The sequence below is a fragment of the Bradyrhizobium sp. CCGUVB1N3 genome (assembly GCF_024199925.1).
Classification (GTDB): domain Bacteria; phylum Pseudomonadota; class Alphaproteobacteria; order Rhizobiales; family Xanthobacteraceae; genus Bradyrhizobium.
Window position 1 is genome coordinate 8,136,205 of the sequence record NZ_JANADR010000001.1, and the last position, 115,343, is coordinate 8,251,547.

A 115,343-nucleotide genomic window follows, 5' to 3' on the forward strand; every position below is an offset into this window, starting at 1 on the left:
TATTCGCCAAGTGGCGCGATGCTTTGGCCGTGTTCGCAAGGCCGTTGGTAGGAATCTTATGGGAGAGCAGCGCCCTCGGCCTATCGATGGAGCAGGTCGCCGCTGTGATTCCACACTCCGTCACGTCGATCAGTTTGATGAGTGGAGCGCAACGCCACGACATGAAGCGATGGCGTCACCCGATCGATGCCGGTGTGCATATCGAGCGCCCTGCGGAATTGATCGCAGCGATCGCCAATCTCGACGCCGTGGTTGGGCCCGACAGCTTCGCCGTCCATATCGCCGGAGCACTCGGAGTCGCCGGCGTGGTTTTCGTGCCATGCGGTTATCCCTGGTATTGGGCCCAGGCTGGCGGAAAGCCACTGTGGTACCCGTCGTTCGAAGTCGTGGCGCAGGAACGGCTCGGCCATTGGTCTGAGGCGATCGAGCAAGGTGGGCGTAAACTGGAGGCACTGCTGCACGCGTCAACGAGCGGATTGGAGTAACGTGCTCCCTCGATCGCATCTGGAAGGCTGCTCAAAGACAAAGCGAGATGGCCCGTTTTTGGGACCCTCAGTTAAGTTGGAAGGCGACCGCTCCGTCAACCGCCAATAGAAACGCCCGGCATTTTGCGCGGCGTTTCTATTTGGCCGGTACTATGCTGGATAGTAACTGGGAGGCCTCGGCAATCACATAGAGCAGCTAACAGCTAGTATGGAGCGGATGATGACGAAGAAGACGAGACGGAGTGTGCTTAGCCTGATCGCCGCCGCCCAGCTTTGGCAGGTCCGCAATTCCACGATCTGTGTGAATGGGGGCCTGTCGGTGAATGGAGCCACCCCAGCGCAGCTGGCTGAAGCGGCGGCCAGCCTCGGCCTTTCTCGAAGCTCTGATCGCGGCCGTCCCCTACAAGATCCACACGGTGCTCACCGACAATGGGATCCAGTTCACCTTCCCGCCACGCTATGCGGACGGCCCGACGGCAAGATACGTGACGCATATGTTCGATATGCGATGCCAGGAAAACGGGATCGAGCATCGGCTGACCAAGATCAAGCATCCCTGGACCAATGGCCAGGTCGAGCGCATGAACCGCACGATCAAGGAAGCGACCGTCCAACGCTACCACTACGATCGACACGATCAGCTCGAAACTCACCTTGCCGACTTCATCACCGCCTACAACTACGCTCGGCGGCTGAAGACCCTGAAGGGCCTCACACCCTACGAATACATCTGCAAATGCTGGACTTCCCAGCCAGAACGATTCAAACTCAATCCGCTCCAGCAAATGCCGGGACTAAACACCCATCGTTGCCCCTTCTTTCAGGAATCGGGATGCGCCGGCGCATGCATCACGGAAACGATTTGATCGGCAGCGGCAGCGACAGAATCAGCGAACCTCTTCTCCTCGGCGATTGCTTCGTCGAGTGCTTTTAACTCCTCCTGAATCACCTTGATGTCGGCGCACCAAGCAACGCTCGGCAGGGACGCGTCGTTCGCGGCCGCTGTGTCGACGGCGTCCTGGGCCAAACGGCGGCTTTTTTCAGCCAGGGCTTGACGGAGGGCGCGAAGGTTATTGATGTAGTAGAGCATGATCCCTCTCACTCCGAGTACGCCCTCACCGGTAGGTTGATTCGCGCACGCAGAGGATGCCACTGTCACCTCGCGGGGTTAGACGCGCGCGGTTATCCGCGAGGGCATCGCCGTTGCGAAGACCAAAGATGTCTACAAGGGACGCAAGCTTTCGACTTCGCCGGCCAGCCGATCACCAACCCCGCGACAGCCAACTGGACGGTCAACCAGGGACCGCACTCGCAAGCTCCGAACAACAACCAGATCTCGTGGTGGACTACCAGTTCTATTGTTTCTGATACTGGCAGCTCCACCTGTTCTCGGATGATCTGGAGTGCTAAGCACGAGTACTCTTTCGCGCCGCCGAAGTTGGTACATTGATCGGAACGTCGGCCGCGTTCACGCTCGTTTCAAATGAGCCGCAATTCGAGCAAAGAGTTATCAGAGCTCCTCTTGATTTGGACTATTGAATGGTCCATATTTCAAAGACGAACTAAATCATTCGAACCGGTACGCAAATGCGCATTTCCGTCACCGAAGCCAAAGGCCAATTGACCGACCTGGTACGCCGGGCAGAAGCGGGCGATGAAATCATTCTGACACGGCATGGTCAGTCGGCTGTGCAACTAGTTCCCGTCAAGAGCGCGCGTCTGGACGCCCGTGGACGCAAGGAACTGCTTGAGGCAATCCGCGATTCTGGCTCCGCCAAGGCTAGCCCGGGACCAAACGCGGCAGGTAGCCAGGATTTTCTTTACGACAGAAACGGTCTGCCCAAATGATAGCCGTCGATACGTCGGCGCTTATGGCGATTGTTTTGGGTGAGCCGAGCGCCGATGCATGCATCGGAGTGCTGGAAGCCGAGACCGAAGTGCTGATATCTGCCGGTACCGTGGCGGAAGCTCTCATTGTCGCCGGTCGGCGGAACGTTGATGGCGAGATGGTACGTCTCATCGAGGGCCTTGGTCTGGAAATTATCACGGTCACACCGGCCAGTGCTCGTCGCATTGCGAAAGCTTATGAGCGTTGGGGCAGGGGCTTGCACGCCGCTGGTTTGAATTTTGGCGACTGCTTTGCATATGAGGTCGCAACGGAGCATTCCTGTCGTTTGCTCTTCGTCGGCGACGATTTTTCGAAGACGGATGTGGGCAGTGTGCTGTAGCGGCGTCGCAAGACCGGCACGCCCGTGGAACGTCTGCGTCGATGAGATGCAGCGGTCGTATTCAATTTGGCTTAGAATTTTACGAGTTGATTCGAAACCTAACACGCCCTGTTCGCCATGTCCGCATTGGCTCCCGCTCTCAGCCCTCACGGTGTGCTCAGCCTCAAGCCCTCGAATGACGCGACGGCATGGGACCCGGCCCGCAGCACACGCGTTGTGAGGGCGTTCGAGCGCGGCGCGGGTCATGGCCTTCTGTGCCTGGGTGTGGACGAGGTTGGAACGAGCTTTCCTGCGGCACTGGCATATTGGCACGAGTTTGGCATTCGCTACGTCACCGCGCTATGTGCCCTGCCGGATGTGGGCGAAGCGTCGACCAAGCCGGCGGTCGGTTCTCCGAACAAAGCGTACTTGGAAAGGCTCGCCGCTGCGGCCCCGCCCATGACTGGTGCGGAGTACCTGACGGCCTCGATTCTCGCCCATCTCTGGCGTAGCCTGGATGCCGCATGCGACGCCGAACTTGCCGAGTCCAAAAGCAATGTTCAGGAATTCCTCAAGTCTCGGCATGCCGCCTGGAATCTGGTCGGTCGCGTGCACTTCAATCTCGCGGAAAACCGCAAGGACGAGGCGGCGCCATTCGCATTTCTGGCGACCTATACAACGCGGCTGTCGGCGCAGGCAAAAGCGCAGCATCTGCCGCTCGGCAAAGCGTTGCAGGAATACGCGGGCGCCAAGAACCGAGAGCGCCTGCTGTCGCTACTGATGCCGGTCCAGCGCGCCGCCGAACAATGCGCCTGGCTGAAGACCATGGTCGATTCCGGCGAAATCTTTCATCCATTGCGGTGGAGCCCGCAACACGCGCTGCGGTTCCTGAAGGACGCCTCGGTACTGGAAAGCGCCGGCGTCGTTGTGCGGATGCCGGCAAATTGGCGCATGAACCAGCCCGCGCGTCCGCGGGTCAAGGCCACAATCGGCGGCAATGCGCCCGCGCAGCTTGGGGTCAACGCGTTGCTCGACTTCCACATGGAGGTGACGCTCGACGGAGAGGCGCTGTCGACCGCCGAAATCAAGAATCTGCTCGCGCAATCCGAAGGATTGGCGTTCATCCGCGGCAGGTGGGTTGAGATCGATCGGGAACGATTGAACCGGACTCTCGAGCAATTCAAGGCGATCGAGCGGCGGGCGGCTGACGATGGCCTCTCCTTCGGCGAGGCTATGCGATTGTTGGCGGGGGCCAGTATTGCCGGCGATTCGGCGACCAGTGTTCCGATCGAGGCCGACTGGAGCCAGGTCACTGCCGGCTCCTGGCTTGCGCAGACGCTGGCGGAGTTGCGCCAACCAGACGGCTCGTTGCGCATCAATCCGGCCCGATCGCTCCAGGGCACGCTGCGACCGTACCAACAGACAGGTGTGCAATGGCTCCATCTGCTCGTCAGGCTCGGGCTCGGCGCGTGTCTTGCGGATGACATGGGTCTCGGCAAGACGATCCAGGTGTTATCCCTGCTCCTGTTGCAAAAAGAGCGGACGGTCGGCGAACGCAAGCCGTCGCTGTTGGTGGCACCCGCTTCACTGCTTGCCAATTGGGCGGCGGAAATTAGCCGTTTTGCACCAACCCTAAAGGCTCTCGTCGCTCATCCGTCAACCATGCCGGCCGAAGAGCTGAAGCATCTCGACCGGACGACCGCACTGGGCGGCACTGATCTGATCATCACCAGTTACGGATTTCTGAACCGGGTCCCGTGGTTGCTGGCGACACCATGGCAACTGGTGATTCTCGACGAAGCCCAGGCCATCAAGAATCCGGGTTCCAAGCAAACCCGCGCGGTCAAGCTATTGCGCACCGACGCGCGTATCGCGCTGACGGGTACGCCGATCGAGAACCGGCTCGGCGACCTCTGGTCGATCTTCGATTTCCTCAATCCGGGACTACTCGGATCGGCCAAGCAGTTTTCCTCCTACACCAAGCAGCTCGGCGAGGGCGGCGCGCCCAACTCGTACGGCCCATTGCGCGAGCTTGTCCGACCCTACGTCTTGCGTCGCATGAAGACAGACCGGAGCATCATCGCCGATTTGCCTGATAAGACCGAGGTAAAGGTGTTCTGCTCACTCAGCCGGAGGCAGGCCGCGCTTTACCAGCAGGCCGTGAGCGATTTTGCCAGTCTGCTAGGTGACGCCGACGGCATCGAACGAAAGGGCGTGGTCCTCGCCCTCCTCATGCGGCTCAAGCAGATTTGCAATCACCCATCGCAATGGCTCGGTGACAACGCATGGGCGGAGGAGGATAGCGGCAAGTTCGGTCGCCTGCGCGACCTCGCCGAGGAAATCGCATCCCGCCAGGAAAAGGCGTTGATTTTCACTCAGTTCAGGGAGGCGACGGCGCCTTTGGCGGCATTCCTGAGCTCCGTCTTCGGCAGGGAGGGCCTCGTTCTCCATGGCGACACCGCGGTCGGAAAGCGCAAGGATCTGGTGCGCAGGTTCCAGGAGGAAGAGGATGTGCCGTTCTTTGTCCTGTCGGTCAAGGCTGGGGGCGCTGGCCTTAACTTGACCGCGGCGTCGCATGTGATTCACTTCGACCGATGGTGGAATCCGGCTGTTGAAAACCAGGCGACAGATCGTGCATTTCGCATCGGGCAGACCAAGAATGTGCTGGTGCACAAATTCGTCTGCCGCGGCACCATCGAGAACAAGATCGACGAAATGATCGAGGCGAAGCGGCAGCTTGCAGGTGATTTTCTTGGTGGCGGTGCCGAGGCCGCGCTGACCGAGATGAAGGATGACGAATTGCTGAAGCTCGTGAAGCTCGACTTGGCAACCGCGATGAGGGAGGAGTAGCGATGAGCTATTTCGAGGACCGCTGGGGGGCCTATGTCTCGGTCGCCGAGAAACGTCGGCAGGCCCATCGGAAGATCTCCGAGCTCAAGAAGAACGGAGGCCCGGTCGCACCCGTGACGATCGAAGGTCGCGCGATCACCAGGAACTTCTGGGGCAAAGCGTGGTGCAGCAATCTCGAACGCTACAGCGATTTTGCCAGCCGGCTGCCGCGCGGCCGTAGCTATGTTCGTAACGGGTGCGTCGTCGATTTACAGATCACCGCCGGCAAGATCGCGGCGAAGGTCAGCGGTCAGGAGCTCTACGACGTCACGATCGCCATTGCTCCCGTCGCCGCGAAGCAGTGGCGGGCTGTCTGTCGCGACTGTTCGGGCACGATAGATTCACTGGTGGAGCTGTTGCAGGGCCGCCTGGCCAAGAGTGTCATGGATCGGGTCTGCCGCGAGGGCGATGGCCTATTTCCTGCGCCCGCTGAAATCAAGCTGTCCTGTAGTTGTCCGGATTGGGCCGACATGTGCAAGCATGTGGCGGCAACGCTTTATGGCGTGGGCGCCCGTCTCGACGACGCGCCCCGACTGCTGTTCGTGCTGCGCGGTGTCGACGAGGGCGAACTGCTTGCCGGTACAGGGCAGGAGATGACACATTCGAAATCCGCGCCCGACGCAAGCGCCGTGCTGAATGACGGAGATGTGGCTGCGCTGTTCGGGATCGAAATGGCCGACGTCACCGGACCGGAGGTTTCCGGTTCCGCGGCGTCAAAGCAGAAGCGAGATCCGAACCCGAAGCGACGTATCAAACACACCAAGGGAGCCAAGATCGCCGCTGCGACGAAGACACCCGCCTCACGAAACGACAAGGTCGCGTCGGCGCGAAGCGTCAATGCCCGCGGCGGCAAGAAACACTCAATAGGCCGACGGACGCGTTCGTCGCGCCGTTCACCAATTTAACGGTCGCCCGCGCCGTGCGAGAGCGATACGCGGTCCGACTAGATGCCAAGGTCCCCCGGGGGACAAACGTCCTGACCACTCGGATGAGCAGTGCAACGAAGCACTTTGATCGTGCGACGAATGCCCACTTTCGGTCGGAAAAGCCCAGTGGTGCGACCAATAAGTCATTGATTGTTCTCACCCCGGGGCTGACTCTTAATTAGCGGCCCGGTCGGACGCCGCTCATGCAACAAGCTTAGGAATCTCCTATTCAATCAATCGCAACAATCGGGTGTTGCGCCTCCCCGCAACCAACGATTCTCTTGCGAAAGCAAGATGCTTAAAACCCGGGCTTCCGAAAGGACGTCGGGGCAGCGAACCGGAGGATCGCGGCCAGGTCGCCGCGCAGCACGATCGCCAGCCCGACCTCGTCAGGCACAAGCGTCACCTGATCGACCAGCGTTCGGAACACTTCAGCCGCCTCGGCCTGTCGTCCTCGCTGTGCAGGCTCTCATAGAGCGCAGCGATCCGTTGGCGGTAGATCTCCGCCATGTTCGGATGCAGGAGGGGCGGTGGCTCCTCCGCGTTTGCCAGCAGCTAGGTCAGTTCTGCCTTGCGGGCTTCAAGACCACCAATCTTGTCCCTGAGCTGAGCGCCGGGGACACCATCCAGGATAGCTTGGATCGCTCGATCCAAGTCCCGCTGGAGCGATCGGCGCGCGTTTCCTCTTCGCACCAGATCTCCATACGTCACTGGAGTTCAGCGGGCGCGAACAGCGACTCCATGAAGACCACCTGCTCCACGTAGCTTGTGAGGAAGAACGTGCAGAACTCTATTAGGCCATGGACGACGTTCACCTCATTCAGGTCCTCGTGAAAGGCCGCCTCCGAGTGGTGGTCGGCGCCCGCTACGACTTCTTGACCGACGCCTTCGTCGAGATCGACGACGTCGCCTCGCTGATCAGGGAGGCGTGAGATGCCGATCCGCGTTCCCCGCGGCATCGGAGGTCGCCCGCGGGTTCGATGCGCGTCTTGATGCGTCGCTCGTCAGTCGCGAATAGCCGGTCACGCCTTACCACGTGGCTGCGTAGGCGGAAGCGGAATGGGTCGCGCTATAGAGCGTGAAGCGCGTGACGGGTTGCCTGCCCTGACTTCATATTGATCGGCAAGCTTCAAGAGACGTTGCTTGGTAAACGGATCAGCTTGCTCAGCGATGTCGCGGACCAAGGAGGGCCGAGCCCGATAGAAATCCTCGTTCATAAAACACCAAACACATGCAGGTCTGCTGGTATATATACCGCTTGATTCGCTAGCGGTCTGTTTCTTTCTGCGATAGTTAAGCGCATTCCGATTTCATTGAGCTAGCGTGAATCAATAACGCCGCCGCGGCTTGCGCGTTGGTGAGGATGCGCCTCACCCATTCTCGTGAAGTGCCCCGCTAGATTGCCGCACACATCGAACAAACATTATTGCAGCGTACGCGGACCAGCCTCCATCGTCCTTGCCAGCAGCCGGTCTTCAAGCTGGCGGATCTTATCCAACAGCTCGTAAGCCTCGGCGGTCATCGCGGGCGTGGTGATTGACGACGCCGCCCGTCAGAAATGCAATTGCCAAGGTTGCGTCGGAAACATCTTCATCCATAAGCAACGCCGCCAGCTTCTCGGCCAGCAGCTTTGCGCGGTCCAGAGGATCGCCTGTCGCTCGTGACGGCGCGGGCCGTACCGGTTCTGCCATTCGAAGCTATCCTTGCGTCAGGTAATTTGTAGCATCTACATTCCCGAGCGTTCAATCTTTCGCATCACAAATGCCAAATTTGAATGTGCAAATTCGCAGGCGTCGTTGTTCCATAGCAATGGATTCCAAATTAGCGTTATCGAGTGAGGAACGTTTCTCCACCCTGAAGGTCAGCTCTCGGATCGCGCAGCGGCGGGGCAGCGGATAGTCAGAGTCAATCGTCGATTGAGCGCCACGCAGCGGATTCATTAAGGCGCCTTCGAGCATGTGCACCATCGATATTGTTCCTGATATTCCCGAACGATTTTGGCGGATACGCTACGACACCGCCCATGATCCGAATTCGCCGACTCTGCCAGACATTGAAACCGGGGCAAATTGCCAGAACTTCGCCTACGAACTGCTGCGGCATTCGGGCGACACGCTCCCAAGCTGCGATCAAGTAATCTTTGGCAGGATACGGCATACACGATCTCCGTCGACGAATACCGCCCGCTAGACCTCCCACTCTTCAACAAGAGCCAAAGCGCCTGGGGAGCTCATGTCGCCGTCTACGTTGCCAACGACCGGGCGATCCATCTAAGCCGCAGTGTTGGCGTGGCCGCTGTATGGCGCCTTGCGCAGTTCGCGCAACGTCTGGAGTACCGGGTGCTCGTTGGAGCGAAACGAGCGTTACGCTCCACGTCCGATCGCTAAACTTGCGTGTCGAAATCAAGTTGAAGTCCCGCTCGTCTTCCGGCTGAGACTTGCGGCGCAAACTTGACTGCGAAGACAGAACCGCCAGAAGGTTTAAATCGATGGCTCAACTACGTTCCCGGACAGCCTCAGCGGCACCGCGCGTGAGCTATTTCCTTGCTATGATCGAGAGCCATACACCGCGGATCAATTCGGTCTACGACGTCCTTTCGAAGATCCTATCCAACGCGGAGATTTTCAGCGGAAAGTTTCCCAGAACGACCGGTCTTAGGCTCGTAGCTAATTCGCGAGCCCTCCGCCAGGCCGGTGTGGCCAGCCCTTTCAACGGCACTAACGTGCACGAAGATGTCAGGCCCCCCATCGTCCGGTTTGATAAACCCGTATCCCTTGGTCGGGTTGAACCACTTCACGGTACCGATTGCCACTGCTGTATCTCCAAATTGAAGTTAGTCAACTTAGACGAGGGCCGAGGCCGACATCAAGTGTGACGAGTGCCAAGAAGGCTTTTCATTCCGATCCTCCCGCCGCTCCGATAGAGAGGGACGTCCGCCTTGTTTGAGCACGTAGGCGTGACCGATCAGACAAGTCGTGGGATCGAGCCTTGTTGACCGACGGTTCCAGCACCGAAACCAATTCGGCATTGCTGGCCGTCCTATCCATATCCACTGAGCTTCGCCGGTCCGCAACGCGAAGGCTTGCATGACGCTGAAAAAATGCAATTTCGTCGCCGAAGCAGCAGGAATAGTGCGCGCTCCTCATCGAGAAGCAGATACCGTAGCCAGCGAACGCCAAGGAGAGCTTTCGTGTGCGATTGTGACCTCTTCTCGGACAGTGTCTTGGCAGCGACCGCGGCCGGCTATTTGCCGTTGACTAAGATCAAACCATGCCGTGCGGATCCGTTATCCTCGGCAAGACTCAACGGAGGCGAGACTCTCATGCGTTACCTTTGTTTTCTTGCGCTAGCGTTTTTATTCATCGTCGGTCCTGGACCGAGTTCCACCGCCGCTCCACGGGATGGGAGCCGCGTGCCCCCCGCTCCGCAGGACCTCTATTGCCTTCAGGGACGTATCTGGGGCTATCCGGGCAATTGCCAGTTCTCGACCTATGGCCAGTGTCTGACCAGCGCATCCGGCACAAACGCCTATTGCGGCATCAATCCGATCTACGCGTTCGAGCGACATGGACGGCTGCAGCGCTGATTGAAATCGCCGCCGAGGCGAGGTGAGCATGCTTGGCGTAAGTCCCGCAAAATCAGACATGCCTATTCGAGACGCAGAAACGAACTATAGTTGGGCGCATGCCGCGCCAACTTTGCCGCCTTGATCTTGAGGCCAATCGTTGGCTGCGGTCCCTGTCGGGACGAGATCTTTGGCCTAAGGGGTGCTCTTACACTCCCCCCACCAAATCTGCGTTCGCTTGGCCCAGGAGTGCCCCAGGGGACGGCAACTTCCGCCGGCTCCTGGAAGGCGTGCAACGGCGCGGCGTGCACGTAACCGTGGTCTCGACGGCAGCCACGCAGCCGTGCGATGGTGGCCCACGATCTTCGCCGACCGGCTAATGAGTTTGTCGTCTTACTTGAGCTGAAGCCAAAAATCGGCCGCGTGGCCGCCAGGCGGCCGCGCGTCTCACTAGGTGCAGCTCTCGAGCGTGCATAGTGGCGGCGCAGAGCCGGTACTTTAGGCATGCATGCGTCGTCCGAAAGAGCGTGGTCGATCATCGTAGAGTGAATGCGGAGCTGCTGTCGAGATTTGCCGCTTTCGATCGCGTATGGAGGTGAACTAGGTTTGATTTGAGGATGCTTGGACGTGCCGTTGTAACGTCTGTCCTCATGCTGTCGACCAGCCTGACCACCTCGACGGGTGAACGAAGCTCCAGTTTTCTCATCATCCGCGCACGATTGACCTTCACCGTCACCTCGCTGACATTCAGCCTGACCGCGATCTGCTTGGCGAGCAATCCGTCCGCAACCAATGGTAAGATGTCGCGCTCCCGTGCCGTGAGCCCCTCGACGCGTCGTCGCGCTTCGCGCACAGCGTGTTCGCGCTCAAGTCGCTTTCGGTCGAATTCGATGCCAACCCGCACCGCATCGAGAAATTCCTGCTCGCGGAACGGCTTGGGCAGGAAATCCACCGCACCACGTTTCATCGCTTCCACCGAGATCCGAACATCCGAAACGGCGCTGATAAAGACGATAGGAATCGAGACCCCTGACTCGGCGAGAGTGCGCTGCAGGTCTAAGCCCGTCGGAGATGTGCCAGGAAAGCGAACGTCCAGCACCAGACAAGACGGGCCATGAAAGAAGTCCTCTATCGCTAATTCGTCAATCGAAGCAAACAATCTCACTCGAATCCCAGCATCCTGGCATAAAGTTTCAAGAGAGCTCCTGATCTGCTCATCATCATCAACCACATAAATCGTTGCCGGACTCGTACTCATGATCGATAGTCTCCTCGTCCAATTCATTTCGTGGCGGGAACCGATGCATCGGTTCCATCTTTGCAATTAATGCAATCATCCTAATGTTGCGGCGTGACAATGTTGCGATGTAATTCACGCTTCTTGAAGTTTGAGTCTCCTGCTGGACATGCGCATTGAGATGATCGTGAGGCATGTCTGCAAGAATGATTTATCAGAAAGCAAGGAAGAACCAGTCCAATTTGAGAATACGTGCCAAACGCCTGGACAATCGCGAGCGCTTGACTGCTCTACCGGACGTCCTTGGCTCGAACAGAATGGACGACCGCAGCCAGTAGTAGACAGTCGGCCTCGGTTGCGTCAGGCTCGCGGTAGTCCCCATGAGGGAGATCAGCGTGCGCAGTGGCCAAGCGCTAAACGTGATGATCACCTCGCCGATCAGCTTGCAGTCTGTGGAAGCCCCGCAGGCTCAACGTGAGCGTCATCGATAGCAAGTCACCACTACGGATCGGCAGTACCGAATGCTTCTAAGCCGAGAAGCCTCGAGCAACTTGAAACGTATCCCCGTGCGATCACGTTTCGTGAATATCGGGCTCGTCACGATAGCCGCGCTTCTTCGCGCGATTGGCTTTTGGTCGGAGATGTTCGCTAGATCGTCTTTCGCAATACGCCAGCCGAATTTGGCTACGTTCTCGTCGTTCGTTGGTCTTCCCTACGACGATGTTGACTTGCTGAAGATCAAGCTCGCGATGAAAGTTGGCGGTGAATACAAGCTTAGAGCTGGCTCCGCAAATTCGGACAGTAGCTTGAGTGGATTTTCTGCCTGAGAGCGGCGAGGCTTCTTGCCGCGAATCAGGAGCGAAGATGACGAAGAGGAGTCGCCGGACGCATTCTCCGGCATTCAAGGCAAAGGTGGCTTTGGCGGCCGTGAAGGGGGAGAAGACGTTGGCCGAGCTGGCGCAATTGTTTGATGTCCATCCGAACCAGATCACGACCTGGAAGACCCAACTCCTGGAAGGCGCCGCCGGAGTGTTTGGGCAGGACAACGGACCGGCCGAGGCGCCGGTCGATTTGAAGGCGTTACATGCCAAGATCGGCGAGCTTGCGTTGGAGAACGATTTTTTGTCCGGCGCGCTCACCAAGGCGGGCCTGCTGAGCGCAAAGCGATGATCGACCGCGACCATGATCTGTCTGTCGTGCGCCAGGCGAAGGTCCTGAACCTTGCCCGCAGTACGGTTTACTATGAACCTCGGCCGGTTTCGGCCGAGGACCTTGTCTTGATGCGCCGGCTCGATGAGCTGCACCTCGATTATCCCTTCGCAGGGGCGCGCATGCTGCGATCGCTGTTGCAGCGTGAGGGCATGCAGATTGGCCGCCGCCACGTCGCGACGCTGATGAAGCGCATGGGGATCGAGGCGATCTATCGCCGTCCGAACACGAGCAAGCCCGCACCGGGCCACAAGATCTACCCGTACCTATTGCGCGGATTGAAGATCGAGCGGCCGAACCAGGTCTGGGCAATGGACATCAGCTACATTCCGATGCGACGTGGATTCGTCTACCTCGCGGCGGTCGTCGATGTGTTCAGCCGACGGGTGTTGGTCCATCGCGTATCGATCACGATGGAGACGATATTCTGCGTCGAAGCGCTCCAGGAGGCGTTGGCGAAGCACGGCAGGCCCGAGATCTTCAACACGGATCAGGGTAGCCAGTTCACCAGCCTCGACTTCACCGGCGTGCTGCTGGACGCGAACATCGCCATCAGCATGGACGGCAAGGGTGCCTGGCGCGACAACGTGTTCGTCGAGCGGCTGTGGCGCACTGTCAAATACGAGGAAGTCTATCTGCGTGCTTACGACAGCGTGCTCGAGGCGCGAGCATCGATTTCCAAATATCTGGCGTTCTACAACCGAGGACGTCCTCACTCGAGCCTTGACGAACGCACGCCCGACGAGGCTTACTTCGGCGCGCAAACGATGGTGACGGCCGCATGATCGTCGCCAACGATTTTGCTGCGGCTCTGGTCGGGCTTACGCCCTCCCGACGCCACAGCAAAATCGTAAAGCCCCGCCTTCAGCATAACCCGGCAGGAATCCACTTAATTTTCGCGGGGCGCTGTCCAAACAACCGGGGCCAGCTCTCACCAGGTCTTCGTGCTGATGGTGAGCTACGCCGGCGGACGAACCCGGCAATCAGTGTGCGCCGCGAACGGGTTCCCGAGGTTTCGCCGCTGGCTCGACTATTATCAGAAGCTGAAGGAGGCCATCGAGACGATCTGCGAGCTCAATCACGATTTGCTGCGTCCGAGAGAGCCGCGACAAAGCGCGGAGCGCGCGGGAGGAACCGTGATTAAGATGCGGCGGGCGCAGCTGAGCTTCGGCGACGGATTGATCACTGAGGGCGTGAGCGATCTTCGTGAAGACTGGATGACACACGCCGACCAAGTGCTGGCGGACGAACAAATCGTATCTGCAGTGTACGAAGCGTTGGCGAAGCGGCATCCCAAGAGTCGCGGCCGCGGCCGACCGGGCGCTCCAGCCGAAGTGGTTCATGTGATGAAGCAGACCAGAGTGCGCGTCTTCCGTGGTGATACGCGCTCTGAAGGCAAGATCCTCAGCCTGTTCGAGCCATCGACAGAAATCATTTGCAAGGGCAAAGCGGGCAAGCCCAACGAGTTCGGCAAGATGGTGAAACTACAGGAGGCCGAAAACCAGATCGTGATCGACTATGAAGTTTATGTGTAAAAGTAGGAACTTAACCTGACAGCCGGGCTTTGTCGCGGCAGGTGTCCGACAAAGATCTGATGTCCGACGTCACGCGGCCGGCAGCAATTTCTCCCTCGCCTGGGCACTCGCGTCAAGCAACGTTTGCATCGGCGTCTTGCCGTAGCACCATCGGCCCTGATGCGGGCGCACTTCATTGTAGGCGGCAATCCACTCATCGAGATCGCCCTGCAGCGCGAGGATGCTCGGATAGATCTTTTTGCGGAAGGCGACGCGGTAGAACTCCTCGAGCACAGTGCGATGGAAGCGCTCGACAATGCCGTTGGTCTGCGGGCTCTTGGTCTTCGTGCGGGTGTGATCGATGTCCTCGACGGCGAGATATAGCTCGTACTCGTGATGCTCCGGATTGCCGCAATACTCGGTGCCGCGATCGGTCAGGATTCGGCTCAGCGGGATATCCTGCGCATCGAAGAACGGCACCACGCGGTCATTGAGTAGCTCTGCCGCCGTGATCGGCGTCTTGCGGTCATACAGCTTGGCAAACGCCACCTTGCTGTAGGTGTCGATGAAGGTCTGCTGATAGATCCGACCCACCCCTTTCATGTTGCCTACATAGAAGGTGTCCTGCGCGCCGCAATAGCCGGGGCACTCGCTTTCGAACTCACCATACGCCTCCTTCTCGGACTTGGCCTTCTCCAGCGCGACGAGCTGGGCCTCGGTCAGCACCAGGCCATCCTGGGCCATCTTGGCCTCCAGCGCCGTCAGCCGTTTCTTGACGTTGGCAAGATCGTGACGCAGCCACACCGCCCGCACCCCGAACGGTGAGACCGATAGGCCGCGACGCCGGAGCTCGTTGCTGACCCGCACCTGCCCCCAGGCCGGCTGTTCGATCGCCAAGTCCACGACCGCGACCTCGATCTCGGGCGCTACACGGTTTTTCAGGACCGGCTTCTTGCGGCTGATCTCGATCAGCGCCAGCTCGCCGCCTTTGTCGTACAGCTCCTTGAACCGGTAAAAGCTGTCGCGGCTGTAGCCCATCATCCGGCAGGCCTGGCTGACATTGCCCAGCTGCTTGGCCAGTTCCAGCATGCCAACCTTCGCGCGAATGACCTTCTGCTCTTGTGTCATGGGACCGTCTCCTGTGAGACGCTGCGGGCTGCGCGGGAGCGCCCATTTGGGTGAGCGCTCCTGCTCGCCCGCAGCTCCGTTCCCTGCCAGTTTCGAACCATGTCGTAAGATTAAGTCGAAACTTCTACAGTTTATGCTCAGCGACCGCACGATTCGGAGCTGCTGATTGCAGCCTTCGAAACGCATCAATCGATGCTCGGACGTGCGTCACGAATCGTGGCGGCAGACGCCGCCTTTTACTCCGCAAAAAATGAGGTCGCCGTGAAAGCGAAAGGCGCCAAACGCGTCTGCATCCCCAACCGCTCGACCAAGAGCATTGAACGCAGGTGCGAGCAGAAAAAGCGCTGGTTCCGTAACGGCCAAAAATGGCGGACCGGATGCGAGGGCCGCATCAGCGTGGCCAAGCGGCGACATGGGCTTAACCGTTGTCGCTACAAAGGCGAGGCCGGCATGAAGCGTTGGGGCGGCCTCGGTGTCATCGCCGACAACATCGTCAATATCGGCCGTGCAATGGAAAAGCGGACCGCCCCATAGACAGCCTCGCCATCTGACTCTGCAACACCCCGCCGGTCACCTCCGACTTTTGCGTTGCCGGACGCCCTCGGCCACTCTGTCCAAAACATCAATTTTGCGCCGGAAAGTAGCTAGCAGCCGAAGCGGCTCGGGCGCTCATTGCATCTGCCGAAGCAAGAATTTCCTCCGCAATCGAGGAGATGCAAGTGGACTACATCCCAGCTACTGCCTCCGTCTCTCCAAACAAGGACATCGATACTTGTCTTCGCGCTTGGCCGACCTGCTCCGGGATGTCGACACCTGACATCTCTTCTGCCTCCTATGCTGCTGTTTCGCCTGGAGGCAGCATGCGCAGGCATTCTTCAATGACGTACTCGGGGATGCTCTCGAACTTATGGAGGTTCAGCTGCATCACGTACTCATTTTCGATGTTATAGGATTCGTTGATAAACTTGCGGATGACGTCATCGTCGTGGTCGATGTTAAAAATCCGGAACAGCTGGATTTTCTCCTACCCGACGTCCGTGGCCAGGAATTTGCACGGATGGCGTTGACGTCGTTCACTTCCGAGACAAGCGCGTCGTAGTTGAATCCTGGCATGTGTTCGGCCTGGATGCTGGCCTCTGCCGCCTGCTTCTAACGTCCTTGGTACTTTTTATCACATCGATGGCGGGCTCGATGTCACGAGTCAGCATGAGGGTGGTCCGCCCCCTCAGGCTGGCCTTGCGCTGGAATAGTTCGTGCAGGATGGCGAACTTCTTGTTCTTGTCGAAATGACGACATAGGGTCGTCCAGCACAACCAAATCCGGGTTTTCACTCCGCACCTGGTACATGAAAAGAACCAGTGCGAAGGCGTTTTTTTGCCGTAGCTCAGATGCTTCGACGCGGTCTCTAGGTGGCCGGCGAGGTCGCGGTGCACCAGCCAAGGCCGGTGTGTGGGAGAAAGTGTTCGCCGAACTGATCAAAGATCGCGACAACAAATATCTGATGCTCGATACCACTCTGGTTCGTGTCCACCAGCAGGCCGCGAGCGGAAAAAGGGGGCCAAAACTCAGGAATTGGGGCGTTCCCGAGGTGGGTAGACCACCAAGAGCCACATGCTCTCCGATGGTCTCGGCCGACCGCTACGCTTCAAGCTCACCGCCGGCCAGCGACATGACAACCTGACTGCAAAAGCCCTGCTCGAAGGCTTCAAGGCCGAGGCCGTGCTGGCCGACAGGGCCTATGACAACAACGACCTGCAAGACCATCGCAGATATGAACGCCGAAGCGGTGATCCCCTCAACCTGCTCTCGCAAGGTCCCCATTCCGCATGACGAGACGATTTACAAGCTACGCAACCGTATCGAGCGCTGCTTCAACAAGCTCAAGCACTTCCGCCGCTTCGCCACTCGATATGACCAACGGGAAGTCTACTTCCTCGCCTTCGTCCACCTCGCCGCAATCTGCATCTGGCTCCGCTGAATGTGGATTCGTCCTAGTCGAGCCGCGCATCGCGCGAGCTCTTCGGATAGCTTCCAGCGCCGGAAGGAGGCCGCACCGTCGCAGATCAACGTCGGCGCCCCGCGGCCCGCTTTGATCGCCGCAGCCTGCCATCGATTGCGCGGAAGTTGCGCCTAGGCCGGCTTATGCCGTTTCGTTAATCCGCGGAGGTGCTGCCTTCCCCACGACGAAATAGACGAACCCGTAACCCGGGATGAACGCCGACAGGGCGCAATTGAGGATGGACCTGTTTTGCAATCCTCGAATGATCCCCATTACCCGGCTAGCAAATACGGCAATCGTCAAAATCCAGTACCAAAATGAACCCATAACCGAATCCCAATTTCAGACGCGTCCAGCGAGCTCCAATTAAAAACGGCCTCAGCTGGCCGGGGGGCAAATACTGAGGCCGTTCGTAACTGCTCAAGCTGCTCTGCAGCTCGAAGCTAGGTTGAAACGCCACCCATGGCCGTTTGTTCCCGAACAGGAACGCCGGTCATTCGGCAGTCAGGGGCCGGTAGATTTGGGCCACGAGGCGCCCGTACAGCCCCTTTCGTTCGTAGTGGGCCACGATGTGATGGTAGTGCCACATGGGAGAGCCTAAACGGCTGCGAGCTGTTGGATCAGCGCGCCGGCCGATGACGGGCCGTCCTCATAATCGTCGGGGCGGTTGAGGCTGAGCCAATTTACCAGAACCTTTGCCTGGCTCTAAATCCCTCAAACGTCACCGGCATGCTTGCGTCGATCTCTTCGACCAGCCTGCAACAGGCTACATTGAGATCGTCGGAGCGCTGGTTAGCTTCATCAATGCCGTGCTTTTTGCGCAGGCGATCGATCGCCGCGTTGTGCCTGTCGTAGGCGGCAACGATCTCGTTGACCCGCTTTTGTTTCCGTGCGCTCGCGGACCGAGTGTACAGGTGCTGCACCTTCGGTTGCGGTTCGGCGAGATGGTGGAGCTGATCGTCGGACGGCAGGGCATAAAAAATCGGCCTCACGCGCCTCTCTAAGCGACCAATCGTATTGCGGAACGTCCCGGATGGCCTCGATGTCTGAGGTGCTGCACCATAGCTGCGCCTTTTCGGCTGGGTGACGCTCCATCGCATAGCTAACCGGATCGCCGATGCGCCATCTCATGGCCGAAAGGCCGGACTGGCGTCTCCGAGATGACGCGGTCAATCCGCTCGCCGCAGTTCGCGTCGGCAGCCTCGAAGAGCTCGTTGGTCGCAAAAAAAAGTTGGCACCAAGATCCATCAGCTCCTGATCTGGCGAAGCGGCGCGGGCGGCTGGGATCACGGGGATGGTTGCTGCGGCGGCTGCAAGTGCCGAGACAGCAAGAAAGTTACGACGGGATGTGTTACCCGCCGCTCCAGCACCGGAGGCGGAGAAACAGCAACGAGCCGATTGTTGATTTCCACTCGCCGGGCGTCAATCCCCTCTTACCGACTTCAAATGGACGGTTCAGCAGAGCGATAAGAATCATCATTAATGCCGACATGAACTTGCGTCGAGCATCACCATCTTTGTCTCGCTCGAGCACCCGCAGATTGTTGCAAAGTGCCTGCAGGCTTTCTCGGGTGTCGAGCGCAGAGTGCGACTGTCGATGATGGCGGCGGTCGGCTGCGCGGATCGTCCAGCCGCAAGGCGCAGGATAACGCGCAGATCCTCGGCCAGGGCCTCAAAACAACCCGCACGCAACCACCGCTGCGCCTGTTGATAAACGATCTCCCACGGCGGCAAATCGTTCGGCATTCAGCGCCAGGGCGCGCCGGTCTTCACGATATAGCGCAGGCCGTTGAACACCTCGCGAAGCGCGTGCGTCCGCTGCGAGGCGTCCTCGGGCAAAAGTGTCAGATACGGCGCAACAAGCGCCCACTCTTCATCGGAAACGTCAGAAGGATAAGGCCTCGCGGGGAATCGACATCCCGCAAACCTCAACATCTATTGTTAATCAGTCCCGAGACCCTATGTTTGCCCTCTGAGGTGACAGGCGGCCCGCCCCGCGGCAAGCTCCATCGAGGGTTGCGCCGGATGGGCCGGTGCCGAGCCTCAAGCATGGGGAGCGGGCCTGATGAACAATAGCATTTTCGTGGGACTGGATGTGCACAAGGCGACGATTTCGGTCGCAGTGGCGGAGGGGATGCGCGGCGGTGAAGTTCGTAACTTGGGAATCATCGCTAATCGCGCCGATCAAATCGACAAGCTGGCGAAGAAACTTGGCAAGAGTGATCGGCAGGTCAGTTTTTGTTACGAGGCCGGACCCTGCGGATATGGCCTGCATCGACAACTGACGGGACTGGGACACAACTGCATCGTGGTGGCCCCCTCGCTGGTCCCGATGAAGGCCGGGGATCGGGTAAAGACCGACCGGCGCGATGCGGCGATGCTGGCCAAGCTGCACCGGAGTGGCGAGCTGACAGCGGTGTGGGTTCCGGATGCGGCGCATGAAGCCATGCGCGACTTGGTGAGAGCCCGCGCCACGGCGATGCGTGTGCTCGGCAAGGCGCGACAACATCTCCAAGGCTTCCTGCTGCGACATGGGCGCATCTATGCCGGGAAGAGGGGGTGGACTCTGGCTTATCGTCGCTGGCTCACCACGGTGCGCTTCGATCACCCGGCGAGCCAGATCGTTCTGCAGGACTACATTCATGCCGTGGCCGACGCTGAGGCCCGTGTGAACTGCTTGACCAAGCGGATCGCGGAGCTGGCGCCACAATGGTCGATGACGCCATTTGTAGAGGCCGTGCAGGCGATGCGCGGCGTCGCCTTCATCGTCGCCGTAACGGTGGTTGCCGAGGTCGGCGACTTCTCCCGCTTTGACAATCCCCGCCAGTTGATGGCCTTTCTCGGCCTCGTGCCGTCGGAGCATTCGAGCGGCGCAACCATCCGACGCGGCGGCATCACCAAGGCCGGCAACGCGCTGGCCAGGCGAGCTCTGATCGAGGGAGCATGGACCTATCGCATGCAAGCCCGCGTCAGTCGCAAGCTCCATGACCGTAACGAGCGCCTGCCGCAAGCTATCCGCGATATCGCCTGGAAGGCCCAGGTCAGGCTGTGCGCCCGCTATCGCCGCTTGTCGGCGACCGGCAAGCCCAAGGTGATCGTCACCACCGCCATTGCACGCGAGATGGTCGGCTTCCTGTGGGCGATCACTCGTCAAGTCCAACTCGGGCCGGCCACCTGACGAGCGCTGCTCGACCATATCGGTGCCCAGGGCAGGAGGCAGGGCGCGGTGGGGAATCCTCGTGGCTGTTATGAGCCGGCATTGCCGACGCTCGCTCCTAGACCGAGGCAGCCCCAAGACGAAACCACGGTCATGCGGTAGCCAACCCGCGCATGAGAGCTTGATCAACCGTCGTCTTTGCCCTGCCTCCTACCGTGGGCACCTTCGAAGTCCAGCGTCCGGGCGCTCAGCCGGAAGCGGCTCCGCTTGATCGATTCGCTTGACAGAACGCACTTCCACCGGGTTCGCTCCACTCGTTCGGCTCAACCTCGGCCTGCGACGGATCCATCTTGATTATGTTGGCTGAAGTCCGTCAAAGGGACGCGCTGTCGTCTTTGATCCGCCACCTTGCGACGTTCTGTTCTCGATGAGTACTTGGCCTTCATGCATGATCTGGCTAAGGCGCAAGTCAGCGGATGCGGCTGAGCAAGGGACGAGCCAGGAAGGCGCCGAGTTGGAGAATTTCCCAACACCCATCTTTCCGATCAAACTGAACGTGGGAATTGAGCTCAATGTTGAAAATTGTAGCGGTAGCGGCAATTTTCGTAGGAGAAGCCCTTTCAATAATTGCCGAATTGATTGCCTCAAAGAAATTTGGAACGGCAAGTGGGCCTCTGACAACGCTTCTGCCGATGTTCCTGCTGGTGACGTTGGGCGGCATCCTGCTCGTCTCTGGATACGCCCTCGGCTACATGCATCTCAAAAACATTTGGATAATTGTCGCGATATCGGTGGGATCGATTTTAGTGGTGGAGCCGATCCTCGCATTTCTGCTGTTCCGCGACGTGCCTACAACCGGCTCACTGATCGGGCTGGTTTGCGGCGCGGTGGGCACGCTCGCAGCGATTTTCTTATAAGCGCTAGTTTGGTCGGAGTTCAATTGGCGGGCTTGGGCGAGATAGGTGATGGAACTGAGGAGGTCGGCGCTCGCTGGGGAGGCTGGCGTTGGTCGGGAAGGTGCCGGCTTTGGACCGAACGGTGTCCGCCGTTACCCGCTTTAGAACGCGCGTCTTCGACGCGCCTGTCTCGTGCGCCAACCACCTTAGTGTGACAACGCAGGTACCCGTTCGTCAGGTTTATCTGACCTCCGGTGCTTCTCGCGAACTCCGGCTCGGCAAGCAAGTTACTCCTTTTTCCGTTGAGGCATGCGCTCGGCGCGCGCGCCTGATCGGGATTACAGCCCCCAGGCCGCCAAGCCATGTCGTAAAAAAGGCGGAAACGGTTGCCGCGCTACGGCTCCGGCCCGCACCAATCCGGCTCATGTCCGGCCTGTGTCGGCCTACCCGCCCTTTGTCCTAGAGCGAAGAAATGATGGATCACCCCCGATACGCTACGCGCGGTCGCCTCGATTCAGACCGCGACCGACTGCACAATCGTGGCAAAGCGCACCGCTGTTTGGACCACCGCCGAGCTGATGCCGGCCTCCCGCAGCGTTTTCTCACGAGCGTCCATGCAGCCGCCGCAACCATTTGCCGGGAAGACTGCCTGCGACCACAACTTGAAATTGACTCTGTCCACGACGTGGTTCGCGACAATGTTCGCGCGTAACCGCACCGGCATCGCCTTGTATTCCGGATTGGATGCGAGGTGAACGAAGCGCTAGTAAACCTTGTTCATCGCCATCACGGCAGCCGCACATTTCGCTGCTGCGATCGCCGCTGGTGTGATCACGACGGCCGCCGCGGATTCCATCGCCTCTGTGACACTGAGTTGCGGGTCGCAATCGCGCTCGCCAGCAACAGGCCGTATTTGCTTTGCGGTAAAAGCGTCTCATCGGTCATCGTCGGCGCCGGAGTCTGACGTCCTTGGCGGAATGCGGAATTTGATCCCTCAACTGCTCGATTGACATGTTGCCTCAGGCGACTTTCAGCGTCTCGCCGCCGATTTCGCGATTGCAGGGGCAGAGCGCATCGGTCTGCAGCGCGTCCAGAACCCGTAGCGTGTCCCTCGGGCTACGGCCGACATTCAGGTTGGTCGCATAGACATGCTGGATCGTATTCTTCGGATCGACGATGAACGTGTAGCGATGGGCGACGCCCTCAGGCGAGCGCACGCCAAGGCCATCGACAAGGGCGCCTTTGGAGTCAGCAAATTGCCAGATCGGAAGGTGATGCAGGTCCTTGTGCTCGCGGCGCCAAGCGAGCTTGCAGAATTCGTTGTCGGTTGAGCCGCCAAGCACGATCGCATTGCGATCGGCGAAGTCCTTGGATAGCCGGGCAAACTCGGCGATTTCGGTCGGGCAGACGAAGGTGAAATCCTTGGGGTAGAAGAAAATGATTTTCCATTTTTCGGGAAAGCTCTCTTGAGTCAACGTCTCGAACGCGCTCTGCCCTTTCTCTTCCTGCAGGTGAAAGCCGGGCTTCACGCCCGTGACTTCGAACGACGGCAACTTACTTCCAATTCCAAGCATGTATGTCCTCTCAGGGTTGCTTCGCGTGGAAGCGGTGGTCCGGCTTCATCGAAGCAATCGACATGCCACTCGATCTTGCGGTTTAGACTGACGGAAATGCAACACAGGTTCTGATTGGTTTGAGAGTTCCGGAGAACCGATCGGGGAGGGACCAGCACTTCGATGCTGTGGGGCGAGCCGGGTTGGCGGCCTGACAAAAACCTGCACATTCGAACGTCAACATCATCTGGTGAATGGAACGCAGAGGACACCGCGAAGCGCCGTTGCATTCCCATTCGGGCGCTTGATGGGTACGCGGACTTGGCGGCCATGGCCTGTGGCATGTGTTTTCTCCTTAACCTGCTTTCGCTCTGGCAAAAGCGCTTGCTGCGATTTCGATGTGCTTGGACTTAGTCGAAACGACTTGCTCGGGTGGGGCGCCGAGCGATCACGCGAGCGATCCGCGAGAAGAAACGTTCTGCGAGGCTGTCCTCGGCATCGGTGATCGAGTCGTCGCAGATTGGTGACGCTCGCGAGGGGACTTCAAGTGCGGCTGCACGAGTGTAGCACGGAGTTGTATCCCACCAAAACAAGGAGGCGACAACATGCTACTTTGTGTAGCAAGATGCTTTGCGAGCGTTCGGAACGAAAGAAAGTGTGTCCCACACCGCTCGTGATTCGGAGCAGTTGGATGATCACGCCGGTTCGACGGAACTGGAGTCCCAAGGTATTGTTCAATGCTTTGACGCCGGCGATGTTCACTGCCGAGCCATCTGTTGTGCGTGCGCGTTGGGACAAGTTGTGGCCGGATTTATATACGGAATATGACGCGAGGCATTTGAAAAAAGAACTGTCCATTCGGAGCTTGATCGTTACCGACGAAGCTGAGGCATTCTTTGACGCCTGGGCCGCGGACGAAGAGCGTCACACTGATGGCTTCGTCCAAATCATAGAACTCGTCGCTGGTGGATCCGAAGAGAATCTCCGGGAGAGATTGAACGATCGATCGCATAATTTTAGTTCGATCAGTGAATACTTGAAAGACGAATTCTCTCTAATGGTTATGATCGCATTTGATGAAATGTGCACTTGCCATGCCTATGCTACGGAAAGGGAGTTTTATGTCAGGCTTCGGAACGACAGATTCCTTCGCTGGCTGAGAGAAGTGATCGCCGACGAGGCGGTTCACTCGATGAATGCGGTTAACGTTATCCGTGCCCGCTACGACGACCGCATCCGCGAAGTCGGCCCAATCCTCGACAGTCTGATCAGTGGCTTCGCCAATGATCCTCCTTACGCCGGCACCTTCGTTCTGGACTACTTCGGCGGGTCCTATACGAAAGAGCTTTTTGCCAAGTGCCGCGCCACGATCCTGAGAAATATTGCCAAGCCACTCACGACCGCAGAGCGAAACAGACCGAAGCGTCGGCCACTTTGACCTCAACGCCGTCGCGCCCCGCCTGCGGAAGTTTCCAGCGCCGAGGCCCAGCTCGCTCCTTCGGCTTAAGATGACCGGCTGCGGCACAGCAAATAGCGAATGTCGATGGCGCCGTTGCTTATAGGATCGACGGAGTGCTGTCTCAGTCTTATCGCTGAGTTCGCTAGACCCAAATTGTTCGCCAGACGTTGGATCTGCGATGAGCCTGCCCTTGGCCGTGTATTTGATTGATGAGAATGTGCTTCGCGAGTTTGGTGCACGGGGCACGCGAACGTGCGCAAGTGGCTTGGAGCAGTCGACGATTCAGACCTCCGGCTGAGCGCCGCCACACTTTTCGAGAAACGGCGCGGTGCCGAGATGTTGAAGCGACGCGATCCGGAAAGAGCCGCAGACCTGCTCAAGGCGATCGCCGCGATCGAGAAAGCCTATGCGGATCGGATCATTCCGATAGACGCAAGTGTCGTTGCGAATGGACCCGAATGCTCGGGTCGAAAGACAAGGATCGGTGGGATTTGGCCCTCGCCGCGGCTGCGCGGGTTTACGACCTCGTCCTCGTCACCCGAAGCATCGAAGACTTTGAGACGCGCGGCGTGCGATTGCTTGACCCTTTTCGTGACCCGCCGGTCCGGATTGACACGCCGCGATGTTCGAACGACCTCAGAAAAAAGACTTGGATACTACCTTAGGCGGTCGCGATGGGGGGCTTAAGTATCTCGGAAATGGCCTGCGCCGCGTTCTGAGAGAGCCGCCCGCTGCGCGCCCACGCCAAGCCGGTGCGGTCATCCTTCGCGCTCGAGGCGTGATCCTCGAACAGGTGACGTGGATCAACGCCGGCGGCGGGCAGCGCATCGTGCTGCAAGTCCGTGCTCTGGCGGTCGGAGTCCGGCGACACGCGCATGTAGCCAACCAACATAGGCGGATACCCATCGGAAATAGGTTTCCGTCTGCGCGGCGCTCGCGGGGTCGAGCCGGAACTGCTGGACATTCAGATAATGGTCGAACGGCCGCGCTGGCTCGCCTGGTTGGTCGTAAGCGACCATGATGTCGCCAACGTCGCTACCGTCCAGTTCCTGCACGGCAATGGCGGTGCGGTAGATCATGACGCCGCGGCGGGCTCCTGCGAACAACCATAAAGTATCGATGCGCGTTTGCAGTTCAGTGACGTCGCTCGAAAAGGCGCTCGCATCGGACATCCTTCTGCTGCACAATCCAGCGCGTCGGGCGAATTTCGAGGTGCTGCGATCCAGTGAAACGCCGAGCGTTCTCGTCGAAATGGGGGTCATGTCGAATAAAGCCGACGAACTGCTGCTGCAATCAGATCATCATCGAGCCAACGTCGTTGCGGCGCTTAAGACCGGTCTTGAGGTTTTGCATACGACAGACCACGACGTTCTAAGTGCCGCAATTGCCGCGGCTCCGCTTCGCTGGATGGGGGGGACGACTGTCCGCGAAGCGCCCAAAGGCATTGGGGATAAACCGCAATCAGTAGCGTGACGCGCTTGAAAGCCGAGCCGGCTCGCGCTATTGAGATGTTATGTTATAACATAACATTGCATCTCGGTAGCCCCATGGATGGTCATACCGCTCCGGTTGCTAGATGCGCAGGTGAGAACGGGATGTCAGTAGCAGGATGGACCGACGAGCGTATTGAACGGCTGAAGTCTCTTTGGGCGGGAGGACTAAGCGCCAGTCAGATCGCTGCCGAGCTTGGCGGCGTCACGCGAAACGCCGTGATCGGGAAGGTTCACCGTCTCGGTCTTTCTCGCCGTGTGACAACTGCGACGAAACCGCAAGCTCCGCGTTCACCCCGTCTCCAGCGATCATCACGGTTTGGTCCCATGGCCAGCGTTCGGCATCGTGGCAATCTGGCCTTGGCCTCGCCCGAGATCGACTATGTCGACGAGCAGGTAGAGGTCACCGCAGAGATCGTGCCACTGGCCCGATATCTCACTCTGGCAGAGCTTGAGCCGAGTTCATGCCGCTGGCCCATCGGGGATCCGGCCTCGCCGGAGTTTCGGTTTTGCGGTGCGCCCGCGCTTCCGGGTGAAAGCTATTGCAGGGCGTGTGCGCACAAGGCCTATCAAACAACGACCCCACGATCATCCATCTCTGGACTGCGCTTCAACACGAGGCGCGGGTTCAGGCCGTAAGTGGGCGTTAATCCGCGCACCACGTCCCATACCACGGGTCGGGGACTGTGCGGAAAGTTCTGTAAAAGCTGAGAGGCTGAAGCGGTCTTGAGTCCGGTGATTTCTTCGCCTCCGTAGCGACGAGTTGGCTCCGCTCTGCCGCTAATCTGCTGGCGACCTGGTCTTCGACTTGCTCAAGGTCCTTCTGGAGCTTTTCGCGCTCTTGCTGTAGCGGTTCGGTCTTTCGTGCGACCTCGGCGTCCTTGCTGGCGAGCTGTTCTTGAAAGCGTTGGCGGGTTTCGGCGAGAAGGGGGGGGGCGGCCAGAGATTCCGTGAGCCGGATCTCGCGGTTGCAACTGGGGCAGTGCAGGGTGGGTTCATGCGCGGCTCCAGCCGCGGTCGCCTTGAATGTCATGAACCCTCCCTAAAAAGGCGGGTGGTTTCGCTATCGTGCGCGGAAGGCGCGTGATTTGCACCTCCAGCGCGCAATAGGTCTCGTACACAGCTCAATTGTGGTCATGGCTGCCTCCGGACCAGACAGATGCAAGTGGCCGCCCCGTCAGCTTCTCGTCAGATGGATGCGGCATACGCGACATACTGATGCTCGTGGAAGAGGCGACCAGTATCGGCGAGCTGGTCGCCCGCGCACTGGCACGAGCTTCGGCGGCACGCGGTGCATGCTCCACGGCGACGCACCGCGTGCCGATTTTTCCACCGTTGTGACGGCACGGCCTCTCGAATTGCAGGACGGTCGCACCGCCATCATTGTAGCGCGAGCGCCGCTTATCGAGCAGGCGAAAATCAGCAAGGCAAAGAACCTCACGCGCTCGCGGCCGATGCGTTGCGTCTCGCGGTGCTTGTGCCACGCGGCTGCCTCGCTCGCACCGACCTCGTCTTTGGTCCGGCGCATCTTGTCTCGGATGAGCGCCGCACGCCCATTTCTCCGGTTGGAAACAGCTTGGAGAATTGGATATGGCGCGGCGATCTGGGGTTCTTCCGCATATTTGGTGCAGGTCGCCTTTTCGCGTTTCATCGCGGGCGATTGTGCGTTGTCAGACGGTCGTCAGCAGCCCGTTTCTTGGTAGTGCATATCCTGAACGGCCATACATATGGCGCTTGATCGTCTTGAGCCGGTTGATCTGTCCTTCGACAGAGCTGTTGCTCCACGGTTGGGTGATGGCTGCCCGAACGGCCGCGATGTCGCGGCCGATACCATTTGCAAGCGAAGCCAGTTCGCTGCTCGAAGCATCCTCGATCCATTGCTCGAGACTCGCATCATCGTATTAGTGCCGTGAGGCGTCGAGGGAGCTCGCCGGCGTTCGAAAGCTCCGAGCGCAAGCTCATGGAGATGGTGAAGGAACCGCTGGGTCTGCTCATCGAGCCGTGCAGGCTCTTTGCTCAGGAGCCATGCGCAGGTCGGCAGCCCGGACTTCGAAGCGACGTCGGTGGTACTTATAAGAACCCGCATATCGCAGTGTTGCACTGGATGATCCGGAAGAAGCCGCCGAAATCATCATGCTCGCAAATCATTTGCTCCGTATTGTCGATGCGCGCGCGCCATCGTAGTTGGTCGATCCCGTGGCCGCTGAACGACTCCGCTCGGCGCGTCCGCTACGCGGACCGGTGCCGCGCGGCAATTTGGGTGGAAGCGCGTATCGCGTGACATGTTGCATGGGACGCAAGTGGATGAATGCGTGGCGGCGCTGCATGCCCACCTATGCGACCAGCCGCGAGCCGCTCAAACCTCCACTATCGTAGAAGCCGCAGAATGAACGTGCCGGAAAAGCTTGCGAAATTCGCTCGATGTCGCACTCGCCATACCCTTCAACACAGCATCGTGCCCGCGCCTGAGCTGACCAGACACGTCGAGAGTATGCTGCAGCTTCCGGCAGAACTAATAGATTCGCCATCGTCATTGGTGGATCGCTTTCAGACGCGTCAGCTTCTTGAAAGCTAGCTCTCCTAACATGAGAACGTGGGTCTCTAGACGGCGCTGTCGCCTATTGACCGTAACGGAAATGAACGTCGGGCCTGGCGCGCAGGACATTGTGGCGACATTTTTGGTGAGCCGCCAGGCCGTGGCCAGGTCCCGGTCAACATTTCCATCAGGTCTTGCGTGTTGTTCGTCGTGAACACGGCGGCGCCACAAGACGCACTTGTGACGGTCATCAATGTCACATCCGGGGATGCACCATGTCGCTCAGCAACCTTTCGCCAGCCAGCAGCGGAAATCAGCCTCAGCCGGCGTTTACCCCGGGGCCACGTTGGCTCTGGGACCTTCTGCGCAGACGCCGGGCCTGACCCAGCAAAGTGCATTTTCGAACTTTGGATTGCGAGGCAGTTGAGTGAGCGCCTTACGAGATGAACAGTCACTCAAAGGTCGACGTTACCCAAAAGTTCGGCATCGTTCTGACCGATAGGTTGGACTCGGGCTCCTCAAACGACCTCCACCCTCACATCCGAGTATAATGCTATGCAGCTCAACACCTCTTCGTCATCCGCCAGCGCGGTTCCAGCTCTGTTCGTGCTTGCTCCGGAAAACACGGCCGTGGGTCCTTCCGTGCAGCCGCCCGGCCAGCAAGGCGACCCCTTCGAGGCCATGTTGTCCAGTTGCGCGCGGGAAGCCAAATCCGAGCTGCCGTCCCCGCCACCGGAGCTGCTGGACCCAAAGTTGCCTGCGCCGGAGGATCCCTTGGATCTGCTGCCGGCGAATGTGAAGGCGGCGGTTAAGGCAGCGGAGGAGGGCGTTCCCGCACCGGAAATGTCGAACGTCACGTGGAATGGTGGCACGCTGACCAATGCCGAGTTGCAGATCGTGGCAGTGCTGAACCGCCACAAGGATCAGTTGCCCCTCTGGTGGGGACACATCACGCCCACCGACTTCGATCCATCAGTGCCGTCGGATCTGAAAGCCGCAATCCAAGGATTGCACCAGGACCGCAAGCTCTTCGCTGCGCTCGGAGGGACATCCGACTGGAGATCCTATAGAGTTGCCGATCGTTTGTCCAGCTTCTGCAGCAATCATCCGCAAGTTGCCGCCTTCCAGGAGCAGCAGGCGCACAGCTACGAGCAGAATTACATCCCCTCCGACGGTACCGGAAATGGCCAACCGTCAGTCATGACCGTGAACGACGCAATGCGCGAGCTTTACCGGTATTCCGACTACCTGCCCAAGAATCTGAGCCTGGCTGATTTCCAACAGATCGTCGACGGCAACGCCCAAACTGGCAAGACCCCGCCGCAGGTGATCGCGGCGGCTCAATACTTCCTCGACCACCCGGATGCCTGGAAGCAGCTGTACGGTGGTGCGATTGATCAGGTCCACAAAGAGGATTTCCTTCAAGTCGCTTCATCGTCGATGGGCCTCACGCAAACCGAGCTGAACACGCTCGACACGATCAACAAGAATCAGGGCGCCTTCTTTGGAGGCGGCGTGCTGACCCGGGACAAGCTGGCGAGCATGGCCGAGGACAAGAGTCTTGATCCGAAGGTACGGCAAGCGGCCTCGCAGCTGCTCTCGGATCCGCTATTGTTCGCACTGCTGAACAATTCGATTACGGGCTACAAGACCCATCACAAGTTCTTCGACTTCGGTGGCGGACATAGGGTCGATTCCGGTAACATCAGCAACAACGACTTCACGAACTTCTACAGCAACATGTCGGCTGCGAACCGCACCGTTCAGCAGACGAAAACCCATGTTCCCAAAACCGAGGCCGAGCAGTCCGCGGTCGCGGACATGATGATGGGCGTGGCCGACCAGCCCGATATCAAGTCTGTGAAGAAGAACGGCGGAGCGCTCATGCACGCCCTCGAGGGCGCGAAGCCCCTACTCGACGAACTGCTTACTGCCGAATCGAGGGCGCTTGACTGGGCCGCCACAGCGGTTGGCGCGCTTGGCTTCATTCCGGGCCTGGGTGAAGTTGCCGATGCAGCATCAATGGTCCTCGAATGGGAGTCGCAAGGGGCGAATATTCTTCACGCCGCCATTAGCGGAGGCAATATGACGCAAGCGCTCGAAGAGGCCGGCTTCAGTGACGTGGCGCAGGTGGTGGGCTGTATCTCCGGCCCGCAGGTCAAACTCGCGATGCGCGAGGGGCTAGCGAAAGAACTAATTGAACGGGCCGCGAATGCCGGGGTCGACTTGGCGGTCTCGGAGGCGCAATCCTATGCGGAGGACTATTTGAACAACCTGAAGGAGCACCTCGAGGCCGGTCCCATGCCAGCCGGATACGCTCCGAGCCAGGTTGGCACGACGGCATCGTCGCAGAAGGTGGCCTGACGGGCGCACTTGCAGTCCTCGACGTGGAGGGCTGCGCACTGCTGATGGTTCAGGTTAACTCGCTGTGAGGGAGAAAGCGCGAGAGCGTTAGCTTTCCTTGCGTCGAATCTGAATTGGCTTTCGCGTTCAAATCGTCCGTCGGCGCACCCAGCGTCTCCGACGAGAGTGACATGGCAAGACCGGCGCACCATATGGGCTCGTCCTGGAGTGCTGTCCGCTACGTTTCATTGCGCCCGAGAGGACCAGGTGCTCAACGGTCTGGGGACGCACATGCGCTGTTGCGCCCCCGCGAGCGACCAGCGGTGCGGGCCTACAGCATGCGTTTGGGTTCGACCACAGACGTGCGGCTTGTTCCTACCACCACAGGCCTTGTCTGGTAGACAACATCGCCATCGAAAAAAAAGCCGGGATGCGCATCGCAGCCGCTGGCCTAGATCCTGCACACCACAAGCAGCGCGGAAGTGACGCCACGACGTCAGCCGTTCGAGCTACGTTGCCGATGGCGCGAGCGTCGTGTGTTCGAGGGTGATATGGGATCTGGATTCCTTTCGTGGGGTGCCGCAACAGTTGCACTCGTGGGATGCGGTGTCACTTATTCGGCAGATCTGGAGCCGGCGATGAAAGTCCCGCCAGCACAGTGGAGCTGGACCGGAGGCTATATCGGCGTGCACGGCGGCGGTGGCTATGGCCGCACATCCTTCAGTGACCCCTACGGCCCGTTAATCGATGGCGACATCGTCAAGACGCCTGCGTTCCTGGCCGGAGGGCACATCGGCTACAATTGGCAAACGAACGGGTGGGTTTTCGGTGCCGAATTAGACGCGAGCCGTGCTGTTTCCGATGGCACAAACAGCTGCCTTGCTTTCTCAGGCAATGTTGTGATCGCTACCTGCAATGCAGGTCCGAACGTTTTTGTCACAGGGGCCGCTCGTGTCGGCTACGCTTTTGGCCCGCAGGGCCAAACGCTGGCCTACATCAAGGCAGGGGTGGCCTGGCAAAACAATCGCGGCGATATCGCCAACAAGAACGAATTCCAGGATGGAAGCTTTGCCGGCTACCCACGACGAGTAACGGAGTTCGATTACGGCCGTTTAGCTCGGCTACCAGGCGATCGGGGCTCGCTTCGCGCCCGCCGCGCCCGGCGGCGACTTCTCGCCGCTCACGACAGATGCCGCCATGCTGCGCGAAACCATCCGCCGCATCGACGACACGGGTGTGCGGTGTTCGACGTCGAGACCGCGCGCCTGGCTGCTGATTTCGAGCCAAATCGCTTCGCCGCCTTCCTCGAAACGGCGGGCACGCTGAAGGCGCGCGCGATCCTCATCGCCGGCGACGATCCGGACGAAGCGCGCCTGACGGAATGGTTCGCAAAATTCTACCGCGCCGCGGCGCCTTACGGCCTCACCGCCGATCTCGAATTCACGCCGTGGACCGCAGTCAAGGACGCGACGGCAGCTTTGCGGATTGTGACCAGCGCGAATGAGCCGAACGGACGGGTGCTGATTGACGTACTGCATGCCGCACGCTCCGCGACCAGCCTCGACGATATTGCGAGCCTGCCGCGCCGCTTGCTGAGCTAGGCCCAGCTCTGCGATGCACCCGCAGGCATCTCCGCCAGCAATGACGAGCTGATCCAAACCGCGCGCTGCGCCCGGCTTCTGCCGGGCGACGGCGGCATCGATCTTGGCGGGATCGTCCGTGCGCTGCCGGACGATCTTCCACTCAGTCTCGAGATTCCGAACGACGAATCGCTTCCGAAGATTGGTGCCGAGGAATGGGGACGACGCGCGCTGGCCGCAGCCCGCAGGATCGTCGCAGACGTGACAACCGGAAAGGCGAACGCATGAGCGAGTTTAAAGGACGTGTTGTGATCATTTCCGGCGGCTGCGGCGGCATCGGCCAGGCTGTTCGCATGCGGCTCGCTGCCGCTGGCGCGACCGTTGTCGTCTGGGATCTCGCCAATGCTGCCGACGATCGAATCGATCTGACCGACGAGGCGGCTGTCAACGGCGCCATGGCGCGCCTGTTGGAGCAGTTCGGCCGCATCGATGTCCTCGTCAACGCCGCAGGTATCACCGGCCCAACCGTCAACATTGAGCAGTACAGCCTTGCCGAATGGCGGCGTGTGCTCGATGTGAACCTCACCAGCACCTTCCTCTGCTGCAAGGCAGCGATCGCTCCGATGCGACGGCAGAACGCCGGTCGCATCGTCAATCTCGCCTCGATCGCCGGCAAGGAAGGCAATGCCGGCATGACCGGATACTCCTCGGCTAAGGCTGGCGTGATCGCGCTGACGAAATCACTCGGCAAGGAATTGGCTGCGACGGAAGTCCGGGTCAATGCGGTTGCCCCTGCGGTGATCGCTACCGATATCGTCAAGCAGATGTCGGATGACGCCTACCGCAGTGTGCTGGCCAAGATCCCGCTCGGACGCGCCGGCAGGCCGGACTCGACAGTTATATCAGGAGCGGTCTTCTTCCTGCATCGGAGGCTCCTCCCTGACTTGCGCCGCCCTTCGGGCGTAGCCTATTTTATTGAGAATCGGAACCGGAACCGGCGCGCAATCACCCCGATTGCGCGCCTCGATTGAGAGAGACAACGAGCGCCAGCAAGTTCGCGTTTCGGACGATCCTGCGTGTCGTTGGTTACACGACACTGGACACTATTGTCCCTGTCGTCAGAGACGTAGGTTGATAATTGCTGTGAATGAACTCCCGCTTGAAGGCCGATAGAGCAAGTCAAATTGTGAGTCATTGGGCCTGCTGCGCGCGGAGCTTGAGCGTGACACGTGACATGAAGCTCATGGGATGCGCGTCAATCCGACAACTGTCGCGAAAAATATACGTCTGAGGTCAGCTCATCAGTAAGATCGCCGCCAGATAAGGCTGGGGAGCCATTTAGGCGAAGCGGCGTATCATCGGTCGCACAAACCTAGCATCGCGTCACATTAGGGACGTGCAAACGAGATCTCTCGTCTAGCCGAGTGTAGGACATCGCAAATCGGAGCGAAATTCGCGCCGCCAGGAGGAGAGGTTTCACAGCTGCGATCCGATCCTCGTCTCAGCCGTAAACCGCTTGCACAGCCCGCGGAAGGCAAAGAAGCGGTGGCAAGGGCCGTTGTACGTCCTGAGACGCTCGACCTTAATGCCGAGTTCTCCCGCCCACCTCGAAAAGAATTCGATTAGCCGGAACTATCTTCAGCAAATGGATGCAGACGTGGATCACGCCCGACAGCCAGTGCAGGTCGGCGAGGTCTTAGAAACCTATACCCGTGCGGCTCATCCGCGGGGCTGCATGGTCGTTTTGGCAGCCACGAATTGCGCGATGAGAACAGTCTCGATAGCCGCAATGTCGTTGCCATCATGCGCTCGGGGCGTTCGGGAACAAATGCCAGGCGAGCCGATGTCGACAATAGCGTCGCTCCAGGCGATACAATCGCGTCCAGCCGCCTTCGCTTCGTACAACGCCCGGTCTGCCTCCTTCATGAGGGCTTGTGCATCGCCGTCGAAATGATCACGCCATGCGGCCCCGATGCTGATACTGACGTTGCGGCCGGGTAAGCCAGGGTGAGGCAGATCAATGCTGGAGACGGCGGTTCTCAGACCTTCGCACACCCGCTCCAGTTCCTCCCGATCGCGTGAGGCGACCATCGCTGCGAATTCCTCACCGCCATACCGGGCGATACTGACGCCTTGCTTACGCGCTTCCTGGGCAAGTGCCTGAGCGATCATCCGGAGGCATACGTCTCCGGCAATGTGCCCAGCTTTGTCGTTGTACTTCTTGAAGTGGTCAACATCGATCACGATTGCGCCCATGCTCTGCCGTTCTCCATCAGCGCGCAGCCGGGCAGCCTCACTTTCGAAGAAGCGTCGGTTCGGCAGCTCCGTCAAAGCGTCGGTGTTGGACAACCGGAGGAGCTCCTGGTTCATCTGGTTCAATTCCGTCGCAGCCTGCTCGTATCGAAGTGATTCGAGAAACCTCCGGCGTCGGTCGACATCATTCTTGCGGACGATCAAAAATACCGTCAGGGACGCAGCCGAGCCAATGATCGTATCGCTGATAAAATGGCCAGGGTCGCCCCCAAACAATAGCGGGAGGGTTGGGTGCAGAACAGCGCCAACCAAGCAGGTAACGAGTCCGGCGCGAAGCGGGATCGGGACCGCTGCAAGGCAGACGCTGAACAACGTGATGGCCGCAAGCATGTAGTTTTCCTGCGTTGCCGGCGGCGCAGCAATACCTGCGAACTCGACGACGGACATGATCGAGACGCTGGCGCCGCCATAGGCATAGCCGGTCAGCACGGCGTTGCGTGACCTAAAGCCGAAGATCGCAACTCCCAGGCAGAACAACGCAGCCAGGCAACGCCACGGCCATACGGCGGAGAAGATATCGATACTGGTCGCTCGATCGAAGCCAATTGCCGCAAGCGTCAGGGCACCGCAAACCACCGACGCGCGCGCCATGTGGCGGGCCATCGAACGCCCTGAGCGACCTTCATAGGACGCCTCGAGGGTCGGTCCAAATGACCAACCGGATACGCGTGCAATTTCGCTATCGAGTTCGGTTCGATCCATCAAGTTGTGCGCCAGGATTGCTCAAGATCCCGCGGATGGTGCTCCAAGACAGGTTAAGGATAGGTCAGTGCGGACAACCGTTAATATGCAAGCTCGACACGCAAACTCGCCGCGGGCGGTCATGGTTGATGATCGGTTATCGACGTTCGTGAGGTACGACACCAGGGCACGTCAAAGCGAAGTCAAGCCCGTCGCGTACGGCGCTGACTCGCACTATTCAGTTATGTTCTGGGCTTGGCTCAATCGCGGTGGTGCTCAGCTGCGATAAGACGGCTCTTCGCGATCGAGGATCCGCTTCAGGCTTTCGAGATGCTGTAGGGCCGAAGCAGCGTCCCCGTCGCGCATCTGTTTGGCGGCCGCCGCGGCGATGTTTGGCGCAACAGGACGCCGCCTCAAGGTTCTCACCTGCATGCTTCCGCCGCCATGATCCCCAAAATCGTCCACTCGGTTCCCTGAAGACCCCGGATTGGTCGAGGTGGTCAGTTAAGTATCGGCAGACACTTGGGATCGGCGAGGACCGCGACTGTCCTTTGCTGCCTTTTAGTGGTTCCAACTCGTTCCAGCGTCAGCACCATTTGATGAACCGAGGATCGGCTGACGCGGAATATTCCCCGATGTCGGCTTCTGCCGGAGGCCTGCGGTTCAGCTTCATATAGGCATCGCGCTGTCGGCCATGCTTGTCCCGCGCTCGGGGTCTATTTCAGTCAGCTTCTCGAAAGCTAGCTCTTGTAGTTGTGATCTTCTCCGGTGACCTCGTGGACGTGAGGCTGGCGTGGACGCAAGCAACTTCAATCCATTCGATGTGTCGGGCCGGCCGGAGGCGCATCACGCCATATTGCAACAACCGCAAGCGGGACAGGCCGGGCAGGAGGACTTTGAGCGACGCTTGGCTGAGGTGCGCCAGGCCGATGTTGCTCCAGCCGCGGGCGCGACACCAGATTCCCGCTATCCTCATCTAACTGAAAAAGACCGGACCCTAATCGAGGCGGCAGCCGAGCATTTTGCGAGGAATGTACAATCGCACACGGTCGGCACTTATACTTGGGCTCTTCGCGTACTGGGAAATCATCTTGCCTCTCGGGGCCAGACGATTGATGCGCTTGATCACGATTCGTTGGTTTGGCACGCTAGTGCGTTCTTTCCCGCTGATGGTTCAATGGTTACCGCATTGAACGCGCTTCGTAAGTACCGCGAGCCCAAGGCTTCAGATAGCTCCCGACGTTATGTTCCTTCTTTGGAGGATGCGAGCCTGATCGACTCAGCCATCGGCGCAGCTGCTGCGCGCCGAAGATGGACGCCTACTACCGCCGACAACAATGCGAAGACTCTTCGCAGATTGGCGAAATCTCTCGAGTCTCAGGGACAAACAATTGCTACTCTTGATCACAATTCCCTGGTCGCTCACGTCAAAAAGTCCTTCGGGGATGACGTGAAAATGGCGTCTGCGTTGGAGGTGCTTCGTGAGTACCGTGAGCCCGATGTTGTAGCTGCTCGCATTCCGCGTCGAAAGGATGAGTGTGTTCCCTCTATGGAGGACAAGGATCTCATCGATAGTGCGGTTCTTGCCAGCGGGCGACCCGAGCATACCGTCAAACACTATACCGACAAACTTTACAGGTTTGCTGGAGTGCTCAAAGAGGACGGCCAAGGAATTGCCAAGCTGGATCACGAGTCCCTGATCAGGCTTGCGAAACGCCTATACTCAAGCAACAAGAATTTAATCACCGGGTTGAACATCATTCGCGATTACCGCAACGCGCAGGAGCCCGCCGGCGCGGGCAGCTCTCCACATGCGGAGGGCCTGGCCGTGCAGTCGCCGGTGCCAAGTGTCAATTCAGGGGAGCTTCTGCGACGGCTGGATGGTCAGCCCGCTCCCTCGCGATCTATTTACGATTCGGCGGAGCTTCGGGGTGTCGCGGATCAAACAGGCCAGTTGCCAGCCGAAAGTTTGGACACAGCAGAGCTTATGGCGATGCTGGCTTCACCCACCCATTCGCCGGGAGACAGTGTTGATCAGCCAAGCCCAGCCTTCCGCTCGCCAGTCCAGGCTGTCGCTCCTGATGAGATTGGGCCGGCAGCGGATAGAACCGGCCAGCTGCCGGCTGAAAGTTTAGATACGGTAGAGCTTTTGGAGATGCTGGCTTCACCTACCCATTCGCCGGCCGTCAGTGTTAATCAGCCCAATCCTTCGCCCCTGTGGGAGATGGGGGAGTCGACCTCCGGCCCGGAATATCTCCCGGTTCACGCGCCGCTTGCGGTGCCGAATCTAGATTCGTACCTTCCCCTGGGCTGGCAGCACGGCGACCAGTGGGCGACGGAAAACTTCATGCAGGGAATGCGCTTGCATAACGTGCTGCCGAGCGCGGCTGAGCCGCAGACAAATCTCGCCATTCAAGGCGTGAACTACACGGCCACTATCGGGCCACCAGGCTGGGAGAATGAGATCTTTCTCCGCCAACGCTGACTAGCCCGTCATATTCATCAGCGGATTGTTGAGAAGCTGGCGAGGGTGGCGTAAGCCGCTGAGGTGGCGTAGGATTCGGTTGCCGACACCCACCCTGCGCGCATCCGGGCCGCCGCCGCACTCGCCATGACCGACAATACGAGTCCGCCGTTCTCATTTCCAGCCGTTTTCCCGCAAGAAGATCACAGCCGCGTTTGACGGCGGCAGGCTGACGTCGGATGGCGGCGTCATGCTTCTGGCCATGGCGGACCAGCGCCTCGGCTTGGCCGCGAAGTTGTCCTGCGTATTCCCCGAGCGGCGCGATCCGGGACACTTCGTGCACAGCCTTGGGGATCTGATCCGCGCCCGTATCTTCTCCATCGCGTGCGGCTACGAGGATGGCAATGATCTCGATCGTTTACGCGGCGATCCGGCGTTCCAGCTGGCCTGCGGCCGGACACTGGCCGTGATCTGTGTTCGCAGCCGCCGCTATCGCGCCATGGCCTTGAACATCTTCACGTAACCTTTGGGCGCGCTCTCCACAAAGCGCGACCGCAACTCGTCATTGGGCGGCCTGCTCGGCCTCATCGAACTTGCCGGCGCGGACGAGATCGACAGGCATTGCGCGCGAACTGTCCGATCTTCGCCGCCGGATGCGGGATTGATACTGTTCTTGATTGACGTTCCTTCGCACTATTTCAGAGCATGTCGAGCCAGGCGAGCAGGCTCGTATCCCGCTTCCATGACGGGGGATGCCGTGCCGATTCCGGAGCACTGACCTGTTCCAGCGCCTTTCGCTTCGTTTCCAGATTGGCCCTGGCATAGTGATTAGTGGTGTCGAGGCTCACATGACCAAGCCAGCTACGGATAACGGTGACGTCGACCCCCGCCGAGACGAGGTGTACGGCGGTGGCGTGTCGGAAGCTGTGCGGCGTCACATGCTTAGTCCGCAACGTTGGCGTGGTTTCGGCCGCCGCCTTCACATAGGCTGCAAGCTTGAACCGAACGTCGGATGCGCTGAGCGGCTCGCCATAGCGGTTGACGAACAGCCGCTGGTCCAATGCACGCGGCTGTCGCTCCAGCAGCTTTTTCAGCAACAGCACGGTTTCCGGCCAGAGTAGGCAGATGCTTCCTTGCGGCTCTTGCCGGTAAGGCGAACGCAACTTGGGCTATCGAACCGGATCGTCCTGGGACAGAGATCGAGAGCCTCCTGTGTCCGTGCCCCGCTGTTGTAGAGGAACGAGAGCAGTGCGTGATCGCGCATGCCTTCGAGCGTGGAGCGGTCTGGCTGGGCAAGGATCGCTGCTACCTCCGCTGGGTCCAGATAACATGGTTCGGATACCGGCGCCCGCTTGACTGGGATGTGAAGGATTTCCACGCACTGAGCGATCGATGCGGGGATCCTTGGTTGCGACGAAGTTGAAGAAGCTGCGGATCGCGGCAGGCCTGCAGTTGCGCGTGCCGATCGTACCGCCGCGGTCGTGCTCGGCGTGACCGAGGACGGCAGCCACCCCGTCGGCAGTCAGATCGGCCAGTGTGATCACCGCCACCTTCCTTTCCGCGCGTTGTGCGGCGAACCGCAGGAACAGCCGTCAGGTGTCATGATAGGATCGGACCGTGTGGATCGATGCATTGCGTTGCTCGACGAGCCCTTCGTAGAAGAACGCGCGCATCAACTCCGGGAACGCGTTCTTGTTCATGGCCGCACCTCCGCCCCAGATCGAGGAGGCATGGCGCGCCTACGGCCCTGAACCGCTCGTTCGCAAGATGCAGCAGGTCTTGTGTAACGGTGATGTAGATGAGGGTGTAGTGGACATCCTTACGGCCAAGATATGTCACGAGGAACGGGCAGCCGGTCTTGCGGATTGATACCCGAGCGGTACCATTCGAGGATACGGTGCACGACCATCGAGTGGCGCAGGTCATGAAGACGGGGGACCATTCGCCCTTCTGGCGGCTTCAGCCCGGCTCGGCGGATCACGTCGACGAGCAACAAGGCGATGACCTGCTTTGTATAGCGGGCGTTGCGCCCCTCGTGACAGAACAGGGCGGAGTGCTGATCCTGCGCTGCACCGGCCTGCTGCCGCGCATCGAGATAAGCCCGAGGCGAAAGTGTAGTGCTAATGCACGTAGCCGTAACTTGCGACCAAAGGCCGGACTTTTCTGGAGCTGAACACGTAAGCTGATGAATGCGTCAGCTTGCCGTCAGATTGTCTCTCTAGGAATTTGCGCCGTTAAGCCAGTAGCTGCCTTCACAGCTGATAAGCCAACGAGCAGTTTGATGCCTGGAGTGCTACGACGATCTCTCCATTCGAGTCGAGCATCTGTCAAAACGGTCGCCCGAAATTGATCGGGTGGAGTGTTCGGCAGCGTCTTTCGGGCCAGAATGGCCATCCGCTAAGGAGGCAGTCTTCCCAATCCAAGCGGCAGACCGCCGCGCTCGAACCGGTCAATGTGTCATGTCGTCTGATATGATGCGGGCGGCTTCATGTCTCGACGATTGCAACAATCGTAAGCCGGGGTCGAAGATGACGTCCAAGTCCTATCGAGATCCTACTGGATCATTCGAAATCACGATCTACGGTCAATCCTCATTGGCAAGGAGCGTTTCGATGAAATTAGCGGCACAAGCGGGAAGGAGTTCGTTGAAAGTGATCAAACGTCGTGGCTGGCGCGTTCTTGCCTGCAGCGAAGTTGGGCTATGACGGGCATTGATGGGCGCGGCAAGTCGCCGGTCACGGAACTTGCAATCGGACCCTCCGAAGGGGCAGAGGCGTCTCGTTCGTCGGGGCGCCCTGGTGCTGCAGAAGGCCGCCAATCATTCAGTTCTGTTGTCGATCAGCTGCGTTCTGAGCATCAGGAGTCAAGGGCGTCCTCGTCTCGCACCGCGCCCGGCAGCGCGGATGTTTTCCGCGACATGTCTGCTTTCAGTGCACGGCAAATCCTGGCGCATGAGCTGCAGCGCGAAGCCGGTGGCAGCCGTCGGCCTTTCCTCTCCCGGGAGGAAGCGAGCTCCTCCCGTTCCGATCGGGATCTGTTGCGCGAGCATCCAGAGCGATCGCAAACAGAGTCGCGTCCGGCGGGTGGGCGATCGATCTCTGACCGCGGCGGCCGAACAGAAAGGCGGCGCATGCAAATGGTCCACGGTGCAGGCGCGGAGCGATCTGATGTCGAGTCTAGCAGTGCATCACGTCGGGAGGCGAGCTCTGTCCGTTCGGGGGGCGAGCCCCTCCCCGGCGATCGAGGGACCGAAGGCTCGCCACTGGACGCACTGCAGCGGCATAGCCATTCCTTGCCCGGCCTGGATGCCCAATTGCGAAAGCGGTGCAGGGAGCATGTGGAGACCGACCAAGGCTCAGGTTCGAAGCGACCTGCGAAGCGCCATCATGGGGCGCCATATCGTGAAGCCAGAGTCTCACGCTCTGATGGCGAATCCGAGCTCGGCGACCAAGATGCCCGGAACTCGGCGCGAGCGGCGCTTGCGCCCCATGCAGAATCCCTCGCCGGCCTAAGCGGGGGGCAAAAACGAAAGCGTGCCGACGATGCTTCCACGCAGAGCGTCGAGGGCGCGAACGCAGAAATAATTCAAATGCGGACGGAGGAGCTCAACGCAGCTCTACAAGAGATCGATCGCGCTCGCGACATTCGTGGGTTCTCAATTGCAGTCGTCGATCATGCGAAGCGGCTGCGGGGCGCGGACCTGGCTACGTTCCTGCAAAAGGCCGCGGGCGACTTCGAAGCAAGATTTGTCGGCCAGTTGGTGGGTAACATTCGCTCAGCGTGGGGTTATGCCACGGCCTGCAACGCGGTGAGCCGAGAAGGCGGAGGTCGAGCCGGCATAGAGGTTTGCAGGGCCCTGGCTGCTCGCGTGTCTCGGCTTGATGACACGCTAATGAGGAAAGTGGAGCCTAAAGCTCTTTCACTCTTCGCTTCATCGTTCGGTCGACACGCCTGGGCGGAGGAATGCCGGAACGGAGCGATCAGGATTGCCGAATTTTGTCGCTATGATACTGGAGTCCTTCGGGAGCTGAACTGCCAAAGTCTATCGTTGCTGGCGAATGGTTTCAGCAAGTGGCCAGAAGAGTCAGAGTGTCGTGACGCAACACTGGCAATCGCTGATGAACTCCTGAATCGCGCCCGCCGTGGTGCTGACGGACTTCGCTCTTTTCCCCCGCAGCAGCTGTCACACCTGGTGAACGGCTTCAGCAAGTGGCCACAAAGGACGGCCACGCGCAGGGCCACACTCAGGATCGCCGATGAAGTTCTCGGTCGCGTCGAACAACTCTCCAGGTTTACCTACCAGGACTTGGCGAACCTGGCCAACGGTTTCAGTAAGTGGCCGGACCGGACGGCCACGCGCGAGGCCACCCTTGCAATTGCCGATGAAGTTCTTTTCCGCGGCGCCAAGCTCTCCAATTGTCCGGACCAGGAACTGGCGGCTTTGGTTAATGCCTTCAGCAAGTGGCCAGATACGATGGCCACTTGCGAGGCGACACTCGTAATCGCTCGCGAGGTTCTGAGCCTGCGCGGCAAGGACCGTCTTCCTGGCTTCAATCCGCAAGGACTAGCTAACTTGGTCAACGGCTTTAGCAAATGGCCGGCAGAGGAAGATTGTCGGCAGGCCACAGTCGCAATCGGCCGTGAGATTTGTCGCCGAGCCCGCGAGCTCGCTCGTTTCAACGAGCAGCACTTGGCAAACCTGGTGAACGGTTTCAGCAAATGGCCGACTGAGCGGGTCTGTGGCCAAGCCACAGCGGCAGTCGCCCGTGAGGTCCGACAGTCCGGCCGACTGTCTCGTTTTAGTGAGCAGGAGCTGGCGAACTTAGTAAACGGCTGCAGCAAGTGGCCCAAAATGTCGAACACTCGCAAAGCTGCGGTTGCAATCGCCACCGAGATCCATTGCCGCGCCCAAGGTGACGACCGGCTCTCCAGTGTTCCTCATCACTTCTTGGCGAATCTGGTGAACGGTTTCAGCAAATGGCCGGAGGAGGAGGCCTGTCGCCAAATCACGATTGCAATCGCCAACGAGGTCCGTCGCTGCGGCGAGCATGAGGATCAGCTTTCTCGGCTTACTCCGCAGGGGCTATCGAATTTGGTGAACGGCTTCAGCAAATGGCCGGCAGAGGTGGACTGTGGTCAAGCCACAGCCGCAACCGCCCGTGAGCTCCTTCGCCGCGCCGGCGAGCTCTCTTGCTTTGAGGAGCAGCACCTGGCCAACCTGGTCAATGGTTTCAGCAAGTGGCCGGCAGAGGACGACTGTGGCCAAGCCACGGCCGCAATCGCCCGTGAGGCCCTTCGCCGCGCTGGCGAACTCTCTTGCTTTGAGGAGCAGCATCTGGCGATCCTCGTGAATGGTTTCAGCAAATGGCCGGAGGACGTGACCTGCCGCCAAGCGACAGCGGCAATAGCGGCTAGGGTCGGTAACACCGCCCAGCTGTCTGGCTTCAATGAGCAAGAAACTGCGATGCTGGCCAACGGCTTCAGCAAATGGCCTGAGGAGGCGAGCACTCGCCATGCAATGATGGCGATTGCTTCTGAGGTTCTTTCTCGTCCTGGCAACACCGATCCGCTCTCCGGTTTTACTCCGCAAGGGCTGGCGAGCCTAGCAAATGGCTTCAGCCATTGGCCCGAAGAAGCGTCGTCTCGCGAAGTCATTGTCGCAATTGCAGCTAAGATTCAAGATGCTGACCGGTTAGCTCATTTTGATGAGCAGGAGCTGACGAACCTGGTCAACGCCCTCAGCAAGTGGCCGGACGAGGAGGTGTGCTTTCGAGCGATAGTGGATATCGCCAGCGGGCTTGGCACCGCAGACCGACGATTCGCCAGCTTTAGCACGCCTCAGCTCGGCATCATCGCGAATGCTGTGGGGCGAGCCGTGTTGAGGGGAGAGGAGAGCGGCGAGATTAGCGAGACCGCTCTGCTGAAGGATCGGTTACATAGGTTGGCCCACTACCTGCACTATGCAAGTGATCGCCTCGAGCAGGCCGAGCTTTTGAGCATCGCCAACCTTTTCAAGCCGCTGGCTAAGGCTAGGCTGTTCGATGATCTGAGCTCGCTCGCATCGGTTGGGTTAAATCGGCTTGACGAATTGCGTGGTGACGCCGGCTTTGCGAGCCGGCATAACCTCGAGGCCATGGGACATCTCTGCGTTGCTGTGCTACCGCTGGCACGCAGTCCTCATCTGCGCTGGCACCGTAGACAGGCCCTAAATTTGTTGAACGACCTCCAGGGCATCGTCGAGGAAAAGATCGCTGCGCATATTGAGGCGGACGATGCGGAACGGATCCGCGGCCCGTACGCGAGCCGTCGCCCCGCGCTCTCAATCTATCAAGTGCTCAAGACCCGTGCGATCCTGAAAACGATGTTTCGCCGACCGTATGTCGAGGGCAAGAAGTCCGATCTGCAGATGAGGCAGCAGGACTTGCAGCGTGGGACCAGAGAGATCCTGCGCATTACGCGCGATCTCATCGAGCGCGATCTTTCCAATATGTGCTGGAATCTGATCGCGGAGATCGAGTCGGATGGTCCCGTGGGTGCGCTGGACTCGTTCTTGGCGCAGGATGCAGCGACAATCCTGGCGCAACATCACCCCGCTGCCTTCGACGTGCGTCGGGTCTTGCGAGACATGGACCACGAGCCCACGCCTCCAAAGGAAAACGCGGGTTTGATGCAATTGCCAGTGGTAGACATGCAGGGCCGGCGCGTGGCCACGGAGCGCGAGACAAGGTATTCCGCTTTTCATCGCCTGACCGCAGGTGCGGTTCCCGTCGTCGCGGTCCAACTGCCGGCAAAGCCGAGCGCCTTTATGCTGGCGCGGACGCTCACGGTTGACGGCGTGCCCTATCGCATGGACTTGTTCGGCGGAGGCAAATTGAAGCCGCCGCGATTGACTGTGGCGCAGATCGCTGGCCGTACGCCAGGTGACGTCCGCGTACGTTCCGGGGGCCAGCTCTTGGCCATTCCGTATGCCGACACAGCAGCCGGCACGGATTTCGAGCGAATGTCGCGCGCCTGGGCCCCCTTCAAGGAGGCTTATTTCTATACGCAGCGCAGGGGATTTGCGGCGCCTCCGGCGATCAAGGGTTTGGGACCTCACGACTCCGCGTTGGAGGGCGCATTCAGGCTGTCGCTGCTGCCGGACCGTCCGGAAGTCGAGGCGCATCCCTTCAGACTTAGTGGACCGCAGGGGCCGATCGCGCTGCGGCCACATGACGGTTGCGGCTTCATCAAAGCCTCGCTGGCCGAGCGAATGCTGGCCGTTCGCCGCGGCGCGACTCAAGACGGTCCTGAGCGGGTGCCGGCCTATGGCGAGGGACGCAGATCATCGCTGCCCGCCTCGGCGCTGCAGCATTACCCGCGCAGCGAGCAGGTGGCCGATGAGGCGGAACAGAAGACCAGGACATGGCTCGAAAGCAGAGATGGGAAAAAACTGACCTTCGAACAGATCTATCGCACCGTGACGGTCGGAAACATCGGGGGACCCGGCGCCGTTGCAGTACCATCCAGCGATGGCCGTCTCCATGTGCCCGCGCTCAAAAGCGAGACTTTGACCGCGAAAGGGGGCGTCCTGATCGGGCGCTCCCCCTATGACAAGGCCAATCTGCGTCCGTTTGCCGCCGAGCAAGTCAGGTCGGCAACAGACGGGGATCCAACCGCGGCGTTTCTCGATACGTGCGTGGCCATGCAGTACAGCTTCAATGCGGCCGAGAGATCGCACGGCGAGCTCGCTGCCGACAATGCCACGTTCTTTGCCAAAGGCATTCTGATCGTGGCGCCCGATGCAATGTGGCCCACCGCCTTCGCCGACCGAGGCGTGGTGCTATCGGCCGAGGACGTCAAGTGCCATTCGCGCTGGACCGAGCGCAAGGACCGCGTCAAGGAGGACACATCGCTCGAATGTGTCGGCATCCTCCAGGCAACCGAAGTGTTCGCTCCGGGGTCGCTGGTTGCAGTCCCGCCTGACGAACAGAAAAGGCTCGATGGCGACTTCGACGGGGACACTGTCATTATCCTGGGCGATCGGCCTGCCCTGTATCAACACGTACGCCAATTCGATCAAGAGGAGCAAGCGCGCGGACTACGCTCCCTTAAGCCGCCCAAGTCGCACACACCCGCCATCGAGGGCGAGCGTTACCAATTCAGTCGCACCAGCCAGATCCTGGCCGCCACGCAGAACGTCCTGGAAACGTATACGGGTCTGCAGCGCACCTTTCTGGCGCAATCCCACGACGCACGAGGCTGGTTCGCCGAGCGGGCCGTATTTGGGACGTATGAGGGCATTCAGCAGGAACTCAAGCGTGACCTTCGTGAGCTGTTAAACCAGGAACAGCCGCGTCGGCAGGACATCCAGGACACGCTCGTCAGGGCAAGGCACGAGATCGAGGCGGCAGACCATGCGGTCGCTCGCGAAATCGCCGGCCTGCTCGTTGCCGACCTTGGGACATGGGCTACGGATGAGCACGCCCCGCCTGTAACCGCTGAGGGCAGCGGCAATGCAGGGCTGACGCTGAGCACGGAGCTGTGGGAGCTCTTCCCCGATCTGGCGGAGGCTTTTTCCGCAACGGCTCAGCCACGAGAGCGTGTCCAAATGCTTGTTGACCACTACCCGGCGCGGATCCATCCCCGACCCGATGGTTACCATCCCGATGACCTCGTCCGAAGCGCAAACAACCTCCTCAGTCTCGGGATCAAGGTCGGAACCGACGCCTATAAATCTGACACTGGTGCCGGCCTTTTTCTGAAGAAAAGCCATCAGCTTCAGCGACTGCTACAAGCAACCCCGGGACTGAGGCCCGCTCCCTACAGCAAGAACATAGCAACAAGTCTCAACCAGGGCAGGCTGGATCTCGATGCGACATTGGCAAATCTGAAGGACAATCCGACGCTTGCGGCCTCGGTCATGGAAGCCTCCATCAAGCTTAGCATGGAGAGCGGCATTCTGCCTGAACCATCCGGCCGTCGCCCGGCCGCAGCCGATTCTATTGCGACGATCACTCTGACCCGCCAGGAGGCCGCCGTGCGCGCTAAACTTGAGACTGAGCGCGCCAAAATCGAGGAGGAGACAATCACGACTACGGTATGTGAGATTGCCGAAACGCTCCGCACAAAATACCAGATCGAAGTTGAGATGCCCCACGTCGATCGCCGCTTGAAATCGGAAAGGACCATACGATTGCAGCTCACCGGCGTGAGCGTCCCCTGCGAGAGCGCTTCACAGCTGATCAACAACGCCGTACGTCATGTCTTCAGGATCCCTGATGGGCAGTTTGCAGCGGCCTTCAGAAAAGCCATGCTGGCCTTCGACGATCGAGGCTATGCTGAGGTCAGCACGACCAATTGGTTTAGGATACGAACGCCGAACTTCGTGGGGATCAAGACTGTGCTCGCCACAGCGCAAGGTTACCGCTTTGAACTGGAGTTTCACACACCAGACAGCTATCGGGCCAAGCTTGCCAATCACGATACGTATAAGGAGCTGGAGGAGCAGCAGCAACCAGGAGCCGGAAATGGACAGGATCAAGTTAAATCCAAAGAACTCGAGCTCTGCGTGCGAGAGGTTTGTAAGCAAGTTGCCATCCCTGAGGGCGCTAAGGATATTTTGCATTGGAGAGCGGAAGTGGGCCGCGCGGGGAGCGCCAGCTCCGTCTTTTTGTTCCTCTAGGCTGTCGCCTCCGAGCCTCGAATCTTAGATCACCTCATCGCCTGCTCTGTAACCTCTTCATCGCGATCTCACCGTACGGCGCTGTTGGCAAGCTCAGGACCAGTAGAATCCATGATCTTGGCGTCAAAGATCTTGGCGTCAAACGACGGATGAGCGAACGCAAGCCATGTGCCGCCGCACGATAAGTCAAGCTTTGGCGTTTACCGCGACTGCGCTCGGATGGCACGACGAGGAGTATGAAACGCTGCCGGTCTGATGGAAGGTGCTGGAGCAGCTTGCTGACCCCGCGAGGTCGTTCCACGGGCCAAATCATGTAGCTCTTCACTCGCCCTCCTTCGGTTGGTCGAGTCAGCATCATTTACGCTGTGACTAGTGCCGCAATGCGGCACAAAGCGCGTATCGTCACGCGCTCGGACGGGGCATATACCTCGCCGAAGAATGGGCCCGCTGCCGAGCTTCCTTTTGCGATGCTCATTGCTGCATCATGATCGAACATTGGGTCCGACCGCATACAAGTACGCGGCGCGATGCGCGCGATCTTTGCAAGCTCCCTCGCGGATTGCCTCCGTTTTCGGCTGTGCGCAGGTCAGCTTCACGTCAGGTGAAGTGGATATCTTCGATGCCACAGTGCGAACAATTGTGCAGAAATGGTCCGCGCTTGCCGGTTGTGGCGAGTCACGTCTCGTCGGTGCAGCGTAAGGAGACCTCTCTGATCAGCTGCCGAAACACAATCGTTGAGGCTGTCCGGCGGGACCGTGTGTGCCAAGTTTTCTAAATCGGCTCATTCTCGCTTGCATGGAGGGCGGAGTTTGACTGGAGTTGATCGACCTGGGAACGCGCCCAGCGGACCAGATGCGCACTGGTCCCGTGCTGAATCAGATGTCGGCGGTGGAGGGGATGGCTCGACGTTCAGTTCTGTCGTGCAAGGCTTGCGCTCTGAAAATCGAGATTTGGGGGCGTCGTCCGCTCAAAGGCCACCTTTGGCCAGCAATGTCCGGCGCCGCATGCCGCCCGGTCGCAGCGTTGAGTTGCGTGACGACCAGCATGATCGCGCCGTTGATGTGCGTGACGACCAGCCAGGTTTTCTCCATTTGCCGCATCGCGGCGCGCCAAATTGGGAGGAAAGCTCGTCGCGTTCCGGTGCCGAGGATCGCGGTGCCGATCAGTCCAGGAGTTCACGACAAAGTGCTCCTTCCTTGCGCAGGCGGTCCGTATCCGACCTAGATCGAGAGTCAAAACGGCGCCGAATGGATGGTGTCGCCACACATGCGCAAAGTGGAATCTCAGAACAGCAATCCAACGCAGCCCTGCACGCGATTCGTTTCGCCCGCGACATCGTTGGATTCTCATGTGCAGTGGTAGACCATGACAAGCAGCTGCAAAGGGCTGACGACGCGATTCATGCAACATTCGTACAAAAGGCCGCCTCCCAATTCAGAAGTCAATTTGTCCCTCGCTTCGAGGACGATATCCGCCGCGGTAAATCGTGGGGCTACGCGACGGCATGCAACGTGGTCAGTCGCGAGGCCGGAGGTCAGGAAGGTGTCGAGGCTTGCAAGGCGATCGCGGCTCGCGTGTCGCAGCTTCATGGTGCGTTGTTACGCGAAGTCGAGCCAAAAGCTCTTTCGCTTTTGGCTGCATCATTTGGTCGGTATCCGCAATCGAGGACATGCCGTAATGGAACGATCAGAATCGCCGAGTTTTGTCGCGATGAAGGCAAGGCGCTTGGGGCGCTGAAAAGTCAAGGTTTGTCGTTGCTGGTGAACGGTTTCAGCAAGTGGACGCAGCGGCCGGAGACTCGTGATGGCACTGAAGCCGTTGCCCGTGAGGTCCGTCGCCGCGCCGACCGTCGTTTCCGGCTCTCTGATTTTTCGCAGCAAAACTTGGCGAACCTTGTGAACGGTTTCAGCAAGTGGCCACAACAAGCCGATTGTCGCCACGCTATGGCCGCGCTCGGCGGTGAGGTCCTTCGCCGCGCTTCCGGTGACTTCGGGCTCTCTGCTTTTAATCAGCAGGACTTGGCGAACCTGGTGAACGGTTTTGAAAAATGCCCGGAAGAGGCGGTCTCTTGCCAAGTCATAGCCACGGTCGCGGGCGAGGTCCTCCGCCTCGATCGCCATGCCGGGCTCTCTGGACTCACTCGCCAGCACCTGGTGAATCTTCTGCACGGGTTCAGCAAATGGCCGGAACAGGCCGCTTCTCGCGGAGCCGCAGGCGCGCTGGCCGGTGAGGTCCTTCGTCGCAACCACCGTGCCCGCCTCTCTGAATTCAGTCAGCAGGAACTGGCGAACCTGGTGAACGGCTTCAGCAAATGGCCGGAACAGGCGGCGTGTCACCAGGCCACCGGAGCAATTGCAAGTGAAGTCGCTCGCCGCGCTGACCGCGGCGGGTTGGGGCTCTCTGATTTTAATCATCAGGACCTGGCGAACCTGGTGAACGGCTTTAGCAAATGGCCGGAAGAGGGCGGCCATCGCCAAGCCACAGGCAGAATCGCCATAGAACTCTGTCGCCGTGCCCGCGAGCAAGGGCTCTCTGGTTTTACTCCGCAGGAGCTGGCGAACCTGGTGAACGGGTTCAGCAAATGCCCGGACGATGGGGATTATCACAGAGCGACAGTCGCAATCGCCACTGAGACTATTCGCCGCCGCGCCCAACTCTCTGATTTCACTTACCAGAATCTGACGAACCTGGTGAATGGTTTCAGCAAGTGGCCGGACGGGGCGGACTGTCGCGAAGCCGCGCTCGCAATCGCCGGCGAGGTCTTTCGCCGCGACGACCAGCTGTCTCATCTTACTCAACCGGCGCTGGCGACGTTGGTAAATGGATTCAGCAAGTGGCCGGAACAGGCAGCGTCTCGCCAGGCCACGGTCGCCGTCGCCGGTGAGGTCGCTCGCCGCGCTGACCGCGACCTCGGGTTCTCCGAATTTAGTCATCAGGAGCTGGCGAACCTGGTGAACGGTTTTAGCAAATGGCCGGAAGAGGCGGTTCATCGCCAAGCCACAGTCAAAATCGCCACAGAACTCTCTCGCCGCGCCGGCGAGCAAGGGCTCTCTCGGTTTACTCCGCAGGAGCTGGCGAACTTGGTGAACGGGTTCAGCAAATGCCCGGACGATGCGGACTATCACAGAGCGACAGTCGCAATCGCCACTGAGATTATTCGCCGCCGTGCCCAACTCTCTGATTTTACTCACCAGAATCTTGCGAACCTGGTGAATGGTTTCAGCAAGTGGCCGGACGGGACGGACTGTCGCGACGCCGCGCTCGCAATCGCCAACGAGGTCTTTCGCCGCGACGACCAGTTATCTCATCTTTCTCGACAGACGCTGGCGACATTGGTGAACGGGTTCAGCAAGTGGCCGGAAGAGGCGCCATCGCGCCAAGCAGCAGGCGCGATGGCCAGTGAGGTGCTCCGTCGTGACCGCCGTGCCCGGCTCTCTGAATTCCGTCAGCAGGACCTAGCAAACCTGGTGAACGGCTTCACTAAGTGGCCGGAAAACGAGTGGTCTCGCCGGGCCACCGGAGCGATTGCCGGTGAGGTCCGTCGTCGCGCCGCGCGCGGCGAGTTCGGGCTCTCTGATTTTAATCACCAGGACTTGGTGAACCTGGTGAACGGTTTCTGCAAGTGGCCCGAAGGGACAAGAAATCAGCAAGCCGCGGACGCGATCGCGCATGAGGTCCTTCGCCGCGGCGCCCAGCTCCGTGATTTTACTCACCAGCACCTGACTAATCTGGTGAATGGTTTCAGCAAGTGGCCGAACGCAGCGGGTTGTCGCGAGGCGACAGTCGCAATCGCTGAGGAGATCCGCCGGCGCCAGCTCTCCGATTTTGCTCCACACGAACTGGCGAACTTGGTTAACGGTTTCAGCAAGTGGCCAGAAGCGGCGGCGTCTCAGCAAGCCATAGTTGCAATCGCGCATGAGGTCCTTCGCCGTAGCGCCCGGCTCTCTGAGTTTAATCATCAGCACCTGGCTAATTTGGTGAACGGTTTCAGCAAGTGGCGGGAAGAACCGGATTGTCGTGACACCACGGTCGCAATCGCAGGTGAGGTCCGTCGCCGCCAGCTCTCTGACTTTGCTCCGCAGGGCCTAGCGAACTTGGTGAACGGCTTCAGCAAGTGGCCAGAAGCGGCGGCGTCTGAGCAAGCCACAGTAGCGGTCGCCAGCGAGGTCCGTCGCCGTTGGGCCCAGCTCTCTGATTTTAACAACCAGCACTTGTCTAATCTGGTGAACGGTTTCAGCAAATGGCCGGAAGCACCGGACTGTCGGGACGCCACGGTCGCAATCGCATGGCAGGTTCTTGGGCGCGCCGCATCGCTCTCTGATTTTATTTCGCAGGAGCTGGCGAACCTGGTGAACGGTTTCAGCAAGTGGCCAGATCAGCCGGAGTCTCAGCAAGCCACAGCCGCGATCGCGCATGAGGTGCTTCGCCGCGCCGAACTCTCTGATTTTACTCGCCTGGAGCTGGTTAATCTGGTGAACGGTTTCAGCAAGTGGCCGGAATCGCCGGACGCTAGCCAAGCCACGTTTGCGATAGCGGGTGAGGTCCTTCGCCGCGCCGAACTCTCTGATTTTAGCCCGCAAGGACTGGCGAACCTAGTGAACGGCTTCAGCAAATGGCCGGAATCGCCGGTCTCTCGCGACGCCACTGTTGCGATCGCGGGTGAGGTTCTTCGCCGCGCCGAACTCTCTGATTTTGCACCACTGGGACTGGCGAATCTGGTGAACGGCTTCAGTAAGTGGCCGGACGAGGAGGACTGCGGCAAAGCCGCGGCCGCAATCGCCGGGGAAGCCAGTCGGCGCCAGCTCTCTGATTTCGCTCCGCAGGTAGTGGCGACCTTGGTGAACGGGTTCACCAAATGGCCGGAAGAGGCGGCGTGCCGGCAGTCCACGATGGACATCGCGCGCGGATTAGGTGCTCGAGGGCAGCGATTCGGTGTGTTCACCACGCCTCAGCTGAGTATGCTCGCCAATGCTCTGTCGCGAACGATCATGGGGGCAGAGGACAGTGGGGAAATTACGGACGCTACTCTGCCGAAGGATCGGTTGCACAAGCTCGCCCACTACCTGCACTATGATAATGATCGTCTGGGGCAGGCTGACGTTCTGCACATCGCAACAATCTTCAAGGCGCTGGGTAAGGCTAGGCTGGTTGATGACCTCGGTTTGCTCGCACTGACAGGCTTGAATCGGCTCTCGGAATTGCGTCAAGCCCCTGATTTTATGACCCGGAACGATCTGGAAACCATGGGCAATCTGTGCGCTGCTTTGCTGCCGCTGGCGCGCAGCCCACAGAGGCCGCTGCGCTGGCACCGCAGGCAGGCCCTCAACCTGCTCAACGACGTCCAACCTGTGGTCGAGCACAAGATCGAGGCGCATCTGAACGCAAGCGATGCCGAGCGGACCCGTGGCCCGCTTGCGAGCCGCTGCACCGCCTTATCGATCTATCAGACGCTTAAGGCTCGTGCGGTCCTGCAGAGATTGTTCAGGTCACCGTATGTCGAGGGCAAGAGGCCCGAGTTACGGATCAGGCAGGATGAGCTGCAGCATGGGACCAGAGCGATCCTGGCTGGCGCGCGCGACCTGATTCAAGGCGATCTTTCCAGCATGAGCTGGAATCTGATCGCGCAGATCGAGGCGGATAGTCCCGCAGATGCGCTGGACTTATTCATGGAGCAGGATGCGGCGGCGATCCAGGCGCAACATCCTGCGTCGATCTTCGACGTGCATCAGGTCTTGCAAGCCATGGACCACGCGCCAAGAACTCCGCAGGGTGACGCGGGGCTGATGCAGTTGCCGGTGGTGGACATGCAGGGGCGGCCATTGGCCACGGAGCCGGAGAGACGGTATTCGATTTTTCATCGCCTGACCTCGGGAGCCCTGCCCGTGGTCGCGGTGCAACTGCCAGCAACGCCGAGCGCCTTCATGCTGGCGCGCACGGTCACCGTCAACGGTGTACCATACCGCATGGACCTGTTCGGCGGCAGCAAGTTAAAGCCGCCGCGAATGAGCGTGTCTCAGGTGGCGGCCCGAGCTCCAGGCGAGCTAGCAAAGCCTTCCGGGGGAAAGCTGCTGGCGATTCCCTATGCCGAAACCGCCCCGGGCACGGCCTTCGAGCAGCTCTCGCGGGCCTGGGCCCCTTTCAAAGAAGCCTATTATTACACTCAACGCAGGGGTTTTGCGGCGCCTCCGGCCATCAAAGGTCTATCTCCTCACGACTACGCGCTGGAAGGCGCCTTCAAATTGGCGCTGCTGCCGGACCGCCCTGCCAACGAGGAGCATCCCTTCAAGCTGAGAGGGTCCGACGGCCCCATTGCGTTACGACCGCATGACGGCTGTGGCTTCATCCGGGCCTCGGTGGCCAACGTTATGCCAGCTGTTCGCCGGGCAGGCGAGCAGGAAGGTCCTGACCGGGTGCCTGCCTATGGTGAAAGGAGATCATCCCTACCGGTCTCGGCACTCCAGCATTATCCGCGCAGCGATCAAGTCGCGGATGAGGCGCGCGAGCAGGCCAGGAGCTGGCTTGAGAGTCGGGACGAGCAAAAGCTGACGTCAGAGGAGCTGTTTCGCACCGTCACGGCCGGGCATATCAACGGTTTGGGCGCCATCGCCATCCCGTCCGCTGATGACTGCCTCCATGTGCCGACGCTCAAGAGCGAGACGTTGAGCGGTGGTGGCGTGCTGATCGGGCGATCCCCTTACGACAAGCCCAACCTCCGTCCCTTCGCCGCCGACCGGGTCAGGTCGGCCGCCGATGGGGATCCTACTGGGGCATTTCTCGATAAGTGCGCCACCATCCAATACAGTTTCAATGTCGCCCAGAAATCGGCGGAGGAGTTGGCTGCCAACGATCCCACTTTCTTCGCCAAAGGACTTCTGATCGTGGTGCCGGATGAGATGTGGCCGGCCGACTTCGCCGACAGGGAGCTGGTGATGTCTGCCGAGGATGTAAAGTGCCATTCGAGCTGGACCAAGAGCAAGGACCGCGCGAAGGTGGACACGCCGGTCGACTGCATCGGCATCCTCCAGGCGACCGAATTGTTTGCCTCAGGCTCGGTGGTTGCCGTGCCGCCCAATGAACAGAAGAAGCTTGACGGCGACTTCGATGGAGATAGCGTGCTCATCATCGGCGACCGGCCGCAGCTTTACGAGCATGTTAGGCAATTCGATCAAGAGGAGCAAGCTCGCGGATTGCGCTCGCTCAAGCCGCCAAAGTCGCATACCGCAGCGATTGAGGACGGTCACTACAAGTTCGGTCGCGCCAGCCAGATCCTCGCCGCCACGCGGAATGTTCTTGAAATATACACCGGCCTGCAGCGAGGCTTTCTGGCTCAATCCAATGAGGCCCGACAGTGGTTTGCCGAGCGTGCCATCTTCGGCACCTATGAAGGCGTTCACCAAGAGCTCAAGCGAGGAATCCGAAGCCTGTTGGAGCAGGAGCAGGTCAGCGCTCAGAACGTCGAAGACAACCTCGATAATGCGCGGCACGAGATCGAACTGGCAGACCATCCGGTCGCGCGCGAGATGGCCGAGTTGCTCCTCACCGAGCTCGAGGCGTGGGCCGCGAGCCTGCCCGAACAACTCCTGCCCGAAACAGTCGCCGGCGTGAGCGAGGCACAGCTCGCATTGAGTCAACAGCTCGGCGAACTGTTCCCCGAGCTGGCGGAGACCTATCCGGCAATCGCTCGGCCACGTGACCGCGTCCAGCTTATCCTCGATCGTTACCCTGCGCGCATCGACCCACGACCAGATGGCTACAATCCATCCGACCTCGTGCAAAGTGCAAGCAATCTCCTGAGCCTTGGCATCAAGGTCGGAACTGACGCCTATAAATCCGACACTGGCGCCAACACCTATATGATGAAGAGCGGCTACCTTCAGCGCCTGCTGCAACAGACGCCGGGGCTGAAATCGGTGCCCTACACCAAGAGCATGGCGGCTACTCTCAGCCACGGTCAGTTCGATGTCGATGCGACATTGGACGATCTCAAAGACAATCCGACGCTGGCGGCTTCAGTCATGCAAGTATCGATTAAACTTGCCGCGGAGCGAGGCATTCTGCCTGAACCCTCGGGCCGAGAGCTTGCTGCCGATGATTCAGCCACGACAATCACATTGACCAGCGAGCAGGCAGCACAGCGCGCCCAAATGGAAGCCTCCCGCGCTCAAACCGAAGAGAAGGACATCACTCCGACGGCAACTTCGGTTGCCGAAGCCCTCAGGAATGCCGATATACAGGTGAATCTGCCCCATCTCGCTCAGCGTTTGAGATCGGAAGGGTCGATGACAGATCAGCTCGTCGGCACGCAGGCCCCGTTTGAGGCCGGTACCCAGCTGATCAGCAACGCTGTACGCCACGTCTTCGAACTTCCTGATAAAGATTTTACACGTGCCTTCAAGAAAGCCATTCTAGCCTTCGAAGAGAGCGGCTATACCGAGGTCAGCACGACCAACTGGTTCAAGGCGCGATCGCCGACCTTCGTCGGCATCAAGACTGTGCTCGCTACGCCGGGCGGATACCGTTTCGAGGTGGAGTTCCACACGGCAGACAGCTACGACGCCAAGATCAACAATCACGACACCTACAAGGAGCTGCAGAAGCTGCAGGAACTGCAGCGCGTGAGTCGAGAGCCCCTGGATAAGTCCAGAGCCGAGCAACTCTTGGAGCGCGTGCGACAGGCCTGCAACAAGGTTGTCATTCCCGACGGGGCCATCGCGATTCCCCACTGGGAGGCCGATGCGGCTAGTACAGTTGGTGGTGCCAGCCTAGCTCGCCGGTTGCAAGTGGCCCCGCCGAGACATGCGGCGCACTCCCCGCTTGCGACAGAGATTCTTGGCGCGTTGGGCGCGCGACCGATCGTGCTCGTCGGGATGATGGGCGCAGGGAAATCCACTCTTGGCCGTGTACTCGCCAAAAAACTGGGGTTGAGCTTCGTGGATTCCGATAAAAAGATCGAGGCGAAGACCGGCAAGTCCATAACTAAGATTCTTGCTGAGGATGGAGAGGCGCATTTCAGGAATCTTGAGATGAATGAGATCAGGCAGCTGCTCGAACAAGGGCCGGCGGTACTCGCAACCGGTGATGGGACGTTCATGCTCGACGAAATCCGGCAGCATGTCGGGCAGAAAGCGGTCACGATCTGGCTTAATACCAACGAGGACGTGATCAGGCGGAACCTGAGGCACAACACCAAGCGTCCGAAGATGCAAACCGCCGACCAGGATAAGACGGTCACAAACCGTGTCCAAGTGCGCAATCCCATCTATCAGCTTGCCGATCTCACCATTGCCCCGCAGCGCCAGCGGGATCTCATGAGCGCGGATGCTTGCCTCAGCGCGCTGCACGCCTACCTTTGCGGTGAACGCAGAGAGGTCCAAGCTCCGTTAGAGGCGGCACCATGAGGGCGCCCCTCAAGCATGCAAATCCCATTACGGCCATCCGCGCTCCGCAATCGCAAAGCCGATCGAGCTGGAAGGAGTTCCGGGAGGCTGTGAAGGCCTGCGGCTGCACGGGTCGCCATGATGTACCTCGACGAGCCACCGCAGGTTATCGAAACGCGTGTCTTTGCGACGATGCCGGCCAAATTTCGCCGGCCTGCGGAGCGCTCCGATTGGGCGGACGCTAACCGCGGTGGCAAACCGGTGGACTGCTTCATCGAAGGACCATCGTTCGACGCTGCCGGAAACCTCTACGTCGTCGACATTCCCTTCGGCCGGATCTTCAGGATTGCACCGGATGGCTCCTGGTCCTTGATCATCGAATATGAGGGGTGGCCGAATGGGCTGAAGATTGCGCCGGATGGTCGCATCCTGGTAGCCGACTAAATGAACGGCCTCATGGAGCTGGATGCGCGTTGGGACACGATCCGCACCTTGCTCGGTCACCGCAATTCCGAATCGTTCAAGGGCTGCAACGATCTGCATATCGCGTCGACCGGCGACATCTACTTCACCGACCTGGGTCAAACCGGGCTGCACGACCCGACAGGCCGCGTGTTTCGCCTGCGACTGGACGCCCGACTCGAATGCTTGATCTCAAACGGACCGAGCCCAAATGGTCTGGTGCTCGATCCGAATGAAACCGTCCTGTTTGTGGCGATGACGCGTGACAACAGCGTCTGGCGCGTGCCGCAGATGCGCGATGGTGGAATCGCGAAGGTCGGTAGTTTCAGCACGTTCTTTGGAACCAGCGGTCCGGATGGGCTGGCGATGGATCGCGAAGGACGGTTGTTCGTAGCTCATGCGTCGCTCGGCCACGCCTTCGTGCTCGCGCCGAATGGCGGGTGTCTTGCTCGTATCAAATCGTGCGCGGGCCCGACCTGCACGAACATAGCGTTGGGTCCAAATGGTGCATTGTTCATCACAGAATCATCAACCGGTTCGGTATTGGTCGCGGACCTTTGCTGTTTGTAACACAGAAAATATAAGCGTGAGGCACACCGCTGCGAGCGCTTTCTCACGCGAGTTGCCCGACGGCGGTGTTGACCCATGCGTGTACGCGTATTCAACGATTTTGCGCCGGGCGGACGTAACGCACACGTTATGTGCAAATATTTGATCTGACTAGGCAACAAGCTGGAAATTTCCCGTTCAATCATACGACCCCTGGACAACGATCGCGAGCAATGGGAGCGCATGGGCCAGACTTGAACGGAGAGCCGTATGCGCTGTACTGCCCGTACGGTTCGGGGAGGAGAAGCGCTTATGCGCTTCTTTCTCCATTCTAGAGGCCGCGGTCATCCGCACCCGGCGTGTCAGTTCGCCCTTGATCTCAGAGGCGATCTGGTCGCGGATCAAGGCTCCGAGCTGTATCTCGGCCTCGTCGCCAGTCAGGCCATCAGCTATGAGCCGTTGCTGCACGCGGTTGGGGAGTTCCTCCTCCATCGCCTTGAGGAACTGTTCCTGCATCGCTGAATGAGCCTCGGGTTCGATGCGGCTCAGCACCGTCTCCCAGGGTTGCCAGCGGGTTGCCAGATAGTCATCGAACTGCGTTGCCTCCTCATGCCGCACCCGCATCTCGGCCACGGCGAGATCGCGCTCGGTAACATAGGACGCGTTGAAGAAGCGCATGTCGGGGGCGAGAAGCTGCAACTTCAGCCGCCCGCGCAGTTTGACCTGATAGGCGAGATAGACCTCGATCTCGTCAACAAACCTAAGCGAGCTGACCTTCTCGCGGGCGATCCGGTCGAGTACGCCCAAGCGGAACAGGACACGAGCCTGCTCGATGAGTTGGTCGAGCCGATCGTCATATGCCCCGTCCTCGACATCGGCGGTCAGGCGTGCGCTCTGCATGTGGTTCCAGGCCAAAGTGATGCGATCTTCGCAGCTCGCGCTCGCCCCGAAGGCCTGTTGGAAGTACAGCTCGCGCAATCGTGGCCTCATTGCCACCTGCTGCAGATCCTCAGACACCGCTTGTCGAAACGCGGCGCTGCCATAGTTCACGGTGCGTCGCAGCCGGTCGAGAAAGCGCGCATATTCCTGAGCTCCTGCCTCTTCGGCGAACCCCTGCCAGGTCGCGATCATCTCCGGTTCGCCGCCAACCCAATCCGCCACCGCTGCGTGCAACGGCGGCGGCTGACTTGGCCCCGCCTCTCCGCCGATCGAAAAGAAGACTCGAGGGCCGGCGTAGCCCGGCTCACGGATGGCTGTTGCAAGGTTCGTCCGCACCCGCTCGGGCAGCGGGTTGTCGTCCAGTACAACCCTGCACCAAGGGCCCAGCTGTGTCAGCATGGTTTCCGGCAAGCTGGTCAGTTGGTTACGCGTAACGTCGAGCAATTCAAGTCCAGCCGGCAAGGTCTCGGGCAAGTGGGTCAGCCGGTTGCACGCGGCTTCGAGCGTCCGCAGCCCAGCCGGAAGAGTCTCCGGTAGGCTGGCCAGCTGATTATTGCTGACCACGAGGTTCTGCAGCTCAGCCGAGAGTGTCTCAGGCAGACTGGTTAGCCGATTGTGACTCACGTGCAGCGTTCGGAGCGGGAGGGTGTCAGGCAGGCTGGTTAGTTGGTTGCGGCCGACGTTGAGCGTCTGGAGTCCGGCTGGGAGGGGCTCGGGCAGGCTGGTCAGCTGATTACGACCGGCATCCAGCCATACAAGCCCAGCCGGGAGAGTGTCGGGCAGACCAGTCAGTCGATTGTGGTGGACATGGAGCGCCCGCAACCCGGCTGGGAGCATTGCCGGCAGGCTGGTTAGCTGGTTGTTTCCGATCACGAGACGCGAGAGCGGCGCCGGCAGAGTGTCGGGCAGGCTGGTCAGATGGTTAACGCGCACATCGAGTTCCTGGAGCCCCGCCGGGAGGGCATCGGGCAGGTTGCTCAGCGCGTTGTGATTGGCAGAGAGGCTTCGGAGCGCAGCCGGAAGGTAGGAGGGCGCGCCGACGATCTGATTGACGTTGCGCCTGAGCGTCTGGAGCACTGCCGGAGGCGCGGCAGGCAAAGTGCACGTTGTTGCCGACATTGAGCTCCTGGAGTTCCTCCGGAAACGCGGTGGGCAAGGCCGTCAAGGACAGCCGTGACAGATTCAGCGGCCCGTCCACATCGCCAGCCGTCTGCCAAGTCCTCGTCCGTCTTGCCGCCTCTTGCCGGTCCTCGACTTCGCTCTGCCCGTCGGCGCTAGCCCAGGCGTCAAGGATTTCGTCCAGTGATGGTTCGCTGGCCGGCCAGGCATCGAGGCTCGCGCGCGCCCCGGTCAAGGCGTCGATCCTGTGTGCCGCGCGCCGGTTGAGAGCTCGCTGGCGTCTCGTTCGGAAGCGTCGGAACTAATGCCAGCGACCCGCTGGGCTCGTGCTGTGTTCATCAACCACCTCTCTGCGAAAGCCAAAATCAGGAGAAATGCGCCGGAACGACGTTTGTCGAACCCGGCAATGCGTGTCGACGAATGATGAAGCATTCGAAATCAAGGCTCCGGTTGCTATCATGGGGGGCTATCGAACATGCCGCCTCATTCGCGCTCAGAACAGCTGCAGCCAGACGCAGCATGTCCGCGCTAGGTCCGGGTCCTCGAATTGAAACGACGACGAGCTTCTCGGATCGTTCCCTCCTGTTTGATTGCATACACTTCAGCAATATGGATGGATCGACACTGCACCCAAGTCGGGGGGCGTGAAGTCAATGCAATAACCATTCCTTCGTGCTCATAATTTCCCGATCTCGAACCAACGGGACTGACGAACAGCCTGGTGCGCGTAGCCCGACGTTTGCTGAATGCGCCAACGATCGGGTTCGCTCCTTTTGCGAGATCGGCGTTCATTGTTAGTTTCAAATGTAGTTGAAATCGTGGGCGTGGGCGCTTGCTCAATGCTACCAATAATTCGATGACAGCCACGCTGGCCCCGTCCTTCGCATTGCGGCTGCCGATCTTGTTCGGAACAAGTCGCACGCGGGAGACGGCGGCCGTATTTTTAATCCGACAGCCATTCTCGCCGCCGCTGTCGGAAACTGGACAAACACGAGAGCCCTGGCTCAAGGCCCATCCCAATGTGCAATTTCATTTCACGCCGACAAGCGCTTCCTGGCTCAATCAGGTCGAGGTATCGTTCTCGATCTTGCAGGCGCAGTCGCTCAGCGGTGCCTCCTTCACAAGCCTGAAACAGCTCGAGCTACACATCGATGCCTACATCAAGGCATACAACGACAAAGCAGTGCCCTTCGTCTGGACCAAGAAAAAGGTCCGTCAACGCCGGTTCAAAGACCGCCGTGTCACTCAGCTCTGATTCCGGGTACTAGCTAGGTCAGTGCGATACCTTCAACTTCGAGAGCCTCGACGGCGGCATCGTCAACAACAACCCGTTCGACTACGCACAGTTCGCATTGATCGGGGGATCGTCGCGCGCTCCGACAGATGGCACGACCGTCGAACGGACGAACATAATGGTGGCGCCGTCTCCCGAGCCGCCGAATTTCCTGCCTGTAGGCTCGCCTTCTCCCGCGCTCACCGCGATCGTCCGCGCGCTGTTGCCGGCGCTGCTCAACCAGGCGCGCTTTCGCGCTTCTGATCTCGCTCCCGCCGTCGACGGACGCGACTTCAGCCGTTTCCTGATTGCGCCGCTGCGCCGCGTTCCCCGGATCGAGGCGCCGGCCACGGTGGAAGCGCGGGTTCCGCTCGAACGCTACGCGATCGCTTGCGGCTTGCTCGGCGGCCTCGGCGGATTTCTCGACGAAAGATTCCGCGCGCACGATTTCCAACTCGGCCGACGGAACTGCCAGCAATTCCTCAGCAAAAGATTCGCCGTGGCGGCGGACAACGTCGTCGTCGGTCGACCAGGCGGAGTCGGCTCGGAGCCCGTTGTTCCGCTGCTCGGCGCGGCGGCCAATCCGATCCCGCTACGGCGTTGGCCACAGATGGGTGTGCAGGATTTCGAGGTCCTGTGCCGACGGATGACGGCGCGGATCGATGCGCTGGCTCCGCCGCCGACCGTCGGCTGCACGCTTCGCTCCCTCACTCACCACCTCGCTCTGTTGCCGTCGATCGCCAATGTAACTACGCATTGGCATATCGCCGACGAACTCGGCCGGGAGTCAGAACATCATGCCTTCAACCTCTTGTTCGTGCCGTTTCCCTATTCCGTTCCTACAGCGAGTGTCGATGCCACCCTGCAGCAAGACCACCACGTCAGACAGACGCCTGTCCGCACTGCTGTCGTGTTGAGACATGTTCATGTCGCACCGAGAGCGCGCGGTCTCAGGTTCGATGAAGTAGGCTTGATGGTTTCCGTGCGCGCCAATCTTCAGTGTCGTACTTTTCCACCGGCAACTGCAACGTTTTGGCCCGTTCGTCGCGGTCGTTCTTCCGAAACTCGCGCTCGCGGCGCTCGAACTTGGTTAGCTCGTCGTTCGCGGCTCGCATGAACTCAGCGCGCGAGGTACCGGCGCTTTGGGTGCGGGCGGGCATACTCGTCTCCTGACAATCTGGTCAAAAACGTAACCGAAACGCCGGCGAGTGGGCCCTCAAGGTTACATCATCTTCAGAACGCCGCGAAATGGCAACGAATTGGGTGAACCACCGTGAACAAAACGTAGGGCAAGCACCTAACAAGGCAAAATATATCAACGGCTTAGTCTGACCGAGTGTGCGCCGGGAGGCCGGCAAGGAATAGATGGTGAGAGTCCATTACGACCAAGGAGTAGCGCCTCACATCGGCCCCGAGCCGTGCGGCAGCGTCCGTGAGGGCGCTGGCGAAGCGTCGGCAGGGGAACATGCAGGCCAGCCATTGAGCGTGTGCTGCAGCAGCATAGGAAAGGAGAGTTCGAGATGAACGCCAACCCGACGCTGCGCTATCTGAACCGACGCCTCGCGCGTTGGGCGATGGCTAAATACAAGCGCCTCAAGCGACAGCGCCGGCGGGCAGAGGATTGGATCCGCAGGACCTCTTTGCGCGATCCAACGCTCTTCGCTCATTGGCCTGTGCTAGCCTAGCAAATCGGCCCGCGTTCGTGAGAAGCCGAACCCCCGCGCTTTCATCCGGCGGCGGAGGCAGATGCCGCGTCACTCGAAAAGAAGACAGCCGGCGGCCCGCAATCGAGACTTGGAAGACGCGAAACACAAGATCGCCGATGCAGGTCTCACCGTGATCCGCGCGCAGATCGACTCCTCGATCTCGGCGCGCCGCTGCCTAACGCGTGATTTGCACCTCCAGCGCGCAATAGGTCTCGTACAGCTCAATTATGGCCATGGCTGCCTCCGGACCAGACAGACGCAAGTGGCCGCCCGTCAGCTTCTCGTCAGGTGGATGCGGCATACGCGACATACTGATGCTCGTGGAAGAGGCGACCAGTATCGGCGAGCTGGTCGCCCGCGCACTGGCACGAGCTTCGGCGGCACGCGGTGCACGTTCCACGGCGACGCACCGCGTGCCGATTTTTCCACCGTTGTGACGGCATAGCCTCTCGAATTGCAGGACGGTCGCACCGCTGGCGTTATAGCGCGAGCGCCGCTTATCGAGCGGCGAAAATCAGCAAGGCAAAGAACCTCACGCGCTCGCGGCCGGCCGAAGCGTTGCGTCTCGCGGTGCGTGCGCCACGCGGCTGCCTCGCTCGCACCGACCTCATCTTGGATCCGGCGCATCTCGTCTTGGATGAGCGCCGGACGCCGCCGGGCTGTGGCTTTTTGTTCGGTCAGTTCTTCGGCCTCGATCAGGACGCGAGACTCGACCTGCTCGTGCGTGATCCGGGCGAGGCGCCGAGCCTCTTCTTTGAGATCGAGGAGCAATGCTGGTTGCATCCCTTGCTGTGGCCGTCTCCGAGCAAGATGGTGCCGTGAGATCGACGAGATGCTGATGGATGGTGGAAAGCACTTACAAATTTCAGGCCGTTCCATTCTAGAGCTTGTGATCTATTACGCCGAACGGAAAGTCAACGATCCACTTGTGTTCGGATCAATCGACGCGTATGGCACGCGTTTCGTCGCGTTACTCGAAGAAGATGTCCTCTTGCAGGGTTCTGAACGAGGGGGCGAAGGGCCAGCCGTCGATACTTTCAAGTAAATTAAGCCGAGCGACGTTGATCGGCGCGCCTACTGGGTCTTTCCCGACCTTCGACGCGTTGCTTTCGTGTTCAGCGTCAATGTCTCAGATAGGATCAGCGGCTAGGGCACGTTGACTGGAGGCAAGGGCGCGGTCGAGCGCGGCACAAAAACATCCTGGCGCGGCCCATGTGCGGCCATCATGATTGAAAGCGCCGCGAAGAGAAGTAGAAGTATTCTCATTCGAAAAGTGACTCCAGAAACCGTGCCTCAACCATAAGGCGGTTCAACGACGTCTGATTGCGCTTCGACAACCTCCAAGGCCTCTCGAGTATTCAGTTTCGTTCACGAAACGGGGGAGCGCTTCTGCTCGGGTTTCCGAGTTTTCAAAGCGCGTCGTTTCATTGTTGCAGTCAGCTTCTTAGCTCTTGATCGTTTGGGTGTCGTAGAGGGTGCCCCACCGGCTCTAAAATCAAATCTATCATCGCTCTCTCGTCTCTTCATGAAACACCCCAACGAACAGGTTTGCAGGTCTTCGCTCTAGGAGAAATACATGAACAATGCTGTCTACTTCGGACGGGCGCGTTAGTGGGGTTGCACCAGAGCTTACAGCGACATACGAACGGGTCTATCGGCGAGCAATCCTCTGACAACGGGGGATCGGTTGCAACCACCAACATCTATCGGCTTGTGCTCGAGCTGAGATCTGACGGACGTGTCGAGCCACAATGCTGTGGGGCTCAGCCTTTTAGGCATGGAAGATCGTCTAAGCGATGAGGATCAAATGGTGGTAACTCCCGGAATACGATCCCCTTGGTTGGAGAAGTCAGTATCGGCTTGATCGACCGATTTCCCGCAAAGCCGAGAGTGAGAGGAGAACTTGAGGCGACAGTCCAAGGTTAGGTAAGGCAAATTCTGACAACGGTCGGGGAGAATTGGGCGGCCATCGAATTCAATACGGATCTCTGCCGCGCATCGCGCCACATCCCGTTTTGCTATCTCCGTGAGGACATCTTCCCCAGCCGACAAGGTGGCGCTCGTGGCTCGGCCGAAGTCAGCGGTCTCGCTCAGTCCTTGTTGAGGCTGTCGGACGGGTCGCGTCCACAGCCATTACGTGCGACGCGTTAGGAAGACCCGAATGTCGTTTTGCTTACGTGACGGGCCCAACGTTGCCGTGTATGGCGCGCCACCAATGGTGAAATTCGTCTGCTGCCGGTCCTCGTTCGGCAACACGCCCATGTAGTGCATGCCCCGCATGAGCTCCACAGGCGCACGTCGGTCGGGTGGTAACGAAAGCTGAGATGCTAGTCGGTCGTTGCTCATCGTCAGCTTTTCGACAGGTACTACGGGTAGAGTTCCTGCGAGTTGGATGCGCGCGATATGAACGTGCCGGGGAGCTCGGATGAGAGAGGTAGGGTCGCCTCATCTCATCAAGGCTGGTGTCGTTGGCAACGAGAAACATGGTGCGCCCGCCACGGGCGGGCGAACGGTGCTTTCGGAAGATTTCGTGAGTAATGTGCCCGGTTGATTATGCGCGTGGCGCTCGCAATCTGCCGCTTACTTCAATGCAAAAGGACTTCAATGCAACAGGAGTGAATTACAATGGTGTATCTTCCCGTGACCGGTCTTCCCGTGGTCGGTGCTTTCGATGCGGCGACGAGTAATTTGGTGCCGGAAGGCGCGGCCGCCAATACCACGTTCAAATACGTTGTTGGAGCGGTATGCCGGCGGTGTTCCGGCGGGCACCTACCAGTACCAGAGTCAACCGCCTTTGCCGGATCCGGTGTGGACGCATGAGGTCAAGGATGGCAAGGCCACGATCAACCTTGGCGACAAGTACACGATCACAGCCAAGGAGAAGGACGGCACCTGGATGGTTCGTAACAACGAGACCGGCCATGTCATGAAGATCCACGGCGATCCTCACGTCGATGCCAATGGCGACGGCAGGGACGATTTCGATTTCAAGAAAGACATGACCCCGCAGCTCGATGACGGCACAAAGATCACCGTGAACACCGTCGATTACGGTAAAGGCAAAGCCATCTCCTCAAAGCTTACGATTACGAACGGCGACAACGCCATGGTTATCGAGGGGCTCGCTGACGACAAGGATGGCAAAGACAATCTGAAGGTGACGCAGTCCAACGCTGGGCGGACTCTCGATCAGTTGACGCCCGATGGCTCGCAGACAATCCATGAGGAAAATCAGGGGTGGGTCGACGGCTGCGGACGCGAGGTGAATCAGGCGATTATCCACCACAATGAGAACCCTGACGCACCGCCAGATCTTAAGACGCTGATGCGTGATATGATGATCGAGAGCATGATCGGTCGCCATGGGCGGTTGGCCTGAGGTTCGATCCAAGTCCGTTCGTTAGTCATGGAAGCGGGCGCTTGCGCCCGCCTTTTTCATCCTCCGCGCAAGAGTTGGTGGATGAAGGCAGGGTGCGGCGGCGCATCTACCATTATCGCCGCTCTCACATCGTTGATGATCTCGGCTGTCAGTGCTCTAGGAGCCTGTCCGAGTAGTCCCTGTTCAATTGGGTGGGAGACCGACACATCTGCGAGCCAATCGCCATAGACGACCCATGCATGCCCGTCCCAATCGAGGTTCGACTCCGAGAACAGCTCTTTGCCATCGAACCTCCTTGTCTTCGCCGAAGATGCGTTTGTCGCCAGTGTAAAGCGAACGGGCCACGACGTAGCCGCGCTGCGAACCGAGCCTCTCGAGCGCCAGTGAATACAACGCGCTCATCCGGACGCACTGGCCCGACATTTCGCCGGTCATCAACTGTGCCGAAGTGCCCCAGTTGTGCCCCGGCTTTTCTGGGGCACACATCCAGGGAATCAATTCACTAAGTGGTTGATGATCAAGGCCTAATGGTGGGCGCACAAGGGATCGAACCTTGGACCTCTCCCGTGTGAAGGGAACGCTCTCCCGCTGAGCTATGCGCCCGGGACCATTGTGCCGGTCAGGCACTTGGCCGACCGGCACGTCAGAGCCCGCGATTTAGAAGTGCGGGCCAGAGGTGTCAAGTTTTCAGGCGGCATCAGGCCGGAAAACTGTCCGTGGATCTCGCAAATCGCTACGAAAATCGCCTTTTGGCCACCTATGCGCCCTGCTGGCGGGCGCGGGAGGCGTGGGCCTGGAGCGCGCGGATGCGCTCGGCGAGCGTGCCGCCGCCCTCGGGCAGGCTGGTCGCGGCCGCGCCGTTCGTCGTGGCGCCGTTGGCCGGGCGAGGGGCGGGCTTCGGCGCCTGGCCTGCTTCGGCCGCGAGCAGCGCCTCGATCGGCGAGTTCGGGCCTTCGAGCTGCATCGCGAGCTTGGCCACCTCGGCGGCGATGTCGTTGATGCGCTCGCGCAGCAGCGCGTTCTCCATGCGCTCGGTCGCCCAGGAGCTCTCGGCCTGCTGCTGGATCGCGTTGATGTCGCGCTGAAGTTTTGCGCGCTCGTCGCGCGCGAGCTTGAGCTGCTCCTCGAGCGCGGCCTTCTCGCTGCGCAGCGCCTCCAGCGCCGGCGATTTGTTGCCCGCGCTCAAGCCTGTGATCTCGGTGTGCAGCTCCTTGATGGTGCGCTCGGCCGTCTCCTGGCCCTGGCGGAGCTGGTTGTTCTCGTAATCGCGCTCGGCGAGCAGCTTGCCTTGCGTTGCGAGCCGTCCCTCGAGATCGGTCACGCGGCCGGACAGCATCTCGGCCTCCTTGACCTGCACGATGAGCTGGCGGTCGAGCTCGGTGACGCGCTGGTTCAGATTCTCGACGCGCCCGCGCGCGTCGCCAAGCTCGCGTGAGGCGGTCTCGGAGTCCGAGCGCTCCTGCGTCAGGCGCGCCTGCGTCGAGGCAAACTCCTTCTCGGCGTCGCCCACCCGATTTTTCAGTTGCTCGATCTGCGCACGTACCGCGACCAGCTCGACCTGGCGGCTTTCCGCCATCATCGAACGGTCGGAGAGCTCATGGTTGATCTTGGCGAGCTCGCCCTGTTTGTCAGTCAGCGCCTGCTCGGCGGTGCGCAAGCTTTCTGTCTTGGCGTTGAACTCCTCCTCGGTGGCGCGGAGCTGCTCCTTCACCGCCTTCTCGCGCGCCTCCAGGGCGAAGATCGTGGCGTTCTTCTCGCCAAGCTCGATCTTCATGCGGTTGATGGCGTCGCTCTTCTTGCCGAGCTCGGCAAGCTGGCTCGTGGTCTTGTTCTTGAGCTGATCGACGCTCATCTCCAGCCGCCGCGCGGACATGGCGAATTCGGCGCGGAGCTGGTCCTTGTCGGCCTGGATCTCCGCCATCGACAGCGGCGTTGCCGCCTCGAGCCGGCGCGTGGTCAGGCGCACCGCGCGGTTATGCACCAACGGCACGATCGCGAGCCCGCACAGCATCGAGAGCAGGAAACCGATCGCAAGGTACATGATCGGTTCGACCATGGGCCAAGACTCCCAGAGACAAGGAAAAATTTACCAAAGACCATGCCATGGCGGGCCGGCAAAAAGCCAGCCCCGGCCCGTCGTTAACGTGAATCGATAACCGAAAAAGGAGGGGCGCGTCGGGACGCGACGGCTCCCCCGCTGGCGGAAAAGCAGCTCGCAACGGCTCCATCCATCCCCCGCGCGCCGCGATGATGCGGTGATGCAGCTGATTTCCCCGACGCGTCAAACGGTTCCGCACGATGCGCAAGGCATCGCGCCGGCGGTCACCGGCTACTTTGCATGGGGTTGTTTTCGACATTTTTGTCGAAGGCCCCCGGTTAAGGTTCGCTAGAACGGGTTCCAGGTCGCGCGCGGGGTGTATTTCAGGTAGCCGATATTGGCCCCGAGCCGCAGACCGATGCCGGACCGGATCGGCACCAGCACGATGTTGTTGGCGGTCAGTGCCGTCATGCCGAAGCCGCCGATGATGTAGGCGGAGCCGTCGATGCCGGCGAAGCGCTGGTAGATCGCGTTGGTGGCGGGCAGGTTGTAGACCAGCGTCATGGTGCGCGCGCCGTCGCCGCCCCAGTCGAAGCCGAGCGAGGGTCCCTGCCAGAAGACCCGCAAGTCCCCGGCATTCTTGGTGTAGAGCGTGCCTTCGCCATAACGCAGGCCCGCGACGAAGGCGCCGGAACCTTCCTCACCCAGGATGTAGCCGTTCGGCAGGCCCCATTGGCTGACCGCCTTCTCGATGATCGAGGCGAGCCCGCGCGAGACGTTGCCGAAGAAACGGTGGCCGGCGCCGACGAGCTCGTCCGGCCCATAGGTGTTCGGCGTCGGGGTCCGCTGCGGCGGCGGCAGGTTTGGCGGCGGCGCCTGCTGTGCGGAGGCCGGCACGATCCAGCCCACCAGCGCGGCAAGCGCGACCGCGGCGAGGCGTGATGCGAAAGTCATAAAAGAACCCCTGGTATCGAATCCGATCGCACCCTTAACCAGACGCCAACAGGCGAGGGCTAGGGTTGCGCCGAATGTCCCCTCGACTCGGATGTTATCCGCAGCAACTATGACGGCACAACGGCAGGAAGATAGCCCTCTGCGCCCCGGAATTGCCTTGATCGGCCCCTGGATTGCGCTTTTGGCCGGCCTTTGGTTCACTTTTCATGTGCCAGCCGCCGAGGCCGCCACCACCGAGCGGATCGTGGTCAACCGCTTTTCGGGGGTGGCCATCGAGGGGTTCGACCCCGTAGCCTATTTCGTCGATGGCGGGCCCGCCCAGGGCACGGCCGAGTTCGAGGCAAGCCAGTGGGGGGCGGTCTGGCGATTCCGCAACGAGGGCAACCGGGCCGAGTTTTTGGCCCATCCCGAAGTCTATGGACCGCAGTTCGGCGGTTATGATCCCACCGATATCGCCCGCGGCGTCGTCGTTGCCGGCAATCCTCGCTTCTTCGTGATCTCGGCCCAGCGGCTCTATCTGTTCAGCCGGGAGGACAGTCGCGACGCCTTTGCCGCCAATCCCGACCGTTTCCTTTACGAGGTCGGCAAGCGCTGGCCCGCGCTGCAGGAGCAGCTCAGCCAGTAGGGAAGCAGGCGCCTTGCGGGTCGCCCCAGGCGATGAACTCCGGCACGATGAAGTTTTCGCGATTCTCGCCAAACCGGATTTCGCCACCATTGCCGTCGGTGACCTTGCCGCCGGCGGCGGTGACCACGGCACAGCCGGCCCCGACGTCCCATTCTGAGGTCGGGCCGAGGCGGGGATAGATGTCGGCGCTGCCCTCGGCGATGCGGCCGAATTTGACGGCCGAGCCCGCCGTCTGCCTGACCGCACCGGGCCGGCCGGTAATGAAGGCTTCGCTCCTGGCATCGCCATGCGAGCGGCTGACCGCGGCGACCCAGGGCTCACCCGGCTTCGGCAGCTTTCGGGTCCGGATCGGCTCGGCGCTCCCGATGATAGCGCCATCAAACCTCACCCGCTCCGCGCCGCGCCCGACGATGCCGCGCCAGAGCAGGCCAAGCGCGGGCGCGCTGACGATGCCGAGCAGAGGCACGCCGTCGGTGATGATGGCGAGATTGACGGTGAACTCGTCGCGGCCGGCGACGAACTCCTTGGTGCCATCAAGCGGATCGACCAGGAAGAAACTGCCCTGAAACGGCGGCGTCGCAAGCTGAGCCCGCTCTTCCGACAGCGTCGGCACGTCGGGCGCGAGCTGCAAGAGCCCCTCGCCAATGATGCGGTCGGCGGCGAGGTCCGCTTCGGTGACCGGAGAGCCGTCCTGCTTGCCATCGACCCGCATCGCGGCCCGATTGACGGCCAGGATCGCTTCGCCCGCCTTCAGCGCCAGCGCAGTCAACGGCTCCATCAGGCGCGCGGCAGCCGCCCCGTCAATGCGTCCCTTCACCTGCATGCCTCATTCATCGGCCACCTCTTTCGCCTCAAATTGATTCGCGTCCTTATGGCCGCTTCGAGCCTATCGCAAGCGCTAGCTGCAACGGGGGTACGAATGTTAGAACCCGGGCCAATTTTAGCGCACGCGTGATTCGCCGCCTTTCGGCCGCGCAATTCCAGGAACCATCGATGTCTGGCACCTCGTCACCCGGTACCGCTACTGCTCCCGATATGCTCGAACTCGCGGCGCTTCTGTGCTCGCGGGTCTGTCACGACCTCATCAGCCCTGTCGGCGCCATCGTCAACGGCCTCGAGGTTCTCGATGACGATCCCAAGCCCGAGGATCGTGAATTCGCGCTGGATTTGATCCGCAAGAGCGCCAAGACGGCATCAGCGCGGCTGCAATTCTGCCGGCTCGCCTTCGGCGCGGCCGGATCGTCCGGCGCGCAGATCGATCTCGGTGACGCGCAAAACATGGCGCGCGGCCACATCGAGGACGGCAAGTGCACGATCACCTGGAATCTGCCGCGGCTGCTATTGCCGAAGAACCGCGTCAAGCTGCTGCTCAACATGCTCGTGATCGCGCAGCATACGATCCCGCGCGGCGGCATGCTGAAGGTCGATCCGATCGGCGACGGCGAGACCATGAGCTTTCGTGTCACCGCCACTGGACACAATGCGCGCCTGCCGCAGAACATCGCCGAGCTCCTGAGCGGCGAGCGTGGACCTGCCGCGGACGCGCATGCGATCCAGCCTTATTATACGCGGCTGCTGGCGCAGGCCTGCGGGCTCACCGTGAAGCTCGCGCCGGAGGGCGAGGCGATAACCGTTACGGCTTCGTAAACGGCAACCGCACAGCACTCGTTAATCAAAGCTTTACAAGGCGCTTCGAAATCTTCGGAGCGCCTTATCTCTTTGTTGGTTCCGTTCTTTTGCACTTACTCAACCAATATTAAACGCTTTGCGGAGAAGCTGGCCCCATTCCGAAAGGCGCACATGTGCGCCCTCCCTTATGAAGGCCTGTTTTCATGGATGATCTGTTGCGGGAGTTTTTGACGGAGACCAGCGAGAGCCTGGACACCGTCGACAATCAGCTGGTGAAGTTCGAGCAGGAGCCGAACAACGCCAAGATCCTGGATAACATCTTCCGCCTGGTTCACACCATCAAGGGGACGTGCGGCTTTCTGGGATTGCCGCGGCTCGAAGCGCTGGCGCATGCCGGTGAGACGCTGATGGGCAAATTCCGCGACGGCATGCCGGTGACCGCCGAGGCGGTGACGGTGATCCTGTCGTCGATCGACCGCATCAAGGAGATTCTGGCCGGGCTCGAGGCGACCGAAGCCGAGCCCGAGGGCACCGACCGCGACCTCATCGACAAGCTGGAAGCGATGGTCGAGCAGGGCATGGCGGCGATGTCAGCGTCGGCGCAGCCGATCGCGTCAGCGTCGGCGCAGCCGATGCCGGCGGCCGGTAGCGCTGCGCCCGTTGCCGAAGCCCCGCCGCTGGTGCCGGAAGCCCCTGTTGCGGCTGCGCCCGCGCCCGCAAAAGAGATGACCACGGGTTCGCTGATCGACCAGACGCTGGAGCGCCCGTTGCGTCCGGGCGAGGTGTCGCTGGACGAGCTCGAGCGCGCCTTCCGCGAGACCGCGATCGAAGCGCCTGCGCCTGCTGCCAAGGCCGCGCCTGTTGCTGAAGCTCCGGCGCCTGTCGCCAAGGAAGCGGCCAAGGAAGCCGTCAAGGACGCCAAGGCGCCCAAGGAGAAGGCCGCGCCGAAGAAGTCGATGGCCGACGAGGGGGCCAGCGAAGGCGACCGCGTCGCCAACCAGTCGATCCGCGTCAACGTGGATACGCTGGAGCATCTGATGACCATGGTCTCCGAGCTGGTCCTGACCCGCAACCAGCTTCTGGAGATCTCCCGCCGCAACGAGGACACCGAGTTCAAGGTGCCGTTGCAGCGGCTGTCCAACGTCACCGCCGAGCTGCAGGAAGGCGTCATGAAGACGCGCATGCAGCCGATCGGCAATGCCTGGCAGAAGCTGCCGCGCATCGTCCGCGATCTCTCGAGCGAACTCGGCAAGCAGATCGAGCTGGAGATGCACGGCGCCGACACCGAGCTCGACCGCCAGGTGCTCGACCTGATCAAGGACCCGCTCACCCATATGGTGCGCAACTCCGCCGACCATGGCCTGGAGACCCCGGCCGAGCGCACGGCGAGCGGCAAGGGCGAGCAGGGCACCATTCGGCTGTCCGCCTATCACGAGGGCGGCCACATCATCATCTGCATCGCCGACAACGGCAGAGGCCTCAACACCGAGAAGATCAAGGCCAAGGCGCTCTCGAGCGGTCTCGTCACCGAGGCCGAGCTGGAGAAGATGAGCGAAGCCCAGATCCACAAGTTCATCTTCGCGCCGGGCTTCTCGACCGCGGCCGCCATCACCTCGGTCTCGGGCCGCGGCGTCGGCATGGACGTGGTGCGCACCAATATCGACCAGATCGGCGGCACCATCGACATCAAGTCGGTTGCCGGTGAAGGCTCGTCCGTCACCATCAAGATCCCGCTGACGCTCGCCATCGTCTCCGCGCTGATCGTGGAGGCCGCCGGCGACCGCTTTGCCATCCCGCAGCTCTCGGTGGTCGAGCTGGTGCGGGCCCGTGCCAACTCCGAGCACCGCATCGAGCGCATCAAGGACACCGCGGTCTTGAGGCTCCGCAACAAGCTGCTGCCGCTGATCCACCTCAAGAAGCTCCTCAAGATCGACGACGGCGCGGCCTCCGATCCCGAGAACGGCTTTATCGTGGTCACCCAGGTCGGCAGCCAGACCTTCGGCATCGTGGTCGACGGCGTGTTCCACACCGAAGAAATCGTGGTCAAGCCGATGTCCACCAAGCTGCGCCACATCGACATGTTCTCGGGCAATACGATCCTGGGCGATGGCGCCGTCATCATGATCATCGACCCCAACGGCATTGCCAAGGCGCTCGGCGCCTCCGGCTCCTCGGCCCATGACATGACCGACGAGAATGCCGGCCATCACATCGGAAGTGGCGAGCAGACCACCTCGCTGCTGGTGTTCCGCGCCGGCTCCAGCCAGCCCAAGGCGGTCCCGCTCGGCCTCGTCACGCGCCTGGAGGAGCTGCCGGCCGACAAGATCGAGTTCAGCAACGGCCGTTACATGGTGCAGTACCGCGAGCAGCTGATGCCGCTGGTCGCCATCGAGGGCGTCACCATCGCCGCCCAGGGCGCCCAGCCGATCCTGGTGTTTGCCGATGACGGCCGCTCCATGGGCCTCGTCGTCGACGAGATCATCGACATCGTCGAGGAGCGCCTCAACATCGAGGTCGGCGGCTCCAGCGCCGGCATTTTGGGCTCGGCCGTGATCAAGGGCCAGGCCACCGAGGTGATCGACGTCGGCCACTTCCTGCCGATGGCGTTCGCCGACTGGTTCACCCGCAAGGAGATGAAGCCGTCGATGGCCTCGCAGTCGGTGCTGCTGGTCGACGACTCGGCCTTCTTCCGCAACATGCTGGCGCCGGTGCTGAAGGCGGCCGGCTACCGCGTCCGTACCGCGCCGACCGCGCAGGAGGGCCTGGCTGCGCTGCGCGCGCAGAGCTTCGACGTCGTGCTGACCGACATCGAGATGCCCGACATGAACGGGTTCGAGTTCGCCGAAACGATCCGCTCCGACCACAATCTCGGCGCGATGCCGATCATCGGGCTCTCGGCGCTGGTCTCGCCGGCGGCGATCGAGCGCGGCCGGCAGGCCGGCTTCCACGACTATGTCGCCAAGTTCGACCGTCCCGGTCTGATCGCGGCGCTGAAGGAACAGACGGCAGGTGCCGCCGGCGCCTCCGAGCTGAGCCGGGCGGCGGCGTAGAGCATGATCCGGAAAAGTGTGAAGCGGTTTTCCGACAAGATCATACTCATAAAGAACCAGGGGAAACACAGATGAGCAGCAAGACGCAAAGCAGCGAAGGCGCCATGGTCGAATACGTCACCGCGATGATCGGCGGCCAGCTGTTCGGCCTGCCGATCTCGCGCGTCCAGGACGTGTTCATGCCCGAGCGCGTCACCCGCGTTCCCCTGGCCTCGCGCGAGATCGCGGGGGTCTTGAACCTGCGCGGCCGCATCGTCACCGTCGTCGACATGCGCGCCCGCCTCGGCCTGCCGCGGCCCGAGGACGGCAAGGTGCCGATGGCGGTCGGCGTCGACCTGCGCGGCGAGTCCTATGGCCTCCTGATCGACACGATCGGCGAAGTGCTGCGCCTGCCCGTGGACGGCAAAGAGGAAAACCCCGTCAACCTCGACCCCCGCATGGCCAAGCTCGCCGGCGGCGTCCACCGCCTCGACGGCCAGCTCATGGTCGTCCTCGACGTCGATCGCGTCCTCGAGCTCGCGCCTGAAATGATGGCGGCCTGAGACGACGGTCGGCCCGCCGACCGACCTGCAATTGGAAGTGTCCCCTCGGGGACGGGAAGTAGAGGCTCACATGAGAACTTGTCTCGTCGTTGATGACTCCAGTGTCATCCGCAAGGTTGCGCGCCGCATCCTGGAAGGCCTCGACTTCCAGATCCTCGAAGCCGAGGATGGCGAGAAGGCGCTGGAAGCCTGCAAGCGCGGGCTGCCCGATGCCGTGCTGCTCGACTGGAACATGCCGGTCATGGACGGCTACGAATTCCTCGGCCATCTGCGCCGCATGCCCGGCGGCGACCAGCCAAAGGTGGTGTTTTGCACCACCGAGAACGACGTCGCGCATATCGCGCGCGCGCTGCATGCCGGTGCCAACGAATACATCATGAAGCCGTTCGACAAGGACATCGTGACGGCGAAGTTCCAGGAAGTCGGCTTGATCTGACCGTGCTGCCCGAGGGCTGAACGGATCCTTCGGCGTTTGTTTTCAACTGAACCGTTTCAGTCTGAGTTGGTGAGTAATGAGTGTTGCGTTCGCTGGAAGTTCGACCGTCAGTCTGTCGCGGGAAGGGCCACTGCGCGTGATGATCGTCGACGATTCCGTCGTCATCCGCGGTCTGATCTCGCGCTGGATCGGCGCCGAGCACGACATGGAGGTCGCGGCCTCCCTGCGTACCGGACTTGAGGCGGTCAACCAGCTCGAACGCATCAACCCCGATGTCGCCGTGCTCGACATCGAAATGCCCGAACTCGATGGCCTCTCGGCGCTGCCGCAGCTTCTGGCCAAGAAGCGCGACCTCGTCATCATCATGGCCTCCACGCTGACCCGCCGTAACGCGGAGATCAGCTTCAAGGCGCTGTCGCTGGGTGCGGCCGACTACATTCCGAAGCCGGAATCGACCCGCGAGGCCTCCGCCGCCGACATCTTCCATCACGACCTGATCCAGAAGATCCGTCATCTCGGCGCGCGACTGCGCAGGAAGTCGCCGATCGCAAGCCCGTCGCTCGCACCCGCGAGCCCGGCTCCGCTTGCGCGCGAGCCCGCCGCGCGTCCTGCGGCGCCAGCGCCGGCCGCACCGGCGGCCTCCGCCGCCTCGCTCGTCAAACGCTCGTTCTCGACGCAGGCCCCGAAGGTGCTGTTGATCGGCTCCTCGACCGGCGGGCCGCAGGCGCTGATGTCGCTGGTGACCGAACTCGGTCCGGTGATCGATCGCTTCCCGGTGCTCATTACGCAGCACATGCCGCCGACGTTCACCACCATTCTCGCCGAGCATCTGGCGCGTTCGAGCCGCAGGCCCGCGCATGAGGCAATCGATGGCGAGGCGGTGAAGCCGGGCCAGATCTATCTCGCGCCGGGCGGCAAGCACATGCGCGTGGTGCGGAGCGGGGCTGAGGCCGCGATCGCGCTCGACGATGGACCTGCGGTGAACTTCTGCAAGCCTGCGGTCGATCCGCTCTTCACCTCCGCCATCGACCTCTGGCATGGCGGCATTCTGGCGGTGATCCTGACCGGCATGGGCTCGGACGGCATGCGTGGCGGCAAGGACATCGTCGCTGCCGGTGGCAGCGTGATTGCGCAGGACGAAGCGACCAGCGTGGTGTGGGGCATGCCGGGTGCGGCCGCGAATGCCGGCATCTGCGCCGCGATCCTGCCGCTCAATCAGATTGCGCCGAAGGTCAATCGGCTGTTCTCGGGAGACCGCTCGTGACGCCGATGGATTATGAATATCTGCGCAAGTTCCTGAAGGAGCGTTCGGGTCTCGATCTCTCCGCCGACAAGACGTACCTGGTCGAGAGCCGGCTGATGCCGCTCGCGCGCAAGGCGGGCCTTACCGCAATTCCCGATCTCGTGCAGAAGATCAAGACTGGCGACGGCAAGCTTGCGACCGACGTGGTCGAGGCGATGACCACCAATGAGACCTTCTTCTTCCGCGACAAGGTTCCGTTCGATCATCTGCGCGATACCATCCTGCCGGGCCTGATCCAGGCGCGCGCGGCACGCAAGTCGCTCCGCATCTGGTCGGCGGCGTCGTCGACCGGGCAGGAGCCCTATTCGATCGCGATGTGCCTGAAGGAGAAGGGCGCCGCGCTCGCCGGCTGGCGCATCGAGATCGTCGCGACCGATCTGTCGCAGGAGGTGCTGGAGAAATCCAAGGCCGGCGTCTACAGCCAGTTCGAGGTGCAGCGCGGCCTGCCGATCCAGTTGCTGGTGAAATACTTCACCCAGTCCGGCGACATCTGGCAGCTCAATGCCGACGTCCGCTCCATGGTACAGTTCCGCCAGCTCAACCTGCTCCAGGATTTCTCGCATCTCGGCACGTTCGATGTCATCTTCTGCCGCAACGTGCTGATCTATTTCGATCAGGACACCAAGGCGGTGATCTTCGAACGCATGGCGAAGAGCCTGGAAGGCGACGGTACGCTGCTGCTCGGCGCGGCTGAATCCGTCGTAGGCATCACCGACGCCTTCCGCCCCGTCGCCGACCGCCGCGGCCTCTACCAGATCAATCCGGCGCGCGGCGCACGTCCGGCCGGTGCGCCGATGCTCGCAGGCATGAGGATCGCCGCGGCGCGGTGATCTGCTCGTTTTCCCTTCTCCCCTTGCGGGAGAAGGTGGCATAGGCGGCCTTCGGCCGCCGTTCTTAAGAAAGCCGATGCTACGCATCGGCTATGGCGCCGGATGAGGGATTGCTTCCGCGCGCACTGCAAGAGTTGCTCTCGCGGAGAGAGACCCCTCACCCGTCTCGCCGCTATCGCGGCGAGCCACCCTCTCCCGCAAGGTGAGAGGGTAAGAATGTCCGCTTCACAAAATCGCGTGCGGCAAAAATCGCGAGCTGTTGCCGGTGATCGGGCTTTCGTCCTCACGAATTGACAATCCGCAGGGCTCGTGGTTGACGAGCCAGCTTCCGACCACGGGATAGAAGCCGGAAAAATTCGGCAGTGGCGAGAGCGCCTGGCGGACAAAACCTTCGGCGCCGTAGGGGCCCGCGTGCTCGTCGAGCGGGACGCCGCCTGAGACCAGCGTGACGTTGGCGCCTTCGCGCGACAGCAGCGGCTTGCGCACGTAGGAGCCGCCAAGCTCGGCTGCGCGCGGGTCATCCTCGAAGAAGGCCGGCAGCAGGTTGGGATGGTTCGGAAACATCTCCCATAGCAGCGGCAGGATGCCCTTGTTGGAAAGCACCGCCTTCCACGGCGGCTCGATCCAGCGCGTCGGTGCCTCCTTGAGCTTGGCGCCGAAGGCATCGTGGAACATCCATTCCCAGGGGTAGAGCTTGAAGGCGAGCGCGATGTCGCGGTCGTCGCAGTCGACGAAGCCGCCGCCTTTGTCGCGCCAGCCGATCTCCTCGATGTCGAGCAGCGTGGTCGATAGCCCCGCTTGCCGCGCGGTGTCTTCGAGATAGGCGAGCGTGCCGGCGTCTTCTTCGCTGCCGGTCGTGCCGGTGAGATGCAGATGCCGGCTTGAGGCGATTGTCCTCCAGGCTTCGATCAGCCGCTCATGAATGGAGTTGAACTGGTCTGCGCGCGCCGGGATGATGCGCCGCTCGATCGCCTGTTCGAGCCAGGTCCATTGAAACACCGCGGCCTCGAAGATCGAGGTCGGGGTATCGGCGTTGTATTCGAGCAGCTTGGCCGGCGACTTGCCGTCAAATTTCAGGTCGAGCCGGCCGTAGAGGCTGCGGTCGTCGCGCTCCCAGCTATCGGCGATCAGGTCCCAGAAGGCTTCCGGAATCTTCAACCGTTGCAGATGCTGCTCGTCACTGATGACGCGGCCAGCGAGCTCGAGGCACATCGCGTCAATCTCGCCGGTCGGCGTTTCGATCGCGCGTTCGATCTCGTCGAGCGTGAAGGCGTAGTAGGCGCGCTCATCCCAGTAGCGCTCACCATCGATGGTATGGAAGTCGAAGCCGCATTGCTGCGCGGTTTGCTCCCAGTCGTCGCGCTCGGAACAGACGATGCGCTGCATGCTATTTCCTGCGCATGATCTCCGCGCAAACGCGTTCCGCGTTTGTCGCGAGGGAAAACTGGCGCCCACTTTTCCGGATCATGCGCTAGCCGCCGCCGTGGCCATGACCATGACCGCCATGTCCGTGGACGACATGCAGCGTGCCGCCGAAGCCGCCATAGGTGGCGGGCCGGCAATAGGGTTGTCCGTCGAGGCCGGGAACGGCCGTCATTCCAGGTCCGCAGTCATAGGGCCGCCGCACAAATCCCATCGAGACCGCGCCGACCGCGGCACTGCCCATCAAGGTGAGCACGACCCGTCGCGAACGTTTCATGTCGCTTCCTCCCCACGCCAGTTAAGCAGACCGGCCAAAGGCGGTGAATTCAAAAACTTGGCAAGCTCAGCCGCCGCCCGAAAAGCCGAACGCATGCGCGAACGAGCCGAAGCCGCCCCGCGTCACGCCACCGGAGCTGGACGAGCCCCCCGATGAGGAATGGCTGGAGGAGTCGCTGCTGGAGAAGCTCGATCGCGATGACCAATGACCGCCGCCGCCGCCGCCAGACGAGCCTCGGCTGGTGCAGGCCGTATTGGGTTGCGTCTGCGCGGGCGGATCGCAGTTCTGCCGCGGCATCAGCGTGTAGGCGGTCGTGCCGACTGCGATCGTGCCCATCACCAGCAGCGCGACATGGCCAGAGCGCTTGACCGGCTCCTTCGGCGGCAGCGCCAAAGGCTGTGGCCGACGCTTGCCGAATTCCTTGTTGGGGCGCTTCTCGGCCATGGTCAGTAGATCATGCAGGCGGCATTCAAGAGGCCTGCAGCGAGCGAGGACAGGCCGAGCCAGATCGCAGGCGCCATGTCGCCCGCGGCGATCCGCGCCGACAAATTCGGCACCGGGATCTTCACGACATAGAACACGACGACCTGGATGATCAGTGCGATCAACGCCCAGATCAGACAATACACCACATTGGCCGAATGTGCGATGGCGCTGAACAGCGGTGCGACGAAGCCGAGCAGGCTCAGGCCCAGCGCGATCGCGGCGGCCGGATCATTGTCGCGGATGAGCTGGAATTCGTTGTGCGGGGTGATGCGGGTGTAGACGAACAGATAGGCCACGATCGCCACCAGCCCGGTGCAGAAATAGACGAGAAAGGCCGGCAGGCCAGCAAGCGATTGCAGGATCATCGTTCCCCCGGGTGTCACGCCACCATTCGTCGGCGGGCGGAGGATAGCGGTTCAACGGTTAGAGGGGGATGAAGCTCTATCCGTGTCCTTCAAAAACGAAAACCCCGCCATTTGCGGCGGGGTCCAGTCGGGGAGGAGCGAGCCTTGTGAAGCTCGCGGCAGAAGGAAGGATCAGGCGGGGATGCGCTCGTCGGCCTCGTGCGGCTCGCGCAGCACGTAGCCGCGGCCCCAGACGGTCTCGATGAAGTTGCGGCCTTCGGAGGCGTTGGCGAGCTTCTTGCGGAGCTTGCAGATGAAGACGTCGATGATCTTCAGCTCGGGCTCGTCCATACCGCCATAGAGGTGGTTGAGGAACATTTCCTTGGTGAGGGTCGTGCCCTTGCGGAGCGAGAGCAGCTCCAGCATCTGGTATTCCTTGCCGGTCAGATGCACGCGCTGGCCGCCGACTTCCACCGTCTTGGTGTCGAGGTTGACGACGAGGTCGCCGGTCTGGATGACCGACTGGGCATGGCCCTTGGAGCGGCGCACGATCGCGTGGATGCGGGCCACCAGCTCGTCCTTGTGGAAGGGCTTGGTCATGTAGTCGTCGGCGCCGACGCCGAGACCCTTGACCTTGTCCTCGATGCCGGCGAGGCCGGAGAGGATCAGAATCGGTGTCTTGATCTTGGAGACCCGGAGCTGCTTGAGCACGTCGTAGCCGGACATGTCGGGCAGGTTGAGGTCGAGAAGAATAATGTCGTAATCGTATAGCTTACCGAGATCGACGCCTTCTTCCCCCAGGTCGGTCGTATAGACGTTGAAGCTTTCAGACTTCAGCATCAGCTCGATCGACTGCGCGACGGCGCTGTCATCTTCTATCAGCAAAACGCGCATGCCAGTTCCCCATAGTCGCCGCTCCGGGCGTCAGGTCGGCCGCATTCGCGGCACTCAACAAAACGCCTTTGAACAACTGATTCGGATCCTGACGTCACATGGTTAACAAAGTCTGATTCTGGAACGCAAGACCTCACGGTGCAATTTTTGTCGAATCGCCCTAAGATATTGCGCAGAAGCAGTTTTCGTCACCTGGTTCCGTTCAAGTTCCACTTTAAGAGACGGGCCTAACCGACTCTCGCGACTCCCCTTCTTCTGTCGGGCAGGCGCTCAGTCACAAAGACAGTGACGCAATGATTAATGATGCGGGTAAACACGAAGTTAAGCGCCGTTCAGAAATGTGGCGAAATTTAAGGGTTTCGTCATGAAGGGGCCGCAGATGGAGGCCGGATCATGAAGGCGCTTGCCGAGCAGATCGGCGACATCGACGGCGTCAATATATACGGCCGCGTCGTCGGCGTGCGCGGCCTCATGGTCGAGGTCGCCGGTCCCATTCACGCAATGTCGGTCGGTGCGCGGCTCGTGATCGAGACCGGCGCGAACCGTTTCATTCCCTGCGAGGTGATCGGCTTTTCCGGCAACAACGCTGTCGTGATGCCGTTCGCCGGCCTCGAAGGCGTGCGTCGAGGCTGCAAGGCTGTGATCGCGAATGCCGCCAACCAGGTACGGCCGTCGGCGGCCTGGCTCGGCCGTGTCGTCAATGCGCTGGGCGAGCCGATCGACGGCAAGGGGCCGCTGCTGCAGGGCACCTCGCCAATGCCGTTCCGCAATTTGCCGCCGCCGGCGCATTCGAGGAAGCGCGTGGGTAGCCCGCTCGATCTCGGCGTGCGCGCGCTCAACACGTTTCTGACCTGCTGCCGCGGCCAGCGCATGGGCATCTTTGCCGGCTCCGGCGTCGGTAAATCCGTGCTGTTGTCGATGCTCGCGCGCAACGTCGACGCCGACGTCAGCGTCATCGGCCTGATCGGCGAACGCGGCCGCGAGGTGCAGGAATTCTTGCAGGACGACCTTGGTGAAGAGGGCCTGGCGCGCTCCGTCGTCGTGGTCGCGACGTCAGACGAGCCGGCGCTGATGCGGCGGCAGGCGGCGTATCTGACGCTTGCGATCGCCGAGTATTTTCGCGACGAGGATCAGGACGTGCTCTGCCTGATGGACTCGGTGACGCGCTTTGCCATGGCCCAGCGCGAGATCGGCCTCTCCGCCGGCGAGCCGCCGACCGCCAAGGGCTATACGCCGACCGTCTTCACCGAGCTGCCGAAGCTCCTGGAGCGCGCGGGTCCCGGCATGGGGGTAGGTGCCATCACCGCGATCTTCACGGTGCTGGTCGACGGCGACGACCATAACGAGCCGATCGCGGATGCCGTCCGCGGCATCCTCGACGGTCACATCGTGATGCAGCGCTCGATCGCCGAGCGCGGGCGTTACCCCGCCATCAACATCCTCAAATCGGTCTCCCGCACCATGCCGAAATCGGCCGACCCGCAGTTCTGGCCGACCATTCAGAAGGCCCGCCAGGTGATGGCGACCTATGCCGACATGGAGGAACTGATCCGGCTGGGCGCCTACCGGGCGGGGTCCAGCCCCGAGGTCGACGAGGCGATCCGGCTCCACGAGCCGCTGGAGGCCTTCCTGCGCCAGCGCAAGGACGAAAGGGCCGGTTTGGCGGACGGCTACCGCCAGTTGGCGCAAATCCTCCAGAATTTGGAAACGGAACGCTAACTTTGTCAGGCCATCATCCGCTCCACAGAGTAGCAGAGCCGGTCGGGGCCCAATTCGGGATCGGGGAGACCGGTGTTGTCCCACGTGCAGCTAGGGGACTTCTGGGGAGTACGAGTCGATGAAGTCACGTGAAACGCTCATTCGCCTGAAGAAATTTCAGGTCGACGAGAAGCGCCGCAGAGTCACCCAGATCGAGAGCATGATCGCGGACTTCCAGCGCATGTCCGTCGATCTCGAGCGCGAGATTCTGACCGAGCAGGAGCGCGCCGGGATCAACGATCCCTCGCATTTCGCCTATCCGACCTATGCCAAGGCCGCGATCCAGCGCCGCGAGAACCTGACCCGCTCGGCCGACGAGCTGAGGGGCCAGCTCGAAGAGGCCAAGGCGGCGCTCGCCGAGGCTTTTGAGGAATTGAAGAAGGTCGAGCTCCTGGACGAGCGCGACCAGGCGCGCGAGCGCGCCGAGGAGAGCGCCCGCGAGCAGGCCGACCTCGACAGCATCGGCCTGATGCGCGCCCGCATGGGCGCCATCGCCTAAGGCTCTCAAAGCCCCACAGCCAGCGAGTTGCGTGAGCCCGGCCCCCAAAGGGTCCGGGTTTTTCGCGTGTGATGTCCACAGCGTGGCGTCCGGCCCCCTTGGTGGCGGGCTTTGCTGCGCGCTAAGGTGGTGGGGTTGCAGGGGCCTCGCGGGAAGCGACGGGGCGGCGCGCGTTGGGGGACTGAATGCTGACGCCAGCAGATCTGGTCTGGCTGATCGCAGCGGTGGCGAAGGGCGACGAGGCGGCCTTCGAGCGCCTCTACGGCGCCACGCGCGCGAAACTCTATGGCGTCGTGCTCCGTATCTTGCGCCGACAGGATCTCGCAGAGGAGGTCATTCAGGAGACCTACGTCAAGATCTGGAACAACGCGGGCCAGTTCAATCCGGCGCGGTCCTCGCCGATCACGTGGATGGCGTCGATCGCGCGCAACCGCGCCATCGACCTGGTGCGCAAGAAGACCGAAGCCTCGATCGAGGAGGAGCCTCAGGCGATGGAGGTTGCCGCCGACAGCCCCGATCCGCTCGCGCGGCGCGAGATGACGGAGGAGTTGAAGCGGCTCCTGGAATGCGTCGGGAGGCTCGAGCCGGACCGCCAGAAGCTCGTACTTCTCGCCTATTACAACGGCTGGAGCCGCGAGCAGCTGGCGGAGAAGTTTTCCGCGCCCGTCAACACGGTGAAGACGTGGCTGAGGCGCAGCATGATGGATATCCGGGAGTGCCTTGGATTGTGAGGCTTGGGTTGTAATTGATGGCCTACACTGACGACCATATCGCGCTCGCCGCGGAATATGCGCTCGGTACACTCGATGCCGACGAGCGCGCGCAGGTCGAGACCATGATGGCGGTGGACAAGGAGTTCGCCGGCCTCGTGCAGGCCTGGCAACTCCGGCTGGGCGTGTTGAACCAGATGGTCGGCTCGGTCGAGCCGCGGCCGATCGTGTGGGAAAACATCAAGGCCGCGATCGGGCCGATGCGGGCAACAGAGGAACCGCAGGCGCCGCCTGAGGCGCCGACGTCTCTCCTGTCGGAGGTGCCAGGGCCGCCGGCCGAGCCGGAAGCTGCGTCCGACATCGCGCCGCAATTCGTGCCGCAGGTCCATGCGCCCGATTTCACCCTCTCGCAGGTGCCGATCGTCGACGACACCAACGTCATCTATCTCGAAAGCCGCGTGAAGCGCTGGCGCAGCATCGCTTCCGGCCTCAGTGCGCTTGCCGCCGCGCTCTTTGTGGTGCTGTCGCTTCAAATCCTGCGGCCCGATGCGCTGCCCGGGGCGCTGCGTCCCGCGCTGCGGATTCAGACCGTCGAGGTGAAGACGCCTGCCGCGCCGCTTACGCCGTCATCGCAATATGTCGCGCTGTTGCAGGGGCAGGGCGGCGGCCCCGCCTTCATCCTCACCATCGATGGTGCGACCAAGAATTTCACGGTGCGTAAAGTGGGCGCCACACCGGAGCCGGGCAAGAGCTTTGAGCTCTGGCTGATCTCCGACAAGCTGCCGCGCCCGCGCTCGCTCGGGGTGATCAACAATGGCGACTTCACCGCGCGCCCGGTGCTTGCCGGCTATGATGCCGACGTCATCAATGCCGCCACCTACGCCGTCACCGTCGAGCCCGCCGGCGGCTCGCCCAGCGGCCAGCCGACATCCGCGCCGGTGTTTTCCGGCAAGCTGATCGAGACCGTGCCGCCGTCCCAGCCGCAGGCCCCCGCGGGCGCCAAGAAGTAGACGCGCGAGCGCGTCCTCCAAACCCGCAATGGCTGTGCCCGTAGTTCTCCGGGCCCGCGACGTCGCCATAGTCCATCAATCCGTCGCATTACGACAATTCGGTCGGACTCCGACGTCCCATTTGAACCTCCTTCCGTTTCACTGCGTCAAATTCGCGCAATTGGGCAGTGCCGGCGCAGTTCGCGCCGGAGTGAAGGGGCGAGAGATATCGAATGCTGGATCCAGCGAAGCCGCCGGGCATCTTCATTCATCAGTATACGGGGCTGCCGCGCGGCCCGGCGTTCGAGCACTGGCGCGAGCGGGCTTTCGGATCGTGCGGGCTCGACGTCGCGCCGAGCCGCGGCGACAGCATCGATTGCCGCCTGCAGGTCAGCCTAGTCGGCAATATCGCGCTCGGGATTCCCGAGGGCGCATCTGCGCAGTTCTCGCGCACTCAAGGCGGCCTCGCCGACGGCTGCGACGATCTCGTGCTGATCTCGGCGCATTCGGGTCTCGTCCGCGTCCAGCAGAACGGTCACACGTTCGAGCTTGCGCCTTCGCAGATGGTGCTTGCTGATCTCAGCGTCACCGGCAACGTCGGCCATACCGAGCAGGATCGTTTCACCACCATCCGCATGCCGCGCCGCGCGCTGCTCGAGATCAATCCGCGCGCCGAGGAGAAGATCTCGCAACTCCTGTCCGACGGCGCGGTCGCCGAAACCATCACGCGCTATCATGCGCTCGCCGCCAATCATGCGCCGCATCTCGATGCGGTCGGCCAGCGCCTCACCGCGCAGCACATGGTCGATCTCATCGGCCTCCTGCTCGGCACCGATGCCGAGCACGCAGCGCTTGCTCGCGGCCGCGGCCACGCTGCCGCGCGCCTCGACCTGATGCGTGCCGACGTGATGTCTGCGCTCGGCCGCAACGATCTCAGCCTGTCGGAAGTCGCCGGACGCTCGGGTCTGAGCCCGCGTCAGGCGCAGCGCCTGTTCGAGCAGGCGGGCACCACCTTCACCGAATTCGTGCTCGAGCAGCGCCTCCTGCTCGCGCGAAAGCTGCTGCAGGATCCGCGATCGCGCGCACGCAAGATCAGCGACATCGCGCATTCATCGGGCTTTGCGGATCTGTCCTATTTCAACCGCGCCTTCCGCAAGCGGTTCGGGTCGACTCCATCGGAGCTGCGCGAGGCGTAATCGCGGCGATCTCTGCAATCATGTCGTGAATTCGCCGCGGGCGCACGCCGCGCGTGAAGTTGAGACGTTTTGTCGCCGTCAAAGGCGGCAAAGCGCTCCATGGCGAAGCTGCTTTCACGCGTCGCGAAACACGCCTGAAACATTCACCTCGCATCATCATCAGATTGACGAGAACCGCGGCGGCGCTTTTCGCGCGCTATCGTGCCGATCGCCGGCGAGCTTTGCCGGTATTCGGAGCACGTTTTTGAAGAAGTCATTTTGAAGGTCACACTGACGTGACCGGGAGGGTCTCATGGGCGGGTTCATTGACCGGCCGTTTGCCCTGTTTGTCTTGCTGATGTCCGCTCTTTCGGCGCCGCTCGCGTCGGCGCAAACCATTGAGCAGGCTCCTACCAGCCTGGCGTTGGCGAGCACGGACGCGGCTATCCTCGACATGCGTCTGTCAAAGCCGCTGTCGCGCGGCGAGGAAGCGGCGCTCAGGCCCAAGGATCGTTTCAGGGAATGCGCGCATTGCCCCGAGATGGTGGTCGTTCCCGACGGCAGCTTCATGATGGGTGCGAGCGCAAGCGAGATGGGCAGCACCGAGGACGAGCGGCCGCAACACCAGGTGACGGTGCTGCGCTTCGCTGCGGGACGGTGGCCCGTCAGCGTCGACGAATGGAACGCCTGCGTGGCCGCAAGAGCGTGCAGTCCTCATCCGACCGAACCGGCCGAGCACGAGCGCGATCCCGTGACCGGCATCCTCTGGCAGGAGGCCGGCCACTACGTGCAGTGGCTGTCGCGATCGACGGGCCGTCCCTATCGGCTCCTGAGCGAAGCCGAGCGCGAATATGCCGCGCGCGGCGGGACGACCACCGCCTTCTGGTGGGGCGATGGCCCCGATCCGCATCTCGCCGACATCGCAGCCGCCAATCTGGTTGCCGACATCGGCATCGTGACGATCGCGACCACGGCATCCGCGCCGCCCTCGGCGAATCCCTTTGGCCTCTTCGAGGTCCATGGCGGCGTCTACGACTGGGTCGAGGATTGCTGGCACGACAACTATGTCGGCGCGCCGAATGACGGCTCGGCGTGGATCGCGGATGATTGCAAAGGCCACGTCCTGCGCGGCGGCGCCTTCGGCCGCGCGCTCCAGACCCGCCGCTCCGCCGCGCGTCTCTGGTTTGGTCCGCCGAACCGGATGAGCTATATGAGTGTACGCGTAGCGCGGACGCTGGCGCCGTAGGCTGCGCGGATACGAGTTGGGCAACAGGACTTTCGCAGCAGGACTCTCGCAGCAGGACTTGGAATGGCGCGTGTCGTTGTGCTCGGTGCCGGGTTCGCGGGGCTTTGGGCCGCCATCGGCGCTGCGCGCAAGCGAGACGAGATCGGGGCGGCCGGGCGCGACATCGAGATCCTCGTCGTTGACCGCAACCCGTATCACAACATCCGCGTCCGCAATTACGAGGTCGATCTCAGCAAGGTCGCGCTTCCGTTGTCGCAGCTTCTCGATCCCATTGGTGTCGGTCACAGGCTCGGCGACGTCGAAGCCATCGACGTCGGACGAGGCAACGTCACCATCACCGCGAATGGCGCGCACGAGAGCATCGCCTATGACCGGCTGGTGCTGGCGCTCGGCAGCGCGGTGCCGCGGCCGGATATTCCGGGTCTCGCCGAGAGCGCCTTCGACGTTGATACGTATGTGGCTGCAGCCCGGCTCGAGAACCATCTCGTCGCGCTCGGCCGCAGAGCGCCGGCGCCGGAGCGAACGACGGTCGTGGTGGTTGGCGCGGGCTTCACCGGGATCGAGGTCGCGGCCGAGATGCCGGACCGTCTCGCGCGGGCCGGCGTCGCCGGCGGCCGCGTCATCCTCGTCGATCCGAACCCGGTCGTCGGTGCGACAATCGGCGAGCATGCCCGTCCCGTTATCAACGAGGCGCTCGCAGCGCTCGATGTCGAGACCCGTCTCGGCGTGCGGGTCGAGGCAATGGATGCGGCGGGCATCCGTTTGAGCTCCGGCGAAGTCGTTCCGACGCAGACGGTGATCTGGTGCGCCGGCATGCGCGCAAGCCCGCTCGCCGCGATGCTGCCGGTCGAAAGGGACCGTCTGGGGCGCATCCTGGTCGACCCCTTCATGCGGATCGCCGATCTCGCCCATATCTTCGCGGCTGGCGACATCGCGTCGAGCGTGGTCGACGGGCTGCATCCGACCGTGATGTCCTGCCAGTTCGCGCGTCCCATGGGCCGCTTCGCCGGCTACAACGTGATCGCCGATCTCACAGGTGAACCGCTGCTGCCGCTGCGGATCGATTGGTACGTGACGGTGCTCGATCTCGGCGGCTGGGGCGCGCTCTATACTGAAGGCTGGGACCGAGAGGTGCGCACGACAGGGGCCGCGGCGAAAGCGACGAAGCAGATCATCAATCACCAGCGCATCTATCCGCCGCTCACAGGCAAGAAAGAAGATTTGTTCGCTGCTGCTGCACCGACAGTGCAGGCGCCTCCGCCGAGGAAAGCGAGCGGGTCGCAATGACGAGTTTGGGGCAAGTGCCATCCACGTTCTCAACTGTCATCGCCCGCGAAAGCGGGCGATCCAGTATTCCAGAGCCGGTGATGGGATACGGAGAAGCTGCGGGGTACTGGATTCCCCGCCTCCGCGGGGAATGACAGCGGTTGTGGGGGACAAGCGGAGCGCGCTGCGATCGTCAACCGCCAGGCAATCACGACCCCAGACATGAGAAAGCGCCCGTGGGGGGCGGGCGCTTTCTGTAGTCGACTTGGGGTTGGGGTCGTCTACATATCCACATGGCGACTTTGGGGGGCTGGTAAAGAGCCACGTGAATTCCTGAATTCCGTCAAATCTCCTCAGCGAACCAGTGAAGCGTTCGTGCTGGTGACTACAACCGGCTTGCCGGCCTTGATGACGCGAGCGGTCTGGGTCATGCCGTCATCGGAACCCGATCGCGCCGTGATGCCGAGGCCCGCCACTGCGATACCAGCGACGAGGGCGACCACCACGATCTTGAGGTGGGTCGACCGATCCGCGCTGTAGATCGAGTGGTTCATGGAAGCCTCCTGCCGCCATCTACCGAAGTAGTCGCCGGCTTCATCGGCGAGGTTCATGCCTTCGGTGCCCAACAACCTAGTATTGGGGGGATTCGTTCCCAAGGGGCGATCACAAGGGCGTGAATAGACGTGAACAACCGCGATCGAAAAGTCGCAATCGTGAATATTTATTCAGCTAACTCAGTCTGTTAGCTCGCCGGCGCGAGTTCCTGAGCCAAATCAGCGGGTTGCCCAAAAATTAGAAAAACCATTTGCCTGTGGCGAAAAAACACGAGCGAAACTCGGGCAAATCAGAAGCAAATCAGATGCTTCCAACCGTTTTCAGCCGCGCCCGCGGATGGATTTCCGCCTGCGACAGCACGGTGGTTTGGGCGCGGAACCGCTCCACCAGGGAACGCACGAAGGGACGAATTGCCGCAGAGGTGACAAGCACCGGCGCCTCGCCCTCGCGCGCCGCGCGCTCGAAGGCCTCGCGCACGGCGGTCATGAACTCGGAGAGCTTCGAGGGCTGCATGGCGAGGCTGCGCTCCTCGCCCTGGCCGATGATGGATTCGGCAAAGGCCTGCTCCCATCTCGCTGATAGCGCGATCAGCGGCAGGTAGCCGTTATAGGAGGTGTTCTGCGCGCAGATCTGGCGGGCGAGGCGGGCGCGGACATGCTCGACCATGGTCGAGGGATTACGCGAGAAGGCGAGCGAGTCGGCGATGCCTTCCAGGATGGTCGAGAGATCGCGGATCGAGATGCGCTCGGCGAGCAGGAGTTGCAGCACGCGCTGGATGCCGGAGATGGTGACTTGCCCCGGTACGATGTCCTTGACCAGCTCGCTCTGCTCCTTCGGCAGCTCCTTGAGCAGCTTCTGCACCTCGCCATAGGACAATAGATCAGACATATTCGTCTTGAGCAGCTCGGTGAGGTGGGTGGAGAGCACGGTCGCGGCGTCGACAACGGTGTAGCCCTTGAGCGAAGCCTCCTCCTTGAGACTGGCATCGATCCAGGTCGCGGGCAGGCCGAACGTCGGCTCGGTGGTGTGGATGCCCGGCACCTGCACCTGACTGCCTGCGGGGTCCATCACCATGAACTGGTTCGGCCAGATCTTGCCGGTGCCGGCGTCGACCTCCTTGATCTTGATGATGTAGGTGTTGGCCTCGAGCTGGACGTTATCGAGGATGCGGACGGCCGGCATCACGAAACCCATCTCGATGGCAAGCGAGCGGCGCAGCGCCTTGATCTGCTCGGTGAGGCGGTCGGTGCCGTCGGGGCCGTTGACCAGCGGCAGCAACGCATAGCCGAGCTCTATCTTGAGATCGTCGATCTTGAGGGCTGCCGAGATCGGCTCCTCCGCCGCGGCGGCGCCGGGCGCGCCCGGCGTTCCGGGGGCGGGCGCGGCCTTGGCGGCTTCCTCGGCCCGGGCGGTGGTCCGCTTGTGGTTGCGCGCCGACCAGGCGAGCGCGCCGGCGCCGGCGCCGAGCGCGAGGAAGGGGATGGTCGGGATGCCCGGGAGGATCGCCAGCACGATCATTACCGCCGACGACATCGCGAGCGCCTGCGGATAGCCGGAGAACTGCTTCATCAGCGCCTTGTCCGCGGCGCCGGAGACGCCGGCCTTGGAGACGAGCAGGCCGGCCGCGGTCGAGACGATCAGCGCTGGCACCTGCGTGACGAGGCCGTCGCCGACGGTCAGCAGCGTGTAGCTGCGCCCGGCGTCGGCGAAGGACAGGCCCTGCTGCGCGACGCCGATGATCATGCCGCCGACGACGTTGATGAAGACGATCAAGAGGCCGGCGATGGCGTCGCCGCGGACGAATTTGGAGGCACCGTCCATGGCGCCGAAGAAGCCGCTCTCGTCCTCCAGCGCCTTGCGGCGCTCCTTGGCGACCTTCTCGTCGATCAGGCCGGCGGACAGGTCGGCGTCGATCGCCATCTGCTTGCCGGGCATGGCGTCGAGGTGGAAGCGCGCCGCGACCTCGGCGATGCGGCCCGAACCCTTGGTGATGACGACGAAGTTGACGATGATCAGGATGGCAAAGACGATGATGCCGATGACGAAATTGCCGCCCATCACGAAGCTGCCGAAGGCTTCGATGACGTGGCCCGCCGCATCCGTGCCCTCGTGCCCGTGCGATAGGATCAGGCGGGTGGAGGCCATGTTGAGCGACAGCCTCAACATGGTCGAGATCAGCAGGATGGTCGGGAAGGCGGAGAATTCCAGCGGCGCCTGGATGAACAGCGAGGTCATCAGGATCAGGATCGAGAGCGTGATCGAGATCGCCAGGAAGAGGTCGAGCACGATCGCAGGCAGCGGCAGGATCAGCACCACCAGGATGGTGAGGATGCCGAGCGCGAGCGCGATGTCGCCGCGCTTGAGGATGTTGCCGATCTCGGTGAGGGAGGGGAGGCCGGGCTTCGGGCTGCCCACGCCTTGACCCGCGGTGACGTCGACCATGGTTGCTGCCTCCCCGCGCGATTGCCGCCCACGCGCGCCAAACGTCTGCGCGGCGGCCGACGGGCCGCCGTTCCGAAAGTGAGGCACCGCACTGGCGTCCACGGGAGCTCCCGTTTTACGCGGCCGACGACACTCGACTTCACCCGGCAATTTTTGCCCGGTGTATGGTTAGCAAAGGGTTAACGGAGGGAGGGGGGAGGGACGAAACGGGACCTTATGACCCGTCATTCCGGGTCTGGTCCTTCGGACCATCCCGGAATGACAACGGAGGTGGCAGGTGCGCCCTACTTCGCCTTCTGCATTTTCGTCACCGTATACCCCGACGCCGCCTCCTCGGCCTCGAAGGTGACCTTGTCGCCGACCTTGACTTGCTTGAGCACCGCCGGGTCCTTGACGCGGTAGACCATGGTCATCGGCTCATCCATGCCGAGGCTTTTGGCCGGTCCGTGCTTGAGCGTGATCTTGCCCGCGCCCTCGTCGATCTTCTTGACCTCGCCGCTGATCGCGGCGCCCTCGGCCGCGGGGGCGCCGAGAGACAGTCCGATGCTCAGCGCCAGCGCGGCGACGATACGGATGATCTGGTTCATGGGAGTCTCCATTGCTCACTTCACGGTGACGCGGCCGACCATGCCGTAGTCGCGGTGGTCGGGGATCAGGCAGGAAAATTCGAACGTGCCGGCCTTGGTGAATTTCCAGACGATCTCGGTCGTCTTGCCCGGCGCCAGCCGCACGCCGTTGGGGTCGTCGTGCTCCATGTGCGGATGCTTCTTCATCACCTCGGCATGCGCGAGATTTTCCTTGGTGGTGGCGAGCAGGAATTCGTGATCCTCCTTGCCGACGTTGCGCAGCACGAAGCGGATCTGCTCGCCGCGCTTGACCGTGATGCGCGAGGGCTCATAGGCCATCTCGCTCAGTGCGATCTCGATGGTCCGCGCCGGTTTCTTGGGATCGCCGGGCTCGCCGGCCGAAAAGGTCTCATGGCCGTGATGCTCGTGCGCGAGTGCAGGCGCGGCCAAAAGCGAAAGTGCCGCAAGTGTGATCATCGTGGTCTTCTTCATCTTGTTCTCCAGTTGGTGGTTCGTCGAAACGTTCGTTCACATCTTCATTTTCTTCATCGGCACGTTTTGCTGCCGCTCCGGCTCCGTGACAGGCGATGCGACCTCGTAGGCGACGGTGCCTTGCGGGAACGCGTAGGGGCCTGGATCGCTGTAATCGTCGCGCGTCATGCCTTCGCGGATCTTCATCACCGTGAACATGCCGCCCATCTCGATCGGCCCGAATTGTCCGGCGCCGGTCATCATCGGCAGCGTGTTGTCGGGCGCCGGCATCTCCATGTTGCCCATCGCCATGCCCGACTGGCCCATCACCATGGCGTCGGGCGCGAGCTTGCCGACCGCACGCGCGAGATCCTTGCGCGAGACGCCGATGAGATTGCGCATGTCGTGGCCCATCGCGTTCATGGTGTGATGCGACTTGTGGCAGTGGAACGCCCAGTCGCCGGGATTGTCGGCGAGAACGTCGAACACGCGCACGGCGCCGACCGGCACGTCGGTCGTCGTCTCCGGATATTGCGCGCTCTCGGGAATCCAGCCGCCGTCGGTGCAGGTCACCGCAAAGCTGTGACCATGCAGATGGATCGGATGGTTGGTCATGCTGAGATTGCCTATGCGCACGCGCACCTTGTCGCCGAGCCGCACCGGCAACGGATCGATGCCGGGAAACACCCGCGAATTCCAGGTCCACATGTTGAAATCGGTCATCTCGTTGACCTTCGGCAAATAGGTGCCGGGGTCGACGCGATAGGTGCTCATCACGAAGACGAAGTCGCGGTCGACGGGGCGGAAATCCGGATCGCGCGGATGCACGACGACCATGCCCATCATGCCCATCGCCATCTGCACCATCTCGTCGGAATGCGGGTGGTACATGAAGGTCCCGCTCTTCTTCATCTCGAACTCATAGACGAAGGTCTTGCCGGGCGGGATGTGCGGCTGATTGAGCCCGCCGACGCCGTCCATGCCACTAGGCACGATCATGCCGTGCCAGTGCACGGTGGTGTATTCGGGTAATTTGTTGGTGACGAAGATGCGGACCTTGTCGCCCTCGACTGCCTCGATCGTCGGCCCAGGCGACTGGCCGTTATAGCCCCAGAGGTTGACCTTCATGCCTTCGGCGAATTCGCGCACCACGGGCTCGGCGACGAGATGGAATTCCTTCCAGTCGCCGTTCATGCGGAACGGCAGCGTCCAGCCGTTCAGCGTGACGACGGGGCGATAATCCGGTCCACTGGTCGGATGCAACGGTGGCTGCATCACCACCTTGTCCATCTGCGGGGCTTCCGGAATCGATGCGGCCTGGACGCGGCCGCTGACCACCGATGCGCTTGCAAGCGCGGCGGTGCTCAAAAATCCTCGGCGGGAAAACATGTTGGCCTCCATCTCAGTGCCCGCCATCGGCAGGCGGTGCCGCGGCGATGGTCGTCGCATTGTCGGTGCCGCCCGCAGGGGCGCCGCCGCCGTTGATGGCGGTCTGCAACTCGGACTGCGCTTGAAAGAATTTTTGCTTCGCGTCGATCGCCCCGCGCAGCGAGGCGAGGCGCTGGCGTGCCTCCGTCAGCAGCGCAAAGATGTCGACCTGCATGCTGGAGAAGCGAAGCTGCATCTCCTCGGTGATGATCTTGCGCAAGGGCAGGATTTCACGCTGATAGTGGCTGGCGATGTCGTAGGTCGAGCGATAGACGCGGTAGGCGTCGCGCGCCTCCGAACGCACGTTTACGGCCCGCTCGGAGAGGCGGTTGAAGGCGAGATTGTAGGTCTCGGTCGCCTGCCGCACGCGCACCTCGCCGCCGTCGAAGATCGGGATCTGGAACTGCACTTCGAACCCCCGCTCGCGGAATGGCGCGCCTCCCGGATCCTGGGTGCGGCGGGAGATGCCGGCGAGATCGAGCAGCGTGACGAAGCGTGTCGCGTCGGTGAGATTGAGCGACTTTGCCAGCGCCGTGAGCTCCAGCCGCGCGATCTGCAAGTCGATGCGATGGGCGACCGCGTCGGCCTCGATCGAGGGCAGCGCGAGCGGCCGGCGCGGCAGCGGCGGCAAAGCGTTGGGCAGGCGGAAATCGAGGCCGTCGTCCCACAGCCCCATCAGCCGCGCCAGCCGCTCTCGCGCACTCGTTGCCGCCTGGCGGGCGGTGGCGAGATCGGCGGTGGTCTCGGCATAAAACACCTGCTCGCGGGCCTGATCGAGCTTGTTGACCGATCCGGTCTCGCCGAGCTTCACAGCGAGTTGCGCGGTGGACTCCGCCGTCGACTTCGCATCCGTCAGCAGTGCCACCATCTCGTTGGCGGAAACGGCGCGGACATAGGCGCGCCGCACGTCCGCGGCGAGCCGCAGCGTTACCAGCGCCGCGCGCAGCTGCGCCTGGCGGAAACGGTCGCGGGCGATGTCGGAGCGGAACGGCAGCGTCGCCAGCGCCAGGATATCGCCGACGACCTGGCGCTCGACTTCGCTGGCGCCATCGCCGGAAATCCGCGAGACCGAGAAGACCGGATTGGGCGGCAGGCTTTGCTCGACGAGATCGGTCTCGGCCAGCGCCAGCTCGTTATAGGCAGCTTGCAGCCCCCTGTTGTTGAGCAGCGCGATCTGCACGGCGGCATCGGCGCTCAGCGTCCGCGACAGCAGGCGGCGAACGCCGTCGTTGACTGCATCGGCCTCCTCGGCCGTCCGCACGAAAGCGACATCCTTTTTGATGGTCCGGCTGGTCAGGTCCGCAACGGCAGTCATGCCGCCGTCCGGCGAGAACGCGGCGCAGCCGGAAAGACCAAGCGCGACGAATGCGAGCAGTCCGCGCGCGAATGGGTGTGCCATGGCGCGCGCTCCTACCGGTCCGGCTTCGCTGGAGGCGAGACGCTGTCATTGCGCTCGCGCCATGGCGCCGGCGGCGCAGGCCTGAGGCTGCTGTAGGGCGCGATCGTCGAGCGGTAGCCGACGCGCGCGACCTTGGCCGCGGGATCGGCAGGATCGGCCTTCGCCAGCGGCGCGGTCGTCGCGGGCATGCAGCCGGACAATGCCGGCGCCGTTATGGCCAGGATCGGCCAGATGAAGCCAAAGCGCCGTCCAAGCGCCGCGGTTGCCGCGGCAAGACGCGCCCCGAAAAGCGTAAGCATGGGTAATCCCTGATCTGTCAGATGACCACGAGCCCGCGCGCGCAAATGCGCGTGGCCTCAAAATCGTGACGTCAGATCAGGCGATGGGAGGGCGGTAGAGCAGGGGCGGCGCCTCGCTGTGCAGGCTCACCGCGATCTCGGGCGCACAGGCGGAGATCGGCTGCACCGGCTTGGCGACGTCGGGAAGGGCGGCCGGCAGCGCGCTCGCGCACATCATCGCGCAGCAGGGGCCGGGTGTGCCCTTGCCGTCATGATGATGTTGCGCGGGTGCATCCTGCGCAGCGGTCTGGTGATGCGCATGCGCGGCGGCGTAATCGTGGCCGCCGTCGGCGTGCATCTGGCTCGCGCCGTGAAGGTGCTCCGGCGCGAGAGCAACTGTCTGCAACTCATCGCCAAGGCACGGCGCGGGACCGCTGCCCCAGGCAAGGACTGCTGCCGGCGCGAGGACGCAGAACAGATAGGCGAGGGCGACGAACCGCCCCACCCTGATCCGCATCGATCGCGTCAATTGCAACAACATCCCGTCGACATGCCTTTTGCGCGGCAATGATGCACACGCAGATTGCAAACTAATGGCAAAGTGTGGTTCCGCCAAGCTCTTCTTACCGCAGCGCACCGCGCATGCCCAATATCGCGCCATGAAGCTTGACCGCAAGGCGGTCACCGAAGAAGGTCGCGCCGTGCACGCGCCTAATTTCCCGCAACGACCGGCCGGCTTCACCCCTGATTCGCGTCAGGCCTGGGTGCGGCTCGTGCTCGCGCTCATGATCGGCTCGATCGGCGCGGTCGGCATGTGGGCGGTCGTGGTCGTGATTCCCGTGGTGCAGGCCGAATTCGCAGCCACGCGCGGCGCGGTGTCGCTGGCCTTCACGCTGATGATGTTCGGCTTCGGCCTTGGTGGGGTGATCGCGGGCAGGATCACCGATCGCTTCGGCATCGTGCCGGCGATGGCGATCAGCATCGCCTTTCTCGGCGTCGCCAACGTGCTGGCTGGGCTGTCGACCATGCTCTGGCAGTTCGTGGCGGTGTATTTCCTGATCGGGCTCGGCACATCGGCAACTTTTGCGCCGCTGATGGCGGAAGCCTCGCACTGGTTCGAGCGCTATCGCGGGCTCGCCGTCACCATCGTCGCGGGCGGCAACTACGTCGCGGGCGCGATGTGGCCGCCGATCGTGAATTGGGGCGTGCAGACCGTCGGCTGGCGCATGACCCACATCGGAATTGGCATCGTCTGTGCGAGCACGATGGCGATGCTGGTTCTGATCCTGCGCGCCCAGATCGGCGACGACAAGGTTCGCAATCACGCCAACGCGCCGCCGCCGCGCGTCGATCTCGGGCTGTCGACCAACACGCTGACGGTGCTGCTGTCGATCGCCGCGATCTCCTGCTGCGTGGCGATGGCGATGCCGCAGGTCCATATCGTCGCCTATTGCGGCGACCTCGGCTACGGCGTGGCGCGCGGCGCGGAGATGCTGTCGCTGATGATGGGCTGCGGCATCGTCAGCCGGATCGGCTCCGGCTTCCTGGCCGACAAGATCGGCGGCATCCCAACGCTGCTGGTCGGCTCGCTGGCGCAGGGCTTTGCGCTGGTCTTCTATTTGTTCTTCGACGGCCTGACCTCGCTCTTTCTGATCTCCGCGATGTTCGGCCTGTTCCAGGGCGGCATCGTGCCGAGCTATGCCATCATCGTGCGCGAGGCGATGCCGGCCGGCGAAGCTGCGACCCGCGTCGGCATCGTGATCTTCGCCTCCGTGTTCGGCATGTCCTTCGGCGGCTGGGTGTCGGGCGTGATCTTTGACGCCACCGGCTCCTATGCAGCGGCGTTTGCGAACGGTGTGGCCTGGAATGCGCTGAACATCGGCATCGTCGTGCTGCTTCTGATCCGCTCGCGGATGAACGTGGCGAAGGCCGGGCCGGGGTTTGCGACCTGACGCCCGGGGGAGGTCCCGACGGCGCTCTTCAACAAAAACCCGAAAAACAACCCCATGCAAAGTAGGGACCGTCGTCGGAGGGGATTGCGGATTTACCGAATTCAACTTGACGCGTCGTGCAAATCAGGGGTAAAGGATGATCATCGCGCAATCTGCAAACGGCGGAAGGGGGCACGCCTGAGAATGGGACAGGGCACGCGTCAGCCGTCATTTCAGGGGCGGGAGCCCGTTGGCGAATGCGACCGTCTCGAGATCCACTACCGTTGACGCGTGAGCGTCGGCCTTTTGAGCCCAAGCAGAAGTTTTTTCGTTCAATCAGAGCATTTCCGATTTTGACCCATTTGCGACATGTCCTAATGTCGATACGACGGCATGATCGCTAGGGCGGGCGATGACGCAGAGCTCAGTTACGCAGCATTGATCTGAGTCAACATCGCTGCCAAACTGTTTTCCCAGCATCAGCGTCGCGAACGCTCGCAACGTATGCTGCAGGGGTAAGCTAAATGAGCCCGATGTCACGAAGGATTTTCGTCGCCGCGCTCCCGCTTCTGACTGTTGGGCTTGCGTCCAGCGCTCGCGCGCAGGGCAATCCGCCAGCAACAACTAGCGCGACCTTGTTCCAGAATGTGCGCATCTTCGACGGAAAAGGCGCCTCACTGTCCGCGCCGTCCAATGTTCTGATTAAAGGCAATATCATCGAGCGCATCTCGACGGAGCCGATCGCTGCGGAGCCAAGCGTCACCATAATCGCCGGGAACGGTCGAACGCTGATGCCGGGGCTGATCGACGCCCACTGGCACGCAATGCTGATCCGTCCGACTGCGGTCGACTCCATCGTGGGCGACGTCGGCTACAACAATATCGCGGCAGGCGTCGAGGCGACGGACACCTTGATGCGCGGCTTCACCACGGTCCGCGACGTCGGCGGCCCCACATTCGGACTGAAAGCCGCCATCGATAAGGGCCTGATTGCAGGTCCACGCATTTATCCCTCGGGAGCCGTCATCACGGTAACCAGCGGACATGGAGATTTCCGCCAACTGTCGGAACTTCCGCGCACGATCGGCGGCATGCTCAGCCGCATGGAGCAGATCGGTGCCAGCATGGTCGCCGACAGTCCGGACGAGGTGCGCGTGCGTGTCCGCGAGCAACTGATGCAAGGCGCTTCCCAGATCAAGCTGACGGCCGGAGGCGGCGTCTCTTCGCCGTTCAGCCCGATCGACGCGTCGACGTTTACCGAGGCCGAGTTGCGTGCCGCCGTCGAAGCGGCGGAGAATTGGGGCACCTATGTCACCGTGCATGCGTTCACGCCGGCAGCCATCCAGCGATCGATCGCCGCTGGTGTGAAATGCATCGAGCACGGCTTCCTGATGGACGATGCGACAGCGAAGCTTATTGCGGAGAAAGGCATCTGGCTCAGCACGCAGCCCTTGCCCGAGGCTTTGAGGCAGGGCTTTCCGGTCGGGTCGGTGCAGCGGGCCAAGGCCGACGAGGTCTGGCCCGGAATTGCCAAAACCTATGAATTGGCCAAGAAGTACAAGATCAAGACAGCGTGGGGCACCGACGTCCTGTTCTCCCAGGCGCTGGCCCAGCAACAGGGTGCCATTCTGGCCTCGCTTGTCCGCTGGTATAGTCCCGCCGAAGCGCTTGCCCAGGCGACCGGCACCAACGGCGAACTGCTGGCCTTGTCCGGCAAGCGCAGTCCCTATCAGGGGAAACTCGGCGTCGTGGAACAAGGCGCGCTCGCCGATCTGCTGCTGGTCGAGGGCAACCCGTTGGAGAATATTGACCTGATCGCCGACCCCGCCAAGAACTTCAAGGTTATCATGAAGGACGGGCGGATATACAAAAATGCCCCGTGACCATAGCCGCGGGGCCGGTCGGTTCATGTTCCTTGTTGGCCCTTCTCGGACCTCATGCAATGGCGGCATCTGCGACGCTATTGAAGGTTAAGCGGACATCGCGGCTCCGTGAGTTCAAACCGCCTGTCCCGCCTTCTGCAGCGAGCATCCCGTGATCTTGCGTCGGGCAAATCAGGGGCAAATGAGGATCATCGCTCAATCTGCAAACGACGGAAGGGGCACGCCCGAGAATGGGGCGCGGTCGGCGCCCATCAGCGCGCACGGCTTCAGCCGTCATTTCAGGGCGGGAGCCTTGTTTGGCGATGGTTACGCGACATGGCGCCCGTCTCTGTTCCTCGGCAGGAAGCGCATCAAGACCGCAACTTCAATTTAGGCACATCTTTGGCGACGCGGCCGAGACCGACCGCACCTGCGCCACAGGCGTGCCATATTGTCTTCCCTTCGCCTCCTTAATCTGCGTGCCAGGTTGGGGACATGAATGGGGGAACCGCGGCCGCGCGGCTGGCGACATTGAAGATTTGGCAAGCAAGCTACATTGTCGGCGCGCTGACCGCGACTTCGTTTGCCGCAATTCATCAGATCGCGGTATCGCGCCCGAGCATCGCAACGCCGAATGCGAGAGTTGCTGATGCATTCAGCGCCATCCCGCTGAATGTGACGACGGTCCTGAAAAATGCCGCGGCAGCGTTTCCGACTCCGGTCATTGAGGCCAAATTCGATACGAGATCATCGGCTAATGCGATCGTCGCGGCGGGATTCAGCGCTGCCGCGCCGGACGCGGTGATGCCGTCCGATTCAACCAGTTCGCCGCGGCAAGGGCGAATGTTGCAGGTCGCCAGCCTTGAGGCAGCGCCGCCCGAGAACTCGGCAACGCCACAGCAGGACCGTCCGCGCGCTGCCTCGCCCAATCCGGACGAAGGCGAACCGTCGTATCTCAAATACTACGTCTACTCGGAAATCCCGCCGCCGGACAAACCCGCGAAGATCGCCTTATCGGCGTTGAGCGGCGTCCCGCTCGGAACGCCCATCCAGGAGATCGAACACGCGGCCAAGGCGTTCGGTATGGATGCCAATTTCATGAAGGCGGTCGCCAAAATCGAATCCGATTTCAATCCCAAGCAACGCACCGGCTCCTATATCGGTCTATTCCAGTTGAGCAAGTTTGAGTTCAGCAAATACGGATCGGGCGACATCCTCAATCCTCGCGACAACGCCATGGGCGCCGCCTACAAGTTCATCACCGAGGCTGCGCTATTCGAAGTAATAACGCACAAGCAGCCGACGTTTTCCGATCTCTACCTGATCCACCAGCAGGGCTGGGAAGGAGCCGCCCAACACATCAGCCATCCGCAGCGGATTGCCTGGAAGTCGATGTGCGCAACCCAGGAGGGCTCGGCGAAGGGCGAGCGATGGTGCAGGCGCGCCATCTGGGGCAACACGCTGCCGGTGGTCAAGCGCGAATGGAAGTCGGTCGATCGTCTCACCTCGGGCGCGTTCGTCGCGATGTGGCGGGATCGCGTCGACACACTCTATGCCCGCTATCCGGTGCAAACTGCGGCGGCCGAACGCTCAAGATAGAACAGTTTGTGACTGCCCACCACGCACGCGTCTTGGCCCACATTCGTTTCGTCGAGAGAGTGTGTCGGCGATCTAGTATCCGGCGCCGGGTAGGTTTGCGTTCCGCTTAGAGACTGGGTGGTTGGCCGGCCGCGGCGGGCGGATTGAAGCTCGACCAGTCCACGCCCTAAACCGCCTGTCCCGCCTTCTGCAGCGAGCATCCCGTGATCTTGTAGCTGCCGTCGGCCTGCTGCTCGAGCGTGTAGAGCGCTTCCCAGGCTTCGTTATTGGCATCGATGATGTGGACGTGCTGGCCAATCCAGTCGCCATCGACCTTGGTCTCGCCGAACTCAAAACTCTTGTGCCGGTAGATCGGTGCGTAGGCACTCTCGACCATCGCCATGAAGATGTCGGCGGCCGGGAAGATCTTTTTGATCCCGGGTGCCGCGTAGGAATAGGCGGCCGCGGCATCGTCGCGGGCAAAAGCCTGCTCCTGGGCGCGGATCACGCTCTTGGCGGCTGCAATGTCGTCGGCCTGCGCGGCCGCAAAACTCAGGAGTAACGTGATCAGCAACACCGCGATGCGCATCACTGCCTCCGCATTATCGTTTTTTCTTCGCCGCCGGTTTTGTCTTTTTGACGGTCGCGCGCGATGATGGTTTGGACTGCACGCGAAGTCCGTCGACGAATACGTCGAGCAGCCTGAGCGCGGTCGATTGCCAGCCGGGTTGGTCGTGCATGTAGCACATGCCGAAGAATGCACGCAGCAGGTCCTCGGGACTGATGTCGGCCCGCATCTGGCCCGCTGCAACTGCGCGATCGAGCAGTGAGCCGATGGCTTTGGTCAGACGCTCGAACGAGAAAGCATGCAGCTCCGACCCGCTCTGCACCGCAAGTGCAAGCGCTGCCGACATGCCCTTCTTGGTCGTGACGAATTCGACATTGGAGCGCAGCCAGCGCCGCAAGGCGTCGACCGGATCCTTCGCGCTTCTGAGTTGCTCGGCGAGCTCGCCGAGCTGCTCGACCTCGCGGCGATACACCGCCTCGAACAGCGCCTCGCGCGTCGGAAAATGACGATAGAGCGTGCCGATGCCAACGCCTGCGCGCTTTGCAACGGCTTCCAGGCTCGCCTCCGGCCCGCCCGCGCTGAACACGGCTTTAGCAGCTTCCAGCACGCGCTCGCGATTGCGCACGGCGTCGGCGCGGGGTTTTCGGATGTTGTCGACCTGGTCGTCCATGTCGCCAATCTAGATCACGATCTGGTTAGATTGAACCCTTTGTGCGGCGCATCGCGTTGTTTGCGCACGGGGTTTTGACGAATTCCAAATATTTTTCGTCTGCTCTTGTTAAACGGAGGGTGCCTCCGTATCTTCGCTGACACGTCGGCTCGGATCGTGTGCGAGCGGCGCGGAATCGACGGCGGCCACGGCGGTGGCTCGCTGAGCGATCACTCATGTCCATATCTGATCGGAGCCTTGTATGACCCACTCCATCAGCCTCACCGTGAACGGTGCGCGGCGCGATTTCCAACTCGATGATCCCCGAGTCACGCTGCTCGATCTCCTGCGTGAGCGTCTGCAACTGACCGGAACCAAGAAGGGATGCGATCGCGGCCAGTGCGGCGCCTGCACCATCCTAGTCGACGGCAAGCGGATCAACTCCTGTCTCGCACTCGCCGTCAGCCATGACGGCGCCGACATCCTCACCATCGAAGGCGTTGCGCGCGGCGACCAGCTTCATCCCGTGCAGGCCGCCTTCATCGCCCGTGACGGCTTCCAATGCGGTTTCTGCACGCCCGGCCAGATCATGAGCGCGATCGGAATGATGCGGGAAGCGCAGGCCGGCGATGACCCCGAACGCATCAGGGAATGCATGAGCGGCAATCTCTGCCGCTGCGGCGCCTATGCCGGCATCGTCGATGCGGTGCTCGAGGTGCAGACCGGTGAAGCCAACCAGAGGCGCTCCGCATGAAGCCGTTCGATTACGTCAGGCCCGCGACCATTGCCGAGGCCGTCACCGCCGCCGCGCAGCCCGGCGCCACCTATCTTGCCGCCGGCACCAATCTGCTCGACCTGATGAAGGGCGGCGTCAGCCGTCCGGATCGTCTCGTCGACGTTACGCATCTGAAGGGCCTCGACCGCATCGAGCACCTCGCCGACGGTAGCGTGCGCATCGGCGCGCTCGTGCGCAATGCCGATCTCGCGCATGACACGGCCTTCGCAAAGGCTTATCCGGCGATCGCCGAGGCGCTGTTGTCGGGCGCCTCCGCCCAGCTCCGCAATGCCGCGACGGTCGGCGGCAACCTCCTGCAACGGACGCGCTGCGCGTATTTCTATGATCCCGCCAGCCGCTGTAACCGGCGCGAGGCCGGCAGCGGTTGCGACGCGCGCGCGGGCGGGAACCGGCTGCATGCGGTGCTCGGCTGGAGCGAAGGCTGCATCGCCACCCATCCCTCCGACTTCTGCGTGCCGCTGGTTGCGCTCGACGCCATCGTCGAGATCGAAGGCAAGAGCGGCCGGCGCGAGCTGCCGCTCGACGCGCTGCATCGCCTGCCGGACACAACGCCCGAGCGCGAGACGGCGCTCGAGCCCGGTGATCTGATCGTGGCGGTGCGCTTGCCGGCCACGGCACGCGATTTCGCAGGCCATGCGCGATACCTCAAGGTTCGCGAGCGCACCTCCTATGCGTTTGCGGTGGTGTCCGCCGCGGCTGCGCTGAGGATCGAGAGCGGCAAGATCAGCGAGGCCCGGCTTGCACTCGGCGGTGTCGCCGCGAAGCCTTGGCGCACCCGCGCGGCGGAAGCGGTGCTGAAAGGTGCTGCGCCTGAGCCGTCCGCTTTCCGCGAAGCGGCGCAGGCCGCGCTCGCAGATGCAAAGCCGTCCGGCGACAACGCTTTCAAGATCGAGCTGGCGCGCCGCATCGTCGTGTGTGCGCTGACGCTAGCCGCCGCTGGAACGCCCGCGCGCATTCCGGCGCTGCCGGCCTCTCCCTTTGCTTCCGGAGCCCTGCATGCCTGAGATCAGCCTCACCTCTGCCCCCGCTCATATTCGCCATGGCTCGAACATGGGCCAGCCGCTGACCCGCCGCGATGGCGTTCTGAAGGTCAAGGGACAGGCCGCCTACGCCGCCGACCATCATCCGCAGGGCATGCTGTTTGCGGTGATCGCGGTGTCGAGCATCGCGCGCGGCCGCGTGACCTCGCTCGATGTCGCTGCGGCCAAAAGCCACAAGGGCGTGGTCGACGTCATGACGTCGAAGCACAAGCCCGAGCTCGCGATCGACCCCGACATCAAGACCAATCCGTTCGTGTTCCGGATGGAGGTCCTGCAGAGCGATGAAATCCGCTACGCCAATCAGCCGATCGCCGTCGTGATCGCAGAGACGCTTGAGGCGGCGACCGAGGGCGCGGCGCTGCTGTCGCCGCGCTACGAGGCGCTAAACCCTCGCGTCGGTCTCGATGCCGGCGAAACGTTTGCCCCACCTGTCGTCGGCGTCGGCAATCCTGCACAGGTGCAGCATGGCGATATCGACGCCGGGCTCGCTGCCGCCGCGAAGCGGATCGAGGCGACCTACGAGACGCCGCCGCAATATCACAATGCCATGGAGCCGCACGCGATCGTCGCTAGCTGGGACGGCGACACGCTGTCGATCGATACGCCGAGCCAGGCCATGGTGATGGCGCGCGCCCGCGTCGCCGAGCTGTTCGGCCTTGCGCCGGACAAGATCCGGATCCGCAGCCCGTTCCTCGGCGGCGGTTTCGGCTCGAAGGGATTTTTGACGGGACCGCAGATTCTCGGCGTCATGGCGGCGAAGCTGGTCGGCAGGCCGGTGAAGCTCGTGCTGCGCCGTGAGCAGATGTATGGCCCGGTTGGCCATCGCGCGCCGACGCGGCAGCGCTTGCGGATGGGCGTCGATGCGGAAGGGCGCTTCACCGCGATCGATCACCACGCGAAGACGGTGTCGAGCAGCTACGACGATTTCTACGAGCCCGCCGCGGACGCCTCGCACACGCTCTATGCGAGCCCTGCGATCAGGACCTCGCACGAGGCTGCGCGCGTCGACACCGGCACGCCGCTGTTCATGCGTGCGCCCGGTGAGGCAACCGGGTCGATCGCGCTGGAAAGCGCGATCGACGAGATGGCGCTCGCCTGCGGCATGGATCCGCTCGTCTTCCGCCTGAAGAATTATGCCGAGGTCGAACCGACCACCGGCAAGCCCTTTTCCTCGAAGGCGCTGCGTGCCTGCTACGAGCAGGGCGCGGCGCGCTTCGGCTGGGCGAGGCGGCAGCTGGCGCCACGGCAGATGCGCGATGACTCAGGTCTCCTGGTCGGCTGGGGCATGGGGACCGCAACGTTCCCGGCACTGATGTTCCAGGCCGAGGCGCGCGCGGCGGTCCGCCGCGATGGCACCGGCGTGATGGAGATCGGCGCGCATGACATGGGGCAGGGCGCCTGGACCGCACTCGCGCAGATCGCGGCTGATAGCCTCGGCCTCGACGTCGATCGCGTCGCGTTTCGCTCCGGCACCTCGGATCTGCCCGATGGCGGCATTGCCGGCGGCTCAGCGCATACGGCGACCGCGGGCAATGCGATCCACAATGCCGGCGCGGCGGTGATAGCGAAGCTCGCCGATCTCGCCACAAGCGACGAGCGTTCGCCGCTGTTCGGCGCCGGCAATGCCGGCGTGATCGCGCGCGATGGCAAGTTGTTCCGTCGCGACGACGAGAGCCGCGGCGAGAGCTATGCCGACATCCTGGCGCGGGCCGGCCTTGCCGAGGTCGATGCGCGCGGCACCGGCGCACCGAACCCGACGGCGCAGACCGACTACGCCATGCATGCGCACGGCGCGGTCTTTGCCGAGGTGAAGGTCGATCCGGAGCTTGGGCAGATCCGGGTCTCGCGCATGGTTGGCGCTTTCGCCGCGGGCCGCATCATCAATCCGCATCTGGTGCGGAGCCAGCTCCTCGGCGGCATGATCTGGGGCCTGTCCTTTGCGCTGCACGAGGAGGCCATCACTGACCGGCGCAGCGGGCGGATCATGAATGCTGATCTCGGCGAGTACCACATCCCCGTGAACGCGGACGTGCCGCCGATGGAAGTGCTGACGGTCGAGGAGCACGATCCGCACGTCAACGCGCTCGGCATCAAGGGTGTCGGCGAGATCGGCATCACCGGCAGCGCCGGCGCGGTGGCCAACGCCGTCTGGCACGCGACCGGCGTGCGGGTGCGCCGTTTCCCGATCCGGATCGAGGAGCTGCTGACGTAGCTCTGAGATCGCTGCTCGCTCAAAACGTCGGCGGCGTGCAGGCCGAGACGACCTCGCACGGCTTGCCGCCGACGCAGCGGAAGCGGTGCGGGCGGCGGCTTTCGAAATAATAGGCATCGCCGGGATTGAGGATGCGCCGCTCGTCCTCCACCGTGACCTCGAGCTTGCCGGAGATCACCACGCCGCCTTCCTCGCCGTCATGGACCAGTGGCACGCGGCCGGTGTCGCTGCCCGGCTCGTAGCGCTCTTTCAGGATCTGCAGGCTCCGGCCGAACAGATTGTCGCCGACCTGGCGGTATGAGATCGGCTTCTTGCCGACCTCGGTCAGTTCCTCAGCGCGATAGAAGATCTTGCGCCGCGTCTCAGGCTCCAGCGCGAAGAACTCGGCGAGGCCCATCGGAATGCCGTCGAGGATGCGCTTGAGCGCGCCGACGGAGGGGTTCATCTGGTTGGATTCGATCAGCGAGATCGTCGAATTGGTGACGCCGGAACGCTTGGCGAGCTCGCGCTGCGACAGCTTGTGGCGGGCCCGGATGAATCGCAGCCGTCCACCGATGTCGACGCTCATGCCCAAAATCCCTGTTGCAGGTGTTGCGGATCGCGCAAATATGGACCGGCACCCCCAACCAGATCAATGGGTTGCCGGCGCACAGAAAAGGGCTTGTTGCGCTTTTGAAGCCGTGGCTCTGCTAGCGGGTCAGCAAAGGAGCGGCCTGTGACCCTTCACCAGATTCCGAACACCATCAAGACCGATTCGCACTGGATGCCGTTCACGGCCAACCGGCAGTTCAAGAAGGCTCCGCGCCTGTTCTCCTCGGCCGAGGGCATGCACTACACCAGCGTCGACGGTCGCAAGGTGATCGACGGCTCGGCGGGCCTGTGGTGCGTCAACGCCGGCCACGGCCGCAGGCAGATTGCGGCTGCGGTCGAGAAGCAGCTCATGACGCTCGACTTCGCGCCGTCATTCAATATGGGTCATCCGCTTTCGTTCGACTTCGCCGAGCGGCTCGCCGAGATCGCGCCCAAGGGCCTCGATCGCATCTTCTTCACCAATTCCGGCTCCGAGTCGGTCGACACTGCGCTCAAGATCGCGCTGGCCTATCATCGCGCCACCGGCCAATCGAGCCGCACCCGCCTGATCGGCCGCGAGCGCGGCTATCACGGCGTCGGCTTCGGCGGCATGTCGGTCGGCGGCATGGTGGCGAACCGTCGCGCCTTTGCGACGCATCTGCCCGGCGTCGATCACATCCGCCACACCCATGATCTTGCCCGCAACGCCTTTGCCAAGGACCAGCCGGCGCATGGTGCCGAGCTCGCCGACGATCTCGAGCGGCTCGTCGCGCTGCACGGCGCCGAGACGATCGCCGCCGTGATCGTCGAGCCGGTGCCGGGCTCGACCGCGGTGTTGCCGCCGCCGCAGGGCTACCTCAAGCGCTTGCGCGAGATCTGCGACAAGCACGGCATCCTCCTGATCTTCGACGAGGTCATCACCGGCTTCGGCCGCCTCGGTACGCCGTTCGCCGCCAATTTCTTCGGCGTCACGCCGGATCTGATGACGACGGCCAAAGGCATCACCAACGGCACCGTGCCCTGCGGCGCCGTGTTCGCGAGCCGCAAGGTTCACGACGGCGTGATGACCGGCCCGGAGGGCCAGATCGAGCTGTTCCACGGCTATACCTATTCGGCGCACCCGGTGGCCTGCGCCGCCGGCATCGCGACGCTCGACATCTACAAGGACGAGGGCCTGCTCACCCGCGGCGCTGAGATCGCCGACTACTGGCGCGATGCGCTGCATTCGCTCAAAGGCCTGCCGAACGTCGTCGACATCCGCAATTGCGGCCTGATGGGCGCGGTCGAGGTCGCGCCGCGTGATGGCGCGGTCGGTGCGCGCGGCTATGACATCATGGTCGATTGCTTCAACACCGGTCTCTACTTGCGCATGAGCGGCGACTCCTTCGCGATGTCGCCGCCCCTGATCGTCGAGAAGAGCCACATCGACCAGATGGTCTCGATTCTCGGCGACGCCATCAAGCGCGTGGCCTGATAATTGCTCTCGCGGTCCTCGACCAGTTGTTCTTGCTAGCGGCGCGACAAACGCCGCGGGAGTGGTGCGAAACGTGAAAGTCCTGATCCTCGGCAGCGGTGTCATCGGCGTCACCTCTGCCTATTACCTCGCGCGTGCCGGCCATGAGGTGACGGTCGTCGACCGTCAGGGCGAGCCGGCGCTCGAGACGTCCTTTGCCAATGCCGGCGAGGTCTCGCCCGGCTATTCCTCGCCGTGGGCCGGTCCCGGCGTGCCGGTGAAGGCGATCAAATGGCTCCTGATGAAGCACGGTCCGCTGGTGATCCGGCCGAAGGTCGATCCCGTGATGTGGGTCTGGCTGCTCAAGATGCTGCGCAATTGCACGTCGGCGCGCTATGCCGTGAACAAGAGCCGGATGATCCCGATCGCGGAATATAGCCGCGATTGCCTGCGCGACCTGCGCCGGGACATCGGCATTCAATATGACGAGCGTTCCAAGGGTACGCTCCAGCTCTTCCGCTACCAGGCGCAGCTCGACGGCACGGCTGAGGACATCGCCGTGCTCAAGCAGTATGGCGTGCCCTATGAGGTGCTCAATCGCGAGGGCTGCATCGCGGCCGAGCCGGCGCTCGCCGGCGTGAAGGAAAAGTTCGTCGGCGGCCTGCGGCTGCCGGAGGACGAGACCGGCGACTGCCACATGTTCACGCAGGCACTGGCCGCAGAGGCCGAAAAGCTCGGCGTGCGCTTCATGTTCAATACGTCCATCGACGGCATCGTCACGGATGCCTCGCGTGTGACCGGTGTTGCGACCGGCGCCGGCCTGTTGCAGGCGGATGCCTACGTCGTCGCGCTCGGAAGCTGGTCGTCGCGGCTCGTTGCTCCTCTCGGGATTTCTTTGCCGGTCTATCCGGTGAAGGGCTATTCGATCACGGTGCCGATCAAGGACGCCTCCGGCGCTCCGGAATCGACCGTGATGGACGAGAGCTATAAGGTCGCGATCACGCGGCTCGGCAATCGCATCCGCGTCGGCGGCACCGCGGAGATCTCCGGCTATTCCGACAAGCTTTACGCCGCGCGCCGCGCCACGCTCGATCATTCGGTGACGGATTTGTTCCCGCGCGGCGGCGATCTCTCCAAGGCCACGTTCTGGAGCGGCCTGCGGCCGATGACCCCCGACGGCCCGCCCGTGATCGGCGCCACGCGCTATTCAAATCTCCATCTCAACACCGGCCACGGCACGCTCGGCTGGACGATGTCTTGCGGCTCCGGCCGCGTCCTCGCCGACATGCTGTCGGGCAAGAAGCCGGAGATCGATACCAGCGAGCTGACGGTGGAGCGCTACGCGCACCGGTTTGGGTGAGAATACTTCGCCTCTCCCCGCCTGCGGACTTGCGGGAGAGGCCGACGCGCTCGAAGAGCGCGGCGGGTGGGGACTCTCTCCACGTAGGGAATCCCAATGTGGAAGCACTGCGAGCCAGTTGACGGGCGTGCGCGTCGGTGAAGCTCTCCTGTGCTGCGCAGAAGGTCTCGATGGCGTGGGGCTGCTCGCGCCAAGCCTGGTAGAGTTCATACACAGCACGGATTGATGAGCCGGCAAGCTTCAACCGGAGGAACCCGGGCATACTCTGGACCGACGCGTAGCGAGAAGCCCAGTCCCTAGACTTGCCGAGCTTGCGCCGATGAGCCCCCCGTCTCTGTGGCGTTTTCGATCATAAAATCAATGCGATACGAAAATTATGGGTGGGGTCATTGCTCGGTTCCGATCGCGCGTTCGACATTCAGCATCCGCAAAGGCGGTGGAAGCATGGTAGCCGTCGTAGCCGTCCGCTCCACCGTCATGGCGCTGTAGTCAAGCCACCCTATCCGATTGCAATCGCGGTGTCGGCGCTGCCTTGCGGCGGGGACGATCGATCGGCATGAAAGGCGGAGTACGAGGTGGAGCGAAAGCTGAGGCTGCTGGCCAATATTGAACGCAATTGCTTGTTCGATCGACCGCGGTGAGCGGCGTGATCGATCCGACACAATCCGAACACATGTCGAGCAATTGCTATCCGCTAGATCGTCCGGCGCGTGAACCCGATGCAAGCAGGTTTGACAAATCCTCTTCCGCGGAACAGCAACTGGTCGATCTTCGCAGCGCGGCGATCCTGCGCTTGGCTTCCGAGAGCGACTGCAATTTGCTCTTGATCATGCCGAAGGTTGACTTCGGCATCATCTCGCAGCCGGTCAATGAGGTCTTTCTGTTTCCCGGCGAAGCTATTCTGGTATCCACCGACGGTCCCACCAGCACATCGGCCAGGATTGCATCGCGATCGCTGATTGTCGGACTGCAACGACAACGGCTGGAGCCACATGCGCCGGACCTCGACGAGACTTTCATGAGTCCGATTCCAGCGAACACTCTGGCTCTACGGTTGCTGTCCCATTACGTGGAAAGCCTTCGCGGATTGCAAGCTCTGGCCGAGCCGTCGCTGCTGAGTATCGCAGCCTCCCATGTCCACGATCTGGTCGCCTTGATGGTCGTTACGGCCTGCAGAGCTTATGCGATTGTCAACGGCGAGGGTGTTCGCTCCAGGCGGCTTGACGCGATCAAGGCGGATATCGTCAAGAACATTCAGCAGCCGGATCTGTCTGTTGCGGCGGTCGCCTTACGCCACGCCGTCACGTCGCGTCATGTCCAGAAACTGTTCGCCGCGGATGGAACGACGTTCACCGAGTTCGTGCTGGGCAATCGCTTGCCGATGGCGCGGCGCGCACTGACCAATCCAAATCTTATCGATAAGAACATCAGCACGATCGCGTTCGAAGTCGGATTCAACGATGTGTCCTATTTCAATCGATCGTTTCGCCGTCTCTACGGCATGTCGCCGAGCAAGCTGCGCGCCCTGTCGCGGGGCGAGCCAACGCTGGCGGGCGCCTGACGCGACTGGCCGAATGCGCAATGCGTAAGCCTTATGAAGTCCGATGGCGTGTCTGGTCCAATGATTGGTTCGAACCCATTCGCCCCAGTCCGATCTGCTCATCCCCGTTGCTGCGACAAACGAGCGTCCTGGGATGTCCCAGGCAATCGCGAACGGAGAAAATTAATGAAGCGGATCATGTTGTCCAGCGCAGCGTTGGGCGCGTTGATGGCGGTCTCGATGCCGGCGCAAGCTGCCGACAAAAGCCATGGGATTTCGAATCTCGGCTGGGTCATCAACTGGGTCAGCGGCAAGCACGATCTCGACGGGTCCACGCTGTCGACCACTAACGGCAAGGACGATAAGGGCTCCCGGCAGGATGCCGACAACTGGACCAACAATCTCGGCGGTGAATATGTCCCCGGCAAGGGATGGGTCCCAAGTAAGGCCGTTGCTGTTCTGGATGGTGCCGCCAATACGATCAAGGACGCCATCGGTCTGGGCGCCAAGACGACGATTACCGTGGTAGCGACGCCGGTGATCGGCAAGAACCCGGCCTCGGTGCTGGGCGCCACCGTGTCCACGGCGGCCGTCACCTATGGTGACAAGTTGCTCGACTATGATACTGGCCAAAGCAAGGGCAAGGATCCGGCGAAAGCCGCGCTCGAGGCCGGCGCGGTGGCCGGGGCCGTTGAAACGGTTGGCCAGATCGTTCCCGGTGGCGGCAGGGCCAACGACGTCGTCAAGTCGGTGATCAAGACCTCGGCGAAAACCTCGCTCGATGCGGCGATCGCCATCGCCGAAGGCAAGGATCCGGCCAAGCCGGTCGCGAGCGACCTGACCAGCGGTGCGATCGACGCGACGCTCTCGACGTTGGGCGTCAAGGGGCCGCTGAAGGATATTTCCAAAGTCGTGATTGTCGGGGCCATCAAGGACTTTGGCAAGGCCGGGCATCCGGTCGGTCATGGTTCGGGGAGTCCAGCCGGCGGCGTTGAAACTCCCGCGGGCACTTACACGCCGGGCGGTTCGGAGGGATCGAGCTACACCCCTTCCGGCAACGGTGATCATTCCGGAAGCTTCCCCTCGGGAGACGACCAACATGGCGCAGGCCGTGGTGACAACGGAAACGGTAGCGGTGACGACAGCAGCAGCGGAGATGATGCCTCCACCTCAAAGACCGAGGATGCCACGGTCGAAACATTTGCGAGCGACGGAACGCCGATCACGGTCGTATATCCCGGTAGCAATTCCAATCCCGACGAAGGCAGCGGCACCGACAACGGCCGCGCCGCCAAGCTCGATCAGATTGGCGTTCATGTTCCCGGTTTCGGCAAGAACCCAGGCGATAGCGAGGACAATGGTCCGGATGGCACCGACGGCAGCAGCAAGGGTCCCGGACGTCCCGGCGATCCACGCAGCAATCTCGACGGTACCAGCACGGTGATCAAGATCGGGGGCGTGGTCGGTCCAAACGGTCACGGCACCGGCGGTGGCTCCACCGGAATGGGCGATGGTTCCGGATCCGGCGGAGCATCGGAAGAAGGATCGATGCGCGGCCAGCACAATTCGGGCAGCGGCGGTCCGGGCACCGGAACAAGCGTGGACGCCGATGGCTGGTCGCCCGACCTGCATATCAACACATTCGGCGCCCACGGCGCGGCAAACCGTGATGCTGCCCCGCTGAAAGCGATCGAGATCGTCGTGCCGACCCGCATGCACTAGCCCTTCGCTTCGTCACCGCAGTTCGCCCGGACATTTGCTCCGGGCGAACCCACCATTTCCAACCAGCCTGCCATGCGACTGCTGCGCCCGTCATCGCAACGGCCTGCCGGTCTTGGTTCTTTCGATTTTCATTGGGACAAATCACATGTTGAGTCCGTCTCCGAACCTCTCGCGCCTGGCCGATGAAGTCACACGGCCCGAGGCGGCGATGGCGCCGCCGCCGCGCCGTCGCCGCTGGCGCGCCTTGGCGATTCTGTTCTCCGCCGCGCTGCTCGCGCTCGTTATCGGACTCTATGCGTACCAAGCGACGGCGAGCCGACCCGGCTTGCAGCATATCGCTGTGCCACTGCTGCGCGGCAATGTTGTCAGCACCATCTCGGCCAGCGGCAATGTCCGGCCGGTCAGCATCGTGCGGGTAAGCACGCTGCAGGGCGGCACGCTGGTGAGGATTCCGGTCGACTTCAATTCGGATGTGCACAAAGGCGATCTGCTGGCCCAGATCGACGACGTCGCGCAACGCAGCGAGCTGCGCCGTGCGACCGCCGAAGTCGCCGTCGCGGCCGCTCAGCAGCGGGTGGAGGAGGCGCTGGTGGTGCAGCGCAGCGCTGAAATCGCCGCGGCGCAGGCGCAATACGAATCGATGTTGGCGGCGGCCGGCGCCTCTCGCGGCGACCTTGATGTCGCTGCGGCGGCGGTGGTCCGCCAGGAGGCACTGTTGAAGAATGGCGTCGCCACCGAAGTGGCTGCGTTGAACGCGCGGGCTGCCCGCGACACCGCGCGGGCCAAGCTGGAGCAGGCCGACAGCACCGTGCGTCATGCCAAGGCCTCCCGTGAGGCGGCCGAAGCGGCGCTGCTGGCGGTTCGTGCCCAGCAGGAATCCAGCGTAGCGACGCTGGCGCAGGCGACGGCGCGCCAACAACGCGCACGCATCGATCTCGATCGGACACGGATCCTGTCGCCGGTGGACGGCACTGTGGTCTGGAAGTCGGTGGATGTCGGGCAAACCGTATCGACCAACGTCGATCCACCGGTCCTGTTCTTCATCGCCCAGGATCTCACCGAAGTGCAGATCGAGACCACCATCGACGAGAACGACATCAGCCATGTCCGGGTCGGCCAGACAGTGAGCTTCACAGTGGCAGCCTATCCCGGTGAGCAATTCCAGGGCGCCGTCAAGCAGATCCGCACCGGCTCGGAGGCCTTGTTCGGAAGCAAGCAGGGCACGGTCTCGGCCGTGACCTATATTGTCGAGATAGCCACTGCGAACAAGGATCGCCGGCTGTTGCCGGGCATGACGGCCTCGGTGCGGATCGTCACCGCACAGGCACAGGACCAGTTGACCGTGCCTGCCGCGGCGCTCCGCTTTGGCGAAAGATTCGTCGCGAAAAACGCCGTACAAATGCCGAACCGCCCCGGATTGCGGCCGCTGCTATTGATCGACGAGGCCAATAACAGCCGTGTCATCGCGGTCAGACTGCTGGCCAGCGATGGCGTCAGCACCGCAGTCGAAACCGGCGCGGCGTGGACCATTAATGACCGGGTGATCGTCGCAGAAAGGCCGGTCCATGAGCGTTAATCGACACGGCGCTGCGCGCCCCGCAGCAATCCACATGCGCGGCGTGGTCAAGGTTCATCGCGACGGGCAAGGCGGCACGGTTGCAGCCCTCAATGGGCTCGACGTCAGCATCGCGCAAGGCGAGTTCGTCGCTGCCGTCGGTCCGTCCGGTTCGGGGAAGTCGACCTTCCTCGGTATTGCCGGTTGCCTCGACCGGGCGACATCGGGTGAATACCGGCTCGGTGACCTGTCGGTATCTGGCATGGATCACGATCAGCTCGCCTGGCTGCGCGCGCACCGGCTCGGCTTCGTGTTTCAGTCGTTTCAGCTGTTGAACCATCTCAGCGTGATCGACAACGTCGTCCAGCCGATGCTCTACACCGGGCGTCCGAAACGCGAGCGAAATGGACGGGCGATGGCTTGCCTTGAACGGGTCGGGCTCGCGCAACTGAGCGAGCGGCGACCTTATCAGTTGTCTGGTGGCCAGCAGCAGCGCGTGGCGATCGCCCGAGCCCTGGCCAATGAGCCAGCGATCCTATTCGCCGACGAACCAACTGCGGCGCTCGACCCCGACAACAAGGCCCAGGTGCTCGATCTGATCGATGATCTCAACGCCGGCGGACTGACCGTGGTGCTGGTGACCCATGATAGCGACGCGGCGCGACGCGCGCACCGTCTCATCCATTTTCGGGCCGGGCGCGCTTTCAATGTGGTGAGCGCCGATCAATCCTCGGAGCGCCTGGCATGATGTTGCGTACACATCTGGCGGGGGCGATGAGCGCCCTGCGGGCGAGCTCGT

86 protein-coding genes, 1 tRNA gene and 11 pseudogenes (2 of these 98 only partly in view) are annotated in these 115,343 nt (G+C 61.7%); 58 read left to right on the top strand and 40 right to left on the bottom strand.

What is annotated here, in order from left to right; genetic code table 11:
- Together NLM33_RS38540 and NLM33_RS38545 are read left to right on the top strand one after the other, a co-directional pair.
- Nucleotides 1–485, top strand: the end of a protein-coding gene (locus NLM33_RS38540; RefSeq protein WP_254103618.1) for a tetratricopeptide repeat protein. It extends 1,294 nt beyond the left edge of the window; the window shows 485 of its 1,779 coding nt (coding positions 1,295–1,779); its start codon lies off the left edge, out of view; its stop codon occupies nucleotides 483–485.
- 362 nt (nucleotides 486–847) lie between these two features.
- A pseudogene (locus NLM33_RS38545) lies at nucleotides 848–1,351 on the top strand (integrase core domain-containing protein); the annotation flags it as partial.
- On the opposite strand, the gene NLM33_RS38550 reads toward NLM33_RS38545, so the two are convergent.
- Nucleotides 1,306–1,575, bottom strand: coding sequence for a hypothetical protein (locus NLM33_RS38550; protein WP_254103619.1), 270 nt, complete (start codon nucleotides 1,573–1,575; stop codon nucleotides 1,306–1,308). The pseudogene NLM33_RS38545 and the gene NLM33_RS38550 sit on opposite strands and share 46 nt — an antisense overlap.
- 497 nt (nucleotides 1,576–2,072) lie before the next feature.
- Here NLM33_RS38550 and NLM33_RS38555 point away from each other — a divergent pair, with 497 nt between their 5' ends.
- The 4 genes from NLM33_RS38555 to NLM33_RS38570 all read left to right on the top strand — a co-directional run bounded on the left by NLM33_RS38555 (nucleotide 2,073) and on the right by NLM33_RS38570 (nucleotide 6,486).
- Nucleotides 2,073–2,333, top strand: coding sequence for a type II toxin-antitoxin system Phd/YefM family antitoxin (locus NLM33_RS38555; RefSeq protein WP_254103620.1), 261 nt, complete (start codon nucleotides 2,073–2,075; stop codon nucleotides 2,331–2,333).
- Nucleotides 2,330–2,713, top strand: a complete 384-nt coding sequence (locus NLM33_RS38560) for a type II toxin-antitoxin system VapC family toxin (protein WP_254103621.1) — start codon at nucleotides 2,330–2,332, stop codon at nucleotides 2,711–2,713. The genes NLM33_RS38555 and NLM33_RS38560 overlap by 4 nt, the downstream gene beginning before the upstream one ends.
- A gap of 117 nt (nucleotides 2,714–2,830) precedes the next feature.
- Complete coding sequence (locus NLM33_RS38565; protein WP_254103622.1) at nucleotides 2,831–5,542, top strand: DEAD/DEAH box helicase; 2,712 nt, start codon at nucleotides 2,831–2,833, stop codon at nucleotides 5,540–5,542.
- Between the two features lie 113 nt (nucleotides 5,543–5,655).
- Nucleotides 5,656–6,486, top strand: coding sequence for an SWIM zinc finger family protein (locus NLM33_RS38570; protein WP_254103623.1), 831 nt, complete (start codon nucleotides 5,656–5,658; stop codon nucleotides 6,484–6,486).
- A 319-nt stretch (nucleotides 6,487–6,805) separates the two neighbouring features.
- Here NLM33_RS38570 and NLM33_RS49400 read toward each other — a convergent pair whose 3' ends face one another.
- The 5 genes from NLM33_RS49400 to NLM33_RS38590 all read right to left on the bottom strand — a co-directional run bounded on the left by NLM33_RS49400 (nucleotide 6,806) and on the right by NLM33_RS38590 (nucleotide 9,319).
- Nucleotides 6,806–6,937: a hypothetical protein gene (locus NLM33_RS49400; protein ID WP_256570584.1), complete on the bottom strand. Its 132-nt coding sequence runs from the start codon at nucleotides 6,935–6,937 to the stop codon at nucleotides 6,806–6,808.
- 277 nt (nucleotides 6,938–7,214) lie between these two features.
- Nucleotides 7,215–7,466 carry a hypothetical protein gene (locus NLM33_RS38575; RefSeq protein WP_254103624.1) on the bottom strand — a complete coding sequence of 84 codons (252 nt, stop codon included), beginning with the start codon at nucleotides 7,464–7,466 and terminating at the stop codon, nucleotides 7,215–7,217.
- Between the two features lie 531 nt (nucleotides 7,467–7,997).
- The gene (locus tag NLM33_RS38580) at nucleotides 7,998–8,198 is read right to left on the bottom strand and encodes a hypothetical protein (protein ID WP_254103625.1); all 201 of its coding nucleotides are present in this window, start codon (nucleotides 8,196–8,198) and stop codon (nucleotides 7,998–8,000) included.
- Between the two features lie 51 nt (nucleotides 8,199–8,249).
- Entirely contained in the window at nucleotides 8,250–8,474 is a 225-nt protein-coding gene (locus tag NLM33_RS38585; protein ID WP_254103626.1) for a hypothetical protein, read from the bottom strand.
- A 638-nt stretch (nucleotides 8,475–9,112) separates the two neighbouring features.
- Entirely contained in the window at nucleotides 9,113–9,319 is a 207-nt protein-coding gene (locus NLM33_RS38590) for a cold-shock protein (protein ID WP_254103627.1), read from the bottom strand.
- A 510-nt stretch (nucleotides 9,320–9,829) separates the two neighbouring features.
- On the opposite strand from NLM33_RS38590, the gene NLM33_RS38595 reads away from it, so the two are divergent.
- Nucleotides 9,830–10,093, top strand: a complete 264-nt coding sequence (locus NLM33_RS38595; RefSeq protein ID WP_254103628.1) for a DUF3551 domain-containing protein — start codon at nucleotides 9,830–9,832, stop codon at nucleotides 10,091–10,093.
- Between the two features lie 514 nt (nucleotides 10,094–10,607).
- On the opposite strand, the gene NLM33_RS38600 is transcribed toward NLM33_RS38595, so the two are convergent.
- Nucleotides 10,608–11,330 carry a response regulator transcription factor gene (locus NLM33_RS38600; RefSeq protein ID WP_254103629.1) on the bottom strand — a complete coding sequence of 241 codons (723 nt, stop codon included), beginning with the start codon at nucleotides 11,328–11,330 and terminating at the stop codon, nucleotides 10,608–10,610.
- 843 nt (nucleotides 11,331–12,173) lie between these two features.
- Here NLM33_RS38600 and NLM33_RS38605 point away from each other — a divergent pair.
- Nucleotides 12,174–13,303, top strand: a protein-coding gene (locus NLM33_RS38605; protein WP_254095161.1) for an IS3 family transposase whose coding sequence is annotated in 2 segments (ribosomal slippage) — nucleotides 12,174–12,426 and nucleotides 12,426–13,303 — 1,131 coding nt in all. Because the reading frame shifts where the segments join, the coding sequence is not laid out codon by codon here.
- Nucleotides 13,304–13,663: 360 nt separating this feature from the next.
- Nucleotides 13,664–14,047 (top strand): annotated as a pseudogene (locus NLM33_RS38610) (hypothetical protein); the annotation flags it as partial.
- A 75-nt stretch (nucleotides 14,048–14,122) separates the two neighbouring features.
- Here NLM33_RS38610 and NLM33_RS38615 read toward each other — a convergent pair.
- Nucleotides 14,123–15,160, bottom strand: a complete 1,038-nt coding sequence (locus tag NLM33_RS38615) for an IS481 family transposase (protein WP_254106103.1) — start codon at nucleotides 15,158–15,160, stop codon at nucleotides 14,123–14,125.
- Between the two features lie 129 nt (nucleotides 15,161–15,289).
- Between NLM33_RS38615 and NLM33_RS38620 the strand changes: the two are divergent.
- The 3 genes and pseudogenes from NLM33_RS38620 to NLM33_RS49915 form a co-directional block, all read left to right on the top strand.
- Nucleotides 15,290–15,694: pseudogene (locus NLM33_RS38620) on the top strand (transposase); the annotation flags it as partial.
- A 1,077-nt stretch (nucleotides 15,695–16,771) separates the two neighbouring features.
- Nucleotides 16,772–16,990, top strand: coding sequence for a transposase (locus NLM33_RS38625; protein ID WP_254103630.1), 219 nt, complete (start codon nucleotides 16,772–16,774; stop codon nucleotides 16,988–16,990).
- Nucleotides 16,932–17,138: a transposase gene (locus NLM33_RS49915; protein WP_371930161.1), complete on the top strand. Its 207-nt coding sequence runs from the start codon at nucleotides 16,932–16,934 to the stop codon at nucleotides 17,136–17,138. The genes NLM33_RS38625 and NLM33_RS49915 overlap by 59 nt, the downstream gene beginning before the upstream one ends.
- Before the next feature lie 704 nt (nucleotides 17,139–17,842).
- Here NLM33_RS49915 and NLM33_RS38630 read toward each other — a convergent pair.
- The gene (locus NLM33_RS38630) at nucleotides 17,843–18,151 is read right to left on the bottom strand and encodes a hypothetical protein (protein WP_254103631.1); all 309 of its coding nucleotides are present in this window, start codon (nucleotides 18,149–18,151) and stop codon (nucleotides 17,843–17,845) included.
- Nucleotides 18,152–18,713: 562 nt separating this feature from the next.
- Nucleotides 18,714–19,094 (bottom strand): annotated as a pseudogene (locus tag NLM33_RS38635) (transposase); the annotation flags it as partial.
- Nucleotides 19,095–19,224: 130 nt separating this feature from the next.
- Between NLM33_RS38635 and NLM33_RS38640 the strand changes: the two are divergent.
- The 3 genes and pseudogenes from NLM33_RS38640 to NLM33_RS49920 form a co-directional block, all read left to right on the top strand.
- Nucleotides 19,225–20,337, top strand: a complete 1,113-nt coding sequence (locus NLM33_RS38640) for an IS110 family transposase (protein WP_254103632.1) — start codon at nucleotides 19,225–19,227, stop codon at nucleotides 20,335–20,337.
- A gap of 551 nt (nucleotides 20,338–20,888) precedes the next feature.
- Entirely contained in the window at nucleotides 20,889–21,233 is a 345-nt protein-coding gene (locus NLM33_RS38645) for a hypothetical protein (protein ID WP_254103633.1), read from the top strand.
- A 109-nt stretch (nucleotides 21,234–21,342) separates the two neighbouring features.
- Nucleotides 21,343–21,501 (top strand): annotated as a pseudogene (locus tag NLM33_RS49920) (DUF6088 family protein); the annotation flags it as partial.
- Nucleotides 21,502–21,726: 225 nt separating this feature from the next.
- Here NLM33_RS49920 and NLM33_RS38655 read toward each other — a convergent pair.
- Both NLM33_RS38655 and NLM33_RS38660 read right to left on the bottom strand, forming a co-directional pair.
- Nucleotides 21,727–22,225: pseudogene (locus NLM33_RS38655) on the bottom strand (carboxymuconolactone decarboxylase family protein).
- Nucleotides 22,226–22,231: 6 nt separating this feature from the next.
- Nucleotides 22,232–22,786, bottom strand: coding sequence for a peroxiredoxin (locus NLM33_RS38660; protein WP_254103635.1), 555 nt, complete (start codon nucleotides 22,784–22,786; stop codon nucleotides 22,232–22,234).
- 670 nt (nucleotides 22,787–23,456) lie between these two features.
- Between NLM33_RS38660 and NLM33_RS38665 the strand changes: the two genes are divergently transcribed.
- Nucleotides 23,457–24,203, top strand: a complete 747-nt coding sequence (locus tag NLM33_RS38665; protein WP_254103636.1) for a hypothetical protein — start codon at nucleotides 23,457–23,459, stop codon at nucleotides 24,201–24,203.
- A 757-nt stretch (nucleotides 24,204–24,960) separates the two neighbouring features.
- On the opposite strand, the pseudogene NLM33_RS38670 reads toward NLM33_RS38665, so the two are convergent.
- Nucleotides 24,961–25,116 (bottom strand): annotated as a pseudogene (locus NLM33_RS38670) (recombinase family protein); the annotation flags it as partial.
- A 245-nt stretch (nucleotides 25,117–25,361) separates the two neighbouring features.
- Here NLM33_RS38670 and NLM33_RS38675 point away from each other — a divergent pair.
- Nucleotides 25,362–25,697 carry an N-acetylmuramoyl-L-alanine amidase gene (locus NLM33_RS38675; RefSeq protein ID WP_254103637.1) on the top strand — a complete coding sequence of 112 codons (336 nt, stop codon included), beginning with the start codon at nucleotides 25,362–25,364 and terminating at the stop codon, nucleotides 25,695–25,697.
- A gap of 122 nt (nucleotides 25,698–25,819) precedes the next feature.
- On the top strand, nucleotides 25,820–26,353 hold the full coding sequence (locus NLM33_RS49925) for a GcrA family cell cycle regulator (RefSeq protein ID WP_371930042.1): 534 nt from the start codon (nucleotides 25,820–25,822) through the stop codon (nucleotides 26,351–26,353).
- A gap of 7 nt (nucleotides 26,354–26,360) precedes the next feature.
- Here the strand turns inward: NLM33_RS49925 and NLM33_RS38680 are convergent, their stop codons facing one another.
- A complete protein-coding gene (locus NLM33_RS38680; RefSeq protein ID WP_254103638.1) occupies nucleotides 26,361–26,747 on the bottom strand; it encodes a hypothetical protein in 387 nt (128 codons plus the stop codon).
- A gap of 637 nt (nucleotides 26,748–27,384) precedes the next feature.
- On the bottom strand, nucleotides 27,385–27,588 hold the full coding sequence (locus NLM33_RS38685) for a hypothetical protein (RefSeq protein ID WP_371930162.1): 204 nt from the start codon (nucleotides 27,586–27,588) through the stop codon (nucleotides 27,385–27,387).
- Nucleotides 27,589–28,805: 1,217 nt separating this feature from the next.
- On the opposite strand from NLM33_RS38685, the gene NLM33_RS38690 reads away from it, so the two are divergent.
- The 3 genes from NLM33_RS38690 (at nucleotide 28,806) to NLM33_RS38700 (ending at nucleotide 33,204) form a co-directional block, all read left to right on the top strand.
- The gene (locus NLM33_RS38690) at nucleotides 28,806–30,614 is read left to right on the top strand and encodes an HrpF/NolX family T3SS translocon protein (protein WP_305880504.1); all 1,809 of its coding nucleotides are present in this window, start codon (nucleotides 28,806–28,808) and stop codon (nucleotides 30,612–30,614) included.
- 617 nt (nucleotides 30,615–31,231) lie between these two features.
- On the top strand, nucleotides 31,232–32,194 hold the full coding sequence (locus tag NLM33_RS38695) for an outer membrane beta-barrel protein (protein WP_254103639.1): 963 nt from the start codon (nucleotides 31,232–31,234) through the stop codon (nucleotides 32,192–32,194).
- A 263-nt stretch (nucleotides 32,195–32,457) separates the two neighbouring features.
- Entirely contained in the window at nucleotides 32,458–33,204 is a 747-nt protein-coding gene (locus NLM33_RS38700) for an SDR family NAD(P)-dependent oxidoreductase (RefSeq protein WP_254103640.1), read from the top strand.
- A 688-nt stretch (nucleotides 33,205–33,892) separates the two neighbouring features.
- Here NLM33_RS38700 and NLM33_RS38705 read toward each other — a convergent pair.
- The gene (locus tag NLM33_RS38705; protein WP_254103641.1) at nucleotides 33,893–35,188 is read right to left on the bottom strand and encodes a GGDEF domain-containing protein; all 1,296 of its coding nucleotides are present in this window, start codon (nucleotides 35,186–35,188) and stop codon (nucleotides 33,893–33,895) included.
- Nucleotides 35,189–35,960: 772 nt separating this feature from the next.
- On the opposite strand from NLM33_RS38705, the gene NLM33_RS38710 reads away from it, so the two are divergent.
- Complete coding sequence (locus tag NLM33_RS38710; RefSeq protein WP_254103642.1) at nucleotides 35,961–37,652, top strand: hypothetical protein; 1,692 nt, start codon at nucleotides 35,961–35,963, stop codon at nucleotides 37,650–37,652.
- Between the two features lie 126 nt (nucleotides 37,653–37,778).
- Nucleotides 37,779–38,129: pseudogene (locus NLM33_RS38715) on the top strand (transposase); the annotation flags it as partial.
- Nucleotides 38,130–38,329: 200 nt separating this feature from the next.
- Here the strand turns inward: NLM33_RS38715 and NLM33_RS38720 are convergent.
- Entirely contained in the window at nucleotides 38,330–38,728 is a 399-nt protein-coding gene (locus NLM33_RS38720) for a tyrosine-type recombinase/integrase (protein ID WP_254103643.1), read from the bottom strand.
- Between the two features lie 2,492 nt (nucleotides 38,729–41,220).
- On the opposite strand from NLM33_RS38720, the gene xopAD (NLM33_RS38725) reads away from it, so the two are divergent.
- Nucleotides 41,221–47,292, top strand: coding sequence for a XopAD/skwp family type III secretion system effector (xopAD, locus tag NLM33_RS38725; RefSeq protein WP_254103644.1), 6,072 nt, complete (start codon nucleotides 41,221–41,223; stop codon nucleotides 47,290–47,292).
- Between the two features lie 875 nt (nucleotides 47,293–48,167).
- Here xopAD (NLM33_RS38725) and NLM33_RS38730 read toward each other — a convergent pair.
- Nucleotides 48,168–48,383, bottom strand: a complete 216-nt coding sequence (locus tag NLM33_RS38730; protein WP_254103645.1) for a hypothetical protein — start codon at nucleotides 48,381–48,383, stop codon at nucleotides 48,168–48,170.
- Nucleotides 48,384–48,539: 156 nt separating this feature from the next.
- On the opposite strand from NLM33_RS38730, the gene xopAD (NLM33_RS38735) reads away from it, so the two are divergent.
- Both xopAD (NLM33_RS38735) and NLM33_RS38740 read left to right on the top strand, forming a co-directional pair.
- Nucleotides 48,540–56,690, top strand: a complete 8,151-nt coding sequence (xopAD, locus tag NLM33_RS38735) for a XopAD/skwp family type III secretion system effector (RefSeq protein WP_254103646.1) — start codon at nucleotides 48,540–48,542, stop codon at nucleotides 56,688–56,690.
- A 117-nt stretch (nucleotides 56,691–56,807) separates the two neighbouring features.
- Nucleotides 56,808–57,701, top strand: a pseudogene (locus NLM33_RS38740) (SMP-30/gluconolactonase/LRE family protein).
- Nucleotides 57,702–57,878: 177 nt separating this feature from the next.
- Here the strand turns inward: NLM33_RS38740 and NLM33_RS38745 are convergent.
- Nucleotides 57,879–59,696, bottom strand: coding sequence for an NEL-type E3 ubiquitin ligase domain-containing protein (locus NLM33_RS38745; RefSeq protein ID WP_254103647.1), 1,818 nt, complete (start codon nucleotides 59,694–59,696; stop codon nucleotides 57,879–57,881).
- Between the two features lie 1,036 nt (nucleotides 59,697–60,732).
- Between NLM33_RS38745 and NLM33_RS38750 the strand changes: the two are divergent.
- The 5 genes and pseudogenes from NLM33_RS38750 to NLM33_RS38775 form a co-directional block, all read left to right on the top strand.
- Nucleotides 60,733–60,993 (top strand): annotated as a pseudogene (locus NLM33_RS38750) (IS630 family transposase); the annotation flags it as partial.
- Between the two features lie 241 nt (nucleotides 60,994–61,234).
- A complete protein-coding gene (locus NLM33_RS49930) occupies nucleotides 61,235–62,128 on the top strand; it encodes a hypothetical protein (protein ID WP_371930043.1) in 894 nt (297 codons plus the stop codon).
- A gap of 1,201 nt (nucleotides 62,129–63,329) precedes the next feature.
- Nucleotides 63,330–63,539 (top strand): hypothetical protein, encoded by a 210-nt coding sequence (locus NLM33_RS38765; RefSeq protein WP_254103649.1) that lies wholly within the window; start codon nucleotides 63,330–63,332, stop codon nucleotides 63,537–63,539.
- A gap of 16 nt (nucleotides 63,540–63,555) precedes the next feature.
- Nucleotides 63,556–63,762: a hypothetical protein gene (locus tag NLM33_RS38770; RefSeq protein ID WP_254103650.1), complete on the top strand. Its 207-nt coding sequence runs from the start codon at nucleotides 63,556–63,558 to the stop codon at nucleotides 63,760–63,762.
- A gap of 1,689 nt (nucleotides 63,763–65,451) precedes the next feature.
- On the top strand, nucleotides 65,452–66,096 hold the full coding sequence (locus tag NLM33_RS38775) for a DUF1521 domain-containing protein (protein WP_254103651.1): 645 nt from the start codon (nucleotides 65,452–65,454) through the stop codon (nucleotides 66,094–66,096).
- 528 nt (nucleotides 66,097–66,624) lie between these two features.
- Here NLM33_RS38775 and NLM33_RS38780 read toward each other — a convergent pair.
- The 3 genes from NLM33_RS38780 to NLM33_RS38790 all read right to left on the bottom strand — a co-directional run bounded on the left by NLM33_RS38780 (nucleotide 66,625) and on the right by NLM33_RS38790 (nucleotide 69,088).
- Nucleotides 66,625–66,699 (bottom strand) — tRNA-Val (locus NLM33_RS38780).
- Between the two features lie 154 nt (nucleotides 66,700–66,853).
- On the bottom strand, nucleotides 66,854–68,152 hold the full coding sequence (locus NLM33_RS38785) for a hypothetical protein (RefSeq protein WP_254103652.1): 1,299 nt from the start codon (nucleotides 68,150–68,152) through the stop codon (nucleotides 66,854–66,856).
- Nucleotides 68,153–68,482: 330 nt separating this feature from the next.
- Entirely contained in the window at nucleotides 68,483–69,088 is a 606-nt protein-coding gene (locus tag NLM33_RS38790) for a DUF1134 domain-containing protein (protein WP_254103653.1), read from the bottom strand.
- Between the two features lie 139 nt (nucleotides 69,089–69,227).
- Between NLM33_RS38790 and NLM33_RS38795 the strand changes: the two genes are divergently transcribed.
- A complete protein-coding gene (locus tag NLM33_RS38795) occupies nucleotides 69,228–69,713 on the top strand; it encodes a YHS domain-containing (seleno)protein (RefSeq protein ID WP_254106104.1) in 486 nt (161 codons plus the stop codon).
- Here the strand turns inward: NLM33_RS38795 and NLM33_RS38800 are convergent.
- A complete protein-coding gene (locus tag NLM33_RS38800) occupies nucleotides 69,703–70,536 on the bottom strand; it encodes a 3'(2'),5'-bisphosphate nucleotidase CysQ (protein WP_254103654.1) in 834 nt (277 codons plus the stop codon). The two genes, NLM33_RS38795 and NLM33_RS38800, sit on opposite strands and share 11 nt — an antisense overlap.
- 170 nt (nucleotides 70,537–70,706) lie before the next feature.
- Between NLM33_RS38800 and chpT the strand changes: the two genes are divergently transcribed.
- From chpT to NLM33_RS38830, 6 genes are all read left to right on the top strand, one after another.
- Entirely contained in the window at nucleotides 70,707–71,360 is a 654-nt protein-coding gene (chpT, locus tag NLM33_RS38805; protein ID WP_254103655.1) for a histidine phosphotransferase ChpT, read from the top strand.
- Nucleotides 71,361–71,545: 185 nt separating this feature from the next.
- Nucleotides 71,546–74,392, top strand: a complete 2,847-nt coding sequence (locus tag NLM33_RS38810; RefSeq protein WP_254103656.1) for a hybrid sensor histidine kinase/response regulator — start codon at nucleotides 71,546–71,548, stop codon at nucleotides 74,390–74,392.
- 71 nt (nucleotides 74,393–74,463) lie between these two features.
- Nucleotides 74,464–74,934, top strand: a complete 471-nt coding sequence (locus NLM33_RS38815) for a chemotaxis protein CheW (protein ID WP_254103657.1) — start codon at nucleotides 74,464–74,466, stop codon at nucleotides 74,932–74,934.
- A 70-nt stretch (nucleotides 74,935–75,004) separates the two neighbouring features.
- Entirely contained in the window at nucleotides 75,005–75,370 is a 366-nt protein-coding gene (locus NLM33_RS38820) for a PleD family two-component system response regulator (protein WP_007600538.1), read from the top strand.
- 76 nt (nucleotides 75,371–75,446) lie between these two features.
- A complete protein-coding gene (locus NLM33_RS38825; protein ID WP_254103658.1) occupies nucleotides 75,447–76,634 on the top strand; it encodes a chemotaxis response regulator protein-glutamate methylesterase in 1,188 nt (395 codons plus the stop codon).
- On the top strand, nucleotides 76,631–77,503 hold the full coding sequence (locus NLM33_RS38830) for a protein-glutamate O-methyltransferase CheR (protein ID WP_254103659.1): 873 nt from the start codon (nucleotides 76,631–76,633) through the stop codon (nucleotides 77,501–77,503). The genes NLM33_RS38825 and NLM33_RS38830 overlap by 4 nt, the downstream gene beginning before the upstream one ends.
- Before the next feature lie 225 nt (nucleotides 77,504–77,728).
- On the opposite strand, the gene NLM33_RS38835 is transcribed toward NLM33_RS38830, so the two are convergent.
- From NLM33_RS38835 to ctrA, 5 genes are all read right to left on the bottom strand, one after another.
- Nucleotides 77,729–78,889, bottom strand: a complete 1,161-nt coding sequence (locus NLM33_RS38835) for a glutathionylspermidine synthase family protein (protein WP_254103660.1) — start codon at nucleotides 78,887–78,889, stop codon at nucleotides 77,729–77,731.
- An 85-nt stretch (nucleotides 78,890–78,974) separates the two neighbouring features.
- Nucleotides 78,975–79,202 carry a hypothetical protein gene (locus NLM33_RS38840; protein ID WP_254103661.1) on the bottom strand — a complete coding sequence of 76 codons (228 nt, stop codon included), beginning with the start codon at nucleotides 79,200–79,202 and terminating at the stop codon, nucleotides 78,975–78,977.
- A gap of 66 nt (nucleotides 79,203–79,268) precedes the next feature.
- Nucleotides 79,269–79,646, bottom strand: a complete 378-nt coding sequence (locus NLM33_RS38845; RefSeq protein WP_254103662.1) for a hypothetical protein — start codon at nucleotides 79,644–79,646, stop codon at nucleotides 79,269–79,271.
- Nucleotides 79,647–79,648: 2 nt separating this feature from the next.
- Complete coding sequence (locus NLM33_RS38850; protein ID WP_254103663.1) at nucleotides 79,649–80,053, bottom strand: DUF350 domain-containing protein; 405 nt, start codon at nucleotides 80,051–80,053, stop codon at nucleotides 79,649–79,651.
- Nucleotides 80,054–80,224: 171 nt separating this feature from the next.
- Nucleotides 80,225–80,926, bottom strand: coding sequence for a response regulator transcription factor CtrA (gene ctrA, locus NLM33_RS38855; protein WP_016848562.1), 702 nt, complete (start codon nucleotides 80,924–80,926; stop codon nucleotides 80,225–80,227).
- A gap of 393 nt (nucleotides 80,927–81,319) precedes the next feature.
- On the opposite strand from ctrA, the gene fliI reads away from it, so the two are divergent.
- The 7 genes from fliI (at nucleotide 81,320) to NLM33_RS38890 (ending at nucleotide 88,590) form a co-directional block, all read left to right on the top strand.
- Nucleotides 81,320–82,645 carry a flagellar protein export ATPase FliI gene (gene fliI / locus NLM33_RS38860; protein ID WP_254103664.1) on the top strand — a complete coding sequence of 442 codons (1,326 nt, stop codon included), beginning with the start codon at nucleotides 81,320–81,322 and terminating at the stop codon, nucleotides 82,643–82,645.
- A 118-nt stretch (nucleotides 82,646–82,763) separates the two neighbouring features.
- Nucleotides 82,764–83,183, top strand: a complete 420-nt coding sequence (gene fliJ / locus NLM33_RS38865) for a flagellar export protein FliJ (RefSeq protein ID WP_254103665.1) — start codon at nucleotides 82,764–82,766, stop codon at nucleotides 83,181–83,183.
- A 185-nt stretch (nucleotides 83,184–83,368) separates the two neighbouring features.
- Nucleotides 83,369–83,914, top strand: a complete 546-nt coding sequence (locus tag NLM33_RS38870; protein WP_254103666.1) for a sigma-70 family RNA polymerase sigma factor — start codon at nucleotides 83,369–83,371, stop codon at nucleotides 83,912–83,914.
- Between the two features lie 17 nt (nucleotides 83,915–83,931).
- Entirely contained in the window at nucleotides 83,932–84,903 is a 972-nt protein-coding gene (locus NLM33_RS38875) for an anti-sigma factor domain-containing protein (protein ID WP_254103667.1), read from the top strand.
- 215 nt (nucleotides 84,904–85,118) lie between these two features.
- Nucleotides 85,119–86,078 (top strand): AraC family transcriptional regulator, encoded by a 960-nt coding sequence (locus NLM33_RS38880; protein WP_371930163.1) that lies wholly within the window; start codon nucleotides 85,119–85,121, stop codon nucleotides 86,076–86,078.
- A 292-nt stretch (nucleotides 86,079–86,370) separates the two neighbouring features.
- On the top strand, nucleotides 86,371–87,303 hold the full coding sequence (locus NLM33_RS38885; RefSeq protein ID WP_254103669.1) for a formylglycine-generating enzyme family protein: 933 nt from the start codon (nucleotides 86,371–86,373) through the stop codon (nucleotides 87,301–87,303).
- A 63-nt stretch (nucleotides 87,304–87,366) separates the two neighbouring features.
- Nucleotides 87,367–88,590, top strand: coding sequence for an NAD(P)/FAD-dependent oxidoreductase (locus NLM33_RS38890; protein WP_254103670.1), 1,224 nt, complete (start codon nucleotides 87,367–87,369; stop codon nucleotides 88,588–88,590).
- 332 nt (nucleotides 88,591–88,922) lie between these two features.
- Here the strand turns inward: NLM33_RS38890 and NLM33_RS38895 are convergent, their stop codons facing one another.
- The 8 genes from NLM33_RS38895 to NLM33_RS38930 form a co-directional block, all read right to left on the bottom strand.
- Nucleotides 88,923–89,123: a hypothetical protein gene (locus NLM33_RS38895; protein ID WP_254106105.1), complete on the bottom strand. Its 201-nt coding sequence runs from the start codon at nucleotides 89,121–89,123 to the stop codon at nucleotides 88,923–88,925.
- A gap of 301 nt (nucleotides 89,124–89,424) precedes the next feature.
- On the bottom strand, nucleotides 89,425–91,566 hold the full coding sequence (gene flhA / locus NLM33_RS38900; RefSeq protein ID WP_254103671.1) for a flagellar biosynthesis protein FlhA: 2,142 nt from the start codon (nucleotides 91,564–91,566) through the stop codon (nucleotides 89,425–89,427).
- 284 nt (nucleotides 91,567–91,850) lie between these two features.
- Nucleotides 91,851–92,153, bottom strand: a complete 303-nt coding sequence (locus NLM33_RS38905; protein WP_254103672.1) for a copper-binding protein — start codon at nucleotides 92,151–92,153, stop codon at nucleotides 91,851–91,853.
- Between the two features lie 15 nt (nucleotides 92,154–92,168).
- Complete coding sequence (locus tag NLM33_RS38910; RefSeq protein WP_254103673.1) at nucleotides 92,169–92,624, bottom strand: cupredoxin domain-containing protein; 456 nt, start codon at nucleotides 92,622–92,624, stop codon at nucleotides 92,169–92,171.
- Between the two features lie 36 nt (nucleotides 92,625–92,660).
- Nucleotides 92,661–93,992, bottom strand: coding sequence for a multicopper oxidase family protein (locus NLM33_RS38915; protein WP_254103674.1), 1,332 nt, complete (start codon nucleotides 93,990–93,992; stop codon nucleotides 92,661–92,663).
- Between the two features lie 13 nt (nucleotides 93,993–94,005).
- Complete coding sequence (locus tag NLM33_RS38920; RefSeq protein WP_254103675.1) at nucleotides 94,006–95,430, bottom strand: TolC family protein; 1,425 nt, start codon at nucleotides 95,428–95,430, stop codon at nucleotides 94,006–94,008.
- An 11-nt stretch (nucleotides 95,431–95,441) separates the two neighbouring features.
- On the bottom strand, nucleotides 95,442–95,729 hold the full coding sequence (locus NLM33_RS38925; protein ID WP_254103676.1) for a hypothetical protein: 288 nt from the start codon (nucleotides 95,727–95,729) through the stop codon (nucleotides 95,442–95,444).
- Nucleotides 95,730–95,805: 76 nt separating this feature from the next.
- Complete coding sequence (locus tag NLM33_RS38930; RefSeq protein WP_254103677.1) at nucleotides 95,806–96,225, bottom strand: hypothetical protein; 420 nt, start codon at nucleotides 96,223–96,225, stop codon at nucleotides 95,806–95,808.
- A 142-nt stretch (nucleotides 96,226–96,367) separates the two neighbouring features.
- On the opposite strand from NLM33_RS38930, the gene NLM33_RS38935 reads away from it, so the two are divergent.
- From NLM33_RS38935 to NLM33_RS38945, 3 genes are all read left to right on the top strand, one after another.
- Nucleotides 96,368–97,660, top strand: a complete 1,293-nt coding sequence (locus tag NLM33_RS38935; RefSeq protein WP_371930044.1) for an MFS transporter — start codon at nucleotides 96,368–96,370, stop codon at nucleotides 97,658–97,660.
- A gap of 503 nt (nucleotides 97,661–98,163) precedes the next feature.
- On the top strand, nucleotides 98,164–99,522 hold the full coding sequence (locus NLM33_RS38940) for an amidohydrolase family protein (protein ID WP_254103678.1): 1,359 nt from the start codon (nucleotides 98,164–98,166) through the stop codon (nucleotides 99,520–99,522).
- A gap of 474 nt (nucleotides 99,523–99,996) precedes the next feature.
- On the top strand, nucleotides 99,997–101,100 hold the full coding sequence (locus NLM33_RS38945; RefSeq protein ID WP_254103679.1) for a transglycosylase SLT domain-containing protein: 1,104 nt from the start codon (nucleotides 99,997–99,999) through the stop codon (nucleotides 101,098–101,100).
- Between the two features lie 166 nt (nucleotides 101,101–101,266).
- On the opposite strand, the gene NLM33_RS38950 is transcribed toward NLM33_RS38945, so the two are convergent.
- Together NLM33_RS38950 and NLM33_RS38955 are read right to left on the bottom strand one after the other, a co-directional pair.
- Entirely contained in the window at nucleotides 101,267–101,668 is a 402-nt protein-coding gene (locus NLM33_RS38950) for a DUF4864 domain-containing protein (protein WP_254103681.1), read from the bottom strand.
- 13 nt (nucleotides 101,669–101,681) lie between these two features.
- Nucleotides 101,682–102,317 carry a TetR/AcrR family transcriptional regulator gene (locus tag NLM33_RS38955; RefSeq protein WP_254103682.1) on the bottom strand — a complete coding sequence of 212 codons (636 nt, stop codon included), beginning with the start codon at nucleotides 102,315–102,317 and terminating at the stop codon, nucleotides 101,682–101,684.
- A gap of 241 nt (nucleotides 102,318–102,558) precedes the next feature.
- Here NLM33_RS38955 and NLM33_RS38960 point away from each other — a divergent pair, with 241 nt between their 5' ends.
- Genes NLM33_RS38960 through NLM33_RS38970 form a run of 3 tightly spaced genes read left to right on the top strand, consistent with a single transcriptional unit; the run spans nucleotide 102,559 to nucleotide 106,344 of the window.
- Nucleotides 102,559–103,050 carry a (2Fe-2S)-binding protein gene (locus NLM33_RS38960; RefSeq protein WP_254103683.1) on the top strand — a complete coding sequence of 164 codons (492 nt, stop codon included), beginning with the start codon at nucleotides 102,559–102,561 and terminating at the stop codon, nucleotides 103,048–103,050.
- On the top strand, nucleotides 103,047–104,096 hold the full coding sequence (locus tag NLM33_RS38965; protein ID WP_254103684.1) for a xanthine dehydrogenase family protein subunit M: 1,050 nt from the start codon (nucleotides 103,047–103,049) through the stop codon (nucleotides 104,094–104,096). Before NLM33_RS38960 ends, NLM33_RS38965 begins: the two co-directional genes overlap by 4 nt.
- A complete protein-coding gene (locus NLM33_RS38970; RefSeq protein ID WP_254103685.1) occupies nucleotides 104,089–106,344 on the top strand; it encodes a xanthine dehydrogenase family protein molybdopterin-binding subunit in 2,256 nt (751 codons plus the stop codon). The genes NLM33_RS38965 and NLM33_RS38970 overlap by 8 nt, the downstream gene beginning before the upstream one ends.
- A 19-nt stretch (nucleotides 106,345–106,363) precedes the next feature.
- On the opposite strand, the gene NLM33_RS38975 is transcribed toward NLM33_RS38970, so the two are convergent.
- Nucleotides 106,364–106,912, bottom strand: a complete 549-nt coding sequence (locus tag NLM33_RS38975; protein ID WP_254103686.1) for a cupin domain-containing protein — start codon at nucleotides 106,910–106,912, stop codon at nucleotides 106,364–106,366.
- 147 nt (nucleotides 106,913–107,059) lie between these two features.
- Between NLM33_RS38975 and NLM33_RS38980 the strand changes: the two genes are divergently transcribed.
- Together NLM33_RS38980 and NLM33_RS38985 are read left to right on the top strand one after the other, a co-directional pair.
- Entirely contained in the window at nucleotides 107,060–108,388 is a 1,329-nt protein-coding gene (locus tag NLM33_RS38980; RefSeq protein ID WP_254103687.1) for an aspartate aminotransferase family protein, read from the top strand.
- 73 nt (nucleotides 108,389–108,461) lie between these two features.
- Nucleotides 108,462–109,727, top strand: a complete 1,266-nt coding sequence (locus tag NLM33_RS38985; RefSeq protein WP_254103688.1) for a D-amino acid dehydrogenase — start codon at nucleotides 108,462–108,464, stop codon at nucleotides 109,725–109,727.
- A gap of 154 nt (nucleotides 109,728–109,881) precedes the next feature.
- On the opposite strand, the pseudogene NLM33_RS49405 reads toward NLM33_RS38985, so the two are convergent.
- Nucleotides 109,882–110,028: pseudogene (locus tag NLM33_RS49405) on the bottom strand (chromosome partitioning protein ParB); the annotation flags it as partial.
- 336 nt (nucleotides 110,029–110,364) lie between these two features.
- Between NLM33_RS49405 and NLM33_RS38995 the strand changes: the two are divergent.
- The 5 genes from NLM33_RS38995 to NLM33_RS39015 form a co-directional block, all read left to right on the top strand.
- Nucleotides 110,365–111,288 carry an AraC family transcriptional regulator gene (locus NLM33_RS38995; protein ID WP_254103689.1) on the top strand — a complete coding sequence of 308 codons (924 nt, stop codon included), beginning with the start codon at nucleotides 110,365–110,367 and terminating at the stop codon, nucleotides 111,286–111,288.
- A 33-nt stretch (nucleotides 111,289–111,321) separates the two neighbouring features.
- Complete coding sequence (locus tag NLM33_RS39000) at nucleotides 111,322–112,989, top strand: hypothetical protein (protein ID WP_254103690.1); 1,668 nt, start codon at nucleotides 111,322–111,324, stop codon at nucleotides 112,987–112,989.
- A gap of 208 nt (nucleotides 112,990–113,197) precedes the next feature.
- Nucleotides 113,198–114,565 carry an efflux RND transporter periplasmic adaptor subunit gene (locus NLM33_RS39005; RefSeq protein WP_254103691.1) on the top strand — a complete coding sequence of 456 codons (1,368 nt, stop codon included), beginning with the start codon at nucleotides 113,198–113,200 and terminating at the stop codon, nucleotides 114,563–114,565.
- 34 nt (nucleotides 114,566–114,599) lie between these two features.
- Entirely contained in the window at nucleotides 114,600–115,292 is a 693-nt protein-coding gene (locus NLM33_RS39010) for an ABC transporter ATP-binding protein (protein ID WP_254103692.1), read from the top strand.
- Nucleotides 115,289–115,343, top strand: partial view of an ABC transporter permease gene (locus NLM33_RS39015; RefSeq protein WP_254103693.1) — the beginning only. 1,187 nt of this gene lie beyond the right edge of the window; the window shows 55 of its 1,242 coding nt (coding positions 1–55); its start codon is at nucleotides 115,289–115,291; the stop codon falls past the right edge of the window. The genes NLM33_RS39010 and NLM33_RS39015 overlap by 4 nt, the downstream gene beginning before the upstream one ends.

What these genes read in the sequence shown, in the direction of transcription:
- NLM33_RS38950 (WP_254103681.1), bottom strand. Translation starts at nt 101,668, where the DNA reads ATGCGCATCGCGGTGTTGCTGATCACGTTACTCCTGAGTTTTGCGGCC.
- NLM33_RS38965 (WP_254103684.1), top strand. Translation starts at nt 103,047, where the DNA reads ATGAAGCCGTTCGATTACGTCAGGCCCGCGACCATTGCCGAGGCCGTC.
- NLM33_RS38910 (WP_254103673.1), bottom strand. Translation starts at nt 92,624, where the DNA reads ATGAAGAAGACCACGATGATCACACTTGCGGCACTTTCGCTTTTGGCC.
- NLM33_RS38730 (WP_254103645.1), bottom strand. Translation starts at nt 48,383, where the DNA reads ATGGAGAAAACCTGGCTGGTCGTCACGCACATCAACGGCGCGATCATG.
- NLM33_RS38835 (WP_254103660.1), bottom strand. Translation starts at nt 78,889, where the DNA reads ATGCAGCGCATCGTCTGTTCCGAGCGCGACGACTGGGAGCAAACCGCG.
- NLM33_RS38975 (WP_254103686.1), bottom strand. Translation starts at nt 106,912, where the DNA reads ATGAGCGTCGACATCGGTGGACGGCTGCGATTCATCCGGGCCCGCCAC.
- NLM33_RS38905 (WP_254103672.1), bottom strand. Translation starts at nt 92,153, where the DNA reads ATGAACCAGATCATCCGTATCGTCGCCGCGCTGGCGCTGAGCATCGGA.
- xopAD (WP_254103646.1), top strand. Translation starts at nt 48,540, where the DNA reads ATGGATGGTGTCGCCACACATGCGCAAAGTGGAATCTCAGAACAGCAA.
- NLM33_RS38560 (WP_254103621.1), top strand. Translation starts at nt 2,330, where the DNA reads ATGATAGCCGTCGATACGTCGGCGCTTATGGCGATTGTTTTGGGTGAG.
- NLM33_RS38645 (WP_254103633.1), top strand. Translation starts at nt 20,889, where the DNA reads ATGTTGAAAATTGTAGCGGTAGCGGCAATTTTCGTAGGAGAAGCCCTT.
- NLM33_RS38565 (WP_254103622.1), top strand. Translation starts at nt 2,831, where the DNA reads ATGTCCGCATTGGCTCCCGCTCTCAGCCCTCACGGTGTGCTCAGCCTC.
- xopAD (WP_254103644.1), top strand. Translation starts at nt 41,221, where the DNA reads ATGCGGACGGAGGAGCTCAACGCAGCTCTACAAGAGATCGATCGCGCT.
- fliI (WP_254103664.1), top strand. Translation starts at nt 81,320, where the DNA reads ATGAAGGCGCTTGCCGAGCAGATCGGCGACATCGACGGCGTCAATATA.
- NLM33_RS38935 (WP_371930044.1), top strand. Translation starts at nt 96,368, where the DNA reads ATGAAGCTTGACCGCAAGGCGGTCACCGAAGAAGGTCGCGCCGTGCAC.
- NLM33_RS38875 (WP_254103667.1), top strand. Translation starts at nt 83,932, where the DNA reads ATGGCCTACACTGACGACCATATCGCGCTCGCCGCGGAATATGCGCTC.
- NLM33_RS38915 (WP_254103674.1), bottom strand. Translation starts at nt 93,992, where the DNA reads ATGTTTTCCCGCCGAGGATTTTTGAGCACCGCCGCGCTTGCAAGCGCA.
- NLM33_RS38970 (WP_254103685.1), top strand. Translation starts at nt 104,089, where the DNA reads ATGCCTGAGATCAGCCTCACCTCTGCCCCCGCTCATATTCGCCATGGC.
- NLM33_RS38585 (WP_254103626.1), bottom strand. Translation starts at nt 8,474, where the DNA reads ATGGTGCACATGCTCGAAGGCGCCTTAATGAATCCGCTGCGTGGCGCT.
- NLM33_RS38640 (WP_254103632.1), top strand. Translation starts at nt 19,225, where the DNA reads ATGAACAATAGCATTTTCGTGGGACTGGATGTGCACAAGGCGACGATT.
- NLM33_RS49925 (WP_371930042.1), top strand. Translation starts at nt 25,820, where the DNA reads ATGTCAGTAGCAGGATGGACCGACGAGCGTATTGAACGGCTGAAGTCT.
- NLM33_RS38925 (WP_254103676.1), bottom strand. Translation starts at nt 95,729, where the DNA reads ATGCTTACGCTTTTCGGGGCGCGTCTTGCCGCGGCAACCGCGGCGCTT.
- NLM33_RS38615 (WP_254106103.1), bottom strand. Translation starts at nt 15,160, where the DNA reads ATGACACAAGAGCAGAAGGTCATTCGCGCGAAGGTTGGCATGCTGGAA.
- NLM33_RS38785 (WP_254103652.1), bottom strand. Translation starts at nt 68,152, where the DNA reads ATGGTCGAACCGATCATGTACCTTGCGATCGGTTTCCTGCTCTCGATG.
- NLM33_RS38555 (WP_254103620.1), top strand. Translation starts at nt 2,073, where the DNA reads ATGCGCATTTCCGTCACCGAAGCCAAAGGCCAATTGACCGACCTGGTA.
- NLM33_RS38790 (WP_254103653.1), bottom strand. Translation starts at nt 69,088, where the DNA reads ATGACTTTCGCATCACGCCTCGCCGCGGTCGCGCTTGCCGCGCTGGTG.
- NLM33_RS38705 (WP_254103641.1), bottom strand. Translation starts at nt 35,188, where the DNA reads ATGGATCGAACCGAACTCGATAGCGAAATTGCACGCGTATCCGGTTGG.
- NLM33_RS38680 (WP_254103638.1), bottom strand. Translation starts at nt 26,747, where the DNA reads ATGACATTCAAGGCGACCGCGGCTGGAGCCGCGCATGAACCCACCCTG.
- flhA (WP_254103671.1), bottom strand. Translation starts at nt 91,566, where the DNA reads ATGGTCGACGTCACCGCGGGTCAAGGCGTGGGCAGCCCGAAGCCCGGC.
- chpT (WP_254103655.1), top strand. Translation starts at nt 70,707, where the DNA reads ATGTCTGGCACCTCGTCACCCGGTACCGCTACTGCTCCCGATATGCTC.
- NLM33_RS38600 (WP_254103629.1), bottom strand. Translation starts at nt 11,330, where the DNA reads ATGAGTACGAGTCCGGCAACGATTTATGTGGTTGATGATGATGAGCAG.
- NLM33_RS38895 (WP_254106105.1), bottom strand. Translation starts at nt 89,123, where the DNA reads ATGAACCACTCGATCTACAGCGCGGATCGGTCGACCCACCTCAAGATC.
- NLM33_RS38930 (WP_254103677.1), bottom strand. Translation starts at nt 96,225, where the DNA reads ATGCGGATCAGGGTGGGGCGGTTCGTCGCCCTCGCCTATCTGTTCTGC.
- NLM33_RS38660 (WP_254103635.1), bottom strand. Translation starts at nt 22,786, where the DNA reads ATGCTTGGAATTGGAAGTAAGTTGCCGTCGTTCGAAGTCACGGGCGTG.
- NLM33_RS38820 (WP_007600538.1), top strand. Translation starts at nt 75,005, where the DNA reads ATGAGAACTTGTCTCGTCGTTGATGACTCCAGTGTCATCCGCAAGGTT.
- NLM33_RS38870 (WP_254103666.1), top strand. Translation starts at nt 83,369, where the DNA reads ATGCTGACGCCAGCAGATCTGGTCTGGCTGATCGCAGCGGTGGCGAAG.
- NLM33_RS38695 (WP_254103639.1), top strand. Translation starts at nt 31,232, where the DNA reads ATGAAAGTCCCGCCAGCACAGTGGAGCTGGACCGGAGGCTATATCGGC.
- NLM33_RS38810 (WP_254103656.1), top strand. Translation starts at nt 71,546, where the DNA reads ATGGATGATCTGTTGCGGGAGTTTTTGACGGAGACCAGCGAGAGCCTG.
- NLM33_RS38885 (WP_254103669.1), top strand. Translation starts at nt 86,371, where the DNA reads ATGGGCGGGTTCATTGACCGGCCGTTTGCCCTGTTTGTCTTGCTGATG.
- ctrA (WP_016848562.1), bottom strand. Translation starts at nt 80,926, where the DNA reads ATGCGCGTTTTGCTGATAGAAGATGACAGCGCCGTCGCGCAGTCGATC.
- NLM33_RS38665 (WP_254103636.1), top strand. Translation starts at nt 23,457, where the DNA reads ATGATCACGCCGGTTCGACGGAACTGGAGTCCCAAGGTATTGTTCAAT.
- NLM33_RS38580 (WP_254103625.1), bottom strand. Translation starts at nt 8,198, where the DNA reads ATGGCAGAACCGGTACGGCCCGCGCCGTCACGAGCGACAGGCGATCCT.
- NLM33_RS38800 (WP_254103654.1), bottom strand. Translation starts at nt 70,536, where the DNA reads ATGCAGGTGAAGGGACGCATTGACGGGGCGGCTGCCGCGCGCCTGATG.
- NLM33_RS49915 (WP_371930161.1), top strand. Translation starts at nt 16,932, where the DNA reads ATGAACGCCGAAGCGGTGATCCCCTCAACCTGCTCTCGCAAGGTCCCC.
- NLM33_RS38690 (WP_305880504.1), top strand. Translation starts at nt 28,806, where the DNA reads ATGCAGCTCAACACCTCTTCGTCATCCGCCAGCGCGGTTCCAGCTCTG.
- NLM33_RS38595 (WP_254103628.1), top strand. Translation starts at nt 9,830, where the DNA reads ATGCGTTACCTTTGTTTTCTTGCGCTAGCGTTTTTATTCATCGTCGGT.
- NLM33_RS39005 (WP_254103691.1), top strand. Translation starts at nt 113,198, where the DNA reads ATGGCGCCGCCGCCGCGCCGTCGCCGCTGGCGCGCCTTGGCGATTCTG.
- NLM33_RS38700 (WP_254103640.1), top strand. Translation starts at nt 32,458, where the DNA reads ATGAGCGAGTTTAAAGGACGTGTTGTGATCATTTCCGGCGGCTGCGGC.
- NLM33_RS38575 (WP_254103624.1), bottom strand. Translation starts at nt 7,466, where the DNA reads ATGCCGCGGGGAACGCGGATCGGCATCTCACGCCTCCCTGATCAGCGA.
- NLM33_RS39010 (WP_254103692.1), top strand. Translation starts at nt 114,600, where the DNA reads ATGCGCGGCGTGGTCAAGGTTCATCGCGACGGGCAAGGCGGCACGGTT.
- NLM33_RS38770 (WP_254103650.1), top strand. Translation starts at nt 63,556, where the DNA reads ATGGATGGTGGAAAGCACTTACAAATTTCAGGCCGTTCCATTCTAGAG.
- NLM33_RS38815 (WP_254103657.1), top strand. Translation starts at nt 74,464, where the DNA reads ATGAGCAGCAAGACGCAAAGCAGCGAAGGCGCCATGGTCGAATACGTC.
- fliJ (WP_254103665.1), top strand. Translation starts at nt 82,764, where the DNA reads ATGAAGTCACGTGAAACGCTCATTCGCCTGAAGAAATTTCAGGTCGAC.
- NLM33_RS38890 (WP_254103670.1), top strand. Translation starts at nt 87,367, where the DNA reads ATGGCGCGTGTCGTTGTGCTCGGTGCCGGGTTCGCGGGGCTTTGGGCC.
- NLM33_RS38550 (WP_254103619.1), bottom strand. Translation starts at nt 1,575, where the DNA reads ATGCTCTACTACATCAATAACCTTCGCGCCCTCCGTCAAGCCCTGGCT.
- NLM33_RS38625 (WP_254103630.1), top strand. Translation starts at nt 16,772, where the DNA reads ATGCTCTCCGATGGTCTCGGCCGACCGCTACGCTTCAAGCTCACCGCC.
- NLM33_RS38960 (WP_254103683.1), top strand. Translation starts at nt 102,559, where the DNA reads ATGACCCACTCCATCAGCCTCACCGTGAACGGTGCGCGGCGCGATTTC.
- NLM33_RS38920 (WP_254103675.1), bottom strand. Translation starts at nt 95,430, where the DNA reads ATGGCACACCCATTCGCGCGCGGACTGCTCGCATTCGTCGCGCTTGGT.
- NLM33_RS39000 (WP_254103690.1), top strand. Translation starts at nt 111,322, where the DNA reads ATGAAGTCCGATGGCGTGTCTGGTCCAATGATTGGTTCGAACCCATTC.
- NLM33_RS38825 (WP_254103658.1), top strand. Translation starts at nt 75,447, where the DNA reads ATGAGTGTTGCGTTCGCTGGAAGTTCGACCGTCAGTCTGTCGCGGGAA.
- NLM33_RS38955 (WP_254103682.1), bottom strand. Translation starts at nt 102,317, where the DNA reads ATGGACGACCAGGTCGACAACATCCGAAAACCCCGCGCCGACGCCGTG.
- NLM33_RS38850 (WP_254103663.1), bottom strand. Translation starts at nt 80,053, where the DNA reads ATGATCCTGCAATCGCTTGCTGGCCTGCCGGCCTTTCTCGTCTATTTC.
- NLM33_RS38940 (WP_254103678.1), top strand. Translation starts at nt 98,164, where the DNA reads ATGAGCCCGATGTCACGAAGGATTTTCGTCGCCGCGCTCCCGCTTCTG.
- NLM33_RS38845 (WP_254103662.1), bottom strand. Translation starts at nt 79,646, where the DNA reads ATGGCCGAGAAGCGCCCCAACAAGGAATTCGGCAAGCGTCGGCCACAG.
- NLM33_RS38840 (WP_254103661.1), bottom strand. Translation starts at nt 79,202, where the DNA reads ATGAAACGTTCGCGACGGGTCGTGCTCACCTTGATGGGCAGTGCCGCG.
- NLM33_RS38945 (WP_254103679.1), top strand. Translation starts at nt 99,997, where the DNA reads ATGAATGGGGGAACCGCGGCCGCGCGGCTGGCGACATTGAAGATTTGG.